The sequence below is a fragment of the Nonomuraea sp. NPDC048901 genome (assembly GCF_040649695.1).
GTDB lineage: Bacteria > Actinomycetota > Actinomycetes > Streptosporangiales > Streptosporangiaceae > Nonomuraea.
In genome coordinates, this window is the sequence record NZ_JBEZFW010000001.1 from 110,202 (window position 1) to 225,544 (window position 115,343).

Below are 115,343 nucleotides of genomic sequence, written 5' to 3' on the forward strand. Positions count from 1 at the left end.
TGGGCCATGTCGACGAAGCGGCTGTAGTGGCCCTGGAAGGCCACCGTGACGGTCGCCGTGGGGCCGTTTCGGTGCTTGGCCACTATCAGGTCGGCCTCGCCTGCCCGCGGCGACTCCCGTTCGTACGCGTCTTCGCGGTGCAGCAGGATGACCATGTCGGCGTCCTGCTCGATGCTGTTGTGGACGGAGATCCCGTTGGCGACGAAGTTGTGGGTTCCCAGCACCGTGGCGTCATAGACCGGCTGCTCTCCTAGGCTCTCGATCGAAACGACCTCGTCCCAGAAGACGTCGTTCGTCGCCAGCATCTCCATCTGGGCGTCATCCAGAATCGCCGCCACCCGACCCAGACGCTCCCGGCTGGGTGCGTGCTTCCACAAGGCGCTGCCGCAGAATTGGGTCCCCAGCGCGTTCGAGAACGCCCGATGGGTCATGCTCTTCTGTGTCAGCACGTCACGAACACGGTCCCAGATCTCACGGGGAACCGTGTCGAGGTTGGTCTTGCTCTTGGCTGCCCGCAGCGCTGGAAGGCAGCGAGCGGCATGCTTTGCTCGTTCGCCGACCACGCCCACCTCCTCCAGGAACCGGAGCTGGTTCTCCGCGCCGTAGATGTGCAATTGATACCCCGGCCGGTAGTCGCCCTTCCGGGTTGTTTTGATGCGAGTCATCACGTTGAACCGGAGCAGCAACCGCGCGACGTCGTCGATCAGTCGCCGACTCGTCGAGGCATAGTAGATCCGCGACTGGCCGAGCTTTTCGTCCCACCAGATGCATCCGTCTGTCGCCCACAGGTGACGCAGGAACAGGGCGATCTGCTTCTTCGGCAGAGAGAAGACTTCCTGGGGAACGAACTTGTCGTGACTGCGAAGGCCGAACAGACCCAGGCCGTCGAGCCAGGCGGCGATGGGGTTGCGCTTGCCGTGCGTGAGCCGATAAGGGGCAGGTAGCCGCAGCGTGGTGACCCGCGCGGCGGCATAGTCGTCCCGGACCGCATTCACTCCAAAATGCGTGGCGGCCATCGTCACAGCTTCCAGGCAAGTCTCGTCCGTACTTGCGTACCGAATCGGCTGGTTCCTGACGAACGAACCATCTCCGATCATGTGCCCGAGGAGGATGACCTCCTCCTCGGGCCACTCCTGAAGATCTTGAGGGGCGGGAACGTGGCGCGGAACGGCAAGGCGAGTGCCCGGTCCGATCTCCCCCAGAGGTCGCCAGCCGTCGTAGGTCATGAAGGGGTGATTGGCCGTCGCCTCGATCTCGCGGCCCGACGTCAGGCGCAGCCTGAAGGCCTCCTTGGTTCCGCTGGGAAAGACATGCGTCATGGTGCGCGGCACGAGCCGCAACTTCTCATCCAGCGACCACACGGGGATGTCGCGTGCGCCAGACTCCAGAAGCTCCCCCAGCGACACCTCCGCGCCCGTGTCGGCCCGAAGGATGCGGGTGTCTGCCGTCAGGCAGCCGGACTCGCGCAGGTCGCTGACCGCGGGCCGCTTGTCCGTGCGCTGCTCGGGGCCTCGGTTGAGCTGGGAGATCGCGATGACCGGCACCTCCAGCTCCTTGGCCAGCAGCTTGATCGCACGGGAGATCTCCGAGACCTCGTTCTGGCGGCTCTCGGTCTTCTTCGGCGAGCTCATCAGCTGGAGATAGTCGATCACCACGAAGCGCAGGTCGTTGCGCTGCTTCAGGCGCCGGCACTTGGCCCGGATCTCCATCATCGACATGTTGGGCGAGTCGTCGATGAACAGCGGCGCCTCGGCCACCTCGCTCATCCGCCGGGCCAGCCTGGTCCAGTCGTCGTCGCCCATGCTGCCCGAGCGCATGGCGTGCAGCGCCACCCGCGCCTCGGCCGACAACAGACGCATCGTGATCTCGTTACGCGACATTTCCAGCGAGAAGATGACGGTGGTCATCCCATGCTTGATCGCCGCGGAGCGGGCGAAATCTAGACCTAGGGTGCTTTTTCCGATGGCCGGGCGGGCGGCGACGACGATCATCTGGCCCGGGTGCAGGCCGTTGGTGAGCTGGTCGAGGTCCTGGAAGCCGGTCGGCACGCCGACCATCTGGCCGCTGCGGCTACCGATGGCCTCCAGCTCGTCGAGGGCGCCCGGCATGATGTCGGCCAGCGGCGCGTAGTCCTCGGACGTGCGTCGCTCGGTGACCTTGTAGATCTCCGCCTGCGCGCGGTCGACCAGGTCGTCGACCTCTTCGTTCTGGCCGCCGTAGCCGAAGGAGACGATGCGCGTGCCGGCCTCGATGAGGCGGCGGAGGATGGCCTGCTCGCGGACGATCTTCGCGTAGTAGCCGGCGTTGGCCGCGGTGGGGACGACGGCCGTCAGCGTGTGGAGGTAGGCGGCACCCCCGACGCGGGCCATCTCGCCGCGCTTCTGCAGGTCGTCGAAGACCGTGACGGCGTCGGCGGGCTCGCCTCGGCCGTAGAGGTCGGTGATGACGTCATAGATCATCTGGTGGGCGGGCCGGTAGAAGTCGTCGGAGCGGATGAGCTCCACCACATCGGCGATCGCGTCCTTGGACAGCAGCATGCCGCCCAGAACCGACTGCTCCGCCTCGATGTTGCTAGGCGGCGTACGTTCGAACCCCGGGCCTGCGCCGCCCTCTTCGTCAATGCTCACCGCGCCCCCTCAACACCTTGCAGGCGGTCGCACCACCCCCACTTGTAGTCGACCGGTGTGACAGTTTCGCGGGTTCGCGGTGAGACGGCAACGCGGCCTGTGGACAACCCTGTGGTCAAGCTGTGCACTATTCGGCTCAGGGTGTGAAACAACTGTGGACGGAGCTGTGGATAACTCTGTCCACAATCCACAGCACCCCACTTGACCTGCGAAAACTTTGTCCACCGGCTGTGGAGGAAAGAAAGTTGGCCCGACACGCCGGGTAATGGCCATAATGGGTAAATGCCCATTACGTCGCAGGACAGGGAGATTCTGCGCCTGGCCGTGCCCGCGTTCGGCGCGCTGGTCGCCGAACCGCTCTTCCTGCTCGCCGACTATGCCATCGTGGGGCACGGGCTGGGCACCACCGCCCTGGGTGCCCTCGGCGTCGCCGGCACGATCCTGGCCACGGTGGTGAACCTCTGTGTCTTCCTCGCGTACGGCACGACGGCGTCCGTGGCCCGCCAGACCGGTGCGGGCCATCATGCCAGGGCGATGCGCAGCGGCGTGGACGGCATCTGGCTCGCGCTGGCCATCGGCGCCGCTCTCATCGCGGTCTGCTGGCCGCTCGCCCCGACGATCGTCGGGCTGTTCGGGGCGGTCCTGGAGCAGGCCGGGCAGGCTACGACGTACCTGCGCATCTCGCTGCTCGGCGCGCCCGGCATGCTGGTCGTGCTGGCCGGGACGGGCGTGCTGCGCGGCCTGCAGGACACGGTCACGCCGCTGGCCGTCGCGGTGGGCTCGTTCGCGCTCAACGCGGGGCTGAACGCGTGGTTCGTGCTCGGACTGCGCTGGGGCATCGCGGGCTCGGCCTGGGGCACCGTGCTGGCTCAGACGCTGGGTGCGGCCGTCTACCTCGTCGTGGTGGCCAGGGGCGCGCTGCGGCTCGGCATATCGCTCACGCCTCACCTGGCGGGCGTCAAGCAGGCGGGTACGGCCGGCTTCGCGCTGCTCATCAGGACCCTCTGCCTGCGCGTCGTGCTGATCGCGGCGACCGTGGTGGCCACCAGGATGGGCCAGGCCCAGCTGGCCGCGTACGCCATCGCCACCCAGGTCTGGACCCTGCTGGCCTTCGCCCTGGACGCCATCGCCATAGCCGGCCAGGCCATCACCGGCCGTACGCTCGGCGCCGGCGACGTGGCCGCCACCAGGGCCGCGACCCGGCGCATGGTGCGATGGGGTCTCTGGTCGGGGTTCGCGCTCGGCGTGCTCGTCGTCGCGGCCAGGCCGCTGCTGCCCGGCCTGTTCGACGCCGATCCACAGGTGACCGAGCAGCTGCTGGCCGTGCTCTGGCCGGTGGCGCTGTTCCAGCCGGTGTGTGGCGTGGTGTTCGTGCTCGACGGGGTACTGATCGGCGCGGGTGACCAGCGCTACCTCGCGTGGGCGGCCCTGTGGACGACGCTCGCGTACCTGCCGTGTGCCTTTCTCGCCTCGGGATTCGGCATCGTCGCACTCTGGTGCGCGCTCGGGGTGTGGATGATCGCACGTTTGATCACGCTGGGACAGCGGGCGCTCGGTACGGCATGGCTGGTGACCGGGGCGTAATCGTCCCGTGCTTGCTGTTACGCGTGTGGTGCGGCACTGTGGGCGGGTTCCCTGAGCGGGGTGTGCCTTTGTCGACAATCCTCCGGCGGCTGCCGCCCGACGCGGCGACCGGGTTACGCACAGGCGCGCGCCACAGCCTCGCTGAGCTATACCGGCCCGCCGATCTGGTCGTGCTCGGGCTCGGTGTGATGATCGGCGCGGGCATCTTCAGCATCGCCGGGCAGCAGGCCGCGACCATGGCCGGCCCCGGAGTGATCCTTTCGTTCATGATCGCTGGGATCGCCTGCCTGCTGGCCTGCCTGTGTTACGCCGAGCTGTCGTCCACGATGCCGACCTCGGGCAGCGCCTACACCTTCACCTACGTAATCTTCGGCGAGGTATGGGCGTGGATCATCGGCTGGGCGCTGATCCTGGAGCTGGAGCTGGCCGTCGCCGTGGTGGCCAGGGCCTGGGCGCTGATCACCGTCCGGGCGATCACCGGGTTCGGGGTGCGCCTGCCGTACCAGAACGTGGTCGAGGACGTGTTCGTCCTGTTCATCCTGGTGGTGCTGACGAGCGTCGTGGCGCTCAACGCGCGGGTCGGGCTGCGGGCACTGTGGGTGATGGTGGCGGCCAAGCTGCTGGCCATCGGGGCGGTCATCGTCGTCGGGGCGCGGTACGTCAAAGTGGCCAACTTCGGCGACCTCTACACCGAACCGAAGCCCCTGACCACCCCGGCGGCGACCGTGCTCGACATCATCGTGGGGCAGAGTCACGCGTTCGGCTGGTTCGGGGTGTTCGCGGCGGCGTCGGCCATCGCGTTCGCGTACATCGGCTTCGACGTCGTCGCCACCGCCGCCGAGGAGACCGTGAACGCCTCCAGGGCCATCCCCAAGGGCATGATCCGCAGCCTGGTGATCGCCACGGTCATCTACCTCGCGGTGGCCGTCGTCATGGTCGGCATGATCCCCTACACCGGCATCTCCCCCGACTCGCCGCTGTCCAGCGCGTTCCGCGTGGTGGGCGTCGACTGGATGGCGCATGTCATTGACATCGGCGCGGTGCTCGGGCTGACCACGGTCATCCTGGTGCTGATCGTGGGGCAGACGCGCGTACTGTTCTCGATCGCCCGCGACGGCCTGATACCGCGCCGTCTGGCCACGATCAGCCGCAAATATCACACCCCCACGCGGGTCACGCTGCTCATCGGAGTGATCGCGATCCTGCTGGCCGAGCTCGTGCCGGTGTTCACGCTGCAGCAGCTGGTGGTGATCGGGACGCTGTTCGCGTTCATGTTCGTCGCGGCGGGCGTGATCGTCATGCGGCGCCGGATGCCGCACCTCGACCGCGGCTTCCGCGTCCCGCTCTCGCCGCTGCTGCCCGCGCTGTCCCTGGTGGCGACGCTCTGGCTGATGGTGAATCTGCAGGTGCTCACCTGGGCGTGGTTCGCCCTGTGGATGGCTTTCGGGCTGCTTGTCTACCTTGTGTACGGTCGGCGCCACAGCCTGCTGGCCCAGCCTGAGCTGCCTCCCCTGAACCATGCCAGAGGGCGCCATCGGCGTTAAGCCCGGGTGGTTTGTCACGACCGTCTCAATCTCTGTGACGGTCTGTGGTGGCTGGTGTCCTTCGGGAGGGATACTCCCTCCGGGGGACGAATGAAATCGGTCCGTCGTGGCTGAGGTCCCCAGGAAGGGACCCCCTCCGGGGGAGCGGGAGGAAGACGGTCCGTCGTGGCGGGGCCCCTAGAAAGGGGCACCTCCTCGGGAGGCGGACGAAAACGGGTCGTCGTGGTTGAGGCTCCGAGGAAGGGCTCCGGGGGCGGACAGAACGGTCCGCCGTGGCTGAGGTCCTTAGAAGGGAGCCCCTTCGGGAGAAGCGGTCCGTTGTGGTCGGGGTCCCAGGAAGGGACCCCCTTCGGGGAGCGGATACTCGCCCGACGTTCGTGGACGCCGCGTTAGAGCCGCCCGGAGTCCAGCACGGCTCGCAGGAAGTCTCTCGTACGGGCGTGCTCCGGATCGGTGAGGATCATCTCCGGTGGGCCCTTCTCCAGCATGACCCCGCCGTCCAGGAAGCACACCGTGTCGGAGATGTCGCGGCAGAAGCCCATCTCGTGCGTCGCCAGGATCATCGTCATGCCCGAGTCCTTGAGCTCCCTGACGACCTGGAGCACCTCCACGACCAGCACCGGGTCGAGCGCCGAGGTGACCTCGTCGAGCAGCATCAGCCGTGGCTTGGTGGCCAGCGCGCGGACGATGGCCACCCGCTGCTGCTGGCCGCCGGAGAGCTGGTCGGGGTAGGAGCGGGCCTTGTCCGCCAGCCCGAACCTGGCCAGCAGCTCGCCCGCCTGCTCCTCCGCCTCGGCCTTGGCCACCCCGTGCACCCGCCGGGGCGCGAGTGTGATGTTGTCGAGCACCGTCATGTGCGGGAACAGGTTGAACGCCTGGAACACGATGCCGAGCCGCCTGCGTACGTCGTCGACGTTCGCCCGAGGGTCGGTGATCTCCTGCCCGTCGAGGTGGATGGCGCCGTCGTCGATGGTCTCCAGCAGGTTGACGCAGCGCAGCAGCGTGGACTTGCCCGACCCTGACGCGCCGATCAGGCTGACCACCTCGTGCGGGCGTACCTCCAGGTCGATGCCGCGCAGGACGCTGTGGCCGCGGAAGTTCTTCCACACCCCGTCGATGGTCAGCAGGCTCATCCGCGCCTCCTTCGCGTACGGGCGGCCAGGTGGTCGGTGAAGCGGGCCATCGGGATCGTGAGCAGGATGAACAGCAGCGACGCCACCAGGTAAGGCGTGTAGTTGAACTTGCTGGCCGCGATGATCTGCGCCTGCCTCAGCGCCTCCAGCGGCCCGATGGTGGCCACCAGCGCCGTGTCCTTCTGCAGGGAGATGAAGTCGTTGAGCAGCGGCGGGACGACCCGGCGAGTGGCCTGCGGGAGCACGACGAAGCGCATCGCCTTGGCGTGGCTCAGGCCGAGCGAGCGGGCCGCCGCCACCTGGCTGGGATGGACCGATTCGATGCCCGCCCGGAACACCTCGGCCACGTACGCCCCGTACGAGAGCGTCAGGCCGATGATGCCGAGCGTGGCCAGATCCGTCGGAATGCCCTGCAGCCTGAGCGCGGGCAGCCCGAAGCCGACCAGGTAGATGACCAGGATCGTCGGCACGCCGCGGAAGATGTCGGTGTAGAGCGTGGCCAGCGCCCGGATCGGGAAGAAGGCGGGCGCCGTGACAGTGCGGGCCAGGGCCACCAGCACTCCGACGAGCAGGATCAGCGGCTCCGCGATCAGGAAGATCTTGATGTTGAGCAGGAACCCGGTCAGGACGTCCGGCAGCGCCTTGACGAACCACTCCGGGTTGAAGAACGACTCCCGCACCCGCGGCCAGCCGGGCGAATGGGTGACCACCACCACGGCCAGGACGAGGAAGACGATCGTCGAGGCGCCGGCGATGGACGTCGAGCGTCGGGCCCGCGACCTGCGGACCCGCTCGCGTTCGAGCTGCCGCTCGCTCTTGACCCAGCCCACAGCGCTCTCACTCGCTGAAGGCTCGCTCACGGAAGGCTCGCTCACTTCAGCTCGGGCGCGCCCGCGGCCGCGCTGAGCCACTGCTGCTCGATCTTGGTCAGCTCGCCCTTGGACTTCAGCGCGTCGACGGCCTTGTCGACGCACGGCTTGAGCGCGCTGCCCTTCTCCATGACCAGGCCGAACTCCTCGGGCGTGCCGCCGGTCGAGCTGAACTGGCCGACGATCTTCGACTTCTCGACCTGCGCGGCCGTCACGTAGAAGGCCGTGGGCAGGTCTACGACGATGGCGTCGACCTGCTTGTTCTTCAGCGCGTTGATGGCGTCGATCTGGTCGGTGTAGACGTTGGGCTCGGCACCGGGCTTGATGACCTCCTTGACCGCGTTGAGGGAGGTCGTGCCGACCTGCACGCCTATCTTGGCGTCCTTGAGCTCGGCCAGGCTCTTCGCGCCGGCGAACTTGCCGTCCCCCATGGCCACGACGGCCTGCTTGACCGTGTAGTAGCCGTGGCTGAAGTCGACCGCCTTGGCCCGGTCCGGGGTGATCGAGACCTCGTTGATGTCGAAGTCGAACTGCTTGGCACCCGGTGCGAAGGCCGAGTCGAACTTGACCGTGCTCCACTGCACCTCGGTGCGGTCGAAGCCGAGCTCGCCCGCCACGGCGAACGCGACCGCGCTCTCGAAGCCCTGGCCGTTGCTCGGGTCGTCGTCCTTGAACCACGGCTCGAAGGCGGGCTTGTCGGTGGCGATCGTCAGTTTGCCGGCGTTGACGAGCTTGAGCTGGTCCTTGGTGCACGCGGTGGACGCCGTGGGACTGACCGGGCCGGCGCTCGGCGGGGTGTCGGCGGGGGCGCAGGCGACGGCCGCCGCCGCGAGCACGCCAAGGGCCAGCAGCATCGAGGGTCGGGCCATGGCTGGGGGCCTCCAGGGAAGGGGCGCGGGAAGAACGAGCAAATCCTACGCTGCGGGACAGTGCACTATGTCCCCCACCTGCACCCATACGGCCCTAGAGACAGCGCTGCCCCCTCTCGCGGGCGAGAGGGGGCAGCGGCGGAGCTGAGAGTCGTCAGCCGGCGACGACCTCGACGTCGACCGACGCCGAGACCTCGGGGTGCAGCTTGACGCTGACCTTGTGCGAGCCGACGCTCTTGATCGGGTTGACGATCTCGATGCGGCGGCGGTCGAGGATGGGACCGCCGGCGGCCTTGACGGCCTCGGCGACGTCACCCGTGGTGATCGACCCGAACAGGCGGCCGGAGTCGCCCGCGCGGGTGACCAGGCGGACGCGAAGGGCGCCGAGCTGGCCGGCGACCTCCTTGGCCGTGCCCAGGTCGCGGATCTCGCGAGCGTCACGAGCCTTCTTGATGGACTCGATCTGCTTCTCGGCGCCACGCGTCCAGCGCATGGCGTAGCCGCGCGGGATGAGGAAGTTACGGCCGTAGCCGTCCTTGACCTCGACGATGTCGCCAGGGGTGCCGAGGCCGGAGACCTCGTTGGTGAGGATGAGCTTCATATCGACAGTCCTCCTTTAGCGCGCGGTGCTCGTGTAAGGCAGCAGGGCCACCTCACGGGCGTTCTTGATCGCGGTCGCCACGTCACGCTGGTGCTGGGTGCAGTTGCCCGTCACCCGGCGGGCCCGGATCTTGCCGCGGTCGGAGATGAACTTCCGCAGCAGAGCCGTGTCCTTGTAGTCGACGTAGGAGATCTTGTCGTGGCAGAACAGGCAAACCTTCTTCTTGGGCTTGCGCAGTGCCGGCTTTGCCATCGTGGTGCTCCTTTCAGAGCCCCGCCGTCAAGCGGGAATGGACTCGGGCTGGTGAACTGGAATTAGAAAGGCGGTTCGTCGCTGAAGTCGTTGCCGCCGCCGCCGAAGCCGCCGGAGCCGCCCTGCTGACCGCCGCCCTGGTAGCCGCCACCGCCACCGCCGCCGCCGAAACCGCCGCCGCCCTGGGGCGGGGCGGGCGACGCGGAGGCCCACGGGTCGTCGGCCGGGCTGCCACCGAAGCCGCCGCCACCGCCGCCACCCTGACGGGTGGTGCGGTTGACCTTGGCCGTGGCGTTACGCAGAGACGGGCCGACCTCGTCGACCTCGACCTCGTAGACCGTGCGCTTCTCGCCTTCCTTGGTCTCGTAAGACCGCTGCTTGAGCCGCCCCTGCACGATGACCCGCATGCCGCGCTGGAGGCTCTCGGCGGCGTTCTCCGCCGCCTGCCGCCACACGTTGCAGGTCAGGAAGAGGCTTTCGCCGTCTTTCCACTCGTTGGTCTGGCGGTCCATGAACCGCGGAGTGGACGCGATGCGGAATCGAGCCACGGCTTGACCCGTGGGGGTGAAGCGCAGCTCCGGATCGTCGACAAGATTGCCGACGATGGTGATTACGGTGTCGCCTGCTGCCATGGCTTGCGCTCGCCTTCCTGCACGCCTTCGCTTTGGTTACGGCTCAGAGTACGGCTGCCGCCCGACAAAAAGCCGGGCAACGGCTGCTTAGTGCACGTCGGGGCGGAGAACCTTGGTGCGCAGGATGCCCTCGTTGAGGTTCATCTGCCGGTCGAGCTCCTTGACCGTCGCGGGCTCCGCGGACAGGTCGATGACGGCGTAGATGCCTTCCGACTTCTTGTCGATGTCGTAGGCGAGACGGCGACGGCCCCAGACGTCGACCTTCTCCACAGTGCCGCCGTCGTTGCGGACGACGGTGAGGAACTGGTCGAGGGACGGCGCCACAGTGCGCTCATCGAGCGAAGGGTCCAGAATGACCATTACTTCGTAACGACGCATGCGGGACTCCAACCTCCTCTGGACTTTTGCGGTCACGACACTCTGCCGTGACAGGAGGACGCTGACGTCAGGACCCGGACACCCCTTTCGGCGTCTCAGGCTGATGGATCACCCATCACAACGCAGCTTGACCAGGTTACCAGCCGCTCGCGGATGGGAAGGACCTGTAGGAAACCCATGGGGGTGACATTAGTGCCGCACATCCTGCAACCTCCGGAGACCCAGCGGTTCAGACTCACGCTCAACAGCGACGGGGCGCCGCACCCGATCGAGAACGTCCTGGCCGTCGCCACGCTCGTGTGCGGGCTGGTGGCCTTCATCTCGACGTTCTTCGTCGCCGCCCACCCGATCTCCGCGTGGTTCGGCACGCTCGGATTCGGGATGGGGCTCTACTCGCAGTACGTCTCGGTGACCACGCCCCAGCGCTCGCTGAACATCATCGGCCTGGTGGCGTCGTTCGTCGGCGTCGCGCTCGGCATCGCGCACGGCGGATTCCTGCCCTGAGCGGCTGATGCCATGCGAAACGGTCCCGGCATGGCCGGGACCGTTCGCCTGAGGTCATTTACCAATATGCAGATCCACGCCGAGCAGCACCAGGAACCACAGGAAGACCGCGAGGAGCGCCTCGGCGATGTTCCGGAGGATCCCCGGGGTGATGTAGTGGTAGACCCAGGCCACATAGATGCCGATAAGAACCCAAATTAAGAAGATCAGTGAGCGCCAGCGCCAGCGCGTCATATCGTTCTCCTCGCGTAGGGGGCGCCTGGCGACTTCCCTGAGCCCTCTGCTCCAAACGGATAAGCTCGTGACATGGTGCGCATCGGAGCTCACGTAGGTCAGGACGACCCAGCCGCCCACGCGGCCGCGATCGGGGCCGAGGTGGTGCAGTTCTTCCTGGGCGATCCACAGGGCTACAAGAAGCCCGTGCTGCCGGCCGAGCCGGTCGAGGGCGTCGACATCTACATCCACGCGCCCTACCTGATCAACGTCGCCACCACCAACAATCGCATCAGGATCCCCAGCCGCAAGCTGCTCGCCCAGCACCTGGAGGCGGCGGCCGGGCTCGGCGCCAAGGGCCTGATCGTGCACGGCGGCCACCTCAACAAGAACGAGGACCCGCAGATCGGGTTCGACAACTGGCGCAAGGTGTTCGAGCGCATGGAGTGCCCGATCCCGGTGCTGATCGAGAACACCGCGGGCGGCGACAACGCGATAGCCCGCAGGCTCGACCGCATCGCCCGGCTCTGGGACGCCCTCGACGGCTTCGACGTGGGCTTCTGCCTCGACACCTGCCATGCGCACGCGGGCGGTGAGGAGCTCCTCGACCTGGTCGACCGGGTCAAGGCGATCACCGGCCGCATCGACCTGGTGCACTGCAACGACTCGCGCGACGAGTTCGACTCCGGTGCCGACCGGCACGCCAACCTGGGCAACGGGAAGATCGACCCCGAGCTCATCCTGGCGGTCTGCCGCGCGGCCGCCGCGCCCATCGTGGTGGAGACGCCCGGCGATGGTCAGGCCGACGACATCGCGTTCCTGAGGAAGAACCTCTAGCGAATACACACAGCCTGTGGATAACTTCCCTGGATTACCGAGTCCCGAAAGTGGGTATGGAGATCATCCTGCCCAGGCGCCGCTCAGGAAGCGGACCACGTCGAGCAGCATGAGCGGCCCCGCCACCAGGGCGTACACCACCATCACCCATGGATACCGGGCCACCAGCCGGCCGAACGCCACCCACAGCGGGAACCACAGCAACAGCGAACGCGGGATCGACAGGTAGTACGCGGAGGTCATGAGCGCCCCCGCCTGTAACCCCGTGTAGACCAGCTCGCTCCACCGGCGCATGACCAGCAGCCAGACGAGCGCGGCCACGGCCACCACCGCACCGGCCAGCTCCATGCGGAAGGCGATCGCGAAGTCACCCACGCCCATGGCCGACTGCCACGTGGTGCTCCACGCCTGCCACGGCCACACCATCTGCCGTCCCCACCCGGCCTCCTGGGCGTGCTTCCAGGCGAGCCAATCTCCCGAGCGGCTGTAGTGGAAGAAGGAGTACGCCACCAGCGGCAGGAAGGGGACGAGCAGCCACGGCGCCCGCCGGATGGGCTGCCTGCTGGTGAGGAACTCCACGATCAGCGCGACCGCCAGGAACAGCCCGGTGATGCGTACACAGGAGGCGCCCGCGGCCAGGGCGGCGGCCAGCGGCCAACGACCCTGGCGAGCGGCCAGCCAGGCGGGGATCGCGAACGCCAGGAACAGCGCCTCGCTGTAGCCGGCGACCAGGAAGACGGCCATCGGGAACAGCAGCAGCCCGGCCACCGCGGCCCACCCCGAGCCGCCCTCGAACTCCGTCAGTCTGGCCAGCGCCACCACCGCCACCAGACCGGCGACCAGCGAGACGATCAGCCCGCAGGCCGTCCAGTCCGGCACCACGAGGTGGACCACCCGCATCGCCAGCGGCAGTCCGGGGAAGAACGCGGGCAGCCCGGCGTCCGGCGGCCTGCCGGGATCGCCGTCGTAGCCGTGCTCGGCGATCGTGATGAACAGCCCGGCGTCCCACTTCCGCCACGTGCCCACATAGTCGTGCAGCGCGACCCCGAGCAGGGTCGCCACCAGCAGCCCGCCGCGCGAGGCGAACCAGAGGAGCGTCGCGTCGCGGTCGGCCGAGCGGGTGATCATGGCTAGGCCGGGCGCAGGGTGAACCGGTCCGGCGCGCCGTCGAAGACGCCGCCGGCCTGGTCGTCGATGCCTGTCTGCCGGATGACGTCCTTGTCGGGACGCAGGATGTCACGTACCACGAAGGCCATCATGATGGCGATCGTGAGGACCCGTCCCCATACGGCGGTGAAGTAGGTGTTGTCGCCGATGCCCAGGTCGGGACGGCTGACCGGAGACTGGGAGAGCAGATAGAGCCAGATCGCGCAGAAATACCAGATCTCGGCGACCTGCCAGAGCGCGATCGGCTTCCAGTTGGGCCTGGCCAGCACCGCGAAGGGCACCAGCCACAGGACGAACTGCGGCGACCACACCTTGTTCGTCATCATGAACGCGGCCAGCGCGAGGAAGCAGATCTGCGCCAGTCTCGGCCGGCGCGGCGCCATCAGCGTGAGGGCCGCGATGCCCAGGCACAGCAGGCCCAGCGAGACCATGCCCAGGCGGCTGACGTCGGTGTCACCCAGGATCGGCCAGCCTTTGTTCTGGAAGAACAGCCAGGGCGAGCCCCAGTCGACGCCGCGTTCCTCGGAGAAGACGTAGAAGCGGCGCCAGCCGTCCCAGGCCAGCACCATGAACGGCACGTTGACCACCAGCCATGACCCGGCGGTCGCACCCATCGTGACGAGGAACGGCCGCCATCGCGCGGTGCGCATGGTGAGCAGCAGGAGCGCGCCGACGAACATGATCGGGTAGAACTTCGTCGCGATCGCCAGGCCGAGCAGCACGCCGGCCAGCACCTGCCGCTTCCGGGCCCAGGCCAGCAGCATGCCCATCGACAGCGCGCCCGCGACCAGGTCCCAGTTGATGTAGGCGGCCAGGACGATCGACGGGGCGAGCGCGTACCAGAGCGCGTCCCACCGCCTGGTCGGTCCCGCCACCGCCGCCATCAGCAGCACGCCGGCCACCAGGCAGACGCCGAGCAGGATGACGGTGATGTCGTAGAACCTGACCGCCTGGGCGACCACGTCGCGCTCCAGCCAGCGGGCGATCCAGCTGATCACCTGCATGACCTCGCCGAGGACCACCGGATATTCGACGTGCTTGTCGAACGGCACGTCGGCGAAATAGGGGTTCTGCGTCGCCAGCTGCCGGTCGAAGTAGAGCGGGTAGATATCGGTGTAGCAGAAGTTCGTGTACGTCGAGACCTGGTCGTTCCACCCGCCCGTGCGGCAGGGCAGCCGCACGATGTAGGCGAGCGTGGCCCCCAGGGCCGCGAACAGCCCCAGGGGAAGGTACGGCACGGCCCGGTTCATGAGCGGTGGGCGGACCTCGGTGCTCGACTTCACCAGTCCTCGCGTCTGCTCGGCATCGGACCGGGAACGATGACCGGGTTGGACCCCTGGCTCTGGCGGCCCCGCCCGTCGAAACCGCCGCCGTCGTCCTGCGGCTCGCCGTTCTGGTTGGGGTCGACCGTGATGATCTGGTCGTCGTCGCCGGTGCACGGCGGGACGACGCCGCAGTTGGCGTTGGGGTCCTCGTCCTCAAGGGACGGGTCGTCCTCGGTGGGCGTCGGCGTGGGCGTCGGGCTCGGCACGATGTTCTCCGGCTGCCCGATGTCGGCCCTGGTGGGGAACTGCTCGACCTGCTTGTTCTGGAGTGCGGCGGTCATGAACGCGCGCCAGATCGTGGTGGGCGTGTCCGCACCCTCGAACTGCAGCGTGGTCTCATACGCCTTGGTGTAAGGCTTGTTGACGTTGTACTTCTTGGATGGCGGCTGACCCTTGGGGGTGAGGGGGCAGTTCGAGTTGATGGGCTGGACGACCTTGCCGGTCTTCGTCTTGCACACCTCACGGTACATACCGACCGCCGTAGACAGCTGCGGAGTGTAACCGACGAACCAGGCTTCCTTCTCGTCGTTGTTCGTACCGGTCTTGCCCGCCGCCGGGCGGTTGCCCAGGCCCTTGCCCCTCGCGGTGCCGCTCCGCAGCACCTCCTGCATGGCCACCGTCGCGTCGGCGGCGGCCTCGGGGCTGATCACGTTCTTGGAGGACTTCTGCTCGGGATAGGCGACCTGCCCGTTCAGCTTGATCTCCTTCACCACGTGATATTTGGTGTACTTGCCGGCGTTGGCGAAGATCGAGTATCCGGCCGCCTGCTCCACGGCGGTGACCGGCGCGCTACCGATGGCAAACCCGTAGCCGTGGTCATCGACGTCCTTCTCCATGCGCGTCCGGCTGAACCCGGCCGACTCGACGAGGCTCTTGACGTCGTCGATCCTTTCGGGCAGCGCGTACGCCATCGACACGTAGGCGGTGTTGACGGACTGCGCGGTCGCCTTGACCACGTCGATCGAGGCGCCCACGTTGTGGCTGTTCTTGAAACCGCCGGGCTGCTGCCCCGGCAGTTTCTTCGGCACCGTGACGCTGCCCGGTACGTAGCTGTTGATCGAGTATCCGGCCTTCAGCCATGCGGCCAGCACGTAGGGCTTGAACGCGGAGGCGGCCTGCTTGGCCGAGTCGAAGGGCTCGTTCCACGGGTCCTTGAGGTAGTCAGTGCCTCCGTAGAAGGCCACCACGCGGCCGTTCTTGGGGTCAACGGCGGCGAGACTGGTGTGGAACTCCTTCGACATGTTCTTCGTCGCGTCCTGCACCGCGGTCTTGGCGGCCTGCATGAGCCTCTTGTCGAAGGTGGTGACGATCTCGTAGCCGCTGCTCTTGATGGCGTCCATGGTGATGCCGCGCGCCTCGAGTTCCCGAGTGACCGCCTCGAGCATGTAGCCGTTGAGACCCGCGTAGGCGCTGTCCGTGTTGGACTTCTTGATCTTGGGCCACTCCGCCGTCTTCGCTTCCGCGGCGTATTTGTCCGGCCACTGCTTGGCCATGTAGTCCAGGACGGTCTTCCAGCGGAATTTGAGCGCGGGGTCCTCGGAGCCCCAGCTCGGCGTCTGGATGTGCGCGGCCAGGTAGGCCGCCTCCGACAGGGTGAGGTTCGAGGCATGCTTGCTCTTGCCGAAATACGCCTGGGCTGCCGCCTCGACGCCGTAGGCCCGGCCGAAGTTGACGGTGTTGAGGTAGGTCTTAAGGATGTCCTCTTTGGACTTCGTCTGGTTGAGCTTGACCGCGATGAAGATCTCGCTGACCTTACGCTTGATCGAGACTTCCGAGCTGAGGCCGCCGTAGTAACCGCGGGCCATCTGCTGGGTGATCGTCGAGGCGCCCTGCAACTGCTGACCCGTCGCGGTCATCCACAGCGAGCGGGCCATGCCGGAGATGGAGATGCCGGAGTCCTCGTAGAACGTGTCGTTCTCGATGGCCACCGTGGCGTCCCTGAGCTTCTCGGACATCTGCTCGTACGGGATGATCTTCCGGGGTGTGCCGAGCTTGGCGATGACCTTCTTGCCGTCCGAGAAGTAGACGGTGCTGCCCTGGGCGGTCGCCCCGGCCTGCGTGTCGTTCTCGTCGGGCACCGGGGTGTTGGCGTAGGCCACCGCGATCATGCCGAAGATGCCGGCCGCGAGGACCGTCATCGAGGCCATGACGATCTTCCAGCTGGGGATGAAGCGGCGCCACTTCGGCCGCTCGTCCTTGGGCCGCTCAGGGCCCTCGGGGCCGCCAGGCCCTTGGGGTCCGCCGGAGCCGCGCCCGCGCGCCCGCCTGGGCGCGTCGCTGATCATGGTCTCCTGGTTGCTGCGGGCGCGGGTGTCGTATTCGCCTTCGCCGCGCGAGCGCTCACGGCCGCCCTGGCGCCGCCCAGGCTCGCGCGGCGCGGCCTCGCGCCGACCCGGCTGGCGGGGGCCGGGACTGCCCGGACCCGGCTGTTGGGGGCCTGATTGCGGCATGCCCGGACGCTGGGAGCCCATTTGCTGGGGGCCCGGCTGCTGGGGGTCCGCGTATGGCTGGGCGGCCATCGCGCCGGTCTGCTCGTACGCGGCTTCCGGCCGACGCTGAGGCTGTGCCGCCCCCCAGCCTGCTTCGCCGGTTTGCGGCGAATTGTCTTGGGGCACAGAACGGGATGAGTTGGAGCGACGGCGCCTTCCAGGCCGACCCGTCCCCTCATTGCTGCTGTTACTCACACGTCCTCACAACGTCGTCGGATAGCACGGCGGATGGGCGTGGGGCTCCTCGCCGTCCTCGGTCTTCTACGGTCGCCCGACGCGGTCCGGCGGTCCGTTGCCGAGGACGAACGACACCGTCAGGTGGTTCCAGGAACAACCTTGACAGACCTCGACGGCGTACACCCGGAACTCATCGTAATCATGGGCCATATCGGCGAGTTCCGACGCGACCTTTGCCTCACCGGCATGGCGTCCCGGGGAATCCCCGGAGACGTAGGTCACGTTGGTGACGTTCTCCCCCTCGCACATCGGGCAGAGGTGTTCGGTCGGTTCGCCGAAGTGGCGCGCCGCGCGAAGGAGGTACGACTGTGCGTCACGAATATCCCCAGGCGACGTACACCTGGGGTGCGGGAAGTCGACCACCGCCCGCTTGGCAAGGCCGTAGTCCACCACCTTTCCCTGTGACCACATGAGCGCCAGACTACGGCGTTTTGCTGAATCATCCCAACGCCTTGGCAAAGTCGTTAATTGCGGCGATATAGCGGCGCGACGTATCATCGGGATGTATCGGCTCGATACATCGACGTGAGAGGGGGCGGTTCCAGTGGCCAGCGGGCAGGGCAGAGTGCTGGAGCTGGCCGTGCTCGGGTCGCTGCACGAGACGCCGCTACATGGCTATGAGCTGCGCAAACGGCTCAATGCCTTGCTGGGCATGTTCCGCGCCTTCTCCTACGGGTCGCTCTACCCCTGTCTGCGCTCACTGCTCGAACAGGGCCTCATCGTGGAGGAGCAGCCGGCGCCCGCCGCGATCGTCGGGGGCCGGTCGAAGATCGTCTACAAGCTGACCGCGGAGGGCAAGGAACGGCTCCAGGACCTGCTGACGCAGGCAGGGCCGTCCGCGTGGGAGGACGAGAGTTTCGGCGTCCACTTCGCGTTCTTCAGGCACACGGAGGCGGAGGTGAGACTGCGGATCCTCGAAGGCCGCCGCAGCCGCCTGGAGGAACGCCTCGACAGCGTGCGCACGGCCCTGGCCCGCACCAGGGAGCGCCTCGACAGCTACACGCTCGAACTGCAACGTCACGGGCTCGAATCGGTCGAACGCGAGGTGCGGTGGCTGAACGAGCTGATCGCGACAGAGAGACGGGGCTCCTCTGAGGAGAACCCCGAGAGATCAACTGATGAGTAAGGGAGCGAGTGCGATGGGTTCGGTTCGCGTGGCCATTGTCGGTGTTGGCAACTGCGCGGCGTCACTGGTTCAGGGCGTTCACTATTACAAGGACGCCGACCCGGCCACACGGGTGCCGGGCCTGATGCACGTGAAGTTCGGCGACTATCACGTGGGCGACGTCGAGTTCGTCGCCGCGTTCGACGTCGACGCCAAGAAGGTCGGCCGCGACCTGTCCGAGGCGATCGGCGCCAGCGAGAACAACACGATCAAGTTCGCGGACGTGCCGCCCACCGGGGTGATCGTCCAGCGCGGCCATACCTTCGACGGACTTGGCGAGTACTACCGCGAGATCATCGAAGAGTCCGACGAGTCGCCGGTCGACGTCGTCCAGGTGCTCCGCGAGAGCCAGGTGGACGTCCTGGTGTCCTACCTCCCCGTGGGCTCCGAGGCGGCCGACCGGTTCTACGCCCAGTGCGCGCTGGACGCCAAGGTGGCGTTCGTCAACGCGCTGCCGGTGTTCATCGCCTCCGACCCGGAATGGGCGGAGAAGTTCACCGCGGCCGGCGTGCCGATCGTCGGCGACGACATCAAGTCGCAGGTCGGCGCGACCATCACGCACCGCGTGCTGGCCAAGCTGTTCGAGGACCGCGGGGTCGAGCTGCTGCGCACGTACCAGCTCAACGTCGGCGGCAACATGGACTTCATGAACATGCTGGAGCGCACGCGCCTCCAGTCGAAGAAGATCTCCAAGACGCAGTCGGTCACCTCGCAGATCCCGCACGAGATGGCCAAGGCCGACGTGCACATCGGCCCGTCGGACCACGTGCCGTGGCTCGACGACCGGAAGCTGGCCTTCGTGCGGCTGGAGGGGCGCTCGTTCGGCGACACGCCGCTCACCCTGGAGTACAAGCTGGAGGTGTGGGACTCGCCCAACTCGGCGGGGATCATCATCGACGCCGTGCGCGCCGCCAAGATCGCCCTCGACCGGGGGATCGCGGGACCGATCCTGAGCGCGTCCTCCTACTTCATGAAGTCGCCGCCGGTCCAATACTCGGACGACGACGCGCGCGACTACGTCGAGAAGTTCATCCGCGGCGAAGTGGACAGATAGGTCCGTGGTCCGGCGCCGTGCACTCCGCGCGGCGCCCACAAAGCCCCACAAAATCTCACAAAGCGGTACGGGCAGCGCTTCGGGCGGCCGGAGGCAGCTCCTCCACCGAGGCCGGGCGCCAGTCCAGGGGATTGGTGCCCAGTTCGTTCAGCATGGGGACCTGTTCGCGGCACCACGGGCTGATCGCCAGCAGGGTGCTCAGGACGCCGTCCGCGAACTCCTTCCAGGGCATCCACCGGATTTCGTCAACCTCGTCCGGGTTCGGGATGGCGGAGGCATCGACCGTCACGCGGTAGACGGGGCAGAGCTCGTGTTCGACGATGCCGTTGGGCATGACCGCGCGATAGGTGAACGTCGGCAGCATGAGATCCACCCGGTCCACCGTCAGGCCGAGCTCGTAGGACAGCCTGCGGATGACCGCGTGCTTCAGCGGCTCGCCGGGTAGCGGGTGGCCGCAGCAGCTGTTGGTCCACACGCCCGGCCAGGTCAGTTTGCCCGCGGCGCGCCTGGTCAGCAGGACGCGGCTGTCCTCGTCGAAGACGTAACTGGAGAACGCCAGGTGGAGCGGGGTTTCCTGGCCGTGCACCGAGCTCTTGGGAGCGGTGCCGATCGCGTTGCCGTCGCCGTCGACCAACACCACGTGTTCTTCCATCGTCACGCTACGAAGCGTACGTGATCATGTTGGCCACTGGCGACGAATGACTGCCTGCTGTACCAACCTGTGAATCGGGCGGAAGTAGGCTGACTGCGTGTCATTCGTCGCCGATCTTCGCGTGGTCCTGAAGGGCAGGGACTTCCGACGGCTGTTCGCCACCCGGCTGGTCTCCCAGTTCTCCGACGGGGTCTTCCAGTTCGCCGTGGTCGGGTTCGCCTTCTTCAGCCCGGAGACGCAGACCACGGCTCTGCAGGTGGCGGCCGGGCTGGCCGTGCTGCTGCTGCCGTACAGCATTCTCGGCCCGTTCGTCGGCGTCTTCATCGACCGCTGGTCGCGGCGGCAGATCCTCGTCGTCGCGCCGATCGTGCGCGGCGCGCTGTTGGTCGTGGCGGCGGCGCTGGTCGCCGCCGACGTGCCCGACACGGTCTTCTACGCGGCCGCGCTCGGCGTGCTCGCGGCCAACCGGTTCTTCCTGGCCGCCCTCGGCGCGTCACTGCCGCACGTGGTGCCGGAAGACCGGCTGATGGCCGCCAACGCGGTCACGCCCACCTCGGGCACGGTTTTCACCTTCCTCGGCGCCGGGGTGGGCTTCCTGCTGCGTGAGCTGTTCGGCAGCGGCGACTTCGGCGTGGCGCTGCTGCTGGTCGTCTCGGGCGTGGTCGCCGGGATGAGCGCGCTGATCGCCCGCACCATGGAGCGCTCGCTGCTCGGCCCCTCCTTCGACCCCGAGCGGCCGCAAGCCCGCGAGGCCGTGCGCAACGTGCTCATCGGCCTCGCCGACGGCGCCAAGCACCTGGTGGGCCACCGTACGGCCGCCGCCACTATGGGCGCGATGGCGACACACCGGTTCATGTACGGCATGGCCACCGCGCTCGGCATCATCCTCTACCGCTACTACTTCTCCGGCGGCGACTCCGAGGTGGCGCTGCGTGGGCTCAGCCTGGTCGTGGCCACCTCGGGTGTTGGCTTCTTCCTCGCGGTGATCGTCACTCCGTGGGCCACCGCGCGGTTCACGATCGAGCGGTGGGTACCGATCGCGCTGGTCGTGGCCGGCGTGCTCACGGCGGTGCTGGTCGTGCCGTTCCAGACGTGGAGCCTGCCGATCGCCGGGTTCGTGCTCGGCATCGCCGGGCAGAGCGTCAAGATCTGCGCCGACGTCACGGTCCAGCGCGACGTGGAGGACGCCTACCTGGGCCGGGCCTTCTCGATCTACGACATGCTGTTCAACGGCATGTACGTGCTGGCGGCCGCCCTGTCCGCGGCGATCCTGCCGGCCAACGGCAAGTCCTACGCGGCCGTGGTGATCGTGACGGCCGGTTACCTGGCGGGCGCGCTGATCTACCGGATGATCATCCCGACGCCGCGCGCCACGGCCTCCCGCTGATCATCCGGGGCGCCGCGCCACGGCCTCCTGCTGAGATCAAGCCGGCGTCGTGTCGCCGGCCGGTGACGCACCGCTCTCCCGCGCCCACTCCAGCAGCGCCTCGGTGGCGGTCTCCTTGCCGACCATCCCCTTGTCCAGGCGGAGCTCCAGCAGGAACTTGTACGCCCGCCCGACGATCGGGCCGGGACCGACGCCGAGGATCCGCTGGATCTCGTTGCCGTCGAGCTCCGGGCGGATCTTGGCCAGCTCCTCCTCGTCGGCCAGCCGGGCGATGCGCTCCTCTAGCTGGTCGTACGTACGCGACAGCGTAGCTGCCTTGCGCTTGTTGCGCGTCGTGCAGTCGGCCCTGGTCAGCTTGTGGAGCCGGTCGAGCAGGTGACCGGCGTCGCGCACATAGCGGCGCACCGCGCTGTCGGTCCACTCGCCCGTGCCGTAACCGTGGAAGCGCAGGTGCAGCTCCACCAGCTGCGACACGTCGGCCACCACGTCCTTGGGGAACTTGAGCTCGGTCATGCGCTTCTTGGCCATCTGCGCCCCCACCACCTCGTGGTGATGGAAGGAGACCCGCCCGCCCGCCTCGTGCCGCCGCGTCTTGGGCTTGCCGATGTCGTGCAGCAGCGCGGCCCAGCGCAGGATCCGGTCGGGCTTGCCGTCGTCCTCCTGGGCGATGGCCTGGTCGAGGACGGTCAGCGTGTGCTCGTAGACGTCCTTGTGCCGGTGGTGCTCGTCGATCTCCAGGCGCAGCTTGGGCAGCTCGGGCAGCACGTGCGCGGCCAGCCCGGTCTCGACCAGCAGGCGCAGGCCCTCGCGCGGGTAGGTGCCGCAGATCAGCTTGTCGAGCTCGTCACGGATGCGCTCGGCCGAGACGATCTCGATGCGCTCGGCCATGTCGGTCATCGCCGCGAGGGCCTTGGCGTCGACCGTGAAGCCGAGCTGCGAGGCGAACCTGGCGGCGCGCAGCATGCGCAGCGGGTCGTCGTCGAAGGACTGCTCGGGCGTGCCCGGCGTGCGCAGCAGCTTGGCCGACAGGTCGGTCAGGCCGCCGTAGGGGTCGACGAACGCGTGCCCCGGCAGCCGCACGGCCATCGCGTTGACCGCGAAGTCGCGCCGCTCCAGGTCGGCCTCCAGCGTCTCGCCGTACATGACCTCCGGCTTGCGGGACTTGGGGTCGTACGACTCGCTGCGGTAGGTGGTGATCTCCAGCAGCGAGCCGCCCTTCCGCACGCCGACCGTGCCGAAGTCGATGCCGATCGTCCAGACCGAATCAGCCCAATCACGGACCATTTCCAGGACCCGTTCGGGCCTGGCGTCGGTGGTCAGGTCGAGATCGTTGCCCACGCGGCCGAGCAGGATGTCGCGCACCGGGCCGCCGACGAGGGCCAGCTCGTGCCCATGCGCGGCGAACAACCGGCCAAGCTCGTCGGCCACCGGAGCGATCTTACGGAACAGGTCGGTCATGGCCCGCTGCTGGCTTTCGGTCAGATTTGAGTCGGACAAGCTGGGTAGGTCCTTTGATTCCGGAACATATCCCCCGAGCAATATCCAGTCGGGGTTACCGTCGGTCAGGGGACCGTCGGGGGCCATGGAACCAGGCCAGGAGGTCTTCTATGAAGGACGCCCTCGCGATCCACCGCTGGCTCCTCGCACACCAGGTCCATCATGAGATCGTACGCCTTCCGCGCCCCATGACTTGCGTGGACGAGTTGCCCGAGGCGGTCTCCGCCGCGCCCGGGCGGTGCGTGGCGGTCACGGTGTTCGAGGTCGCCACGAGAATCGGCCGCGAGGTCGTCGTCGCCGTCGTCTCCGCCGTCTCGGACCCACCGCAGGCCGGGGCCGTCTGCGGCGCGCTCGGCGTGCGGCAGGTACGCCTCGCCCCCGACTTTCTGGTCAATTCCGCCACCGACTACGCGGCCGGGCTCGTCAGCCCGTTGCTGCTGCCCGAGGGCCTGGCCGTGGCGGTGGACGACCGCCTCCGCGCCGATGCCGACGCGATCTTCACGGCCACCGGGGAACGCCACACGGCCATCTCCATGCGCGCCCTTGACCTGCTGACACTCCTGCCCGGCAAGACCGTGAACCTGCGGATCCCGAGGCCCAGAGGATCCCGCCAGGCGGTCGCGATACGGCACTGAGCCCGTACCATTGCGGGCGTGCGTCGTACTCCAGCTCGGGCGGACGCGTGATCCGTAAGGTCTCGCTGCTCGCCGTACTGTCCGCCGCGTTGCTCGCGCCCATGGCCGCGACGACGCCGAGTACTGCTGCCACGAAGACGCCGGGCACGGCCGCCGGGAAGGCGAACAGGCAGTCGATGGACGTGTCGATCACGTCCATCACGCCCGATGTGCCTACGAGCCAGACCACGCAGATCAAGATCGCCGGAGTGGTCCGCAACGACACGGGCGAGGCGATGACCAGCCTGCGGGTCCAGCTGCGTTACCAGCCGCAGAAGTTCCCCGACCGGGCCACCATGTCCGCCTACCAGACCGACCAGAACCCGGCGACCCTGCCCACGAGGCTCTCTACGCAGGTCTCCTTCATGGACATCCCGGCGCTGGAGGCGGGTGCCTCCAAGACCTTCGAGCTCCTGGCGACACCCGTGCAGCTCGGGCTGACGTCGTTCGGTGTCTATCCGATCGCCGTCGACGTGGCCCGCTTCGGTGCGTCGATCTCCACGCCGCAGCGCACCTACCTGACGTACGCGCCGCCGACCCCGCAGAAACTGCCGCGCAACCGGCTGGCCATCGCGCTGCCCATCATCGACCAGACGCATCGCGCCGAGAACGACAACTTCGTCGACGACAAGCTGGGCCCGCAGCTGACCGGCAAGGGCCGGCTCGCCGAGCTGGCCGGCATCGCCGCCACGGCGCACAAGAGCGTCACCTGGTTCGTGGACCCCGCGCTCCTCGACGACGCGCAGGCTCTGTCCCGCAAGCACCGGCTCAAGGGCAAGGACCAGGCCGCCGACCCCAACGCCGCGCAGTGGCTCAACTCGCTGCGCACCGCGCTGGCCTCCTCCCCGGTCGTGGCCACGCCGTACGCCGATCCCGACGTCGCCGCACTCGCCCACCAGGGGCTGGACGGCCAGACCGCCACGGCGATCGCGATGGGCGGCCAGGTCGCCACGGAGCTGCTCAAGCGCGACGTGTCGCTGACGACGAACTGGCCGGTCGCGGGCGTGCTCGACCCCGACGCGCTCGACCTGCTCAACGTCTCCAAGGTCGACCGGGTCCTGCTCAACTCCACGAACCTGCCGCCGCAGCCGCCGGTCGCGTTCACGCCCGACGCCGTCACCACGCTCGACAGCGTCGAGGGGCCGGTCACCGCGCTGGTCGCCGACGCGGAGCTCACGCGCACCTTCGAGCCCGACTCCACCGCGCCGGGCTCGGTCTTCCTGAGCAAGCAGCGCTTCATCGCCGAGACCGCGATGGTCGCCTCCGAGCCTGGCCAGACCAATCCCCGGTCGCTGGTCATCGCACCCTCGCGCCGCTGGGACCCGAACCCGAAGCTGGTCAACACTCTGCTCAAGACCGCGAACCGGCTGCCGTGGCTGACGCTGACCCAGCTCGGCTCGCTCAAGCCGAGCAAGGCGTCCGTGCCCAGGGCCGCGCTCACCTACACCGACCAGGACCGCAAGGACGAGCTCAGCGCCAAGTACCTCGCCCCGCTCAAGAAAGTGGCCGAGAAGGCACAGCTCACCGCCCTGATCGCGGCCGAGCCCAAGCCGCACTCCGACTTCGACGCCGCGGTGCTCAGGCTGGCCTCCTCGTCCTGGCGCAACAACACGCGTGCGGGCCGCGCCGCCACCAAGCTGGTCGACGGGGCCGTTCAGACCCAGATGAACAAGATCTCGATCACCGGGGCCGACCCCGACCAGCTGCGCCAGCTGGCCGGGAGCAACGGCCAGGTGCCCATCAGCGTGAAGAATTCGATCGGTGAGACTATCGCTCTCTACATCGACGTGAAGAGCAACAATCCCGGTGTCCTCCAGATCAACCCCACGCCGTCCAAGAAGCTGCTGACGATCCCCAACGATCAAAATGGCGGCGTCCAGGTGGGGATGAACGCGACGACGAGCGGTGACGCCACGGTGAGCGTCCAGCTGATGACCAGGAACGGTCTGCCGTACGGCAAGCCGGTCAAGCTGACGATCCGCACCACCGGCTACACGGGGATCGCCCTGGTCATCGTCGGGGCGGCGCTGGCGGTCATGCTCGCCGCGGTCGTGACACGGGTGCTACGGCGCAGATCGCAGCGACGGCTCGCTCGGGCCGCCAAGAGCCGGGAGAGTGAGACCGTATGAGCCGCATGTTGCGGGCCAGCGCCATCATGGCGGCGGGCACGATGGTGTCCAGGGTCACGGGATTCGTGCGGACGATGGTGCTCGCCTCCGCGATCGGCACCTTGGCCATGGGTGACGCCTACAACGCCGCGTACGCGATTCCATACAGCATTCTCGACCTACTGCTGCTCGGCGTGCTCAGCAGCGTCGTGGTGCCGATGATCGTCAAGGCGCAGCAGCGCGACTACGACGGCGGCCGGGCCTATGAGCAGCGCCTCATGACGCTGGCCACGGCGGCGCTGCTGGTCGTCGCCGTGCTCGCCGTGCTGGCGGCCCCCCTGCTCATCGACCTCTACACCACCGACTGGCTGCCCGGCAGCCGCAAGTTCGAGGTCGCGGTGCTGCTGGCCCGGTTCATCCTGCCGCAGCTGGCCTTCTTCGGCGTCGGCGCGGTGGCCGGGGCCATTCTCAACACGCGTGACCGCTACGCGGCTCCCATGTGGGCGCCGGTGATCAACAACCTCGTGGTCATCTGTGTGCTCGTGCTCTACATGGTGGTGGCCGGCAAGGCGGGCGGCGACATCGGCCTGGTCACCAACGGCCAGATCGCGCTGCTCGGCCTGGGCACCACGGCGGGCATCGTGGCGCAGGCCGCCGTGCTGATCGTCGCGCTCAAGCGGATCGGGTTCTCCTTCGTCCCGCGCTTCGACGTGCGCAACGCGCGGCTCGGCGAGATGGGCCGGGCCGGGATCTGGACCATCGGCTACGTGGTGGTCACGCAGCTCGGCTTCATGCTGACGACCAACCTGTCCAGCGCGGCGGGCGATGCGGTGCCCGGCCACGGCATCAGCCCGTACACGCTGGCCTTCCAGCTCTTCCAGCTGCCCTACGGCGTCATCGGCGTCTCGGTGATCACGGCCATGCTGCCCAGGATGAGCCGGGCGGTAGAAGCGGGGCAGCTCGACGAGGTCCGCTCAGAGTTCGGGTCGAGCGTGCGACTCATCAGCTCGGTGATGGTCCCGGTGTCGCTGCTGCTGATGGTGCTCGGCCCGGCGATCACCGTGCCGTTGTACGCCCACGGCGTCACCTCAGCCGACGCGGCCGTCTACATCGGCAACGTGCTGCAGGTCTACGGCCTGGCGCTGGTGCCGTTCTCGATCTTCCAATTGCTGCTGCGGGTCTTCTACAGCTTCGGCGACACCCGGACGCCCGTTTACGTGGGCGCGGCGACGACGGCGGTCAACGCGCTGCTGATGGTAGTCTTCAACGTCCTGCTGCCGGCTCGGTACGCGGTGATGGGGTTGGCCTTCGCCTACGCCGTCGCCTACACCATCGGGGCCGGCGGCGCCTGGATTCTCGCCGCCCGCCGGGTCAAGGGGCTGGGGGGCTGGAAGATCGGGACGGCTCTGACGAGGATGTACCTGTCGGCACTGCCCGCGGCGGCACTGGCGCTGGTGGCCGTCTGGGCGGTTCAGGATGTGTTCGGCGGGCTCACCTTCCTCAACTCGGTGATCGCCTTGGCCGTGGGCGGCGGTCTGGGCATGCTGTTGTATCTGGGAGTCGCCCATCGCATGCGCATCCCGGAGATCAACTCGATCGTTGGGATGGTTGCCGGGCGGGTAGGCAGGTAAGGAACGCGGGTGGAACCGGCGCGGCACTAGCATGGTGCCGACACGGCGCGAATGGAAGCAGGAGGGGCGTGGGCGGATCCACCCGGCATAGCGTGCCTACGTGGTACACCCCCACGCAGGTGAGTCGAGTCATGAGCACCCCCGAGCGGCCGAGCGGAGTGAGTCAGTGAGCACGTCGTCGGTCGAACCCGGCACCCGTCTCGCCGAACGCTTCCGGCTGGAGGACCGGGTGACCGAGTCCGATGGAGCCACCCTGTGGAAGGCCATCGACGAGATCCTCGCCCGCCCCGTCGCGGTCCACACCTTCTCCCCTGACTTTCCCCGCGTCCACGAAGTGGTCACGGCCGCCCGCGCCGCCAGCAGACTCACCGATCCGCGCCTGACGCAGGTGTTCGACGCCGCCGAGCACGACGATCACTCGTACGTGGTCAGCGAGTGGGTCACCGGCGACACCCTGTCCGACCTGCTCGCGGCCGGCCCGCTGGAGCCGGAGCGGGCCGCCGGCCTGGTCGCCGAGGCCGCCGAGGCGCTGGCCCACGCGCATGAGGCCGACCTCTACCACCTGTGCCTGCGCCCGGCGCACCTGGTGTGGACGACCGGCAACACGGTCAAGGTGCTCGGCGTCGCGGTCGACGCCGCCCTGTCCGGGCTCACCACCGACCAGCCCGCCCTCGACGACGCCGAAGGGCTGGGCCGCCTGCTGTACGCGGGGCTGTCCGGCCACTGGCCGGGCGACGAGGAGGAGGGCGGTCTGCCCACGGCGCCGATGATCGACGGGCACTTCTGCACGCCCCGCCAGGTCACCGCCGGAGTGCCCGGATATCTCGACGCGGTCACCATCAGGTCCTGCCTGCCCGAGTCCCGCAAGGGGCAGGCCGCCCTGTCCAGCCCGTCCGAGATCGCCGACGCGCTCGCCAACGTGGCCCGGCCCATGCCGATCCCGATCGCCTATCCCCAGACGCCGGCGGTGCAGTCGGTCTCGCACTCCGAGGGCATCGAGACCGAGCGGCGCCCGCCGCGCCCGCCTCTGCCGACGCAGCCCAGGCCCATGCCGCCCCGCGCACCCAGCGGCGGCAGCATGATCAACCGGGTGCTGATGACCGTCGTGGTGCTGCTCGTCATCGCCGCGGTCGGCGTCGGTGCCTGGACGATCGGCCGCAGTCTGGGCAGTCCGAACTCCCCGCAGGCGGAGACCTCCCCGAGCGCCTCGGCCTCCGCGTCGGCGCAGCCGATGGTCGTCGTGAAGCCGGAGAAGGCGACCGGCTTCGATCCGCTCGCCGACCGGGATGAGAAGAACGAGATGGCGCCGCTCGCCATCGACGGCAAGCCCAGCACGCTCTGGAAAACGGAGAACTACAACAGCGCCGACCTGGGCAACCTCAAGGCCGGGGTGGGATTGCTGCTCGATATGGGCAAGAGCATGCCGATCGGCGACGTGGTGGCTACGCTGGCCGATGCATCGGGCGCGAGCGTCGAGCTGAAGGTCGGCGATTCGCCTGAGCTGGGCTCGCTGAAGACCGTCACCAAGGAGAAGAACGGGTCCGGAAAGATCACCTTGAAGCCTGATCAAGCCGCAAGCGGCAGGTACGTTTTGATCTGGTTTACCCGTCTTCCGGCAGATGCGGGCAAGTTTCATGGCACCATCTATGAAGTAGTGGTGCATTCTCCCGGATCGGCATAACCCAGGAATCCCTCTTGTGAACTCCCCACCCGAGCCACCCTCCTCCGCGGAGCGGCCCGCCGTCACCGACGCCGAGCTGCTGACCGCGCACATCAACGGGGATCCTCACGCCTTCAGCGAGATCGTCAAGAGACACCGTGACCGCATGTGGGCCGTGGCCCTGCGCACGCTGGGCGATCCCGACGAAGCGGCCGACGCGGTGCAGGACGCCTTCGTCTCCGCCTACCGGAAGGCGAGCACGTTCCGCGGCGAGGCCGCGGTCACGACCTGGCTGCACCGGATCGTGGTGAACGCCTGCCTCGACCGGATGCGCCGCAAGTCCGTCAGACCGGTCGCCGATGACGAGCTCATCGAGGCCGCCGAGCGTGACACGCCGATGCCCGACCAGACGGGTGAGCGTGAGGTTTCGATGGAGGTTTCGGCCGCGCTGAAACTGCTTCCGACCGACCAGCGCGCCGCGCTGGTGCTCGTCGACATGATGGGCTATTCGGTCGAAGACGCAGCTCAGGTGCTTGAAGTGCCCAGCGGGACGGTGAAGAGCCGGTGCGCGCGGGGGCGCGCGAAACTTGCCCCAATTCTTTCGCATCTGCGGAACCGATCGGACCTCAGTCGCGTCTCATCCGCGAAGGGAGCAGAACTTCGTGACGGGTGATACGCACTACGATCTGGAAATCCTGGCCGAGTTGGCCGAGGGTCTCCTAGACGCTGGCACGGCCCGCCAGGTCCGCGAGCATCTCGCGGTATGCGACCCCTGTGGGGAGCTACTGGCCGACCTGGCAGCGGTTCGCGAGGTGCTCGCGGCGACTCCGACACCGGCCATGCCGATGGGAGTCGCACTGCGCATCGACAAGGCGCTGGCCGCCGAGGCGGGATCCGCGCGCGGGGGTGGTGTCGGCCTGGCGGAACCCCCCAACTGGGATGAGCTCATGCGGGACTCCCCATGGGAGCAATCCCCGCGGGAGCCGGAGCCGGTACGCCTCGGGGTGGTCTCCGACGACGGCACCATCGTCCCTGCCAAGCACACGGCCGCACGACGGCGCCGATGGGCGATGCCCGCGGTCGCCGCTGCTGCCGCGGCGGCTGTGGTAGGCACCGCAGTGCTCTCCACCAGCCTGCTCGCGGGTGGTGGTGGCACCATCGCCAGCGGGAAGCAGTTGCAGACCGCTCAGGCGTCGCCGCCTCCGCCCAAGGCGGAGGTGCGGCCCAGGCCGTACGCGCTGACGGACAGCGGGCACAACTACAGCGAACAGGAGCTGCGGCAGCCGCTCGAAGGCATCTTCGGGCCCGCGCCCATAGCGGGTGGCGGTTCCTCGGAGATCGACGTGGTCGACAAGTGCGTCAGCCGGGTGGCCAACCGTACGAAGCTCAAGGTATTCGCGGTCGACCAGGGCCAGTTCAACGGGTCGGAGGCCATCATCATGACCTCCTGGAAGAACAAGGCGGCCAAGACGCTCCGCGTCGACATCGTCGACCCGTTCAACTGCAAGAGCCTGCGTAAGCCCATGGTGGGGCGCTGGTAGGTCGGTGATCCCTTGAACGCCCACGTCAGAGCCCGCTTCGGCGGGCTCTTTCGTTTTCGGCGTGCGTTGAGGACGGGGCCGGGAATCACGGCGGCCTAGGATCTGTTGAGGCGACAGGCAAGAGCAGACTAGGAAGGCGTGAGAGCGTTGAGCGACGTGCGTAACGTGATCATCATTGGATCCGGCCCCGCTGGATACACGGCGGCCGTCTACTCCGCGCGCGCCGAGCTCAAGCCGCTGGTCTTCGAGGGCTCGGTGACGGCGGGCGGCGCGTTGATGAACACCACCGATGTCGAGAACTTCCCCGGTTTCCCCGACGGCATCATGGGCCCCGATCTGATGGACAACCTGCGTAAGCAGGCCGAGCGGTTCGGCGCCGAGCTGGTCGCGGACGACGTACTCGAAGTGGACCTTGAGGCCAATCCCAAGGTGATCAAGACCCACAGCGAGACCTACTACGCCAAGTCGGTCATCCTGGCGATGGGCTCCGGCTACCGCGAGCTGGGCCTGCCCAACGAGAAGCGCCTGTCCGGGCGGGGCGTCTCCTGGTGTGCCACCTGTGACGGCTTCTTCTTCCGCAACAAGGACATCGTGGTCGTCGGCGGTGGTGACACCGCGATGGAGGAGGCCACGTTCCTGACCCGCTTCGGCCGCATGGTCACTGTCGTGCACCGCCGTGACGAACTGCGCGCCAGCAAGATCATGCAGGAGCGGGCGTTCGCGAACGACAAGATCCGCTTCATCTGGGACAGCGAGGTCGTCGACGTCCTCGGCGCCGACAAGGTCGAGGCCGTCAAGCTGCGCAACCTCAAGACCGGCGAGGAATGCGAGCTGGCCACCGACGCGCTGTTCCTGGCGATCGGCCACGACCCACGCAGCGAGCTGGTCAAGGGCCAGATCGACCTCGACGACGACGGCTACGTCAAGGTCGACGCGCCCAGCACGGCGACCAACATCGACGGCGTCTTCGCCGCGGGCGACGTCGTCGACCACATCTACCGGCAGGCCATCACCGCGGCCGGCACCGGCTGCTCGGCGTCACTCGACTCCGAGCGCTGGCTGGCCTCGAACGAAAACTAAGGAGCGCACCGTGAAGGCAGTAACCGACGCCACCTTCGAGGCCGAGGTCCTCAAGAGCGACAAGCCCGTGCTCGTTGACTTCTGGGCCGAGTGGTGCGGCCCATGCCGTCAGGTATCGCCCATCCTCGAGGAGATCGCCAAGGAGCACGGCGACAAGCTGGAGATCGTCAAGCTCAACATCGACGAGAACCCGGATGTCCCGCGCGACTACGGTGTGCTCCAGATCCCCACCCTGAACGTCTACAAGGGTGGAGAGGTCGTGAAGCAGATCATCGGCGCCAAGCCGAAGGCCATGCTGCTGCGCGAGCTCGAGGGCATCATCTGACGACGCCCGCAGCGTTTCAGTGAGAAGCCCCCTGGCGATGGTTCGCTCAGGGGGCTTCTGCCTGTTCGCCTTTGGCGTCCTTGAGATGGCGTCAGACGGGGCGAAGGGCGCGTTCCGGGCTCATGGAGCCGAGTAGGCGCTCCAGGGCCACCTCGACGTCCTCGCGCCACGAGACGGCCGTCTTCAGCTCCAGCCGGAGCCGGGGGAAGCGCAGATGCGGGCGTACCGTCTTGAAGCCCACGGACAGCAGGTATTCGGCCGGGACCACGCAGCTCGGCTCCTCCCACTTGAGGTCGCCGAACGCCTCGATGGCCTTCACGCCACGTCGCGTCAGGTCCTTGGCCACGCCCTGGATCAGCATCCGGCCCAGACCGCCGCCCGAGAACTCCGGAATGATGTGCGCGGTCATGAGCAGCACCGCGTCTGCGCTGACCGGCGAGGTGGGAAAGGCCACCGAGCGGGGGCTGTAGAGCGGCGGGCTGTAAATGACGAAGCCGGCGGGCACCCCGTCGACGTACACGATCTTGCCGCAGCTGCCCCATTCGAGCAGCGTGCCGGAGATCCATGCCTCTTTCTCCAGCTCTGGACCACCGGAGTCGATCGCGCGCTCCCCGCTGACGGGGTCGAGCTCCCAAAAGACGCACCGCCGGCAGCGGCGCGGCAGATCGTCCAGATTGTCCAGGGTTATGTTGACCAGCCGACGCGACAACTACGGCCCCAATCGTTGACCCGGAAAAGCGCGCGAAAAACGCGTCCCCAGCTGGCATCGTAGCCCAGTGACGTCCCGCCATCGGGTACCACGACGGTCGAGCCCGGTCACAGCCGACATGTCCGACTGCCGTAATCTGGTAGTTCAGCGACAAATGACACCAAGGAGGTGGACCGTGACAGGAGAGCTGGATCACGGTCAGACGCCCGCGACCCAAGGGTCGCGCATCGATGCCTACGTCGATCGGTACGCCGCACGAGCTACCGGGATGGTCGCCTCCGAGATCCGAGCTCTTTTCGCCGTCGCGTCGAGGCCCGAGGTGGTCTCGCTCGCCGGCGGCATGCCGTACGTCACGGCCCTCCCCCTCGACATGGTCGGCGAGCTGGTGTCCGATCTGGTCACCAGGCGCGGTCCCGTCGCGCTGCAGTACGGCTCCGGCCAGGGCGATCCGCACCTGCGCGAGCAGATCTGCGACGTGATGCGGCTGGAGGGGATCCAGGCCGGGGCGAACGACGTGGTCGTCACCGTAGGTTCGCAGCAAGCGCTTGATTTGGTCACCCGGATCTTCATCGACCCGGGTGACGTGGTGCTGGCCGAAGGCCCGTCGTACGTAGGCGCCCTCGGCACATTCGCCGCTTATCAGGCCAAAGTGGTGCATATCGCCATGGACGATCAGGGCATCATTCCCGAGTCTCTCGCGCAGACCATCTACGCGCTGGAGACCGCGGGCGCCCCGATCAAGTTCCTCTACACGATCCCGACCTTCCACAACCCCGCCGGTGTCACCCTGAACCTGGCGCGGCGGCAGCAGGTGCTCGACATCTGCCAGCGGGCCGGTGTCCTGATCATCGAGGACAACCCGTACGGGCTGCTCGGCTTCGACGGCGAGCCCATGCGCGCGCTGCGGGCTGACAATCCCGACGGCGTGGTCTATCTCGGGTCGTTCTCCAAGACGCTCGCCCCTGGGTTCCGGGTCGGCTGGGCGCTGGCGCCGCACGCCGTCCGCGACAAGCTCGTGCTGGCCATGGAGTCGGCCGTACTGTCGCACTCGTCCTTCACCCAGCTGGCCGTGGGCCAGTACCTCGCCACGCAGCCGTGGCAGGAGCAGATCAAAACGTTCAGGGAGCTCTATCGCGAGCGACGTGACACGCTGCTCGACGCGCTCTCGGCGCTCATGCCCCCCGAGGTCACCTGGACACGACCGGCCGGGGGGTTCTTCGTGTGGGCGACGCTGCCGGAGGGCCTGGACTCGAAGGCCATCCTGCCGCGGGCGGTGGCGGAACGGGTGGCGTTCGTGCCGGGGACCGGGTTCTTCTCCGATGGGAGCGGGGCCCGGCAGATGCGGCTGTCCTACTGCTTCCCTGAGCCGGACCGGATTCGGGAAGGGGTCCGGCGGTTGGCTGGGGTGATCGAGCAGGAGATCCAGCTGCGGGACACGTTCGGGACGGGGTCGGCCCGGGGGCATGCGGGCGTGGACACGCCCGGACCTGACCTGGCCTGATCCTCTCTTGCCTGCCGGCGTCTCGGTTGGGACGCCGGCTCTTCCCCTCGCAGTGCATATCTATGCATTCCGTTGGTCATAGCCCGCACGGTAGAAAGCGCCTGCCGTACACCATTCCACCCCAGCCCCGGTACGGTTGGACAGCGTGCGATCAGCGGAGGAGAACAAATGAGCGATCTGGGCCACGTGCTCGTGCTGGCCGGGGGCCTCTCATACGAACGGGAGGTGTCCCTGCGCTCCGGTCGCCGGGTGAGTGAGGTGCTGCGGGCGGCCGGTATCGACGTGGAGGCCCGCGACACCGACGCGTCCCTCGTGCCGTCCATCCTGGCCGACCCACCGGACGCGGTCTTCGTCACGCTGCACGGCGGCGCGGGTGAGGACGGCGCCATCCGTTCCATCCTCGAACTGCTGAACGTCCCCTATGTCGGCGCCGACCCCGACGCCTGCCGCGTCGCCTTCGACAAGCCGACCGCCAAGGGCGTCGTACGCTCGGTCGGCCTGCGCACCCCCGAGTCGGTCACCCTGCCCAAGGAGACCTTCCACGACCTCGGCGCCACGGTCGTCCTGGGCCGCATCGTGGCGCATCTCGGCCTCCCCCTGTTCGTCAAGCCCGCCCGTGGCGGCTCCGCCCTGGGCGCCTCGATCGTCCGCACCGCCGAAGAGCTCCCGGCCGCGATGGTCGGCTGTTTCGCGTACGGCGACACGGCGCTGATCGAGCGGTACGTGGCGGGCGTCGAAGTAGCGGTCTCGGTCGTCGACCTGGGCAACGGCCCGATCGCCCTGCCCGCCGTCGAGATCGTCCCGGACGAGGGCGTCTACGACTACGCGGCCCGCTACACCGCCGGCCACACCGAGTTCTTCGCGCCGGCCCGCCTCTCCGCCGAGGCGGCCGCGGCCTGCGCCGAAACCGCCGTGACGGCCCACACCGCCCTGGGCCTCCGGGACATCTCCCGCACCGACCTCATCGTCGACGCCTCAGACAAGCCCCACTTCCTGGAGGTCAACGTGGCCCCCGGGATGACGGAGACGTCGCTGCTGCCGATGGCGGCGGAGGCCGCGGGCCAAGACCTGGGCGACCTCTGCCGCATCCTCCTCCAGAACGCCGCCTCTCGCGTACACGCTTGACGTCTACGCCTCCCCCGCTGTCCCCTGGCACTGACCTCACGCCATCTTCAACCCTGGGGTACGACCCCTACCTCCGTTTTGCAGGGCTGGCCTCTGCCCCGCTGGTGTTTGCAGGGCTGGCCTTTGCCCTGTGTGGCCTTCCCGCAGGCCCGGTGCCGGACTCACCTCGGCTTTGCATGCCCCGCGTCGGAGGTACCTCGCCTCCGCACACCCAACACCGGGCTCACCTCGGCTTCGCATGGCCCAAGGCCGCTTCGCCTTCGCGGACCCAACACCGGGCGTAGCTCCGCTTCGCACACCCGGCACCTGGCCCATCTGGCCCATCTGGCAATCGCCCCAGCACCGACCTCACCTTGCCTCAGCCACCCACCGCCCGGCTCTGGCTCGCTCTCGCTGGCCGCCTTCTTTCCCGCCTCTCACAACCGCTCGCCAAACTGGCCCCAACCCACAACAGGAGGCATCACCGCCAGCATGGGGATCACCGCTAACCAGCAATGCAGCACCCGAGCCAGCGGACACCCCCCGGGCCCACCCTCGACGATCGCCTCTCGCCTCTCTGAATCTTGTGAGTCGTGAAAGTAGCCTGGGCAGGTGCCGATCGATTCGACCTATCCCAAGAGCTTCGCCAGCGACAATCACGCAGGCGTCCACCCCACCATCCTCGAAGCCGTGGCTGCGACGAACCACGGGGACGCACCCGCCTACGGGGACGATCGCTGGACATCAACCTTCCAGGACCACATCAAGGACGTCTTCGGCCCAGGGGCGGAAGGCTTCCCCGTCCTGAACGGAGCCGGCGCGAACATGGTCGGCCTCGCCCCCATGCTCGGCCGCTACGACGCCATCATCTGCGCCGACACCGCTCACATCGCCACCCACGAAACCGGCGCGACAGAACGGCTCCTGGGCGCGAAGCTCCTGACGGCCTCCACAGCCGACGGCAAGCTACGACCCCAGGACATCACCACACGACTCGACACCTTGGGCAGCCACCACAACTCCCAACCCCGCGTGGTCTCCATCTCCCAGGTAACCGAACTCGGCACCTGCTACTCCCCCGAAGAAATCGCCGCCCTCGCTGATACGGCCCACGCCGCCGGCTTGCTCCTCCACATGGACGGCGCCAGACTGGCAAACGCGGCCGCCCACCTGAACACCACCCTCAGCGCCATCACCACGGAAGTCGGCGTAGACATCTTCAGCTTCGGCGGCACCAAGAACGGCGCGCTGGCAGCTGAGGCAGTAATAGTCCTCTCCTCTTCTTCCCTCGCCCACGCCATCCCCTTCCTCCGCCGCCAGTCCCTCCAGTTGGCCTCCAAGATGCGCTTCATCTCAGCCCAGCTCTCGGCCCTTCTCACGAACGACCTCTGGCGCCACAACGCAACCCACGCCAACGAAATGGCCACCCGCCTCGCCAACGGCATAGCCGACCTCCCCGGCATCACCCTCGCCTACCCCGTCCAATCGAACGCCGTCTTCGCCACCCTCCCCAAACCAGCCGCGGCCGCCCTCCTCACCCGCTACCTGTTCCACTACTGGGACGAGACCGCCGGGACCGTCCGCTGGATGACCGCCTTCGACACCACCCCGGACCACGTAGACGACTTCCTCGATGACATCCGCAAGTCCCTCGTCCTCCCCTGATCCTCCGTCCCTGACATTCGCGTGAGCTCCCCGCCCACGCACTCCACAAGCCTCCGGCCCACGGTTTCACGTGAAACAACCCTCCCCAGGCCGCCAGTCGGACGTACTGTAAGCGGCTACCAGGGACTCCTGGTAGCCGGACACCACGTGCCAAGCGGATGGCCAGACGTCTGCAGCCAGGTAGGCGACCACGAGAAATCCCGGTGGCCGAACCACGGACCCGCTCACCGGGGTCTGCACTGGGACTCGTTGATGGTGCTTCTGGACCGAGTTCGTCGACGCTGTTCGGGGCTCGGTGAGTCGCAGGGGTACTCCGATGCCGTGGGGCCGACGAAGGCGGTCCCACGGCGCCGATCGCCCCCAGCTATTGCCCTACGCCGCCACCTCCAGGCGATCATCGCCGCAGGGCCGAAGAGGGCGATCCCGCGGCACCGATCACCCCCAGCCGTTGCCCTACATCCGCCATCCCCAGGCGATCGTGAGGCCCCGGCCGCTCCGACTTTGCCACCAGCCCGGCCTCCCCGATGTCCGCAGAACCGAAGACCACATGGCCGCGTGCCTGGAGAGCCGCTGTCTGTGGAACACGATGTCCGTGTCCATCCATCCAGAGTGCCTCGTGTCCGTTCACACGCACCACCGACGCCCCACCCCCCGTTTCACGTGAAACCATCCACCCGCCAGCACCGCGGCGTGGCAACCCAGCCACAGCCCCCTCCCCCCGGGTGGGCATCTATGGATGACGTCCCGCAGAGCGGTGTAGTTTCTCCCCCGCTCCCCCTTGCTCTCGCCCACATCGGAAACCCACAACGAGATCGTTGATCCGCCATTTGGGTGGGACCCCACGCAAATGGCGGAGCAGCCCCGAGAGCGAGGGAGGCGGCGGGAGATGGGAAGTGCCCCTTCTGGATGAAGTTGGCGCCGGGACAGGTTATGACCGGCGATACGACACCTTGGCCTGGACGGTTTCCTGCGGGTTGCTGCAGCCCTCCTGTCAGCGAGAGGGACGCGAACGTCCGGGAGTAGATCGCCATGAGCACTGATGAGCTTGGTTGCCCGGGCACTCGGAGATTGCTTGACCCGCGTCGGCCAGAGGTTGATTGGCCCGGGCGCTCGGAGATTGGTTGGCCCGGGCACTCGGAGGATGGGCCGGGCTGGCTTCCCGGGTCGTATGGATCAGCGCGCGTGAAAGCATTCTCACCGTCGCGGCAAGAAATAGGTGTGATCGTGTACAACACGCGTAGCGGGAGAGATCAACCGGCGGTGCCGGCCGATCTCTTCGACCGCTACTTCGCCGAGATCCACCGGTACATCGCCCGTCGCCTGCCCACGGACGACGCTGACGACCTAGCCGCCGAGGTGTTCCTCGCGGCGTTGCGCGGCAGATATGACCCAGCGGTGGGAGAGGTCAGGCCCTGGCTGTACGGCATTGCTACCAACCTGGTCGCGCGGCACCGCCGTACCGAGACCACGCGGTGGAAGGCGCTCAGCCGCGCGGCGGAGCGTGACTGGGACGGCCACGAGGACCCGCACTGAATCGAGTACTCGATCGGGTGGACGCCGCGCGCTTCACCGCTCCGCTCGCAGGGGCGCTGGCCGCGCTGAAGCAGCGCGATCGCGACGTGGTGCTGCTGATCGCGTTGGGCGGTCTGAGTCACGCCGAGGTCGCTTCCGCCCTGAACATTCCCTACGGAACCGTCGCGTCCCGGCTCAACAGGGCACGCAAGCATCTGCGCGCGGCGCTGGGCGCGCTGAAGGAGGACATCGATGGATGAGCTCGAACTGCTCGCCCGGGCACTACCCGACGCGCCCCCGCCTTCGCCCGAGGTGGTCGCTCGCGCTCACGCCCGCCTCGCCGCTCACGCCCGCCTCGCCGGTGACGGCGAGCGCTCCCGCCCTGCCACCGGCCGTTCCCGCACTCGCGTGTGGGTGTGGGCGCTGAGCTCGGCCGTGGCCACGGCCGCGATTGTCATAGCGGCCACACTGGTGGCCAACCTGGTTTCTGCGCCTGCCCCGGTGCTGGTCCAACCACGGAACAACGAGTTGCTCGATCTAGCCGACCGCGTGGCACGCCTACCTGAAGGAAAGGGCGCCTACTGGCGGGAGGTGATCATCACTGGTGAACGGATCTCAGCGGGCGGCTACGACTTGCTGACCCGGCAGCGCATCGAGCGAACGGCTCCGCTGGACTCCGCGGAGAGGTCCATGCTGCAGACCTCCGTACCGAGCGCGCTCCCGGCCTCCGCACCCGACGAACGCGCATGGCGTGCGGCGGGAGCGCCGGCCCGAATCAAGCCGCGCTGCCCTAAGGACAACCCGGCCGATGAGTGCCGACCGATTCGGATCGCCGACCAGCCCCAAGGCTGCGAATGGCGCGACGGGGACGACGCTCGGGTCGGGGACCACTCCGTCGCGGACCTCACACTCGCCGATCTGGCTGCCATCCCCGCCGACCGGAACGGCCTGCTCGCCAAGCTCCGCGACTTTCACCGCATCTGGCAGAGCCGAGGGTTCGAGCAGCCGTTTGAGGAGTTCCTCCCTCTCGCGGGCAATCTTCTGTCCATGCCGATCCGCCCGCAACTTCGTGCCGCGATTCTGCGTCTGCTGGCGGAGCTTCCCGGCACCAAGGTGTACGGCACGGCGGCCGATCCGCTGGGCAGGCAGGCGTTGTCGGTCACGTTCACCCGCGACAGCGAGCAGCCTCAGTCGCGGGGATCGAAGTCGCTCCCCGCATACACGCGCACCCTCTTGGACATGGAGACCGGCACCACGCTAGCCCGGGCCAGTTATGTGCCGAGCGGTTCCAGAGGCGACATCCTGACTTACTACTCCGCGCAGGCGCCTGAGACGGGGTGGATCGCCTCTCGGCCCATACCGCCGAAGTCCTGCAAGGTCAGGTAGTCCGGGTCGGGGAAGCTCGCGCACAGGTACCGCCGACATTTTGCGGCCGGTGAATCGGCTTGTGGTGCGTTGGCATTGCCAGATCGCGCCGGCGAAGCGTTCCAGCGGAATGCACCACTCGCGGATGACGACCGGACTGGCCCGCCGGCGACTCGCCTACAAGTCGCCTGACAAGGGTGGGGTGAAAGGCGGGCTGCGGACGACCTGACTGAGTGGCCGAGAAACCACACTGCTCTGCGTGACGTCATCCAATGGATCACCTGACCGAGGCGGAGCCGTCCGCGCAGGCCGATGGCGCCAGAGCGGGTAGATGGTTTCACGTGAAACAGCGGCGTCGGTGGTGCGGCCAGGCAAAGGCGGCGGCCCGCTGCGGAGTGGCTGCCACCGCGAGGCGCGGGCGAGCAGCCCGCTCGGCGCGCCCACAGGCGGCACCCGGCACGGCGCGGCCGAGCTGCGCCGCCGCGGTGCTTGTGGGAGATCGGCACGGCGCGGCCGAGCTGCGTCAGCGCAGTGCTTGTGGGAGATCGGCGTAGCGCGGCCGAGCTGCGCCGGCGCAGTGCTTGTGGGATACCCAGAGAAGGGCCTTGTCGTGGCGTGGGCGCCTGCACGCCGCCCTACGGCCCATCCCACGGCTCGGCCGGTCCCACTGGTGGTGGGATCCACAATCTCGCCGTGAGACTTCTACCCGTGACGTGTAGGGCTGACGGACCGAGAAACCACGCCGCCCTGCGTGCCCGTCATCTCCGGCCTGCCCGCGACTCCCTTACAGTCGCCTGCAGATCGTCCACGACCCGCCTTTCACCCCCCACCCTCGGCCTCTACGGCCGTCCCCACAGGCCCCGCTCGGGACCTCCGCTCGGGGCGCCTGTGGGGACGCCCGCCGGAGCGTCCGCTCGGGACCCTCCTGGGGATGTCCGCTCAGGGGGTTCGGCTCGGGCCCCCGCTCGGGATGCCCGCTGGGGGTTCGGCTCGGGGTTCGGCTCGGGACGCCCGCTCGGGGTTCGACTCGGGACGCCCGTCGAGACCTTCGCTCGAGTGTTCGCTGGGGCGTTCGCTCAGGGCGCCCGTCGAGGTCGTCTTTCGAGGCTCGGAGGCTCGCCACTACGAGTGGCGGCGGTTGGTGGGGTCGGAGCTGGTGGCGTTTCACGTGAAACACGAGCTACTCCGGCGGCAGCCTCAGATCGGGTTCAGTGGGCCGACTTCCTTCAGGTGTTCGCCGTCGGTCCCCAGGCGACGCGGCGCCTCACCTGGCCATGGTTTCACGTGAAACGGCAAATGGTTTCACGTGAAACATGGGTCAGTCTTCGGCGTTCCTCATTGCGCGGGCGGCCTCGGGAGCCATAGTGCCGATGATGCGCTCAAGGTCATCGATCGTCGCGAACTCCACCACGATGCGCCCCTTACGACGACCGAGGTCGACTTTGACCTTGGTCTCGAAGTGGTCTGAGAGGCGGTCTGCGAGGTGGACGAGGCCGGGTGCGGAGGGCTTGTTGGGCTGGCGGTCGCGGGTGGCCTTGGGGGCCGCCTTGGAGCTGCCGAGGGAGACGATCTCTTCGACGGCCCTGACGGAAAGAAGTTCGGCGACGATCCGCTTGGCGAGTTGGATCTGCTCTTCCGGGCTGTCGAGGCTTAGGAGGGCGCGGGCATGGCCGGCGCTGACGGTGCCGGCGGCGACGCGGAGCTGGACCTCCGGCGGGAGGTTGAGCAAGCGAAGGGTGTTGGTGATGTGAGGACGGGATCGGCCGACCTTCTGGGCGAGCTCTTCATGTGTCGCCCGGAAGTCGTCGAGCAGTTGCTGGTACGCGGCGGCTTCTTCCAAGGCGTTGAGCTGCTCGCGCTGGAGGTTCTCGATCAGCGCGTCTCTGAGGAGCTCGTCATCCTGGGTGTTGCGGACGATCGCGGGGATCGGGTCGAGCTCAGCCAGTTGGCAAGCGCGCCAGCGGCGCTCCCCCATGATCAGCTCGTACTTGCCGCCGCCCACCGAGCGCACGACGATCGGTTGCAGCAGACCGACCTCGCGAATGGACGCGGACAACTCATGAAGGCGCTCGTCGTCGAAGACATCACGGGGCTGGCGCGGGTTGGGGACGATCGCGCTGAGGGCGATCTCCCTGAAGTACGCTCCGGCAATCGGCTTGGGGCCGGCGGTCTCCCCCGTTGCGCCATTCGCGGGGGCTACTGTCCCCGCGCCGTCAACGATGGGACCGGTCGGGATGAGTGCCCCGAGTCCCTTGCCCAATCCCCGCCGATGCTGACTCACTGCTTCTCCTCATCCACCGGGCCGATTCCGGTCACTCCAGGAGAGGTTACCGTCGTCAACGCAACAGGGTGCCCGCTCGCCACACGCGGTTCCTCCGGATTTACACCGCCACAACCTCACGCGTACACATCCGACCAGGCATGCACTCCGCAGGCCCTGTACCCCATGATTTTGGCCGCCAAGACAGACCGTTCAGAAAGATTCCAATCTTGGGGCGGGAGTTTGGGGGTGTGGGTGTGTAAGGAGGTGGGATGTTGGGGGGAGAGATGTGGGCGGTCGCGATGTGGGGGTGGGATGTGGGTGCAGGTGGTGGGGGTGCGGGAGGCGGAGGCGGGGTGCTGGCGGCGTGGGTGGAGGTGCAGGAGGCGGAGGCGGGGTGCGGGGAGTTTGGCCGAGGTGGTGGGCATCACCGCGTGCCGTGCGTCGCTCGCAGGCCGTCTTCGCCGCGCTACCCTCGCACGTCGTCTTGTCGACGTCCCGCATCACGCATCCCGTGGGAGTGTCCGGACTTGGAGGGCATGGTGAGCGACCCACGGTCCATGAGCTGTGCCGACGAACCCGCCCCGCCTGCACGGCCTCCACGGGGCCGTCGGGGCGCCGCCAGGTCCTACCCTCTGAACGCCCGGTGTTGTGCCCCGTGTGCCCTGTGTATCGGTGAATATCGCTGTGTGCCGACATGTGCTTCCTGTGATGCCTCTAATGGTTGAGGCCCTAGCGATGCCTGTGGCTGGCCAGAGCCCGCGGTGCAGGGGGTGCCTGTGGTGCAGGGGGTGCCTGTGGTGCAGGGGGTGCCTGTGGTGCAGGGGGTGCCTGTGGTGCAGGCGATGTAGGCGCTGCCTGTGGTAGTGCGACCTGCGCCCTGGTGCCTGTGTAGTACGTGGGGCGGGTGTGCTGTGCGTGCGCTTTGATAACGCCTTGCGGACACCGTTGGGCAGCGGCGTGAGCCGCCTGTGGATCCTGTGGATCAACGCGGAAACGAGCATGGGGTCGGGGGACGAACGGGAGCGCTCCCTACGGACGCGGTGAGACGAGCGGGAGCGGTCTCCGTACTGACGCGAGGAGGCGAACGGGAGCGGTCCGCACGGGCAACGGGTGGTGAGGATCGTGCCGCTGCCAGAGACAAGAGGTCACGGCCGTGCTGGTGCGGGAAACGAGCGGTAAGAGATGGTCTGTGTTGATGTGGGAAACGAGCAGCAGAGGATCGTCCCTACGAATACGAAATAGTAGAAACCGGGACCAGCCCACGGGTGAGGGGCCATCGGTGGACAGCCCGTGGAAACGAACCCAGGAGTAGGACGGTCGGCAGAGCGGCCGCCGCATTCAGGTCACACGAGACACCAGCGGCCGCACAAAGATCAGCCCTACGACACGGCAACAGGTCAGACGGCGGCACGGTGGGCGATTTCTCGGGCGGCGTCCATGTAGGCCATGGCGCCACTCGAGCCAGGGTCATACGTCATCACCGACTGCCCATAGCTGGGCGCCTCAGAAAGGCGGACGCTGCGCGGGATGACCGTGCTGAGAACCGTCTCCCCGAAGTGGGCGCGGACCTCGTCGGCGACCTGGGACGCCAGCCGGGTGCGGCCGTCATACATGGTGAGGACGATCGTCGACAGGCTGAGCGTGGGGTTCAGGTGTGCCTTGATGAGGTCGACGTTGCGGAGGAGCTGGCCCAGGCCCTCCAGCGCGTAGTACTCGCACTGGATGGGGATCATGACCTCTTCGGCGGCGACCAGGGCGTTGACGGTCAGGAGGCCGAGCGATGGCGGGCAGTCGATGATGATGTAGTCGAGCTCGATCGCCTCGAACGCCCCCAGCGCGCGCCTGAGGCGGGCTTCCCGGGCGACAAGTGAGACGAGCTCGATCTCGGCGCCGGCGAGGTCGATGGTGGCGGGGGCGCAATAGAGGCCCGGCATGTCCGGCACCTCCTTGACGATGTCGGCCATCGGCAAGTCGTCAACGAGCACTTGATAGACATCCGGGACATCGCCCCGGTGCTCGGTGGCCAGGGCCGTGGACGCGTTGCCCTGAGGGTCGAGGTCGACCACGAGTACGCGCTGGCCGTGCATCGAGAGCGCGGCGGCGATGTTGACCGAAGTCGTGGTCTTTCCGACGCCGCCCTTCTGGTTCGCCACCGCGATCACTCGGCACTTGGGCGGCCTGGGCCAGGCGCCGTCGCCTCCCCCGGGCGCTTCGCCCGCCTTGGCGGCGGCTGTTTGGGTGGCAGATGTTTCACGTGAAACCACTGAGCTGAGCGCCTCTCGTACCAACGGCGAATCACCGGGGTTTAGGGGGGTCTGGGTCACGTTGGCCATCCTTTCAACCAGTGGCAGGCCGGTGCCAGGAATTCGCTGTCGCGACACGCCCATTTCGGGCCAGCCAACCCCGCTGGGACTCTCGGACAGAGGGCTGTCCGGCCAGCCAAGACCGCTTGACGCGATTGGCACGACCGTCACCTCCTTCGTCGCCGCCTACCGGGCTCCGGCGCGCGACCTGCTACCACCCGAACCAATGTTGCAGGCGGCTCGACCTTACCGCGCCCGACACTCACAAGCTCGGCTGTCCTCGCCCCGATGGCCCGCAATTGGGGCTCCGCCTCGGCAAGTTCCTCCGCGGCGCGCTCCCCCTTCATGGCGATCAACTCGCCACCTTCGCGAAGAAGTGGCATGGCCCACTTCAGCAGCCGGTCAAGCGGCGCGACCGCGCGGGCGCTGGCGACGTCGAATTCGCGCTTGCCCGCCAGCTCTTCCGCGCGACCGCGCAACACCTCGACGTTGTCCAGTTTGAGCGCTTCGACGCACTCCTCCAGGAATACGGTACGGCGAAGCAGCGGCTCCAACAGGGTCACTGTGATGTCCTGCCGTACGATCGCCAGCACGAGGCCCGGCAACCCGGCGCCCGAGCCGATGTCGACCAGCCGCACCTCCGGCGGCACGGCCTCGGCGACGACGGCGCAGTTGAGCAGATGACGATCCCAGATCCGTGGGACCTCGCGGGGGCCCAGCAGCCCGCGTACCACCCCAGGACCGGCGAGGAGCTCGGCGAACGCCTGTGCGCGGCCCCAAGCCTCACCGGTGAAGACCTCTCGCGCCACATCAGGCGGAGGCGGCAGCTCACGCGCTTCGTCGGGCGGAGGCGGCAGCTCGTCGGTCACTGGTGGGTGGCCCTTCCTTGGGGGTCATGGGCGATGCTCTGTCTCTACTCAAGGCTAGGTGAGCGATCACTTGGGAAGACTAGCGGGCCGCCCTGAATGAGGGGCGCGCGCCACACTCCCTGCACTCCGCGCCGAGGTGGAGGTCGTGGAAGACCGGACAGTGGCCATAATGCTCCAAATTTCACAAATAATGCCAAAGGGTAAATGAAGCAGCAATGGGCCACGGAGCGGACAAGCTGTACGTACATGAAGAGTGCCCTCACGCGAACCGGCCGCCGTCCCCCGAGTGCGGGACGGCGGCCGGTCGGCGAGCGAGTGTGCGTACGTGCGGTCAGACCGGGAGTACGACCACGTAGCGGTGCGGTTCCTCCCCCTCGGACTCGCTACGGAGCCCGGCGGCCGCCACCGCGTCATGGACGATCTTGCGCTCGAAGGGCGTCATCGCGTGCAGCGCCTTGGGCTCGCCCTTCTCCTTCACCTCGTTGGCGATCTCGGTGCCGAGCTTGGTGAGCTCGGCACGGCGCCGCTCACGGTAGCCGGCGACGTCGAGCATCAGCCGGGACCGCTCCCCCGTCTGCCGGTGCACGGCCAGGCGGGTCAGCTCCTGGAGCGCCTCCAGGACCTCCCCCTCGGGCCCGACAAGGCCGGTGCCCTTGAGGCCCACGACCGAGACCAGCGCGCGGTCACCTTCGACGTCCATGTCGATGTCGCCGTCGATGTCGGCGATATCCAGGAGACCCTCGACGTAGTCTGCCGCGATCTCGCCTTCCTGCTCGAGCGCGTTGAGATCAGGAGTCTTCTCCTGCTCGGCCTCGGTCATGGCCGGCCTCTCCTTCGTGTTCACGACTTCTTGCTGCCGGTGCGCTTGCTGCGGGACTGACGACTGGGCTGCTGCCGAATGATCTTAGGCTCCGGCGGCGCGGAAGGCACTTCCTCTTCCGGAGTGGCGCCCTTGCGGAGTTTCGACAGCAGGCCGGTCTTCGGCTCGACCGGGACCACGTTGCCCTTGGCGTCGAACTGCGGCATCGGGTGGCGGCTGTAGAACCAGTGCTGCTGACCGAGCGTCCACAGGTTCGTGGTGACCCAGTACATGATCAGGCCGAGCGGGAAGTTGAGGCTGAAGAAGGCGAACAGCGGAGAGATGTACATCAGGATCTTCTGCTGCTGCGCCATGGGGTTGTCCGGCATCTGGGCCATGGAGCGGGTGACGCTCTGCCGGACGGTGAGGAACGTGGTCAGCGAGCTGATCGCCACGAAGACGCCGAGCACGATCTTCGTTGTGACGACGGTGGCCCCGAAGCTTTCGACCTGGGCCTGCGACATCCAGAAGTTGGCCGGCAGCGGCGCGCCGAAGATGTGCGCGGATCGGGCGCTGTCGACGAGCTGCTGCGTCATGCCGTAGACCGGGCGGCCGTCGGCCATGGCCCGCAGCACGGTGAACATCGAGATGAAGATGGGGAACTGCGCGACCACGGGCAGGCAGCCACCGAGCGGGTTGGCGCCCGCTCCCTGGTAGACCGCCATGACTTCCTGGTTCATGCGCTGCTTGTCGTTCTTGTAGCGCTTGCGGAGCTCTGCCACCTTGGGGGCGAGTTCCTGCATCTTGCGCGACGAGCGCATCTGCTTCAGGAAGAGCGGGAAGATCAGGACCCGCATGAAAACGGTCAGCGTGATGATGGTCAGGGCCCATGTCAGCCCGCTGTCCGGGTTGAGGAATGTGCTGTATCCCTGATGGATCCAGATGATGACATGGGCTACGGCTTCATAGAGCCAGCTCAGCCAGGACAGCTCCACCGAGCTATCTCCCTTGCGTTTCGTGGGACCGAACCGGGCGTGGGGGCACCGGGTCTATACCTCCGGGATGGAATGGGTGGCACCGCCCGATGCGCCGGACAGTCAGCCATGTGCCGCGCAATGCACCATGTACGGCTATCGCTTCGAGCCCGTAGGCACTGCACGACGGATAGAAACGGCAACGTGGACCGAGCATCGGGCTGATGAAGGCCCGATAGAACCGGATCGGGATGATCAATGCCCGAGCGGGGAGGCTCGGCATCCCTTGCGGCTGCTCCGTCATCTGTGTCCATCCATCGCGGACTCGCGCCGCCTGAACAAACGATCCAACGCGAGGTCGAGCTCGGCGGCAAGGTGCTCGTATCGCGCTGACGCAGCCGGTGGATTGGCGCGTACCACCAGCAGGCTACCTCGCGGGAGCCGGTCGAGACGGTCCCGCATCAGGTGTCGGAGCCGCCGCTTGACCTTGTTACGCACGGCGGCGCCACCCACAGCTCGGCTCACCACGAAACCAACCAGAGGCGTCGAATCCCCAGAAATGCTTAGATGCACTACCAGGGTAGGACGGCCCGCGCGCTTCCCACGCTTGACGGCCGCCTCGAACTCCTCCCCGCGTCGCATGCGGGATTGACGGGAAAGCACCATATACGCCTATCGCCCGCCGGCGGACTTCACCGGCGGGCGGACTATCGGACGCGAGTCGATCAGGCCGACAGCGTTTCGCGGCCCTTACGGCGGCGAGCGGCCAGGATGGCGCGACCGGCCCGGGTGCGCATCCGCAGCCGGAAGCCGTGGGTCTTCGCGCGGCGACGGTTGTTCGGCTGGAAAGTACGCTTGCTCACGGGTGGGCTCCAGGCTTGAAGGTGCGCCGCAGGGGCGCTGATACACACATGGCTGGCTTGCCAAGAGAGCGAGGGCACGCGAAATAGCCGTCGCGTGACAAGCCGACCATGGCACGTTACGGGGCAAGCATGCCCCAGGTCAAACTGGCGGCCCGGCGAACGGGGTTATCCACTAATCCACATGCGGGTTTTCCACATCCTCGGCCACGTCCACAGTATGTGCACTCAGGTACCACTAGGCTGTGGACAACGCTTGAACACAGCTGTGCACAGAGCTACTGTCAGCCCTCCCAGAGCCGCTCAGGCCCTGTGCATAACCTGTGGATGGCCTGTGGATGATGTGGGTGTCCAGCTCGCCCGCCACGCTGTGGACCAAGGCGCCGGCCGCCCCTGCGGGTGGGAGTTCCATGTGGATAACTCGCCCCGGTGGACAGCCAGTGACGGCGCACCGACGACTTGTGACGTACGTGTGCGAAGCGCCAATAGCCAGGCCGCAACGGCACCAATGCCCGCACTGGGCAAGCGGTAAACGATCGATCGCGGGGGGCCGCGAGAGGAAGGAGGGGTAGCGCACATGAACCATGTCGACCTCGGCACGGTATGGGCGAGGGCCCTGAGCAACTTCCTCAACGAGAACGTCCCCATACAGCAGCGCACCTGGCTCTCCATGGTGCGCCCGATCGCCCAAGCAGACGACACGATCGTGCTGGGCGTCCCCAACGACTTCCTGAAGGACCTCATCGAAGGGAAGCTGCGGCCCCTCGTGGCCCACGCGCTCTCCCAGGAGCTCGGCCGGGCGATGCGCCTGGCCGTGATGATCGACACGACGGCCCCCGAGCAGCAGATGCCGGACCTTCATCCACAGCCTGTGGCTCAAAATTATCCCCAGGGCCTGGACCCCCAGCCACGTTATGCACAACCCCCATCGGCCCAGCACTACCAGGCTTCCGAGCCTCCGCAGTTCTATTCTCCACAGCCGGACCCGGCCCAGATATCCACCGAATATCCACAGCCCACGTTCACTTTTGAACAGGGGCAGTCCCCTGTGGAGAAACTGCCGGAGCCGACGCACAACCGCTGGGAAGCGAAGAGCAACAAGCCCAGCGAACCCGCCCGGCTCAACCAGAAGTACACCTTCGAGACATTTGTCATCGGGGCCAGCAACCGATTCGCCCACGCGGCCGCCGTGGCCGTAGCCGAATCCCCCGCAAAGGCGTACAACCCTCTCTTTATTTATGGTGACTCGGGCCTGGGGAAGACCCACCTCCTGCACGCGATCGGGCATTACGCCCAGAGCCTGTACGACGGCGCGCGGGTGAGATACGTGAGCTCGGAAGAGTTCACCAACGACTTCATCAACAGCATCCGCGACCACAAGGCCGACGGCTTCCGCGGCCGCTACCGGGCGATCGACATCCTGCTCGTGGACGACATCCAGTTCCTGGAGGGCAAGGAGCAGACGCAGGAGGAGTTCTTCCACACCTTCAACACCCTCCATAACGCCAACAAGCAGATCGTGATCTCCAGCGACCGAGCGCCGAAGCAGCTGATCACGCTGGAGGACCGGCTGCGCAACCGGTTCGAGTGGGGCCTGATCACCGATGTCCAGCCGCCCGAGCTGGAGACCCGCATCGCGATCCTCAGGAAGAAGGCCATCCAGGAGGGCCTGGCCGCCCCGCCCGAGGTCCTGGAGTACATCGCCAGCCGCATCTCCACCAACATCCGCGAGCTGGAGGGCGCCCTGATCAGGGTCACCGCCTTCGCCAGCCTCAACCGGCAGGGCGTCGACCTCCAGCTGGCCGAGGTGGTGCTGAAGGACCTGATCACCTCCGACGGCGGCCACGAGATCACCATCGCCACGATCATGGCCAAGACCGCCGAATACTTCGGCATCAGCATCGACGACCTCTGCGGCAGCTCGCGCAGCAGGGCTCTGGTCAACGCCAGGCAGATCGCGATGTATCTGGTACGCGAGCTGACCGACCTGTCGCTGCCGAAGATCGGGCAGCAGTTCGGCGGCCGCGATCACACGACCGTCATGCACGCCGAGCGCAAGATCCGCTCGCTCATCGCGGAGCGCAGGTCGATGTACAACCAGGTCAACGAGCTAACAATGCGTATCAAACAGACGTCGCGCGGATCCTGACCGTCATGCACAGCCTGTGGATAACACTGTGGATCAGGGGAAACGTCAGATCGCGGCGGCCGTACGCCCCATCTTCGCCTGAAAAATCCTGCGCGATGCCTGGGGATAAAGTTGGGGACATCCTGAGGACAACCTGGGGACATCCGGTGGATGACTTGTGGACGGCCTGTGCACAGTCGAAAAAGGGTCTCTCACGAGGCCGTTTAGCCCGTGGATAACCTGTGGAAAGCCGGTGGATGACCAGTGGATGAACGCACCATGATCTGGGGACGAGCTGTGGGCAACGAACTTTCATCCCCAGGCGGCGAAGTTTCCCCCAGGCGTAATCCACCGAGCATGTGGGCGACGCCACGCAAGCTGACCAGGGGAAACGCCCGTTGTCCACACTATCCACAGCCCCTAGTGTGAAGACCACCTATCTCTCTTACTAAGAAACTCAAGACCCATAGAGGGGTTCTCCCGGAACTCGAGTGCGGGAGAGGCAACACTTGAATCAACGACGAACTCAGGAGGCTGATGACCGTGATGTTCCGAATCGAGCGAGACGTCCTCGCTGAGGCGGTGGCATGGACGGCACGCAGCCTGCCCGCGCGACCGTCGGTCCCCGTTCTCGCCGGAATGCGGATGGAGGTCACCGAGGACCAGCAGCTGAAGCTGTCGGGCTTCGACTACGAGGTCTCCGCCGAGGTGACGCTCGAACTCCACACCGGTGAGGCCGGCGTCGTCCTGGTCTCCGGCAAGCTGCTCGCCGAGATCACCCGCGCGCTTCCCGCACAGCCTGTGGACTTCGTCGTGGAGGGAGCCAAGGCGGTCGTCACTTGTGGCAGCGCCCGGTTCACCCTGCTGACCATGCCTGTGGAGGACTACCCGTCGCTGCCGGCCATGCCGCCGGCCGCCGGCCGGGTGGGCAGCGACGTCTTCGCCGCCGCCGTCGGCCAGGTCGCCGTCGCCGCGGGCAGGGACGACACGCTGCCCATGCTCACCGGCGTACGGATGGAGATCGAGGGCGACACCGTGACCCTCGCCGCGACCGACCGCTACCGCTTGGCCGTACGCGAGCTGAAATGGCAGCCCGACCAGCCCGACTTCGCGGCGATCGCGATGATCCCCGGCAAGACGCTCGCCGACTCGGCCAAGGCGCTGGGCGCGACGGGCGCCGAGGTGGAGATCGCGCTCAGCTCGGCGGGCGGCACCGGCGAGGGCATGATCGGTTTCTCCAGCGCCGGGCGGCGGACCACGACGCGGCTGCTCGACCCCGAGTTCCCCAAATACCGCTCGCTGCTGCCGACGGAGTTCTCGGCGCGCGCCGACCTGTCCACAAGCTCGTTCGTCGAGGCGGTCAAGCGCGTGGCCCTGGTCGCCGAGCGCAACACTCCGGTACGCCTGGCGTTCAAGAGCGGCGAGGTCGTGCTGGAGGCCGGCAGCGGCGACGAGGCCCAGGCCGTCGAGGTGCTGCCGGTGGACTACGAGGGCGAGGAGATGAACATCGCCTTCAACCACCAGTTCCTGCTGGAAGGGCTGGGCGCGATCGACTCGGACGTCGCCCGGCTACAGATGACCACGTCCACCAAGCCCGCCATCCTCACCGGTGGAAAGCCTGTGGATGACGGCGGAGTCCCCGACTACCGTTACCTGATCATGCCGATCCGCTTGTCGAGCTGAAAATCCCATCGGGGATTATGGAGGCCTGACTAGGGGAGTTGGTACATCATGCAGATCGGCATGGTCGGACTTGGCAGGATGGGCGGCAACATGGCCGAAAGGCTGCGCCGCGGAGGTCACGAGGTCGTGGGCTATGACCACAACCGGGAGGCCAGCGACGTCGGCAGCTTGAAGGAGCTGGTCGACAGGCTGGAGGCGCCGCGCGCGGTCTGGGTGATGGTCCCGGCCGGCAAACCCACCCAGCAGACGGTCGACGAGCTCGGCAAACTCCTCTCCGAGGGCGACATCGTCATCGACGGCGGTAATTCACACTATGTGGATGACCAGAAGCACGCCGCCGAGCTCGCCGAGCGCGGCATCCGCTTCGTCGACTGCGGCGTGAGCGGCGGCGTCTGGGGGCTGCAGAACGGCTACGCGCTGATGTGCGGCGGCGACGAGGCCGTGGTCCAGCACATGATGCCGATCTTCGAGACGCTCAAGCCCGAAGGCGAGGACGGCTTCGTCCACGCGGGCGAGGTCGGCGCGGGACACTTCGCCAAGATGGTCCACAACGGCATCGAGTACGGCATGATGCAGTCCTTCGCCGAGGGCTGGGAGCTCCTGGAAGCCTCCGACATCGTCAAGGACGTCAAGGGCTGCTTCAGCAGCTGGCGTACCGGCACCGTCATCCGCTCCTGGCTGCTCGACCTGCTGGTGCGGTCACTCGACAGCGACGAGCACCTCGAGGAGCTGCGCGGTTACGCACAGGACTCCGGCGAGGGCCGGTGGACCGTTCAGGCGGCGGTGGACCACGCCGTGCCGCTGCCGGTGATCACCGCCGCGCTGTACGCCAGGTTCGCCTCGCGTCAGGAGGACCCGCCCGCGATGAAGGTGGTGGCCGCGCTGCGCAACCAGTTCGGCGGCCACCCGATCGCCTCGGCGGAGGGCTCGACGGGCATGGGCGCCGACTCCCCCGGCGCCGACGTGACCCCGCCGAAGGTGCGCTGAGCCTCCTGAACGTGCGCTGACCCGATACCGGTTCATCCGAGATCGGTTATCCACAGGCGCACGCCGGTGACCCCAGTGAGCTGCGTGGCCCACTAACCTTCTTGGGGTGCACGTCGCCCACCTGTCGCTGACCGACTTCCGGTCCTACGCCTCCGTGGAGCTCGGCCTGGAGCCGGGCGTCACGGCGTTCGTGGGGCCCAACGGCCAGGGCAAGACCAACCTGGTCGAAGCCCTCGGCTACGTCGCGACGCACTCCAGCCACCGGGTGGCGAGCGACGCGCCTCTCGTACGACGGGGCGCGAGCCGGGCCATCGTGCGCTGCGCCATCCACAGGGACGACCGGCGGGCGCTGGTCGAGCTGGAGATCAACCCGGGGCGCGCCAACCGCGCCCGGCTCAACCGCTCCCCCGTGTCCAGGCCCCGCGACGTCATCGGACTGCTGCGCACGGTGCTGTTCGCCCCCGAGGACCTGTCGATGGTCAAGGGCGATCCCTCTGAGCGGCGGCGCTTCCTCGACGAGCTGCTGGTGAGCCGCACTCCGCGGTTCGCCGGCGTACGCGCCGACTACGACCGCGTGCTGAAGCAGCGAGGAGCGCTCCTGCGTGCCGCCTCCCAGGCCCGCAGAGGGGCCAGGAGCGCCCGAAGGGCCGAGAGTGACACAGGATTCTCGGCGGCGGGCGCCGGAGACGTCCTGAGCACTCTGGAGGTCTGGGACGCGCATCTGGCGAGACACGGCGCGGAGCTCCTCCAAGCACGGCTCGATCTCATCGACGCGCTGCGCCCGCTGGTCGCCGGAGCCTATGCCGCGCTGGCCCCCACGAGTGCCCCCGCGACACTGGCCTATCGCAGCACTTTGTCCACAGGCAGCGACGCGGCTGAGGACGAAGTCCCCGGTGAGACGGGATCTTCCGATACACAGACGTTATCCACAGACTTGGGGAAAACCCTTGAAGAACGACTCCGCGAGCGGCTATTGGAAGTCCGCGCGGCCGAGCTGGAGCGGGGTGTCACGCTCGTCGGCCCGCACCGCGACGACCTGATCCTGGGCCTCGGCGAGCTGCCCGCGCGCGGCTACGCCAGCCATGGCGAGTCGTGGTCGTTCGCCTTGGCGCTGCGCCTGGCCGCCTACGACCTGCTCCGGGCCGAGGGCGGCGACCCGGTGCTGATCCTGGACGACGTCTTCGCCGAGCTCGACAGCCAGCGCAGGCGCCGCCTGTCCGAGATCGTCGCCCCCGCCGAGCAGGTGCTCATCACCGCGGCGGTGGCCGACGACGTGCCCGGGGAGTTGATCGGGGCCAGGTTCGACGTCGCAGAAGGGAGTGTGACGCGTGTCCGCTGAGAGCAACCCGCGCGGATCCGCCAACGGGTCTGCTGACGGCACCTCCCGGGTGCCTACCGATGACAACCCCACGGCCAGGGGCGCGGCGATGGCCAGGGAGAAGCTGGCCCAGGCCAAGGCCGACGCGGCCAAGCGCGGCCAGCTCCCCCGCCGCGAGCCCAGGCGCAGGGCGGGGGCGCGCAGGGACGCCGGCGATCCACAGCTTTTCGGACGCGCGATCTCCGACCTGCTGGCCGACCGCGGCTGGGAGCGGTCGGCGGCCGTCGGCGGGGTGTTCGGCCGCTGGTCCGACATCGTCGGTCCCGAGCTCGCCGCGCACACCAAGCCCGATTCGTTCGACGACGGCGAGGTGCTCATCCTGGCCGACTCCACCGCCTGGGCGACCCAGGTACGCCTGCTCGCGCGCACTCTCGTACGCCGGCTCAACGAGGAGCTCGGACACGGCACGGTGACGAAGGTGAAGGTCAGAGGCCCGCAGAACGCACCGCGCGCGGCCGGGGGCCTGAGGGTGACCGGCAGCAAGGGCCCGGGAGACACCTACGGCTGAGCCGGATCGGCGACAAACCCATGGGCCGGACCCGCGAGAAAACCCATCAGAGAGCCGCAGACGCGATGACCCCCATTCCTGTGGGGGGATGCTCGAAGAGGGGGAAAACAAGCGACAGGCCGTTACAGGCGCGTTCAATGCCACCTTGGGCCCTCAGAGCCGGTAGAATGAAACTGGATTCCGGACACGTCCGTTTGCGTGTCACCCCCGGCACGTATGCGGCGCCGATTCCCCCGGGTGATCAACGCAACGGGGCACTCACGACGGTGACGGGCACGGCAGGGGCAGCTTGACAACGGTCGCCTCCCCAGCCGCGTGTCCGCGGCAGGAGGATTTGGCACTTGTCCTACGACGCTAGCTCAATCACCGTACTCGAAGGGCTTGAGGCGGTTCGCAAGCGCCCGGGTATGTATATCGGCTCGACCGGTGAGCGCGGTCTGCATCACCTGGTCTACGAAATCGTCGACAACTCGGTGGACGAGGCCCTCGCCGGCCACGCCGACCGCATCGACGTCACCCTGCTCGCCGACAACGGTGTGCGGGTCATCGACAACGGCCGCGGCATCCCGACCGGCATCCACCCGGTCGAGAAGCGTTCCGCCGTCGAGGTCGTGCTGACCACGCTGCACGCGGGCGGCAAGTTCGACGGCAAGTCGTACGCCGTGTCCGGAGGTCTGCACGGCGTCGGCTCGGCCGTCGTCAACGCGCTGTCCACCGCCATGGAGGTGGAGGTCAAGCAGAACGGCCACATCTGGCGGCAGCGCTACGAGCACTCCAAGCCGACCGCGCCACTGGCGACGGACGGGGAGACCACCGAGACCGGCACCACGATCACGTTCTGGGCCGACGAGGCGATCTTCGAGACCACCACCTGGAACTTCGAGACGCTCTCGCGGCGCTTCCAGGAGATGGCCTTCCTCAACAAGGGCCTGACGATCGTGCTGCGCGACGAGCGGCCCGACCACGTCAACGGCGAGGTCGTCGAGGTCACCTACTGCTACCAGGGCGGTCTGTCCGACTTCGTGACGCACCTCAACTCCAAGAAGGAGCCCGCGCACGCGTCGGTCATCGACTTCGAGGAGCACGGCGACGGCGTCTCCGTAGAGATCGCCATGCAGTGGAACAACTCCTACAGCGAGTCCGTCTACACCTTCGCCAACACCATCAACACGGCTGAGGGCGGCACCCACGAGGAGGGCTTCCGCGCGGCGCTGACGTCGATCGTCAACCGCTACGCGCGCGAGCAGAAGTTCCTCAAGGAGGGCAAGGACGACAACCTCTCCGGCGAGGACGTCCGCGAGGGCCTGACCGCGATCGTCTCGATCAAGCTGGCCGACCCGCAGTTCGAGGGGCAGACCAAGACGAAGCTCGGCAACACCGAGGCCAAGTCGTTCGTTCAGAAGGCCTGCAACGACCACCTGCGCGCCTGGTTCGAGCGCAACCCCGGCGAGGCCAAGGACATCATCAACAAGTCGCTGCAGGCCGCCAGGGCCCGCCTCGCGGCTCGCCAGGCCCGCGACCTGACGCGGCGCAAGTCGCTGCTGGAGTCGGGCAGCGGCCTGCCGGGCAAGCTGGCCGACTGCCAGTGGAACGACCCCGACAAGTGCGAGCTGTTCATCGTCGAGGGCAACTCGGCCGGCGGCTCGGCCAAGGGCGGCCGCGACTCGCGTTTCCAGGCGATCCTGCCCATTCGCGGCAAGATCCTCAACGTCGAGAAGGCCCGGGTCGACAAGGTCCTGCAGAACACCGAGGTCCAGTCGCTGATCACGGCCATGGGCACCGGCGTGCACGACGAGTTCGACATCAGCAAGCTGCGCTACAACAAGCTGATCCTGATGGCCGACGCCGACGTCGACGGCCAGCACATCACCACACTGCTGCTGACGCTGCTGTTCAGGTTCATGCGCCCGCTGATCGAGGGCGGCCACGTCTACCTGTCGCAGCCGCCCCTCTACAAGATCAAGTGGGACCGCAAGGGCGACGACGCCTCCTACGCCTACTCCGACCGCGAACGCGACGCGATCATCGAGGACGGCATCGGCCGCGGCAAGCGTGACCCCCGCTCCCACGACGGGGTCCAGCGGTTCAAGGGTCTCGGCGAGATGAACGCCAACCAGCTGTGGGAAACCACCATGAACCCTGACAGCCGCATCCTGCTACAGGCCACGCTCGACGACGCCGCCCAGGCGGACGAGATGTTCAGCGTGCTCATGGGTGAGGACGTCGAGGCGCGCAGGGCCTTCATCATCCGCAATGCGCGAGATGTCCGTTTCCTAGACGTGTAGCGCTCAGCCGTACAGTAGAAAAGGATCTTCACACGTGACGGAAGTGAACACTCCGCCTCCACCGTCTTCGGACCGCATCGAACCGGTCGACATCCAGACCGAGATGCAGCGCAGCTACATGGACTACGCGATGTCGGTCATCGTCTCGCGTGCCCTGCCGGACGTGCGTGACGGTCTCAAGCCGGTGCACCGCCGCGTGCTCTACGCGATGTACGACGGCGGCTACCGCCCCGACCGCGGCTACTTCAAGTGCTCGCGCGTCGTCGGTGACGTCATGGGTTCCTACCACCCCCATGGCGACACCTCGATCTACGACGCCCTCGTACGCCTGGCGCAGCCCTGGTCGCTGCGCCACCCGCTGGTCGACGGGCAGGGCAACTTCGGCTCTCCGGGCAACGACGCGCCCGCGGCGATGCGCTACACCGAGTGCAAGCTCGCGCCCATCGCCATGGAGATGCTGCGCGACATCGACAAGGAGACCGTCGACTTCCAGCCCAACTACGACGGCCGCTCCCAGGAGCCCGTCGTACTCCCGGCGCGCTTCCCCAACCTGCTGGTCAACGGTTCGGGCGGCATCGCGGTCGGCATGGCGACCAACATCCCGCCGCACAACCTGCGCGAGGTGGCCGAGGCCGTCAAGTGGTCGCTGGACAACCCCGAGGCCTCCGAAGAGGAGCTGCTCGAGGCGGCCATCGCGCGGGTCAAGGGCCCCGACTTCCCGACCAAGGGCCTGATCGTCGGCCGCCGGGGCATCGAGGACGCCTACCGCACCGGCCGCGGCTCGATCACCATGCGCGCCGTCGTCGAGGTCGAGGAGGACAACAAGGGCCGTCACGCCCTCGTCGTCACCGAACTCCCCTACCAGGTCAACCCCGACAACCTCTCCTACAAGATCGCTGAGCTGGTCAAGCAGGGCAAGGTCACCGGCATCGCCGACGTCCGCGAGGAGTCGTCGTCGCGGGTCGGCCAGCGGCTGGTCATCGTGCTCAAGCGCGACGCCGTCGCCAAGGTCGTGCTCAACAACCTGTACAAGCACACCCAGCTCCAGGACACCTTCGGCGCCAACATGCTGGCCCTGGTCGACGGGGTGCCGCGTACGCTGCGGCTCGACCAGTTCATCACCTACTACGTGGCGCACCAGATCGAGGTCATCGTCCGGCGGACGCGCTACCTGCTGCGCAAGGCCGAGGAGCGGGCCCACATCCTGCGGGCGCTGCTCAAGGCGCTCGACCGGATGGACGAGGTCATCGCGCTGATCAGGCGCTCGCCGTCGGCCGCGGAGGCCCAGGGCGGCCTGATGACGCTGCTGGAGATCGACGAGATCCAGGCCCAGGCCATCCTCGATATGCAGCTGCGCAAGCTCGCCGCCCTGGAGCGCCAGGCGATCCAGGACGAGTTCGAGGCGCTGATGACGGCGATCGCCGACTACCAGGACATCCTGAGCTCGGAGCCCCGGCAGCGGCAGATCGTCGGTGACGAGATGGCCGAGATCGTCGCCCGCTTCGGCAACGACCGGCAGACCGAGATCGTCGCGTACGACGGCGACATGTCGATCGAAGACCTCATCGCCGAGGAAGAGATCGTCGTCACTATCACCCGCGGCGGCTACGCCAAGCGCACCCGTACCGACCTTTACCGGGCGCAGAAGCGTGGCGGCAAGGGCGTCAGGGGCGCGCAGCTGCGCCAGGACGACATCGTCGACCACTTCTTCGTCACGACGACCCATCATTGGTTGCTGTTCTTCACGAACAAAGGCCGCGTTTACCGCGTCAAAGCGTACGAACTGCCCGACGCCGCGCGCGACGCGCGGGGCATGCACCTGGCGAACCTGCTGGCCATGCAGCCCGACGAGACGGTAATGGAGGTCCTCGACCTGCGTGACTACGACGTCGCCCCTTACCTCGTGCTGGCCACCCGCAGCGGCCTGGTGAAGAAGACCCGCCTGTCGGAGTACGACTCCCCCAGGTCCGGTGGTCTGATCGCGATCAACCTGCGGGATGACGACGAGGTCATCGGGGCTCGCCTGGTCTCCGAGGAGGACGACCTGCTGCTCGTCTCCAAGGGCGCGCAGTCCGTCCGCTTCACCGCCTCCGACGAGGCGCTGCGCCCGATGGGACGGGCGACCAGCGGCGTCATCGGCATGAGATTCCTTGATGGTGACGAACTTCTCGCCATGAATAGAATTGCCGATGGTCAACATGTGCTTATCGCCACCAAGGCTGGGTACGCAAAGCGGACACCCGTCGAGCAGTATCCAGTTCAAGGACGTGGCGGCAGGGGTGTGCTGACTGCGAAAATCGTCAGTTCCCGTGGCAAGCTGGTCGGAGCAGTCATGGTCAACCCAGAGGATGAGGTCTTCGCGATCACATCCGCCGGCGGGGTGATCCGGACGAGTGCCGGCGAGATCAAGCAGTCCGGCCGCCAGACCATGGGAGTGCGTTTGATGAATCTCGCCGAAGGCGACAGCGTGGTGGCCCTCGCCCGGAACGCCGAGTCCATGGAGACTTCGGTGGAGAGTGAGGAAGACGGGGGAGGAGAGTAGGTCATGAGCGCCCAGGGTGGCTCCGCCAGGACTAAGGCGGCCCGGGACAACGGCCAGCAGCCGAAGAAGTCCAATGAAACCGAGATCTTCGACGGAGCGGTCGACGAGGAGAAGGCGACACCTCCGCAAGGAGTGGTGCCGCCGGTCACGGGTCAGCCAGGGGAGGAGCAGTCGGAGGGCAACGAGACGGTCCGCCTCCGTCCTTCGCTGACTTCCGAGGCGCCTCCGCTTGTCGAGATGCCCAAGAAGAAGCCCTCCAGCTCCGCGGGGGCCCGTCTCCCCCGCAAGGCCCACCTGGTCCTGCGTCGCGTCGAGCCGTGGTCGGCCATGAAGTTCAGCTTCGTGGTCTCCCTCGTCTGCTTCGTGGTGCTGTTCGTGGCAGTGGCCGTCCTGTACGGCGTACTGTCCGCCTTGGGCGTGTTCGACTCGCTCGTGGACCTGGTCAACCAGCTCGGCAAGGGTGAGCAGGGGCAAAACTCGATCCCGATCGACATCGCCTCTTGGTTCGAGCCGGTCCGCATCCTCGGCTACACCGCCCTCATCGGCGCGGTGAACGTGGTGCTGATCACGGCACTGTCCACGCTGGGGGCGGTCATCTACAACGTCGCCTCCGACCTGGTGGGCGGCGTCGAGGTGACCTTCAGCGAGGCGGAGTAGTTTCCATACGTGGTTCGTGGTTCTGTGGCTCGTTGTTTTGCGGCTTTTGGCTCGCGTCGCCGTCGATCTTTCGGGGGCGGCGCGAGCAACTACGGAGAGGCGGTAAGCTTTTCCTCGTCCGAACAACCGGTTCGCCTTCCCTGGTGGGGATGCGATACGGTTTGGCGTACGCGGGGCTATAGCTCAGACGGTTAGAGCGCTTCCCTGATAAGGAAGAGGTCCCAGGTTCAAGTCCTGGTAGCCCCACCCAGCGTAAGGCCCCATTCCGATCAAGGAATGGGGCCTTTGACGGTAATGGCGATGGCAGCGTCAGTCGAACTGCTTCCCGGCCGCCGTGCGTGTAGATCTCCATCGTGACGGAGACGTGTGCGTGCCTATGGCGCTAGCCCTGCGGCCGGATCGGCCGACCAGTCCGCACCGCTTCAGACAGTCGACCAGGCGCCATCGGGCCGCATACTGCGCCGTTCGCCGCGTCGGCGCCGCTCGTCCGGTCGGCGCACATCAAGACCGGCGACGACGTGACGTTCCCCGACACGGCCGGGCGAGACGTCCCACCCGGCGGCGCCGGAGGGCTACCCGTTGGCCGGGGGATCCGTCGTGGGAGTGTCCGTCGGCTGCTGGGCCGTTCCCTCGCCGCGAAGGGTGACGAGGGTGGGCTGGGCGCCGACGTTGTGGTGGATGACCAGTGTGGCCTGAGCCGTGCCACCCTCGGCCGGCGAAGTGAAGCTCACACCGAACGAGCAGGACACGCCGGGAGCCAGATTCTTGCGCGCGCAGGCGCCGTCCTGGCTGAAGTACGCCTTGCCGTTGCCTCTGATCTCCATGTAGGTGACCTTCAGCGTGGCGTCGCCCACGCTTTCGATGCGCACCTCGCTGTCGCAGCCGCCCTCGGTGGTGCAGGTGATCTCGCCGGGGGTGATCTCCACGTCCGCCTTGCCGTCGGGCACCTTGATGATCTGCCTGCCCTGCCCGCCTCCGGACTGCTGCTTGGTGGTCGTCTTGTCGGGGCCGCACATGAAGTCGGGACAGATCGGCGCGTGCGTGGTGATGAGCGCCGCGACGATGACCGCCCCCGCCCCGATGAGAGCGACCGCGACACCCGCTCCCTTACCTGACACGAACTCCTCCGATATCCCGGGATGAGGGGTGAAAAGCGTAAATGCTCGGTGGGTGAGCCGAACCGTGGTCAGTACCGGATTCCTTCACGAAAGGGGAGAAGCCGGTGTCCGCGCGCGGCCGTCCCCGCGACGGCCGTCCTGCCATGCGAAATCGCGAAGTCTCCTTCCCCGGAGCCCAACCATCGAGAACCCCGGCCCGAGTCCGCACACGTCAACGATAAACACGATCCGGTTGCAATTCACATGAATACTTCTGCCACCGTCCCAGCCGATGCCAGACCCCCTTCCCGCGTGTGGCGGGCGGTGGTGCGCTCGCGAATGATCGTTCGTCCTTAGGACGGCCTCCAGCAGGCGTCGTCGAGGACTGCGGCGACGCGATCCAGGACGGGGTGCGGCGGGGTGAACGGGACGCGCAGGTAGTGCGTCAGGGTGGCGTCGGCCGCGAAGCGTGGGCCCGCGACGAGCGCGATTCCGTGCTCGTCCGCGTGGCGCACGACAGTGTCGGCGGGTGTCGCGCTCAACCGCAGCCACAGGGCCAGCCCGCCGGGCGGGCGGGTGAAGCGCCAGCGATTGTCGCCGTCGAGCAGGCCACAGAGGTGGTCGCGCTGTGCGCGCAACTCGTCCCGGCGCAGTTCGAGCACCGATTGGGGGTCGCTCAGGAGTTCGGCGGCGACGAGTTGTTGCATGGGCGACGCGGACAGGGGCCCGGCCAGGGGGTGTTCCTGTAGGTCACGAACGAGCGAGGCTCGGGCGCGGATCCAGCCGACGCGCAACCCGCCCCACACCGACTTGCTGGCCGATCCGATGAGCAGCGCGCCGGCGATCCGCGGCAGGCCGACCGGTTTCTCGCGCAGGTCGAGGTCGCGCAGTGTCTCGTCGGCGATCACGGTCACCTGATGGCGGGCGGCCAGTTCGGCGACGGCGCGGCGGACGTGTGGGGACATCAGCGCCCCGGTCGGGTTGTGGAAGTCGGGCACCAGGTAGGCGAGGTGGCCGCGCGCGGCGGCGAAAGAGGACTCCAGCTGGTCGAGGTCCCATCCGTCGCCGGTGACCCGGAAGCCGACCAGCCTCGTACCGGCGGCGCGCAGCACGTGGAGCGCGTCGAAGTACGTGGGGATCTCCACCGCCGCGAGGCGGGGCCGGAAATGGGCCGCCAGCAGGGTCAGCGCGGCTCGCGTCCCGTTGGTGACCAGGATCTGCTCGGGCCGGGTGGCCGTCCCCTCGCGGCTGTAGCGCGCGGCGATCATCGCGCGCAGTTCGGGCAACCCCGGTCCCGGCTCCCCGTGTTCGGCCAGAACGGGCCCGGCCCGATCGGCCGCCCGCCGCATGGCCTCCAGGTACGGCTGCTGCGGCGCGGCCGGGACGGCTCGGCGAAGGTCGATCATCGACCCGGCATCCCCGGACGCCGAGAGCGGGGCGACACGCTTGGCCACCGCTGGGGGCAGCCGCACGAGGCTGCCGCTCCCATGCCGCGTATGGACCCATCCGGTCTCGCGCAGCCCCGCCAGGGCGGCCGTTACCGTGCCGCGGCTGACCCCCAGCGCCGCGGCCAGGCGGCGCTCGGCTGGCAGCTCGCTTCCGGCGCGGATGCGGCCGTCCAGCAACGCTTCCCGCACGGCACGGGCCAGCGCCGTGCTGAGTGGCTCCCCCGTGTCGCGCCAAGACCGCAGAGCCCTGGCCAGCTGCTGCTCTCCGATCCTCACTGGTCCAGTTTTCCAGAATTGGACTAGGCGGCTGGGTAGGTGCCCCGCATACCGTCGTAAATCGTTCCAGACGAAGGGAGAACCACCACCATGCACCCCATACTCGCCGCCGACCGCGACCAGCTGCCCGAGCTGTTGCGGGCGGTTTCGGAGCACAGCGCCGACCTCCTGGGACGCCTGGCGGAACGGGAGGTCGTCCCCACGGCCCCGATCCCCGAGCCGGCTGCGATGCCCGTGCGCGGCGAGGGGTTGAGAGCGGCGCTTGAGGAGTTCACCGCGCGCTGGGAGCCGACGCTGTCGGCCAGCGCCGGCCCGCGCTACTGGGGTTTCGTCACCGGAGGTGTCACACCGGCCGCGTTGGCCGGTGACTGGTTGACCGCGACCTGGGACCAGAACTCCTTCACCTCACTCGACGCGGCGGGGCAGCACCTGGAACGCGAGACGATCGTCTGGCTGCGCACCCTGTTCGGGCTCTCCGGCGACCACCACGGAACGTTCGTCAGCGGCGCGACCATGTCCAACACCGTCGGGCTCGCCATCGCCCGCGAGTGGATCGGCGAACGGACCGGCGTCTCGCCGGCCGAGCACGGGGTGGGCGCACTCGGGCCGGTGACGGTGCTGTCGGGCACCGCGCATTCCAGCGTGCCCAAGGGTCTGTCAATGCTCGGGCTCGGGCGCCGGGCCCTGGTGACCGTACCCACCATTCCGGGGCGGGAGTGCGTCGACCCGGTGGCGCTGGAGCTCGCGCTGCGCCAGGTGGACGGCCCGTGCGTCGTGGTGGCCAACGCCGGGACCGTCAACACCGCCGACTTCGACGACCTGCGCGCCATCGCGGCGCTGCGCGAGCGTCACGACTTCTGGTTGCACGTGGACGCCGCTTTCGGCGCCTTCGCCGCCCTCTCCCCGGCCCACGCCCACCTGTGCGATGGCCTTGACCTGGCCGACTCCATCTGCGTCGACCTGCATAAATGGCTGAACGTGCCGTACGACAGCGCCCTTCAGTTCACACGCCGCCCGGACCTGCAGACGGCCGTGTTCCAGAACGCCGCCGCCTACCTCGGCCCGCTCGGTGACACGCCCGACAGCGGCCACCTCACCCCGGAGAACTCCCGGCGCCTGCGGGCGCTGGCCGCCTGGTTCACCCTGCGCTCCTACGGACGGGACGGCCACCGCGAGATCACCGAACGGTGCGTCGCCTGCGCCCGGCTACTGGGCGAGGCCATCGAGAGCATCCCCGGTCTGCGGCTGCTGGCGCCTGTCCGGCTCAACGTCGTCTGCTTCACCCTGGCCGCCGACCCCACCGCCGAGCGACTGGCCGCGCTCGGCGAACGACTCGCCGGCGAGGCGTTTTTCACGCCCACCGTCCTGGACGGCGTGCCCGCGCTGCGCGCCGCCTTCACCAACTGGCTGACAACGGAATCCGACGTTCACCACCTGGCCGAATGCCTGCGCGCCGCCGTACGCCACATCTGAGAGGGAACCGGGCTCCAGTAGACGGTCTTCAACATGTCCCGCGAGCGGCCCTCAGGATGGCGGCCAGGAGGGCCAGGCCCACGCCGATGCCCAAGGCGTGCTCGACGATCGCGACCGCCGTGTATTCGCCGGTCACGAACCCGCCAGGTCGCAGAATCACCATCGGCAGCTTCCAACCGCTCCACGCGAACAACGAGCCGGACGCCCCGAAGGCCAGCGTCATCGGAACCCACCGCCGGAGCCGGGCGGGGCGGCCACGTGTGAGCGTCCACACGCTCCAGGCTCCGAGCAGCGCCCAGAGTCCGGAGCTCCCGCTCAACAGCCGATCGTTGAGCTCCAATTGAGCGCGTGACACCGGGTCGAGGCCCAGCGTGCCGCCCAGTGCCCAGGACGACCAGAGCAGGCCCAGCCCGACGGCCACCGCCATCGCCGCCGTCACCAGCGCCGATGAGTGTGCCGGGCCGTCACCGACCCGCCCCAGGAAGGGCCGCGGCCATCGCTCCCTCAGGTAGATCGGCAGGGCCACGGCCAGCCCCACCGCCATCCCGGCGAAGCCGATGGCGATGAAGACCTCCTCCCCCTGCGCGGCCGAGCCGGAACCGTCGCCTCCAAAGAAACTGCTGATCACCACGTACGGAAGCATCGGGACCAGAAAGCCCGCGCCCACCCAGGAAAAGAAGATCACCGGTCCGGCCGCCAGCCGACGGCCCCACGGCTGGGCCAGCGCCAGTCCGAGGACGATCCCAGTCGCCGCCATCACCACGGTGACGACGTTCAGCAGCACCCAGTCCGCGGTGCCGTAACCGTCCGGAGCGTGACCGAACAGGCCCGCCGCGATCCAGACGATCTTGACGGCCAAGTACAGCGACATGCTGAGCGCCGCGCCATAGCCGGCGAGCCTGCGTACCTGGCTCCATCGCGCACCTACGCTCGGAACGTCCATCTGCCCCCGAACCCCTCTCAACCGGTTGATCTCGGCACTACCGAGCCTTCCGGGGTCGTCGGTCGGGCGGCCTCCCCCCACGTGGTGATCCTGCTCCCCCGCACGAGGGAGCAGGATTGTCGCTGGGACCACCACACTCATGATCCCGCCTGGCCTGGACAGGCGGAAGACGGATCTGCCTGAGGGTGCCGGACTGCGCCGCCGAACACCGGGCGCATCGACCGCGGCTGCGACGGCACTCCCGTACCCGAGAAATGAATCCTTGGTCGCACCCATTCGCAACAACCGATCGCCAGGCCGCAACGCCCACACGTTACGGCGGGCTCGGAGCGGACGCGAGGCTGGCCGCATGAGCGCAACAAGATCCATGTCAATGGCGAGGCGGCTGCTCGCTGTGGTCGCCGGCGGCTGTCTTGCCCTGTCCGCGTGCGTCACGCAGGCCGCCGCCGCGCAGGAGGTGCCGACGCCGCGCCCGACGATCGTGCAGCTGGACTCGGGCCGGATCCGGGGAGCGGACGACGGCACGGTAAGGACGTACTCGGGGATTCGCTTCGCGCGGCCGCCGGTGGGGAAGCTCCGGTGGAAGGAGCCGGTGCGGGTCGCACCCTGGCGGGGGGTGGCCGACGCCACCCAGCCCGGCCGGCCGTGCCTGCAGGAGGAGGCGGGTAAGCAGCTCGGCGGGGAGGACTGTCTGTTCCTCGACGTCACCGCCCCCGCCAAGCCGTCGCGCGGGCCGCGGCCGGTGATGGTGTGGCTGCACGGGGGCGGTTTCCTCACCGGCTCCGGCAGCATCTACAACGCGCGGCGGCTGGCCGACCAGGGTGACGTGGTGGTGGTGACGCCCAACTATCGGCTGGGGGCCTTCGGTTACCTCTCGCTGCCGGGACTGCCCGGCTCGGGGAACTTCGGGCTGGCCGACCAGGTCGAAGCCCTGAGATGGGTGCAGCGCAACGCCGCGGCCTTCGGCGGCGACCCGGACAACGTGACGCTGTTCGGTCAGTCCGCTGGCGGGATAAGCACCTGCGCGCTGCTGACGTCGCCGGCCACGCGCGGCCTGATCGACAAGGCCGCCACCCAGTCGGGGACGTGCATGCTCGATTGGCCGAACGGCACCTATCTTCCGATCCCGAGTGTGGGCGCGATACAGCCGTACCGTTCACTGAAGAAGAGCTGGGACGCCGGACTGGCCGCGGCCGAACAGCTGGGCTGCGTAGCGGGCAAGGAGCTGGACTGTCTGCGGGCCAAGCCGGTCTCCGAGCTGATGAAGGTCAACGGGAGCTTCGGCAACAATGTCGCGTACGGCACGCCGCTGCTGCCACTCGACCCGGTGCGGGCGCTGCGCGAGGGCAGGTTCCCGCGCGTCCCGATGATCTCCGGCGCTACCAAGAGCGAGAGCAACGGCTTCGTCGCCGGCGCCGCACAGGCTGGGTTCCCGGTGACCGCCGCGAACTACCCGGAGTTGATGAAGGGCGCGTTCGGCGAGCACGCGAGCGCGGTGCTGCGGGAATATCCGCTGACGGACTTCACCTCTGCAGGCCTGGCCTGGGCGACGGTGAGCAGCGACCGGGCCTGGGCCTGCCCGACCTTGGAGACGGGAAAGGCGATGGCCGCCCGCACCACGGTGTACGCCTATGAGTTCGCCGACGCCAAGGCGCCCAACATCTTCGGCACCCCCTCGGAATTCCCGCTTGGGGCCCAGCACGCCAGCGACCTGCCCTACCTGTACGACCTGGACGGCCGGTCAGAAGACGGCATGACGCAGGAGCAATGGCGGCTGGCCGAGCAGATGATCGGCTACTGGACGTCCTTCGCCCACACCGGGCGGCCCCGGGTCGCGGGCGCACCCGTCTGGCCCGCCTTCGCACCGTCCGGCCAGAGCGTCCTCAGCCTGAAGCCCTCGGGACAGGGCGGTATCGGCCCGGTCGACCTCGGCGCCGAGCACCGATGCGCCTTCTGGAGTGGACTCTCTGATTGATCAGGCCATGGTGCCTGGCCCCCAGGCACCATGGCGCGGGGATGGTGGATGGCAGACTGTGCGGATGTGATCAGGGTTCTGCTCGCCGACGACGACCCGATGGTCCGCCGGCATCTCACGGCGATCCTCGGCTCCAGCGCGGAGATCGAGGTGGTCGGCGAGGCCCGTGACGGGGCGGAAGCGGTCGAGGAGGTCCTGCGTAACCAGCCGGACGTGGTTCTGATGGATCTCCGGATGCCGGGCGTGGACGGGATCACCGCGACGAAGGAGATCGCGGCGCTCGCCTCGCCACCCGCGGTCATCGCGCTCACGACGTTCGACTCCGACGAGCATGTGCTCGGCGCACTGGAGGCCGGCGCCGGGGGCTTCCTGGTGAAGGCCACCCCGGCAGAAGACCTGATCAACCTGGTCAAGGTGGCGGCCGACGGGAACGTCGTGATGTCACCGAGCGCGGCGCGAAGACTGCTCGCGCAGTCGTCCAGAGGGGACGAGCGGCGCGAAACCGCCCGGTCGCGGGTGGCCGCGCTCGCCGAGCGCGAACGCGAGGTGCTGGTCTGCCTCGGTGAGGGGCTGACCAATCCGGAGATCGCGGGGCGACTGTTCCTGTCGGAGACCACCGTCCGCAGCTACGTCTCCCGCCTCCTGGTCAAGCTCGACCTCACCCACCGTACGCAGGCCGCTCTTCTCGCCCACCAGGCCGGACTCCTCCCTGAACACTAGGTTTTCGCTGTGCGCGCACTGCCACGTTTCTCCAGACCGGAGCTCATCGTCAGCGACCGGAGGATCATGCTCTGGGCCGCCTTCGGCGCGGCCGTGCTGTGCGCTGTCATCCAGATCGTCCTGTACGTCGCGTACGCTCGCGGCGCCGCCTCGCTCACCGAGCTGGCCCTGAATCTCCTGCTCGACGCGTCCTTGCCGTTGGTGGTCCGCTTCCCGCGGACGGTGGGAGCGCTGGCCGTCGCGGTCACGACGATGTTCGCGCTGGCGCCGGGTGTGGAGCGGGTCGCCCCGCCCGTGGCGGCCCCGATCGTGGTGTCGTTCCTGGTGGTCCTGGTGCCATGGCGGCAGGCGTTCGCCTTCGCCGCGGTCCTGGCGGTGCCGGCGATCCCGATCTGGTCCCCCTCATGGGGGGCGCTGTACGTGGCGTTGTCGGCCACCGCGCTCCCCGCCCTGATCGCCCTCTATCTGAAGGCCCGGAGCGAGCTCGTACGGTCGCTGCGCAAGCGAGCCGAGCTGGCCGACTCCGAACGCCACCTGCTCGCCGAGCGAGCCGAGACCGCCGAACGCCGGCGCCTGGCCGCCGAGCTGCACGACATCGTCACCTACCACGTCACCGAGATCGTCCTGCACGCCGACGCCCTGCGCGTCACCACCCGCGACGACGACGCCCGCGCCGCGGCCGAGCAGATCCGGCTCGCCGGCACGCGGACCCTCACCGAGCTGCGCGACCTCATGCGGGTGATGAGCACAGGGGTCCGGATGGTGCCCGCCGAGCGTCCCGACGACGACACCGGCGGCGACCTGGCCGCGCTGGCGGCAGCCGACCGCGCGGCGCTGCGTGTCGAGGGCGATCCCGGTACGGTGACCGCGGTCGTGGCCCGCGCCGTCTACCGGGTGGTACAGGAGTCGCTGACCAACGCCCGCAAGCACGCCCCCGGGGCGCCGGTCACCGTCACCATCGCCTATCCCGGTGATCGGGCCGACGTCGAGGTGCGTAACGTGCCGCCTCGGCGGAGCGTCGATCCCACGCTGACCGGCGCCGGCTCCGGGATGGGCCTGACCGGGCTCAACCGCCGGGTGACCCTGCTCGGCGGCACCTTCAGCGCGGGGGACGACGGTGAGGGAGGCTTCACGGTCACCGCCAGCATCCCCGCCGCCGTCACATGAGAACATCAGGCGAGAGCCGTGAGCAGGCCGATCGTCAGAGCCAGGCGCTTCGGGATGTGCTCGACCAGCAGGTGCTCGTGCCGAGCGTGCGCCCCGTCGCCCACCGCGCCCATGCCGTCCAGCACGGGCCGCCCGAGCGCCGAGATGAAGTTGCCGTCGCTGGCGCCCCCGACCGACACCTCGTCCAGCGGCCAGCCGAGCCCGGCCGCCACCTCCTGGGCCTCCTTGAACAGCCGCTGCGAGGCGGGGTTCGGGGTCATGGGCGGCCGATTCCACTCGCCGGTCACGGAGATCGTCACCCGCGGATCGGCGGCCCGCAGGCCGGCGAACACGTCGTCGATCCGTCCCATCTCGGACGGGTCGGTCACTCGCACGTCGATCCCGCAGCTCGCATGGCCGGCCGTGACATTGCGGCCGGTGCCGCCGGTGATCACGCCGATGTTCACGGTGGTTCCGCGCTCGCGTGAGGCGGAGCCGGCCAGCGTGGTGACGATCTCGGCCAGGGCGTGGATCGCGTTCGCCCCCGCGTACGGGTCGAGCCCCGCGTGCGCTTCCACCCCGGTCACGCTCACGTCGAACAGCCCCACGCCCTTGCGGGCGGTCTTGAGCGCGCCGTCGAGCGACGCCTCGAAGACCAGGCTCGCCAGCACGTCCGCGCTCGCGGCCTCGATGTGCTCGCGCGAGGCCGGGCTGCCGATCTCCTCGTCCCCGTTGAACAGGAAGCGCACGCTCGGATGCGGCAGCCCCAGCTCGCGCAGCCCGCGCAGTGCCCAGATCGACTGCACCAGGCCCGACTTCATGTCGAACACGCCCGGCCCGCCGGCCCTACCGTCGACCACCGTGAACGGCCACTCGGCCAGTGTCCCCGTGGGCCAGACGGTGTCGTAGTGGCTGAGCATCAGCACGGTGCCGGGCGCGGTGCCCTGGTAGGTCAGCTCAAGGATGTCACCGTACGGTCCGCCGTCGTGCAGGACCTCCGCGTCGGGCGGGCCGAGGAGGTCGACGGCCCGGGCGCGGATCGCGTGCAGCCCCTTGACCAGCATGGCCTTGTCGGAGCTGTGGGTTTCCAGCTCGACCACGGCCTTGAGGTCGTCGAGCATGGCCGGGAGTGCCTGCCGGGTCCAATCGGTGATCAAGATGGGAATCCTTCCAACACTGATGGGCGACACTTCCGGATTTACCGGCGACGTGGGATGCTCCGGGCTGTGAACGAGCCTGATAAGCCCGCTCGGCGCATCGACCCCCCGTATGACCGCGACGGTATCGAGAGCACGCATACGTACGGCGCGGTGCTTCTCGGGCTGGGCCTCGCGCTCTGCGTGGGTGCGCTCATCGTCGAGAACGGCCACCCGCCTTGGCAGGTGCTCGGTGTCTTCGCGCTCGTGGCGATCAGCGGCCTGGTGATGCGCATCGAGGCGGCGATACAACGGCGTTCGCAGTGACGCCGCGCTGTTCGGTGGCGTCGATGAAGTCGTGGAGGACCTGGCGGGAGCGGGTGAGCAGGTCGATGTGCTCGTCCAGGCCGTGCATGCGGGCTCTCAGCGTATCCAGGAGTTCGGGGCAGGGCTCGAGGTCGGGGGCCGCGCCGGTGGCGCAGGGCAGCAAGTACCCGATTTCCTGGGTCGACAGTCCGGCTTCGAGCAGCCGCCGGATCTGAGTCACGGTCAGGACGGCATCGCTGGTGTACTCGCGGTAGCCGCTGGCGGCGCGGCGGGGCTCGAGCAGGCCCTGGGCCTCGTAGTAACGCAGTTGATGCGTGCGGACTCCGGTCCGCCGGCTCAGCTCCCCGATCAGCACGCGCGCTGCTCCTTGACCTTCATATCGGTGTGAACGTTGATGATTCTGCCATGAGCACTATGAAGCGGAATCGCGACGTGACGGTCATTGGTCTTGGCCTGATGGGTCAGGCGCTGGCTGGAGCGTTCCTGCGCGGCGGCTACTCCACGACCGTGTGGAACCGTACGGCGGCGAAGGCCGAACATCTCGCCGCCCAGGGGGCGAAGGTCGCCGACTCGGTCCGCGACGCCGTCCTGGCCGGCCCGCTCGTGGTCGTCTGCGTGTCGGACTACGAGGCTGTGCACACGCTCCTCGATCCGCTGGGCGAGGAGCTCGACGGCCGCGTCCTGGTGAATCTGACCTCTGGCACGTCGCTGGGGGCCCGCGAGACCGCGGAGTGGGTGACGCGGCGGGGCGGCGCCTACCTCGACGGCGCGATCATGGCCACCCCCGCGGCCGTCGGGGCGGAGGCCGTTCTCCTCTACAGCGGGCCGCGGTCGGCTTTCGACCTGCACGAGTCGGCCCTGAGGAGCCTTGGCGCGGGTACGACTTACCTCGGCGACGACCATGGGCTGTCGGCGCTGTACGACGTGGCCGTACTGAGTCTGATGTGGAACATCCTGAACGGCTTCCTGCAGGGTGCCGCCCTGCTCGGCGCGGCGGGTGTGGACGCCACGGCGTTCGCCCCGATCGCGAGCAAGGGGATCGAAACCGTGAACGGCTGGGTGTCCGCCTATGCGCGGCAGATCGACGACGGCGCGTACCCGGCCGTTGATTCCACCATCGACACGCACCTGGCCGCGATGGAACATCTCATCCACGAGAGTGAGTCCCTCGGGGTGAATGCCGAGCTTCCGAGGTTCATCAAGGCCCTGACCGATCGGGCCGTGGCGGATGGGCATGGTGGCAGCGGGTACGCGGCGATGATCGAGCAGTTCCGTCCTGTAGGTGCCGTCGTCAAGCCATGACACTCCGCTGCCGTCCTTGCCCAGGACGGCAGCGGAGTCCGGCCGGCCGCTATAAGTCGCTGATGTGGGGGATGATCTCGGTCAATACCCAGAGGGCCAGGCCGAGGGCGATGAGGTTGACGCGGCCGCCGCCGACGTTGAAGGCGGCGAGCACGAAGCAGGCCAAGGCGAAGATGAGCAGAATGAGGGTGAGCATGCTGGGCTTCCGTCCGTCCGGTGTTACGGGTGTGGTTGCTCAGCGCTACCCATGATCGCCCGGTTCAGGCGTGGCGATTGATCGCATGCCCCGAACTGTGACCCAGCCGCCTACGGTGACGCGGATCTCTAATCAGGCATGCGAAAGAAAGATCCCGGCCGACGGGTGTCCAGGACCGTGGCGGCACGCCATGGGCGTGCGGGGATCGGAAGTCTGCGGGTTCGAGTCGTCGGTGACCTCTCCGGTGGCCGGCTCGGCCGGAACTAGCCCGGGTTCGTGGAGAAGCCTGAGGAGGAGCCCAAGGAGGAGTACGCGACAGCCTGTCGGCTCGTCTCCGGCAGGGTGCCCAGCTTGTTGACCTCGTTGGTCAGCCCTTCGAGGACCGCGCGCAACTGGACCTGGGTGACCTCCGCGAAAGTGCGCAGGTAGGCGATGCGGCGTTCCAGTTCCTCGGCTTCGACCGACTGGACCTCTCCGCTCGCCCGATAGACGTTGACCGCCTGGCTGGCGGCCTCCTCCGCCTGCTGCTGCGCCTCCTGGAGGATCTGCTCGTACTGCTGGCGAGCTTGGCCCACCAGCCTGCGGGAGTAGTCCTCCGCCTCGGCTATCTGGGCGTCCGCCGTCTGCTGAGCGCGGGAGAGGAGGTTGACCGCGTCGACGTTGAGCCTGGCCGAGGCGCCCGGGGAGGTGTCGTGGCCGTGGTCCTTGAACCAGTTGCGCAGCCGGTCGACCTCCGCGCGCAGGTCGGCCTTCTCCGTGTCGCTGGCCGCTATGTCGTCGGCCATGCGGTAGAGGAACGTACGTACCTCATCCGCGTTGTAGCCGCGGCTCCCGAGCTTGGCGCGTGAGAAGTCCTTGTTCCGTACCCGATCCGGCGTCAGTGGCTGGCGGCCGTTCGATGGGTTATGTGCCCATGGCGTCTCTCCCGTCACTGCTCTCTACCTCCAGCGCTGGTGAATTCGTCGAAGCGGATTTGCTCGGCCGGCACGCCGGCGTCCAGCAGCCGGGCGGTCGTGCTCTGAACCATCTCTTCAGAGCCGCATACGAAGACATCCTGGCCACGCCAGGCCTTCAGGGCGACGTCCACCACATAGCCGCGCTCACCGCGGTAGAGCCCGTCATGGGACACGACGGGCACGACACTCAACCATGGGTGCTCGGCGTCCAGCTTGGACAGCGCCTCGATGTCGTACAGCTCGCGGGCGGTCCGGGCACCCACGAAGAGACGGATGTTGCAGCGCGCCCCTTCGTAGGCCACCTGCTCCACGAGCGCCTTGAGGGGAGCCAGGCCCGTGCCGCCGGCGATCAGGAGGAGATCCTTGGGCAGGCTCGTGTCGAGCGTCAACCGGTCGCCCAGCGGTGCGCCGATCTTCAGTGCGTCGCCGCGTTGCGCGCCGTGCACCAGGGCCGTGCTGACCGCGCCACCGTCGACCACCCGTACGTGCAGGTCAATAGTGTTGTCGCGACGCGGCGCGTTGGCGAAGGAGTAGAAACGCCACATTCTCGGTCGCAGCCCGACCGAGATCGACGCGAACTGGCCCGCGCGGAAGGGGTACGGGTAGTTCAGGCGAGCCCGGATCACCGCGATGCCGGGGGCGCGCGACTCATGCAGGATGATCTCGCCGTCCCACCAGGGCGGGGTCGTGGCCGCAGCCTCTTCGGCCGCTTCGGTCATCACCTTCGCGACCAGCCCGTACGCCTGCGTCCAGTCGTTGGCCAGAGCAGGTGTCCAGCGATCGCCGAGGAAGTGCTGCAGCGTGGCCAGCAGTGCCTGGCCGACAGCGGGGTAGTGCTGCGTGACCACGGCGAACTTGCGGTGGTCGCGGCCGAGCTGCTGGAGAAACGGCACCACGTCTTCCACGTGGTCGACGTTGCTGACGACGCGCCCCAGCGCGCTGACGAGCCGATCCCGCTGAGTGGCCATGGAGACCGGGAACAGGGCGCGCGTCTCGGGGTACATCAGGAACAGGGCTGAGTAAAAGAACAGCGGCACCTGATCACCCGACCGGGCGACCTGGTGCCAGCTGTCCTTTAAGGCTTGCGTGTCCACTTACCCGGCTGCCTCTGCGGGCTTCTCCACGATGGAGCCGCGCACCTGGCCCAGGATCGTCACGACGTTCGCCACGACCTCCTCAGGAGCACCGAGGTCGCGGAGCACTGTGACGAGGATGTCGCCGACCTGGTCATAGTGCCCATCGGTGATGCCCATGCCACGGTGCGCGTCGGCCAGGTCGTGGCCCTCGTAGACCTCGGGGCCACCGAGGACGGAGCACAGCAGCATGACCATGTGCCGCTTGAGCCGCGCCATGTCGATGCCGTCGAAGTACGGCTTGAGGTCGGGGGTGTCCAGCACGACCGTGTAGAAGCGGTCCACCGCTTCACGGACGGTCGGAGCGCCACCGATCTTGTCATAGTCCGAAACCACAGCTACCACAAAACCTCCCAAATCGGACACACATGCACGTGCGGGTACATGGGGTCAATTTCCTTGGTTCTCCGCTTGTTGTGGGCGCCCGTCCGGCTGAACGGGCGTCAGTCGGCGGTCTGGGCCTCCCACTCGGTGGAGGTCACGTCTGTCTTCTTCCTGCGGACCACGACCGGCCCTGCGCGTTCAGGGCACGGCAAGGGTCGGCGGGCATGTCGAAGGCGGCGGCCTCGGGCCGCGGCGGTGGGATCACGCCGCACTCCATTGCCGCTGGCACCACCACGGCCCAAGCCGTGTGCGGTCTGAGCGCCATTCATGCCCCCATAGAGCGGATCCTGTGCAGGCCGAATGCCTGTACTGGCCCTTAACCCTTCAGGTGTCCGAACACGTGAATATGCCTCAGGCACACTAGGGGGTGACCAAGGTGCTGGCAACTCGTCGCTCACAGAGCGTGTCGCCTTTTACACATAGCCACTCCGCGGTCAATTCCGGTCGTTGCCCTGACTTCTCCATGACTACCTGTGGCACAACCGGGTCTGACTCTATCGGTTCATGGCGATCTAGCTGACAATGTCAAAGGAGAGGGCCTCTTCGTGGTGCGGGATCGACCGGTTCTTCGCGCGCTGGCGGGGGCGTCACACAGGTGCGGGTCAGGGGCTGGGCCTGGGGTGCGGCCTCGAAGCGGACGTCCTGGTCGATAGCACGCAGTCGGCTGTGACGGCTGATGAGTTGGGGACCGTTCCATATTGGTGACGCTGCGGTGTCCGTCCTTTCAGGAATGGCCGAGTCAAGTCGCACTGAGTTACCTCAACCTGGTCCGAAACCGCTGTTCATGATTTCCTGCTGACCTGGGGAAACGTGGCTTATTCGTATTCATCGCTGAATGCGATGCGGCAAAAACAGAGCGACGGTCCGCTTGTGCCGGGCCGTCGCTCTCCTGGGCGCTGCTGCCTGCGGTTATTCACACAGCGCGGTGTCGAGGGCGGCTTCGAAGTGTTTGAAGGCGGACAGTTCGGTGGGCAGCGCGGTGACGGCGATGGTGGCGGCCCGGCCGTCGTCGGTGATGGCGTTGGCGGTGGCGTAGCCGGGGGCGGAGCCGCCGTGGGACCAGGCAAAGCCGCCGCAGCTGAGCTTGAAGGTGGCCAGGCCGAGCCCGTAACGGGAGCCGCCGACGGAGTCGAAGCCGGGGGCGTCGACGGTGGTCTTCATCTGCTTGAGCTGCTCGGGCTCGAGCAGCTTGCCGCCCAGCAGCGCGCCCATGAACCGGTTGAGGTCGGTGGGGGTGGAGATCAGCTGTCCGGCCGCCCAGGCCATGGAGGGGTCCATCGTGGTGACGTCGGTGTACGGGTCGCCGGACTTGGCGGCGTAGTAGCCCTTGGGGTGCGGGCCGCGGATGGACTGGTCGCCGAGGGCCGGCCAGTACGTTTTGCGCAGCCCGAGCGGCTCGATGATCCGCTGGGTGATCTGTTCGCCGATCGGCCGGCCGGTGACCTTCTGCGCGATGAGCCCGGCCAAGATGTAGTTGGTGTTGCTGTAGCTCCAGCCGTGGATGGGGGAGTTCTTGCTGGTCAGCCCCGCGTCCACGAGCTCACGCGGCTCGTAGTGGGTGTGCTGGATGGCCAGATAGTCCTTGATCAGGACGTCGTCGTAGTCGGCCAGGCCGCTGGTGTGCTGCAGCAACTGCCGGACCGTGATCTCGCGGCCGTCGACGCCCTTGCCGCGCACCACCTTAGGTAGGTACTTCTCGACCTTCGAGTCCAGGTCGATCTTGCCCTCGCCGACCAGCTGCAGCACGACCGTGGCGGTGAACATCTTGGTGTTGCTGGCGATGCGTACCTGCCCGTCGACGGGGACCTTCGCCTTGGTCTCCAGGTCGCCCACTCCGGCGGTGTAGTTGCGGGTCCGCCCGTCACGCCCTCGTACGGCCGCCAGCGCGGCGGGGTACTTGTCGACCTTGACCAGGGCGTCCAGGCTCTTCCGCACGGCGTCGGTGTCGGCGCTTGCCGGTGTGGCGGACAGGCCCAGGCCGCTCAGCGCGGCGACGGCCACCGCCGCCAGGGCCAACCGGCTACGACGCTTGGTGGAGGGGTACGACATCGGGGGGCTCCCTGCTTGGTGGCTCGTTTGCGATGCCACAAGCCTGTCGGCCGGACCACCTCATGATCGATCCCACTCGCTGGAATTCAGCGGTATAGCCAGCGCTACCGGCGTTCGGGCGGGCCGTCACGGCCCGCCACCCGGCTTCGCGCTACCAGTCGCCGCTTTCCTCTTCCTCGTCGCCCTCGAAGATCTCTTCGGCCACCTCGGCCGCGACGAACCCGCCCACCAGACCCGCGGCGCCGGCGGCGGCCACCGTTCCCCAACCGGGACCGCCACCGCGGTGGTGGTCGTCGTGGTGCCCGTAGCCCTCGTGATGCTCCATGTGGCCGTGCGACCCATAACCGCCGTGCTGGGCCAGGCCGGTCAGCCAGCGGTCGAGCTCGCTGGACCAGTCGGTGTGCAGCGCGTCGTCGTGGCTGACATGGAAGCGGCCGATGGCGTCGCCGGAGTAACGGCCGGCCCGCTTGTCGGCCTCCAAGATGACCTCCAGCCCGGTCGGGCTCGCCACGAAGGTCAGCTCGACCTCGCCCACGACCCCGGCGTGCTGGGCGGGCGGGTAGAACTCGATCTCCTGGTAGAACGGCAGGTCCTGGTGCACTCCGTACAGGTGGCCGGCTTCCAGATCGGCGGCCTTGAAGTGGAAGCCGAGCCGCAGCAACGCCTGGAGGATGCGGAGCTGGGAGGGCAGGGGCTCGACCGCGATCATGTCCAGGTCGCCCTTGTCCACGGCCTTGGCGATGGCCAGCTCGGTGCGTACGCCCAGGGCCATGCCGTTCAGGTGCTGGCCGTCGATCTCGCTGATCGGCGTCTCCCACGGCACCGGGATCTGGAAGTCGAGGGTGCGGTTCTCGCCCTCGCGCAGCGTGAAGGGGCCCGAGACCTGGGTGCGGGAGAACTCGCCGAGCCCGCCGTGCTCGCCGTCGCCGTGCTCGATCTCCACTCGCGCCACGAGGCCGAGGGTGATGTGCTCGATCTCGGCGTCGAAGTCGCCGCCCTTGAGCCGTACCTGCCCGGTCAGCAGCCCGCCCGGCTGGATGCGCGGGGTGGAAAGGACGGTGTCCACCGAGGGCGCGCCCACGCCGAAAGCGCCCAGCATCCGTTTGAAGACCACGCTGTTGTCTCCCTGTCGTCGGGATCGGTTGTGTCAGCCGCCCGTCACAACGATCAACGCGAGGGCCGGGTTCCGGAGCCGGGGATTCGCCGTACGACCGGTGCGGCGCGTACACCGCGCTAGGCGCCTCAGGCGTGACGTGGCACGATCGGGTGGGTGACCAGCAGCCCCGCGGCGGCCCAGCACCTGCGCGACCTGGCCCGCCTGCGCCGCGTTCGCGACCGGATCGACCGGGAGTACGCGCAGCCGCTGGACGTCGAGGCGCTCGCCCGCGGCGCGCACATGTCGGCCGGGCACCTCAGCCGCGAGTTCCGGCGGGCCTACGGGGAGTCGCCGTACGGCTATCTGATGACGCGGCGTATCGAGCGCGCGATGGCGCTGCTGCGCCGTGGAGATCTCAGCGTCACCGAGGTGTGTTTCGCGGTCGGCTGCTCGTCGCTGGGCACCTTCAGCACCCGCTTCACCGAGTTGGTCGGTGTACCGCCCAGCGTCTACCGGCGCCGTGCCGCACGCGCGACGGCGGGGATGCCGCCGTGCGTGGCGAAGCAGGTGACCAGACCGGTCAGGATTCGAGAAGCACGGGTCACCGAGCCGCACCTAGCCTGAGCGATGTCGGGAGGGCGGTCCGCCAGTTCCGGCCCGCCCCGCCGATCAGGTAGACAGGGGGCCGTTGCCGAAGGGGGCGACCTGATGGGGAGCGCGACGGCGGCCCCGCCCAACAGATGGAGACAGGATGAGCATGGCCACGAGGACGGACACGCAGTCGCCTGAGCCGAACGTCGCCGACAGCCACGACCTGATCCGCGTGCACGGCGCTCGCGAGAACAACCTCAAGGACGTCAGCGTCGAGCTCCCGAAGCGCCGGCTGACGGTGTTCACCGGCGTCTCCGGCTCGGGCAAGAGCTCGCTGGTGTTCGACACGATCGCCGCCGAGTCGCAGCGGCTGATCAACGAGACCTACAGCGCGTTCGTCCAGGGGTTCATGCCGACGCTGGCGCGGCCCGAGGTCGACGTGCTCGACGGGCTGACCACGGCGATCATCGTCGACCAGGAGCGGATGGGCGCCAACGTCCGCTCCACCGTGGGCACCGTCACCGACGCCAACGCGATGCTGCGCATCCTGTTCAGCCGGCTCGGGCAGCCGCACATCGGCTCGCCCCAGGCGTACTCCTTCAATGTCGCCTCGATCAGCGGAGCGGGTGCGGTCACGCTCGAGCGCGGCGGGAAGGCGGTGAAGGAGCGGCGCGAGTTCAGCATCACCGGCGGGATGTGCCCGCGCTGCGAGGGCATGGGCAAGGTGAACGACATCGACCTGACCCAGCTCTTCGACGACTCCAAGTCGATCGCCGAGGGCGCGATCACCATCCCCGGCTACAAGACGGACAGCTGGTGGACAGTGGGGATCTTCGCCCAGTCGGGCTTCATCGACCCCGACAAGCCGATCCGCGACTACACCGAGACCGAGCGGTACGACTTCCTCCACCGCGAGCCGACCAAGGTGAACGTCAACGGCGTCAACCTCACCTACGAGGGGCTGATCCCGAAGATCCAGAAGTCGTTCCTGTCCAAGGACCGGGAGGCGATGCAGCCGCACATCCGGGCGTTCGTGGACCGGGCGGTCACCTTCACCGCCTGCCCCGAGTGCGGTGGCACCCGGCTCAGCGAGGCGGTCCGGTCCTCGAAGATCAAGGGGATCAACATCGGCGACGCGTGCGCGATGCAGATCAGCGACCTGGCCGAGTGGGTCCGCGACCTCGACGAGCCGTCGGTGGCGCCGCTGCTCGCGAAGCTGCGGCACACCTTCGACTCGTTCGTGGAGATCGGGCTGGGCTACCTCTCGCTAGATCGGTCGTCGGGCACGCTGTCGGGTGGCGAGGCGCAGCGCGTCAAGATGATCCGCCACCTCGGGTCGTCGCTCACCGACGTCACCTACGTCTTCGACGAGCCGACGATCGGGCTGCACCCGCACGACATCCAGCGGATGAACGGCCTGCTGCTGCGGCTGCGCGACAAGGGCAACACGGTGCTCGTCGTTGAGCACAAGCCGGAGGCGATCGCGATCGCCGACCACGTCGTGGACCTCGGCCCCGGCGCCGGTACGGCGGGCGGCACCGTCTGCTTCGAGGGCACCGTCGAGGGGCTGCGGGCCAGCGGCACCATCACCGGACGCCATTTCGACGACCGGGCCGCCCTCAAGGAGACGGTGCGCAAGCCCACCGGCGCGCTGGAGATCCGCGGCGCGACGGCGAACAACCTCCGTGACGTCGACGTCGACATCCCGCTCGGCATGCTGGTCGTCCTCACCGGGGTGGCGGGCTCGGGGAAGAGCTCGCTGATCCACGGCTCGGTGTCGGGGCGGGACGGCGTGGTCTCGATCGACCAGGGCGCGATCCGCGGCTCGCGACGGAGCAACCCGGCGACCTACACCGGACTGCTCGAGCCGATCCGCAAGGCGTTCGCGAAGGCCAACGGGGTGAAGCCGGCGCTGTTCAGCGCCAACTCCGAGGGTGCCTGCCCCACCTGCAAGGGCGCCGGCGTCATCTACACCGACCTGGCGATGATGGCCGGGGTCGCCACCACCTGCGAGGAGTGCGAGGGGAAGCGGTTCGAGGCCTCGGTGCTGGAGTACCACCTCGCCGGCCGCGACATCAGCGAGGTGCTCGCGATGTCGGTGACCGAGGCCGAGAAGTTCTTCGGCGCCGGCGAGGCGCGTACGCCGGCCGCGCACGCCATCCTCGACCGGCTCGCCGACGTCGGGCTCGGCTACCTCAGCCTCGGCCAGCCGCTCACCACGCTGTCCGGCGGCGAGCGGCAGCGGCTCAAGCTGGCCACCAACATGGGCGACAAGGGCGGCGTCTACGTCCTGGACGAGCCGACCACCGGCCTGCACCTCGCCGACGTCGAGCAGCTGCTCGGCCTGCTCGACCGGCTCGTCGACTCGGGCAAGTCGGTCATCGTCGTCGAGCACCACCAGGCGGTCATGGCGCACGCCGACTGGATCATCGACCTCGGGCCGGGCGCCGGCCATGACGGCGGCCGGATCGTCTTCGAGGGCACACCGGCCGACCTCGTCGCCGCCCGCTCCACCCTCACAGGCGAGCACCTCGCGGCCTACGTAGGCGCCTGACCGAGGCCTTTGCGGACTCGGCGCCGGATCACCGTTCGGCGCCGAGCACCGCCCAACTGCCGGATCACCGTACGGCGCCGAGCACCGCTCAACCGCCGGGTCACCGTACGGCGCCGAGCACCGCCCAGCGGCCGGACCGCAGGCGGGCCAGCTGGGTGGTCATCCGAATCACCAGGAAGGCCGACAAGCCCGACCAGATCCCCACCAGCCCCCAGCCGAAGCTCAGCGACCCCCATACCAGCGGCAGGAACCCCAGCACCGCCGCACTCAACGTCGCGGTCCGCATGTACGCCGCGTCCCCGGCGCCGAGCAGCACTCCGTCCAAGGCGAACACGACGCCACCGATCGGCTGCAGCGCGACGAAGAACCACCACGCGTGGGGCATCTCTGCCAGCACCGTCGCATCGGTGGTGAACGCGTGGGGCAGGATGCCGGCCAGCGCCGCGAACACCACCCCGAGCAACGCCCCGAAGACCAACCCGCAACCGGTCACCTGCCAGGCCAGCCGGCGCGCCCGTTCCCCGTCGCGCGCGCCGAGCGCGGCCCCGACCAGTGACTGGGCGGCGATGGCCAGCGCGTCCAGCACGAAGGCCAGGAACATCCACAGCTGGAACACCACCTGGTGGGCGCCGACCGCCGCCGTGGAGGTGTGCGCGGCGACCACGGTCGCCGACACCCAGCACGCCTGGAAGACCAGACCGAGCACCATCATGTCGCGCGCGAGGCCGAGCTGGGCGCGCATCGCGGCAGGGACCGGCGCGAGCGGCACGCCCTCGGCCAGCAGTGCCCGCACGAACAGGCTCGCGGAGATCACCTGCGCGACCACATTGGCGACCGCCGAGCCGTTGAGCCCCCAGCCGAACCCGTGCACGAGCACCGGGCACAGCACCGCCGAGATCCCGTTGCCCACGAGCACGTAGCGGAGCGGGCGCCGCATGTCCTGTACGCCGCGCATCCACCCGTTGCCGGCCAGGGTGATCAGGATCATCGGGGCGCCGAGCAGGGCGATCCGCAGCCAGCTCACCGCGGCGGCGGCGACCCGGTCGTCACCGGCGAGCAGGCCGGCGATCGGCGCGGCGAGCAGCTGCCCGGCCACGATCAGCACCAGCCCCACGATCGCGCCGAGCCAGGTCGCCTCCACGCCCTCGATCACGGCATCGGTACGGCGGCCGGCGCCGTGCAGCCGGGCCGCGCGGGCGGTCGTACCGAAGGACAGGAAGCGCATCTGGGTGGCGATCTGCGCCAGCACGATCGCGCCGATCGAGAGCCCGGCGAGCGGCACCGCGCCGAGATGGCCGACCACGGCGGTGTCGACGAGCAGGTAGAGCGGCTCGGCGGCCAGGACGCCGAGCGCGGGCACCGCGAGTTTGAGCAGCTGACGCAGGGGAGACCCGGCCTGGTCGACATGATCCACCATGCGCTCCTCCGGTAAGGCGCTCAGCCCGCTTTCGCTCCTGACGGCCGACTTTAACTGTAAGGAGCACCTAGCGGCAATGCCTCTTACTTCGATAGTCGAAGCCAAGGTCGGGCGTGCTCTCGGAGGTGATCGAAACGCGCCCGCGCTTCCCCGCGAATGGGGTAAATTACGCGATCACTGATCGGCCGTTCGCACAGGTGCCGCCGCACCGGCAGGCGTCCGCGAGCCGCTGGGCTGGAGGTCGAAAGGCGTGACCGCGGACAGAACCGCGTGGGAGCAACACAGCGTGGCACGGGTGGTCTCTCCCGTCAGACCGCGCAAGCTGGCAAAGGTGCCCTTCGTCGAGATGGCCGACGGGCGGTTGCAGGGAGTCGTGTCGAGCGGCTCGGACATCAGCCGGGTGTACGTCTCGTCGGTCACCGCCGGGACCCATACCTACAACTGCAGCACCAACAACAACCGGCCGTGTGGCGGCTTGTACGGCGACATGTGCAAGCACCTGCGATCACTGGTCGATGAGGCGGTGCTGCAGTACGGCCAGGACCGGGTCGCCGGCTACCTGCGGGTGGAGCTCGCCGAGGGGGAGAGGCTGTCCTACCACCTGAACGGTGGTGTCGAGCGTACGCAGGGGGCCGAGGTGTTCAGCCGGTTCCTGCGCCACCTGGCTTACCTGGAGTTGCCCATGACCACCGAGCCCATCGCCGAGCTGCACTGGTTCCCGTCCACCGGGGCGGTGGGCTGATGCTGAGCGTGCAGCTGGCGGAGTTGGCCGACCAGCCCCTTCCGGGTGTCGGCGAGGCGCTCGACCTGGTGACGGGCTTCGACGAGGCCCTGACGAACGGCTTGGCCCGGCTCGGCGAGGAGCGCGCCTCGGCGCTCACCGACCTGGCCGGCGCGGTGGCGGCCACGCCGCTGGGTGACCGGGTGGGCGAGGCGGCGGCCAAGGTCGCCGCGGGCTCGGTCTCGGAGGAGAACGTCACGGCGCTGGCCGGTGGGCGTACCGCGCTGCTGGGCGCGGTGCACGACGCCCTGCTGGGCCGCCTCGACGCGGCGCTGGGCCGGGAGCGGGACTCCTGGGCGGAGCCGCCGGCGGCCGGTACGACCGACAACCTGCTCGGCGGGTGCCGGTCCTGGCTCAACGAGCTGGCCATCACCGGCTGGCGAGGCGTCGACCACGACCTTGTCTCGGCCGTGAGCCAGACGATGGAGGCGCTGCTGGCCGAGCCGCGGCTGCGCCGGCTGGCGGTGCTGATCGACGGCCTGGCGGGGGAGCTGCGCGCGTCGTGCCCGGTCGCGACGATGGAGGTCGTGCCCGCCCGGCGCTGGGCCGACCTGTGGGCGCGGGCGCTGATGCTCACGCAGGCGGGCGGTCTGCCCGCGGGCTCCGGCGAGCCGGTGTCCGGGCGGCTGCTGGTGCTCGGTGTGGACGTGCACGAGCACGCCACCGCCGTGCAGGCGCAGGTCCACGCGATCCTGGAGCCCGCTGACGGCGGTCAGTGCCGTCTGGTGCGTACGAGCGTCGCCGCCACGAAGGTGGACACGATCGTCGGCCCGGCCGTGTGGCGGCTGTTGACCGGGGCCCCGATGTTGCTCAACGCGCTGGCGGAGCATCGCAGCCTGGACGTCAAGGACATGCCGCTGCTCGGCGGCGGCGACCTGGTGTGGCACGACGACCGGGCCACGGTGGGGAAGCCCGCGGACCCGTTCACCACGGCGCGGGTCCAGCTGGGGAGCGCGCTCGCCCCCGCCACGCCGCCGCTGGAGCGCCACCCGGTGCGAATCGCCGAGCCGGTGCTGGTCGAGGGCTACTCCGTGCGCAAGGGCGATCCGATGGTGTTCGACCTCGGCGGCAAGACGATCACGGTGGACATCGATCGGCTGCCGTCGTGCGGCCCGCTCACGCCCGCGATCGTGCGCGGCTCCGAGTCGTGCATCGGGCTGCTCCGCTGGGACGCCGGCCGGTGGCTGCTCCAGCCGCTCGCCGTCCAGGGGACGGTCAAGAAGCTGCCGGTCACCGCGCACAACGGTGACTGGGCGCAGGGCGCGACGGACCCCAAGATCGCCAAGGCCGAGGCCAGGAACGGCGACGCGGTGGCCGTGCTGCGCGAGCGGGCGGGACGGCTGCTGCGCAAATGACTGCCAACAACGAGAACAGGCGGCAGGTGCTCTACTGGCGCCTGCTGGCCCAGGTGTTCAACACCGAGGAGCAGGCGACCCTGGAGTCGGCCAGCGTGGCCGTCGTGGACGACCTCGGCCTGCCGGTCGCCCTGCTCGACCCGTCGGTGTCGGTGGACAACCTCGTGCAGCGCTTCCCCGACCTGGCCGCCGAGTTCGACGGCCTGCTCGACCACGCCGAGGACGCCGAGGACTCCGGTGAGCAGGTGCGCAGGGCCGCGCTGATCTCCAAGCTCCTGCTCAACGTCTTCGCCACCGGGACGGGCGACGTCTCGGCCTCCCAGCTCGCCGCCTGGCAGAAGGACGCCGGGTGGTTCAAGCAAGCACTCGGGGGAGGCGGCGGCAGCCGCAACGCTCAAGGCGAAGGAGAAAGGGAAGGCGAAGGATCCGGCCAAGGACGGGGGCTCGGCACTGGCGGCGGCGGTCGCGGAATGGACGACGCCGAGCTGAACAAGGCCCTGGCCAACCTGGAAGGCGACCTGGTCCGCCGCATGCGCCTGCGCGAGGTGCTGTCCAACTCCTCCCTGGCCGCCCAGCTCAATCCCAGCATGTCGCTCATCGAGCAGCTGCTCCGCGACAAGGACAACCTCTCCGGAGTCGCCCTGGCCAACGCCAAGGCGCTGATCCGCAGGTTCGTCGACGAGGTCGCCGAGGTGCTCCGTACGCAGGTCGAGAAGACCAGCGTCGGCAAGATCGACAAGTCGGTGCCGCCGAAGCGGGTGTTCCGCAACCTCGACATCGAGCGGACGATCTGGAAGAACCTCACCAACTGGAGCCCGGAGGACGAGCGGCTGTACGTGGACCGGCTCTTCTACCGGCACACGGCCAGGCGGACGACTCCGGCCCGGCTGATCGTGGTGGTGGACCAGTCGGGGTCGATGGTCGACTCGATGGTCAATTGCACCATCCTGGCGTCGATCTTCGCCGGGCTGCCCAAGGTGGACGTGCACCTGGTCGCCTACGACACCCGCGCGCTCGACCTGACGCCGTGGGTGAAGGACCCGTTCGAGGTGCTGCTGCGCACGACGCTCGGCGGCGGCACGGACGGTACGGTCGCGATGGCCCTGGCCCGGCCGAAGATCGTCGACCCGCGCAACACCGTGATGGTCTGGATCTCCGACTTCTACGACAACCGGTCGCTGATCGACGACTTCACGTCCCTGCATCGTTCGGGGGTCAAGTTCATCCCGGTCGGCTCCGTGAACAGCTCGGGGTACGCCAGCGTGGACCAGTGGTTCCGCGAAAAGCTGAAAGACCTGGGCACCCCCGTGATCTCCGGCCACATCCGCAAACTCGTGCTCGAGCTCAAGAACTTCCTCACCTAGGAGACCCGCGAATGACCGAGATACTGCGTGCCCCCGCCGAGGTCAAGTACGCCGAAGAGCTCGACTGGCTGGAGTCCGTCGACGACGGCCCCAAGCCGTTCTCGTGGCGGCTCAGCCCCCGGATGGTCCGCCTGTTCGTGCTCGGCTCCGAGCGCTCGGACGGCCTCGACCGCGAGATCCCGCAGAAGTGGTTCGGTGACCGCAGCTTCGTCGAGCGCAGCATCGTGACGCTGGCCTCCGACCGCGGCCTGCTGCTCATCGGCGACCCGGGCACCGGCAAGAGCTGGCTCGCCGAGCTGCTCGCGGCGGCGATCAGCCGCAACTCCACCCTGGTCGTCCAGGGCACTGCCGGCACCACGGAAGACCACATCAAGTACTCCTGGAACGTCTCCATGGTGATCGCCAAGGGGCAGTCCCGCCAGTCGATGATCCCCTCGCCCATCATGACGGCGATGGAGCGGGGCGTGATCGGCCGCTTCGAGGAGCTGACCAGGTCGACCAGCGACGTCCAGGACGCCCTGATCTCCATCCTGTCCGAGAAGTACGTCTCCATCCCCGAGCTCGACGACGACAACATCGTCTTCGCCCAGCCCGGATTCTCGATCATCGCCACGGCCAACAGCCGGGACCGGGGCGTCAACGACCTGTCGTCGGCGCTGAAGCGGCGGTTCAACTTCGTCCGCATCCCCGTGGTGACCAGCAAGACCAGCGAGGCGGAGATCGTCCGATTCCGTACCACGGAGCTGCTGCGCCGGCACCGCATCGAGCTGGACGTGCCGCCCACACTGCTCGACATCCTGCTGCAGAGCTTCGCCGACCTGCGGAACGCGGCGGCCTCGGCCAAGAGCGACGACGACAAGCTCGAGTCGGCCCTGTCCACGGCCGAGCAGATCGGCGTGCTCGAGGACGCCATCCTGCACAGCCAGTTCTTCGGTGATCGCCAGTTGCGGGCGGAGACGCTCGGCGGCTCGCTGGTGGGCTCGCTGGCCCGCCGCCAGCCGGAGGACCTGGCCATCCTGAACAAGTACTGGCACGGCATCGTCGAACCCCGCAGCAAGAAGGACGGCGGGCCGTGGACGGACTTCCTCGAAGGTGGCCGCCAGGCCATCAAGACGCTCTCATGAGCCCGTTCGGCGCACTCCGCGAGCAGCTGCTGGACGCCGCCGCCGCGTTCGCCGGCGAGCCGGACACCCTGGCCGGGATCCTGTCGGGCCTGGTCGACGACGTCGACCGGGCACTGAGCGAGCAGCTCGAGATCTTCCCGGTGTGCCACCACTCGCCGGCCTCGGCGCTGGCCATGGTGCGGCGCCTGCGCGAGAAGCAGCCCAAGGTCATCTACCTGGAGCTGTGCGAGGACCTGCGGCCGCTGCTCGATGAGCTGCGCAACTGCCGCCTGCCGGTGGCGCTGCAGGCGTTCGCCTCCGACGTCGACGGCTTCCCGGCCAGCTGGGAGCCGCTCAGCGTGGTGGCGCCCATCACGGAGGTGTCGGCCGAGTACCAGGCCATCTCGTACGCGCTCAACACGCCGGACGTCGAGCTGGTGCTGGTGGACCGCTCGACGGACCACGTCTTCCAGTGGCTGCCCCGCGACCCGGCCGACCCGGCCGAGCCCAAGCAGGGCGGGGACGACGACGCGGGCCTGCACGGCGACGCCGTGGGCGTCGAGATCGGCGACCTGCGGCCGCGCTTCGCCGAGCTGGAAGAGCACCTGCTGCACCACGGCAAGGTCCGGCACTGGTCGGAGTGGTGGGACCAGTACGTCGAGCAGCCGCTGACCGGCGCGGACTACGAGTCGTACCGGCAGGTCATGGTCCTGATCGGCAGCCTGTTCCGCCGCCTGCGCCCCGAGGGCGACCGGCGGACGGACCGCGACGAGGACCGCGAGCGCTACATGTGGACGCGGATGCGCGAGCACCTCGCCGCGACGGGCGCCGACCCGGCCGAGTGCCTGTACGTCTGCGGTGCCTTCCACGCGGCCAGCCGGGTGGAGCAGTTCGGGCTGGCATCGGACGCGCCCTTCGAGATCACCCCGCGTACGGCCACCCAATGGCTGTACGGGCTCATCCCGTCGAGCCACTCCGCCATCGAGGCCCAGTTCGGCCTGGCCTCCGGCTCGGTCTCGATCGCCGCGGCCACCTGGGAGAAGGCGCTGCGGCGCGACGGCGTCAAGCCGTACCAGCTGGCGGGCCAGAAGAAGCCGGCCAAGAAGCCACGGAAGCCGGTGGCGCCCGCGCCGCCGCAGCAGGTCACCGACCGGTTGTCCGGCTTCCTGGCCAAGCCGCCGGTCCTGGACGGCCTGGACGAGGCCGAGCTGCTCGGCTGGTCCGTCGACATAGTCCGGCTGGCCCGGCGCAACGGCTACCAGTCCAGCACTGCCGACGCCATCGCCGTGTTCGAGACGTCGATCCTGCTCGCCGGGCTGCGTGGCCGGGGACGTCCCACGCCGTACGACTTCCAGGACGCCGCCGTCACGTGCATCGAGAAGGACACGGTGCCGGGACGCCGGGACGTGCGCCGCCTGTGCGAGATCCTGCTCGGCGGCGACCGGATCGGCCAGGTGGGCTACCACGCCATGCCGCCGCTGGCCCAGGACGTGTTCGACCGGCTGCGGCCACTCGGACTGGACCTGAGCAAGCGCACGGTACAGCGGGCGCTCATGGACCTCAAGGCGGACCCGCACCTGGTGCCCTGCTCCGACCTGCTGTGGATCCTGCGTCACCTGCTGCCCGACGACGCCGTACGGCCCATCATGGGCGCGCGGCGACTGGGCGAGCGGGCGATCCAGGAGAGCTGGGACCTGACGATCGGCAAGCACCAGCGCTCGATCATCGAGCTGGGCTACGAGGGCATCACCGTCGAGCAGGTGCTGGAGCAGCGGCTACGGCGCAAGGTGTGGGATCCCAAGGCGACCGCGGCCGTGGCGCTCGCGGCCGTCGAGGACTCGATCCTCTACCTGCGCAGCCGGCGGTTCACCGACGAGCTCGGGGCGCGGGCCGTGGAGCTGCTGGCCGCCGAGCGGTCCGTCGACGACGCGCCGGAGGTGCTGCGCCGGATCAGACGGCTGCTGGCCCACTACCGCGCGACCGAGCCGGAGCTGCCGGCCTGGTGCGAGGCGTTCGTCACGGCGGGGTTCGCGCATTACTGCACGCTGCTGCCGACCGCCTTCGTGGACGAGTACACCGGTGTCCGGCAGGTGTCGGCCATGCTCGGGTTCCTGTTCACGATGGAGAGCCTGGCGCTGGCGCTGGGCTGCGAGCGGGCCCAACTGGAGATCGCGGTGCGGCAGTCGCACCCGGAGGCGCCCGCCAAGGTGGCCCTCCTGTGGTCGGCCCAGTACCTGCTCGGCACGTTGCCGCTGGCCGAGCTGCGGGCCCGCTGTGACGAGCTGCTCGCCAACCCGCTCGTGATCCCGGCCTTCCCGGAGTACATGAGCGGGTTCGCGCAGGCGATGGAGCCGGCTCCCGCGCTGGCGTCGTTCGTGGTCGAGCTGATGTCGAAGGCCTTCGGCCGGTTGCCCGACTCCATCCTGCTGCCGTGGCTGCCCGGCCTGATCACCACTCTGCGCGAGCAGGCCGGTGAGCTGGTGCCCATACTGGTGCGCGAGGCGGGCCGTACGTTCCCCGGCGGCCTGACCGCGCTCGACCAGTGGACACCGCCCTGGTCGGCGAAGCCCCCGAAGAAGGCAGTAGGTGCGGCGGCGCCCGCGCAGGCGGGCCCAGTGACCGACCTGCTGGCGGGACATCCGGCCGCGATCGACGCCGTGGCCGCGCTGCTCGGCTGCGAGGGCGGCTGGCAGCAGGCCGCCGACGGCCCGTCCGGCGGCTCGTCCAGCGGCGAGGCGGGCGCGCTGCTGGCCCGTCACCCCGAGACCGCCGACGCCGTGGCGGCGGTGCTCGTCAGCGTGTGAACCGAGGACCGGCGCCTACCGATTCACCAGTAGGCGCCGGTCTGCAGGGTTCGGCGGCCCCGCCCTGCTCCCAGGCGCCCCGGTCGCGGCGGGTCACATGGGAGGTGGCGGCACCGGGCCGAGCTCGGGACGCTTGGCGACGCGGCCGTCTCCCGAGGACCGGCCGCGCAGACGCCGGTAGATCCAGGGCCCCGCGAAGCTCGCGACCCAGCGCACCTCGGCCCCGGCCACCCGCCAGCGCGCGGCCGGGGGAAGCGGGGTGAGCGGGACCGACCAAGTGTCGTCGCTGCCGGGCAGCCCGATGGCATGGGCGATGGCGGCGGCGATCCTGGCGTGGCCCAGCGGGCTGGCGTGCAGCCGGTCGCTGCTCCACATCCTGGCGTCGGTGGTGAAGGAGTGCGGGAAGGTGTCGACGACGATGACACCGTGGCGGGCCGCGGCGGCCTTGATCCGGTCATTGATGTCGAGCACGCGGGGGACCAGCCGCCGGGCCAGCGGAGCGATCTTGCCGATGTCGGGGAAGGTCACGGTCACCACGCACGCGCCGGACGCTGTGAGCTGCGCGAACATGTCTTCCAATGCCGAGGCGACCGCGACGGCGTCGAAGCCGGGCCGGACGAGGTCGTTCATCCCGGCCATCACGGTGGCCAGGTCGGGCCGCAGGCGCAGCGCCGGGCCGAGCTGCTCGTCGCGGATCTGCCCGGCCAGGCGCCCGCGGACGCCCAGATTGGCGTACTGGACGTCGGGGTTCGCGACGGCCAGCTGCTCGGCGAGCCGGTCGGCCCAGCCGCGATGGCCCCGAACGTCGTCGCCGTCGCCGAGGCCCTCCGTCTGGCTGTCACCGAGGGCGACATATCGGGCGTAGGTCATCCAGAGAGTAGAGCCCACAACACGGCCGGGGTCAACGGCGTTCCGGTGACGCGGTCGGCGATCTCCGGTAGCGCGGCGGCGACCGCGTTGCCGATGGCCGCCGGCGGGCCGATCGTCCCCGACTCCCCGGCGCCCTTCATGCCGCCCGGCGTGCGCGGCGAGGGCACCTCCAGCGTCGCGAGCCGGATGTCGGGGATCTCCCGGGTGGTCGGCAGCAGGTACTCGGCGACCGGCTGCCCCTCCTCGGTGTAGACGATCTCCTCTGTCAGCGCCATGCCGATCCCCTGCGCGATCCCGCCGAGAACCTGGCCCTCCACGATCGCCGGGTTGACCAGCACGCCGGAGTCGTTGACGGCCCAGTAGCCCTCGACCTCGACCGCTCCCGTCTCCGGGTCGACCGCGACCGCCGCCGCGTGCGCCCCGTAGGCGTACGTCATGTCGGCCGGATCGTAGGAGACCCGCTCCTCCAGTCCGGGTGTGGCCCCCTCGGGCAGGTCCCAGCCCCGCCACGCCGACGTGGCGATCTCCCGCAGCGTCAGCGACGCCTGCGGATCTCCCTTGACGCGTACGACGGAGTCGACGATCTCCAGGTCGGCCGGCGCAGCCTCCAGCCGATGGGCGGCGATGGCCACAATCTTCTCCCGCAGCCGGTCCCCGGCCAGGGCCAGCGCGCCGCCGCCCACCGCGAGCGAGCGGCTGGCGATCGACCCGATCGAGGAGTACGGCGTGGCCGAGGTGTCGCCCAGCACCACGCGTACCCGGTCGAGCGGCACCCCCACCCGGTCCGCCGCGATCTGGGACAGCGCCGTCTCGATGCCCTGCCCGACCCCCGACACACCCGACGAGACGACGACCGAGGCGTCCTGCTCCATGCGCAGGATCGCGGTCTCGAAGCCCCCGGCCAGCATGCCCATGGCCTTCATGCCCATCGACGAGCCGAGCCCGGTGCCCTCCACGTGGCAGGAGTAGCCGACGCCGCGCCTGCGCCCGTCGTCACGGGCCGGGGGAGTGACCAGGTCGCGCAGGGTACGCAGGGCGCGGGGATAGTCGCCGGAGTCGTACGCCTGCCCGGTCCGGGACGTACAGGGGAGCTCGTCGGGGCCGAGCATGTTACGCAGCCGCAGCTCCACCGGGTCGGCGCCGAGCCGTCTGGCCGCCTCGTCGATCAGCCGCTCCCTGGTCCAGGTGGCCTCCGGCTGGCCGAAGCCGCGGTAGGAGCCGGTCGGGGTGGTCGTCGTGACGACGGCGCGCAGCCGTACCCCCGCCCGGTCGAAGCGGTAGGGGCCGGGCAGCAGCGTGGCGGTCACCGCGAACGGCGAGATGCCGACGTTCGACGGGTGGCCGCCGAGGTCGCCGACGACGTCGGCGTGCAGCGCGACGAAGCGCCCGTCCGCGTCGAGCGCCAGACGGGCCCGGTGTAGGGCGGCCCGCGAGGGCAGGGTCGCGGCGAGGCGGTCGGTGGGCGACTCCGTCCAGCTCACCGGGCGGCCCAGGCGCATGGCGGCCAGGCAGATGAGCACCTCGTCCGGATACAGGTGCTCCTTTCCCCCGAAACCGCCGCCCGCGTCGCCGGTCACCACGCGTACCCGGTCGTGCGTGAGCCCGAGCGCGTCCGCGGCCTGCTCGCGTACGTGGTGCGGGGCCTGCGTCGAGGTCCGCACGGTCAGCTCGCCGTCGGCGAAGTCGGCGACGATGCCGCGCGGCTCCAGCGGGTACGGCGTGGCCCGGCCGAACGTGAACGTCATCTCCACCACGTGCGCGGCCCCGGCGATGACCGCGTCGCAGTCCTGGTCGCCGAGCGTGAAGTCGGTCAGCACGTTGCCGCCCCAGACCGGGTACAGCAGCGGGGCGTCATCGGCCAGCGCCCGCTCGATCCCGATCACCGGGGGCAGCGCCTCGTATCCGAGGTCGAGCAGGTCGGCCGCGTCCCTGGCGGCCTCAGGCGTCCGCGCGATCACCACGGCGAGCGGTTGGCCCACGTAGCGGATCGCCTCGTCGAGCGCCAGGTAGGAGGTGACGGGCTGGCCGGGGCTCAGGGTGACGCAGGGCAGGCGGACCGCGGCGGCGTCGCCCGGCGTGATGACGTCGAGCATCCCGTCGACCGTCCACGCCTCCTTGGCGTCCCAGCTCACCAGCCGTCCGTGGGCGATGGGGCTGCGGACGACCACCGCGTACGCCATGCCGGGCAGCCGTACGTTCGCGACGTAGCGGGCGCGCCCGGTCAGCAGCCGGGCATCCTCGCGACGGGGCGTCCTGGCACCCACATAACCTTCAGCCATAGCCCGATTGTGAGCGTGGGCGGACGGCCGGTCCATCAACACACGGGTGTCACTCGGCTACCTCTTGTGTCACCTGGCTGCCTCTTGTGTCATCCGACTGCCTCCCGGCACGGGTGTTACCCGGCCGCCTCCCACACGGCCTCGAAGGCGGCTCCGGTGATCTCGGTCAGCTCCCAGATCTCCACGGCCTGCTCGGTGAGGAAGCCGTGCTCGTCCTGCAGATGGCGCCACCAGTAGCGGTGCGCGGCGCGGTCGGGTCCGATCTCGATCTGTCTGACCGCCCAGTGCTCGCCTTCGCCCTCGACGGTCTCGAACAGCCATAGGCCGCCGCGCTCGTCGTCGCCGCGCCAGTGGTGGCGCGGCAGGTCCGACTCGGTGAGCTGCTTGATCAGGTCGGGAAGCACGGCTCCACTCTAGGTTGATCGTGAGCCGCCATGGGTAGCCGGTGGGCATGAGGCGACCACGGGGGAGCTGTGCAGACGTTCCTGCCTTATCCCGACTTCGCGCGCACCGCGGCGGTCCTCGACCCGCTGCGGCTGGGTAAGCAGCGGGTCGAGGCCCTGCAGATCCTGCGCGCCCTCACGATCCCCGGCTACGGCTGGCGGCACCACCCGGCGGTGCGCATGTGGGCGGGATACGAGGAGGCCCTGGTGCGGTACGGGCTCGACGTGTGCGGCCGGTGGTGCGCCACCGGCCGTGCCGACACCTGTGCCGGCACCCTGGCCAGGGAGTTGGCCGAGCGCTGTGGCAGCACCGCCGTCCGCTCCCAGGTGTGCCTGGAGGCGGACGGCGAGCTGCCGCCGTGGCTGGGCGACGCCGGTTTCCATCTCAGCCACCGCTCCGCCCTGCTGCGCAAGGCGCCCGGCTTCTACCGGCCGCTGTTCGGCGACGAGCCCGACGACCTGGACTACGTCTGGCCCGCCTCGGGCCGCCCGCCCTCGTGCCTCACTTGAGCAGGCTGTCCCCGATCCAGCCCTCGGGGGCGCAGCCCGGTGGGATGGCGAAGACGGCCGAGCCGACGGGTGTGATCCACTCGTTCAGCAGGTCGCCCTTGGCCAGGTTGCGCTGAATGGGAATGAACTGCCGGTCGATGTCCGCCTGGTAGGAGGCGAACAGCAGCCCGGAGTCCGATTTGCCGTCCGGAGTGAGCCCTTCGTCGTAGTTGTAGGGACGGCGCAGGATGCGCAGCCCCGGGTCCGTGACGTGGGCCCGCCTGATGTGGGCGTACTCGGAGATGATCGGGAAGCCGAGCTTGTTCACCTGGCTGTAGTCCGCCTCGTCGCGTTCCGCCCGGCCGGTCAGCGGGGCGCCCGTGTCGAGGCGGCGGCCGATCGTGAACTCCCTGGCCACCCGGTCGGCCGCGTCCCATGACTCCAGGCTCATGCGGATGCGCCGCAGCACCAGCGTGGTGCCGCCGCGCAGCCACGCGGGTCCTTGGGAGATCCACACGGCCCGGTCCAGGTCGGCGGGCTGGATCGTACCGTCGACCTGGCCCATCAGGTTGCGCCGTGTCGCGCTCTGGAAGCCGCGCTGGATCCAGCGGACCTTGGCGAACGCGCGGGCGTCCTTGACGATCATCCGCAGCGCGTGGGCGACGGTGACCCCGTCGTCCGCGCAGATCTGCACCAGCAGGTCGCCGCCGCTCCACCGCTTGTCCAGCTTGTCGATCGTGAACGACGGCAGCGGAGCCACCGGCGACTCCGCCTTCACCGCCGCGAACAGCCCCGGACCGAAGCCGAACGTGATCGTCAGCCGGGCGGCCGTCGCGGCCAGCTCGGGCTCGGTGTCGGCCAGCGCGGGCCGCCCCTGGGTGAGGCGGCGCGCGTCGTCGGTCAGCAACTGGAGGAGCCGTACGACGGCCTCCTTGTCGCTGTCCGGCGACAGGTCGAGGCCGACGAAGACGGCGTGCGCCTGCGGAGGCGTCGCTATCCCGGCCTGGTGGGCGCCGTGGAAGGGCTCGACGGCGACGGTGGCCTGCGCGGGGGGTGTGGTGAGGGCACCGACGGCCGTCAGAGCGCCTCCGGCGATGAGACCCCGGCGGCTGATCACTTGTGGCCCATACCGGGCTGGTAGTCCTCCTTGCCACCGGCGAAGTCCTTGCCGATCGCGGTGAACTCCAGCGGCTTGCCGCCCTTGACGGTGAGCGTGAACGGGATCCGGGCGCCCGGCAGCACCTCCTGCGCGACGCCCATCAGCATGATGTGGTCGCCGCCGGGCCGCAGCTCGTGCGTGCCGTGCGCGGGGATGACGAAGCCGCCCTCCTTGGGCCGCATGATCATCTTGCCGCCGGACTCCACGACCTCGTGCAGCTCGATCTTCGGGGACAGCGGCGAGGCGCCGGAGACGATCGTCACCTCGGCGCCGGTGTTGTTGACCAGGGTGCCGAAGGCGGCGCTCATCCCCTTCTTGGCAGTCTTCACCCAGGGGTCGGTGATGGTGAGGGCCGGGGCGGCGACGGCGGGGAACTGCTCGGCCGGTGCGGCGGCGACCTGCGTGGAGCCGCAGCCCGCGAGTGCGATGGCGGCGGCGGCGAGCAGCAGGGCATGGCGAGAGAACATGGGGAAAGGCCTTTCTTCACCCGGTACGGCACGCCGAAGCGCGCCCTGCCGGGCGTGGTCGTCAAAACGGAGGTCAGCTGGTTTCGACGACCATCGGCGGACCTCGCCCAGAGACCACGTGCCGCAGCACGGCCGAGCGGAAGACCGGTGGCTCCGCCGTACACGGAGCCGGGAACGGCGCCCGGATGACGGGCAGCAGCACGACCAGCAGCCGTATGGCCAGACGGCGCAGCAGCCCCCAGAGCAGGGCCTCGCCGCGCGCCAGCCACAGGGCGGTCAACCCGATCGCCCAGCCGTGCGCGACCAGCATGCCGAGACCCGGCACCAGGCCCGAGTGCGCGTGACCCGTCGCCGCGATCGGCGAGGCGGCGTGGGCCAGCGAGAACAGCAGGTGCATGACCACCTGGAGACCGCCGAGCAGCGGCAGGATCGCGCCCATGGTCCGCTCGCGCCCCGACAGCGGGAAGGCCGCCGCGAACGACAGCCCCAGCGCGATGCCCATGGCCGGTGCTCCGACCGTGCCACCGCCGAACGCGTGCGCCGCGACGCCCAGCCCGAGGCACACCGCGGCGAAGGCCGAGGTGCGGGCGAGGCGGAAGGGCAGACCGGCGGTCACAGTGCCGTCATCATGCCATGGCCGTTGGTCGCCCCGTGATCAAGCATCGGAGTGAATACTCACTCCGCTCTTGACGGAGTGAATACTCACTCCGTACCGTGGTCCGCATGAGCGAGAAACCAGTCCGGCGCAGGGCGCCGGGAATGAGCCCGGAGGAGCGCCGCGCGATGATCATCGCCGCCGCCCTCCCCCTGGTGGCCGAGTACGGCACCGCCGTCACCACCAGCAAGATCGCCAGAGCGGCGGGCATCGGTGAGGCCACCGTCTTCCGTGTGTTCGCCGACAAGGACGAGTTGCTCGACGCCTGCATGGTCGAGGCGATGCGGCCCGACCACGTGGTCACGGAGCTCGCCTCCATCTCGCTCGACCAGCCGCTGGCCGACCGGCTCGCCGAGGCGGCCGACGCGCTCCGCGCCTACCTGGCGCGCATGGGCACCGTGGCCGGAGCCCTGCATTCCAGCGGCCACCGGGGCGGTGAGCGAGGCGCCCGCCCGCAGCCGGGCAGCCGCGAGGCGTCCATGGAGCTGATCGGGGACGCGGTCGCCGACCTGTTCGAACCGGACGAGGCGGCGCTGCGGCTGCCCGTCGCTCAGGTGGGCAAGATCTTCCTGAGCCTGCTGTTCACCCGGTCGACCATCCTGCCCACGAGCCAGCTCGTCGAGGTGTTCCTGCACGGAGCCCTCAAGGAGGAGGAGTCAGCGTGAGCGTGTCCCTCAACCACACGATCGTCCCCGCGGCCGACAACAACCGGGAGGCCGACTTCTTCGCCGACATCATGGGGCTCGAGCGCCTGCCGCCTATGGGGGCCCGCGGGCACTTCGCCCCTGTGCGGGTCGATGAGCGGCTCACGCTCGACTACATGATTGTCGAGAATCCTGAGGGGCATCACTTCGGGTTCGACGTTGATCCGGCCACGTTCGACGCGATCCTGGCCCGCATCCAGGAGCGCGGCGTGCCGTACGGGAACCACCCCGCGACCCCCGACAACGGACGGATCGACCACCCGCTCTGCCCGCGCGGGCTGTTCTTCACCGACGCGGTCCGCAACCTCTACGAGATCATGTCACCTGCGTGAGCACGCCTCGCCGATCAACGCGAAGCAACCGGCGGCGTGCGCCGCCGACCGACGCGGAGCCACCGGCCGCGCGCCATCGGCCGACACGACCGCTTCTCCACCGGCATAATGGCGCTCAATGCCGAAATTACATGACCTGGCGGATTATGCGGCGACCATGGGTCCCGTCATCGGCGCGGTCCACGTGAACGTGCATGCCTCGGCTCGCGCGCAGGACGCGGGACTGCTGCCCGGCTTCCTGATCGACCTGCGCTTCACGCTCCCCCTCCGCCCGCTGAGCCGCCGCTCGCTCGCCACGATCTACCGGTACGGCGACGCGGCCGAGCTCGACGCCGAGATCCAGGACCACCTGGACCTGGGCATGCTGGAGGAGGACGGCGACGGCGCGCTGCGGGCGACGGCCAAGGCGCTGGCGTTCATCGACAGCCTCTACGCCGTGCACGCCGCCACCACCGAGCGGATCTGGGCGGGCCGCGACCTCAAAACGCTCGCCGAGCTGGCCGGACGGGTGATCGGCGCGGCCGGAGCGGATCCCGGTGACGCGCAGGGCGCCACGACGGATCTGGGCGCCTTCGCCGCGATGGCGCCGCCGTACGAACCGGTGGGCACACCGGCGGGTGTGCTGCTGTTCAACCGGCTCGCCGCGCTGCGCTACCACCGCGCCGACTCGCATGCCGCCGCCTGGCGGGCCGCCGGCCTCACCGCCGGCGAGATCGTCGTGCTCGGGCCGGGGCCGCTGCGCGACCGGATCGAGCATGAGACCAACCGGCGGGCCGCCGAGCCGTACGGCGCGATCACCGAGCACGAACGCGCGCTGTTCCACGACGGCCTGCTGGCACTGGTCTAGCCAGGCCCGGGCTCGCTCAGAGCGAGACGGGCAACCCCCGTTCAGAGGGAGGCGAGTAACCGGCCCACCTCCGCACGGTCGTTGACGCCGAGCTTCTCGTACACGGCCTGCAGGTGGTTCGCGGCCGTCCGGGTGGAGACCGTGAGCCGGGCGGCGATCTGCCGGTTCGTCAGGCCGGCCGCCGCGAGCTGGACGATCTCCCGCTGGCGCGGCGTCAGCTCGGGCGTGGCCAGCTCGACCAGCGCGGGCGTCGACACCCCCGGGCAGCGCCTGGCCAGCGACCACGCCCTGGTCTGCGCCCCCTTGGCCAGAGCGCCCCTGCCCATCGCCCGGTAGGCGGCGGACTCCTGGGCGGTGGCCTCGGCGGCGTACAGAATCATCCCGAGCCGCTCGAACCCGGCCGCCACCGCACGCAGCTCGTCGGGGTCGCCGGTGGCCCGCGCGTGCCGGGCCAGGAGCCCGGCGAGGTGCCCGTCCACCCGTTCGGCCAGCGCGGACAGGCGGTCGGCGGCCAGCGCGGGAACCCCCAGCCGCACCAGATCGTGCAGCGCGAACATCAGGTGCCCGGACTGCTCGTGCTTCTCCGCGGCGTCGGCCGCCGACAGGCATAGCCGTACCGCCTCGTCCAGGTCTCCGCCGGCCGCCGCCACCCACACCGCGGCCTGCAGCGTCGGGTAGCGGGTGAACGCCCATCGGGAGGCCAGCTCCTCGGCCTCGGCCTGCAGGTCGCGCGCCTCCGCCGTCCTGCCCAGCAGTGCCAAAGCGTGCGCCTGTTCGGCCAGGCACCGTCCTCGGTACGGCGAGCGGTCGTACAGCCCGGCGGCGTCGTCGCGGCTCCAGCGCACGGCGCCCTCGGCGTCGCCCCGCAGCCTGCTGACCAGCGCGCGGAACGCCCCGAACCCGGAGACCGACAGCTCGGCGGCGGCCAGCTCCATGCCGTAATCGGCGGTGCGTTCCGCCGCGTCCAGCCGCCCGGCGAACGTCTCGGCCGCGCAGCGCGCGTCGAGCATCGTCGGCAGCGCGTGCGGCGTCTCGTCCCCCCAGTCGTCCACCCCGGCCAGGGCCTGCTCGACGACCGCGATGGTGTGCTCGGTCCGTCCCGAGTAGGCGCTGGTCCACGAGTCGAGCGCGGCCAGGTGCGCCGCGCCGCGCACGGTGATCGGCGTGCACGCGCGGGCCCGTTCGAGCGACTCGACGGCTCGGGTGGTGCGGCCCGCCCAGAACTCGGCCACGCCGAGGTAGATGTGCGCCTCCTGCTGCCAGGCCGGGTCGGTGAGCGTACGCGCCGCCTCGCCGAGCACCCGGCACGCCTCGGTGAGCGAGCCCGCCCAGGCGTGGTTGAGTCCCAGGCTGATGGCGTGCTGCGCGCGCTCGCTCTCGGTGACCACCGCCGGTGCCGTCTGCCGCAGCGCCGTCAGCGCGGTGTCGGCATCGCCGAGCACCATGAGCGACTCGCCGAGCAGCGCGACCGCGGCCACGCTCGGGCCCGCGTCCATCGCCGCCCTGGCCAGCCGCGCGGCCAGACGGGGATCCTGCCTGGCCCAGGCCAGCCGAGCAGCGACGAGCAGCATGTCCGGATCGGTGGTCGAGCCGCTGTCGAGCCGCCACACGGCCGCGCGCAGCACGTCCTCGCGCCGCCGCAGCCCGCTCGCCTCCAGCGCCTCGGCGAGCATCCGCAGCCGCCGCCGCGTCCGCAGCGTGCCGCAGGCGCCGCGTACCACCTCGCCATAGAGGGGGTGGCCGAGCCGCACGTGCTCTCGCTGCACGTCGCGCACGGCCACGATCAGCCCGCGGTCCTCGACTCGCTCCACCGCGATCGGCGAGGTGAGCGAGACCAGCAGATCGGTGCCGAGCGGCTCGCCGAACGCCACCAGCTCCAGCACCTCCCGCTCCTCCTGGTCGAGGTGCCCGATCCTGGCGTCGACCAGCTCGCGCAGCCGGGTGGTCATCGACAGCTCGCCCTGCCAGCGCCACTGCCCGTCGGTCTCGGTCAGACATCCCGAGGTACGGCCGGCGTGCACAACCTCGCGCAGGTAGAGCACGTTCCCCTCGCTGACCCTGGCCAGGTGCCTGACGGTCTGTCCGGCCACCTCTCCGCCGAGCGCCCCTTCCAGCACCTTTCCGACCTCGGCCACGGTCAGGGGCGGCAGCTCGACCCGGCGCAGCAGCTCGTCCTTCCACAGCGCGGCGACCGGCGCGGGCAGCGGCTCACCGCTGCGCACCGTGACCAGTAACCTCGCGGCGCCGCTCTCCGCCAGGTGGTGCACCAGCGCGGCCGAGGCCGCGTCGAGCCGGTGCGCGTCGTCCACGCTCACCAGCAGTTCGTCCCGTCCCGCGCTGATGCCCAGGTGCCGTGCGGCCCAGCGCAGCAGGTTCTCCCCGCTGCTGGGCGGTTCGGTCAGCGCGTGGGCGAACGCGCCGAACGGGATCGCCGCCGCCGTCTCCGTACCCAGCGCCCGAACCACCCCGTACCCCTCCAGGCCGGACAGCGCCTGCGCCGCCAGCCTGCTCTTGCCCACCCCCGCGTCTCCGGCGATCATCACGCCCGCCCGCGACCGCAGTGCCTCCCGTACGGTCGCCAGCTGGCCCCCTCGCCCGACGAACGGCCATGTGCTCCCCAGCTGCTCGCTCATCGTGCCTCCTCTCACCCTCGATGATGGTGAGCGAGGTTCGCGGGAGGTTCAAGGCTGATCTCGGCTCAACCCGGCGGCGGAGAGCAGCAGGTCGACGATCGCCTCGCTCCCGCTGAACGGCACCGGTTCGCCACCGACTTCTTCGAGCAGCCCGCGGAGCTGGCCGCCGGACTGCTCAGGCTCGACCAGCCGTACGATGACCGTCCTCATGTCGGCACCATCTCCCCGACCGGTTCAGGCCAGGTTCAGGTGGGCCGGAGAGGGGCTGCTCAGATGGGGTCGAGGCGGGCTTTTCAGGTGGGGTAGGGCGCGGGTTCGACCTCCAGCTCGCGCATCCGCTCGGCGTACAGGGCGTAGCGCCGCCGCGCGTCGCCGCGTCGGCCCGCCGAGTCCAGCACCCGCACCAGCCCGAGGTGGGCGCGCTCGTCGTATCGATCGCGTTCGAGCAGGCGCAGCCAGTAGCGAGCCGCCTCGTCGTGCCGCCCCTCGCCCGCCCGCGCCGTCGCGAGCCTGGCGGCCGCCCGCACGTACGCCAGCCGCGCCTCCTCCCGCAGCCCCACGGCCCAGTCGGCGTACGGGTCCTCCTCGCAGAAGTCGCCCCCGTAGGACGCCTCGGCCTCCGCCCACCGCGCCAGCGCCTCCGCCGCCCGCCCCGCCTGATCGAGTTGCCCGGCCGAGCCCACCAGATCGAGGAAGTCCTCAACATCGACGTCCACGTTCGCCAGATCGAGCCGCAGCGCGCCCTCGTCGGAGACGACGAACTCGTCCGCCGGACGTACATGATCCGGATCGAGCACCGCCCGCAGCGTGGACACCATCACGTTCAGCCGCTTCAGCCCGACCGCGTCGCCCTGCTGCTCCGGCCAGAGGATCTCCACCAGCCGTTCCCTGCCGATCGCCGCGCCCCGGCGGCTGACCAGGATCTTCAGCAGGTCGCGGGCCTTGCGCGACTGCCAGGCCGTACGCGCGACGGGCACCGCGCCGCGCAGGACTCGGAACGTTCCCATGGTCTCGACCCGCACACGCGCCTCCGCCACCGGCGTGAACCGGCCGACCAGCGCGTCGATCCTGGCATCGAGCGCCCGGCAGCCGATCGCGTGCATGCGGCTCCTGACCTGATGCGCGATCTCCCTGCCGGGCACCGCGTCGCCCAGCGCGGCCCTGACCAGCTCGGCCCTGGCCCGGCCGATCGGATCGCCGAGCGCCGACCACTGACGCACGGCCTCGTCGGCCAGCCGGGAGTCGCCGTCGAGCTCGGCGCGCAGCTCCACCATCGCCGCCCGCGCCGCGTGGTCCCTGCGGCGCACGGCGGCGGACTCGGCCTCGGACAGCAGCGCCCTGGCCTCGTCATATCTCCCGGCCGCCAGCGCGACGCGGGCCGCGACCAGCCTGGCGTCCACCCCGGCGATGCCCTCCGCGTGCTTCAGCGCCCGCGCGGCCACGCGGGCCGCCTCGTCGGGATCGTCCTCCGTGAGCAGGACGGCCAGCTTGTTCAGGGCGTTGGACAGCTCCTGAACCTCGCCGGACGCGCCGGCGTCCGCGATGATCCGCCGGTAGATGGCCATCGCCGACCTGCGGTCGCCGCGCAGCACCTGGATGTCGGCCAGCCGGATCAGCCCATAGCCGACGAACCGCGACCCCATCGCCTCCCACCTGGCCGCCGCGTCCGCGGCGTCGATCGCCGCCTCCTCCAGCCGGCCGAGCCCGATCAGCGCCTTGGCCCGGTTGGCGATGTTGAGTGCGGCGTACGGGGCGAACGACACCAGATCCGACAGCCTGGCCGCGATCTCGACCTCCGCCAGCGCCCTGGTGTAGGCGGCCTCATCGAGGTGACAGGAGGCGCGATTGGCCCGGATACGGATGAGCTGGACGACGTCCCCGGCCCGCTCGGCGTACTCCAGCGCGCGCAGGTAATAGGCGTCGTTGGCCCGCCGGTCGCCGTCGAGCGAGGCGAGCATGGCCTGCACGGTGTTGGCCGCGGCCAGGGCGCCGGGATCGCCCAGCGCGCTGGCCAGCTCCAGCGCCCGGTCCGCGAGCTCGGCGCAGCCCGCCCGGTCGCCCTTCAGCCAGAGCACCGACGCGGTGGAGGCCGCGCACATCGCCGCGTCGGCCGGCGGCAGCCCGTACTCGAAGCCCTTGGTGTAGATGGCGATGGCCGAGTCTAGATCGCCACGCAGATGGTCGATGAGGCCGAGCCGCCGGGCCAGGAACGCGTCGAACACCGAGGTCGCCGCCGCGCGGGCGAGCAGGTCGCGCGCCCGGGTCCAGTCGCCGCGGTTCTGCTCCGCGATGCCCGCCAGCCGCTGCATCGCCGGCGCCTGCCTGATCGGCTCGGGCAGCAGGGCGAGCGCCGCCACCACGTCGTCGCCGCGCTCGGCCAGGCGCAGGCCGTGCGTGCCGAGCAGCGAGGTGACGAGCGTGCTGTGCCGGGTGGCGACCGCGGCGCGCAGGGCAAGCTCCGGCTGGTCGTGCTCGACGTACCAGCGGGCGGCGACGGCGGCCGTGTCGTGGGCCTCGTGCCGGTCGAGCGGCGCGTGCGCGGCCAGCACGTGGGCGCTGGTCGCGGTCAGCCGGTATCCGCTGGGCAGCCTGTGTCCGTCGGCCGTCGGGTGGGCGCCCGGCCCGTGTCCGTCGGCTGTGCGCTGAGTGCCCGTCGAGGCCGCCCGGTGCCCGTCGTGGCCGGCCTCCAGGAACAGGCCCCGGCTGGTCAGCGAGGCCAGCGTGTCGGGCGGGGCGCCGAGCGCGGCGGCGAGGTCGTCGGTGAGCACGGGCAGCACGGTCGCCGCCCGCAGTAGCTCGCGCATCGCCGCGGGCAGGTCATTGAACGCCGACAGCGTGAGCCGCTCCAGCGTGGCGGAGGTGGCGGCCAGGCCCGCGGCCGTACCCGGCCAGGCGGCCGGATCGGTGCGGGCGAGCGCGTCGAGCGCGGCCCGCACGGCGGCGGGCCAGCCGCCGCAGGCGTCGTGCAGCGTGGCGGCGATCGCCGCCCCCGGCTCGCCCAGCCGCTCGCGCGCCCAGGCCGTGGTCTCGCCGATCGTGAGCGCGAGGTCGGTCGCGTCGAGGTCGAGCACCTCATGATCCTGGCGAAGGCGCGCGGTGGGGAACGGCAGCGGCGCCCGTGATGCGGTGACCACGTGCAGGTGGCGGGGGGCCGCCCGGACCAGGGTCTCGACATAGCGTACGGAGCCGGCCGCGCCGATGATCGTCTCGATGCCGTCGAATACTAAGGCGAGTCCCCGTCGCAGTCGCCCCGCCAGCGCCTCGGCCAGCGCGCCCGCCAGCGCCGCCGCCCTGGACAGCTCGTCGGCGTCCGGCCCGAGCGGGGACTCGGCGGCGGCGGCGAGCTCGGCGGGCAGGTCCGGAACCACCTCCGCCAGGGCCGAGACCAGCGCGCCGGCCAGCGTGGTGAGGTCGCGATCGGCCGGCCCCAGCCGGTGGAGCACCGCGCCGACCGCCTCACTCCAACTCGTCAGCGCGATCGACTTGCCGTAGCCCGTGGTGGCCACCAAAGTGGTGAGCCTGTGCGTCAGCGCCCCGTCGAGCCGCCGGTCGAGGGCGGGACGGGGTTGCACCCACCCACGTTCCACCCACGCATGTTACGCCGGGGATCGCGAACGACTCCAGAGTTCGCAAAGTGCCACCTCCCGGTAACCGGCCCGGAGGCGCACTATGGTCGAGTACCTCTTCGAGGAGGGTCGCGGTGGATCAGGACCTGCCCGGCGGAGCGAGGCTGATCGTGGGGGTGGACGAGTCCCCGGCCTCGCGCTGGGCACTGGCGTGGGCCATCGGGGCCGCGCGGCTGCATCGGATGGCGCTGATCGCCGTCCACGTCAGCCGGGCCCCGGTACACCCCTTCCCCGAGGCGCTGCCCGTGCAGCACGCCATGAAGGCGGGGGAGGAGGCGCGGTGCAACGAGGTGATCGCGGGCGTGTTCGACGACGTGGCCGGTGGGCTGCCCGCCGACCTCACCACGGCGGTGGTCGGCCGGGTCGGTGATCCCGGCTATCACCTCGTCGACCTGGCCCGTGAGGGCGATCTGCTGGTGCTGGGGCGGGGCAAGCGGGGGATGCTCAGCCGGTTGTTCCTGCCTTCGACGAGCATGTACTGCGCTCGGCACGCCAAGACGACGGTCGTGATCGTCCGGCAGCCGACACCGCCGGACGAGCCGCACCTGCCGGGGGAGCGCACGCGACGGTTCTGGAGCCGTAAGCACATCTAGCGGGGTCGGGTGTCCGTTCTTCCTCTCCCCCGACCCCCGGACCTCCCGGATCCTCGACTCCCGGGTCCTCGGACCTCCCGAGTCCCCGGGTCCCCCGAGTCCCCCGAGTCCCCGAAGGGGGTATCTCCCAATAAGGACCCCAGCCACCACAGACCGTCACAGGGATCGAGACAGTCGTGTGACGGTGTCAGACCAGGGCTTCCTTCAGGACGTTCAAGCCCTCGGGGATCTCGGCTTGCTGAATCGCGCCGTACCCCAGAACCAGGCCCTGCTGGGCGGGGCTCTCACCGCAGTAGGCGTCGAGCCGTTCCAGCGCGAGCCGGGGAGCCGGACGTACGGACACCCCAGGGGAGAAGCGGGCGCACAGGTGCAGCCCCGCGACCGAGGGGACCAGCCGCAGGCGGTCGTCGTCGGCGAGGCTGTCGACGACGAGGGCGTGCCGGGCGGCGTACTCGCGGGTGGCCTTCCTGATGTGCCTGGCCAGCAGGCCCTCGTCGATGAAGCGGGCCAGCGCGGCCTGCGTGGACAGCTCGCCGTGGGAGTCGCTCAGCTGCCTGGCGGCGCGCAGCGCGGGCATGAGCGAAGCGGGGGCGACCAGGAAGCCGAGGCGCAGCATGGGCAGCAGCGTCTTGGAGAACGAGCCGACATAGATGACCCGCCCCGACCGGTCCAGGCTCTGGAGCGGCTCCAGCGGCCGGTCGCCGAAGCGGAATTCACTGTCGTAGTCGTCCTCGACGATCACGCCGCGCCGCCGCTCCGCCCAGGCCAGCAGCGCGGCGCGGCGAGCCAGCGACATCGGGGTGCCGAGCGGGAACTGGTGGGAAGGGGTGACATACACCAGCCGGGCGGCGTTCGGGATGGCGGTCACGTCGATGCCCTCGCCGTCCACCGGGACTCCGGCCACGCGGGCGCCCAGTGAGCGGAACAGCCGGCGCGCGGGCGGGTAGCCCGGCTCCTCGACCGCCACGCAGGCGCCGGGGTCGATGAGCACCCGGCCGATGAGGTCGAGCGCCTGCTGGGCGCCGTTGGTGATCAGGACGTCGTCGGCACCGGCTCGTACGGAGCGGCTGATACCTATATGTCGTGCGATAGCGTCCCTTAGGGCTTCGTGGCCGGAAGGGTCGGCATATCCGGCGAGGCTGGTACGGAGCTCACGGGCCACCAGCCTGCGCCACGTCTCCATCGGGAACAGCCGGGGATCGGGCACGCCCACGCGGAAGTCGTACTCGTGGGTGGAAGCCGGCGCCTCGGCGGCCATGGACCGCCAGATGGCACGGGGCCGTACGACGCCCTGGGGCGCCGACCTGGTGGCGCGTACCCGCTCCGCCGAGACGAACGTGCCCGCGCCCGCCCGGCCGACGAGGAAGCCGTCGGCCACCAGGCGGTCGTAGGCGACCGCGACCGTGTTCCGGGAGATCTCCAGCCGTCTGGCCAGCTCGCGGGTCGGCGGCAGGCGTTCGCCCGATCTGAGCCGGCCGTCGAGGATCGCGTCCAGCAACTGCCGGTAGACCTGTGCGGCCAGGTCACCCCGGCCATGAAGGCTTACGTGGACATCCATCTTGGCCCAATCATTTACCCGAAAATTGGAGCTTATACCGGGACAAGATGAGTCTTAGGGTGGAGCCATGACACAGCGCATGAATCTCGGCGAACTAGCCGGCGAGGCCTATAAAGCCATGGCCGGCCTCGACCGGTACGTCCGGCACAGCACCCTGCCCGCACCCCTGCTGGAGCTGGTACGCCTGCGCGCCAGCCAGATCAACGGCTGCGTCTACTGCGTGGACATGCACAGCGGCGACGCCAAGCAGGCGGGCGAGAGCGACGCCAGGCTGCACGCCGTGGCCGTATGGCAGGAGGCCCCCTTCTTCACCGCCCAGGAACGCGCCGCCCTGGCCTTCACCGAGGCCGCCACCAGGCTCTCGACCGACGACATCACCGACGAGATCTGGCAGCATGCCGCCGAACACTTCGACGACCAGGAACTCGCCGCCCTGGTGGTGGCCGTCGCCACGATCAACGCCTGGAACCGGATGGGCGTGGCCACCCGCATGACCCCCGAGTCGTACAAGGGCTGACCGCCGGTGCCACTCTTACCGCGACGGGACCTGCGACGATGACTACGACGGGACCTACTCCGGGACCCACTCCGAGATCCACGACGGCGAGCAGGCGGTCGAGCAGGCGGCTCCTCGTACAGGCGCAGCTGGCGAATTCGATCGGCGACGGCGCCTACCTGGTCACCTCGGCGCTCTATTTCGCCAGGATCGTCGGCCTGTCGGCGACGGAGATCGGCTTAGGGCTCACGCTGGGCTGGGCTGTCGGCACCGTCGCGGGCGTCCCCCTCGGCCACCTGGCCGACCGCCGCGGGCCGCGCGGAGTGGCCGTCCTCCTGGCCCTGTCGACCGCCGTCGCGGTCATGTCGTTCCTGTTCGTGCGGTCGTTCGCGCTGTTCGTACTGGCCGCCTGCCTGTACGGCACCGCGCAGACCGGCCTGTCCGCGGCCCGCCAGGCGCTGCTGGCCGGACTGATCGAGCCGGGCAAACGCACGGAGGTCCGGGCCGTACTCCAGTCCACGATCAACGGCGGCCTCGCGATGGGCGCCACTCTGGGCGGGTTCGCGCTGCATGTGGACAGCCGGGAGGCGTACCTGACGGTGTTCGCGGTGGACGCCGTCAGCTTCCTGGTCGCTGCCCTCCTGCTGCTGCGACTGCCCGCCGTCGCCCCCGTCCCCGCCGCCGCCGGGCCGAAGCTGGCCGTGCTCAGGGACCGGCCGTACGCGGTGATCACGCTGATCAACGCGGTCATGCTCTTCTACATGCCGCTGCTCAGCCTGATCGTCCCCCTCTGGATCGTCCAGCGCACCACGGCACCGACCTGGCTGGTCTCGGCCCTGCTCCTGGTCAACACGGTGAGCGTGCTGCTCTTTCAGGTACGGATCGCGCGGCGGGTCAGGGGCTTGGCCGACGCCTCCCGGTCGGTGCGGTACGCGGGCCTGGTCATGCTGGCGGCCTGCGCGGTGTTCGCGATGTCGGCCATCGGCTCGTCGGCCTGGCTCGCCGGGCTGATCCTGCTCGCCGCGGCCGGGCTCCAGGCGTACGGCGAGATGCTGCTCGGGGCGGGCGCCTGGGAGATCGGCTTCACCCTGGCTCCGGCGGACAAGCAGGGCCAGTACCAGGGCTTCTTCGGGACCGGGATGGCGGTGGCCAGGATGCTCGGCCCGGTCGTCCTCACCACCCTCGTCATCGGCGGGGGCACGCTGGGGTGGCTGCTGGTCGGCGGCCTGTTCGTGGCGGCCGGCGCCGCGATGACCCCGGCCGTGAGCTGGGCCACCCGCAACCGCTACGGTTTGACATGATCTACCTGGTGTCCGAGATGGGACGGGATAACCGGCCCCACCTGGGGTTGTTCATTCGTTCTTTGCACATCCGGTACATCTGGTTCGTGCACAACACAAGGACCGCAGCCATCCCTTGCTAGGCTGCATGTCAACCGTTGGGTCTCACCCCGGCAGGTGAGGCCGTCGAAGAAGTGGGGTCACACCGTGAAGAAGCTTGTCGTTCTGGCGCTGATCGCCCTTGGGGGGCTGCTGGTCTGGCGCAAGGTGCAGGCCGACCGCGCCGAGCTCGATCTCTGGACCGAGGCCACCGGCAGCGAGAACTAACCGACCTGGCGAGGCGATGAATGACGTCGTCCAGATAAAGCTGGCGTGCCTGGACCTGGCCGGCACAACAGTCGGTGACATCGCCATGGTCGAGCGGGCTTTCGCCGAGGCGATAGCCACTCAGGGCATCGTCCCCGGGACCGGCGCGTACGCGCGTGCCATGGTGCACGTGCACCGGTCCCGGGGCTGCCCGAAGATCGATGTCTTCCGAGGGATCTTCCCCGGCAACGAGGCCCAGGCTCAGGCGGCGAACCTGACGTTCGAGCGCTCATACGAGGGTGCGCTCGACCGAGCAGGTCTCGTTCCCATGCCCGGAGTCATCGAGGTCCTCGACAAGCTCCGCGGCTCCGGCCTGAAACTGGCCCTGATCACCGGCTTCAGCCGCGTCACCCTGAGCCGCATCCTCAGCGTGCTCGGCTGGCACGACAAGATCGACCTCGCCATCTGCCCCGAAGACGCGGGCGGCCGCGGCCGCCCCTGGCCCGACATGGTCCTGCACGCCGTACTCCGCCTCGGCATCGAGGACGTACGACAGGTGGCGGTCATCGGCGACTCGGAAAGCGACATGCTCTGCGGCCGCCGAGCCGGCGCCTCGATCGTGGCCGGCGTGATGACCGGCGTCCACAGCCGGGAGCGACTCCTCAAGGGAGGCGCCACACACATCCTGGACTCGATCGCCGACTTCCCAGGCTTGATCTTGAGCGAAGACCCGAGTAGGCAGCAGATGGGTGTCGGGGGCCGGTAAGCTATCTTCGTCACGTCGAGGGGCCTTAGCTCAGTTGGCAGAGCGCCTGCTTTGCAAGCAGGAAGTCAGGAGTTCGAATCTCCTAGGCTCCACCATTTTCTTCGGGTAGGTGGGCCGGGTGCCACCCACCCGTTGCCCGTCTGGGTGGTTGGTCGTGGAAGCCCGCCCCGAGCGGTCCTCGCTATCGCTCGGGCTGTTCTTCCTGGGGCGCCTTCGGCGCACAACGGGCTTCGCAATGGGGCGCTTCGCGCTGGGGGTTCAGGCGCTGCTTCCAGTCGGGCCGAAGCCCCGACCCCCGGAGGACTTCGCTTCGCTCATACGCCTTATTTTCTTGACGCGCAGGCTCCGCCTGCGCGTTCAACGTGGTCGTTCATATGGAGTGAGCTGGAAAGTGCCTCCTGGCGCTGCGGTCCCAGTTCCAGGAAAGCCAAACTTGATAGGTCAAGTGACTAGATGACAGTGGTCTAAGGCTGACTGACAGACGCCGCCACTCGTCATCATTTGCCACAATCACGCGTCAATCTATCCAGGTAACGCGAACGATCAGCGCAAGGCGCAGATGCTCCGCGACGATGAAGTGGAGGAACCCGCGGCCGCCGAACAGATCGAGCGTTCGAAGACCTCCCCCATACAACGGGCCTCTACCGGCGCGGACCGCATCTCTCCCGAGAACTGCGAGTTGGTCAGCAAGCCGCTCAACCTCAAGGATGACTGTCGGCGGGAGCCCGGCAATGACATGCTCGGCGTCGGGGTTGTACTCCCAGGTCCAGGCGTCACTCACCGACGACCTCTCGGCGCGCGGATGCCGTGATCTCATGGATTTCGGCCAAGGCCGAGTCCAACTTGACTCTGTCGGTCGCGGTAGCGACCTCTGTCTCCAACGCGTGCAGGCGGGCCGCTCGGGCGGGATAGCGCTGAATCGCCACGAACTCACCCCATTGCTGCAAGAAGTTCTGCAGAGGTGCCACCGTGCTCTGTCGCGCCGCCTGCTCTGTCGCCTGGTCGAGGTGGTCGACAAACTGGCTGAGGTAGGCCGGAGCGATCTGGGCAACTGCTGCCCTGAGGGCGGCGGTGGTCAGTGGCGGCTGAGGGATCAGCGACTCGCTGTCTTGATGCGGGGTGGACATCGTTGACCTCCAAGCTGTTACACCTCCACGCTACCGATACAACTGAACCCTTATCCACCTTGGAACCGCAGGTAAAAAGCCCTGTGTCGGGCGGCTGGCGTCCTCGTGTCGCTGGCGGCGGATTCCGGAGCGCGTAATCGTCAGGATAGACGTCTGCTGGATGTCGAGTCCGGTCTTCGGCTCAGGCGTCACCACCGTGCCGCCGGACGATCGGCGCCCGGAAGTCATGACTTGTCGTCCGTTCGGTGGGGCGCTCCGTCTGGGACCTGTAGCCCTGGCTCGCTCCCCATGCGGATGGGTCGATGGCAGATGGGATGATCAGGCGGGCGGGTGCACGCCTCGCATGGACGCGACCAGGTAACAGACATGATCGTCGTGCCATTAGCGTGCCATTAAGGGCGGTCAACAGCCGTCAGTCACGGTCGCTCGCGGACCATAGACGGCCCAGGTCGAGGCCGTTCCGCCTGGGGATCAGGCCGATTTGCAAGCAGGAAGTCAGGAGTTCGAATCTCCTAGGCTCCACCATTTTCTTCGGGTAGGTGGGCCGGGTGCCGCCCACCCGTTGCCCGTCTGGGTGGTTGGTCGTGGAAGCCCGCCCCGAGCGGTCCTCGCTATCGCTCGGGCTGTTCTTCCTGGGGCGCCTTCGGCGCACAACGGGCTTCGCAATGGGGCGCTTCGTGCTGGGGGTTCAGGCGCGCTCAGCCCTGGCTCATCGGATAGCGGGCTCTTGTCTGTACGTACTCCACGCTTTCGGTGAGGACGGCGCGCTCGCATCGGCCCCGGAGCGTGCTGCCCCTTGTCCAGGTGCCATCAAGGCGACAGAGGATCAGACTCAGCCCTCTTGCGGGAGAGGAGCAATCGGCGGGCGTCGCGATCCAAGCTGATGATGGTCACCTTGACGCGGTCGCCGACCTGAACGACCTGCTCGGGAGTCTCGACAGGCATAGAGACGAGCTCATCCAAGGGCACCAGGCCCTCGAAGCCTTCAACGAGTCTGACGAAGGCTCCGAACGGGACGAGCTTGGTCACGGTTCCGCAGAACTCCTGTCCCTCGCGAGCCGCGTCGGCGAACTCCTGGAAAGGATCAGGTTGAAGTGAGCGAAGGGAGAGCCTTGCTTCGCCCTGTACGTCATCGAAGTAGAGAAAGGAACAGGTGACTCGCTGCCCTACCTCGACGCCCTCAGAAACCTCATCGAAATGGCGCCAGGACAGCTCGGGGACCGTGATGAAACCTACTCCTGGATAGACGGGATGCGGCGGCCCATCATCCAGCGCCACGAACACACCGAACCGCTGCACGTCTGCCACTTCACCGCTGAGCACCTCACCAGGGCGGAGTCCTTTCAGGAATGCCCAGAGTTCGGGGTTCTCGGTCGCGGCCAGGGACAGACCGATCATTCCCTGTTCCTCATCGACAGCGATCACTTCGGCGGTGACGCGCTGGCCGACCTGTCTGGCCTCATCCGACCGGTGACGCCAGGAGAAGTCCAAGGGCCCGATGTTCGCCGATACCAGCCCCAGGCGCCCGTCGAGCCTCACCGCAGACCCGTGAGGACGTCCCACATGTGTGATCGTCCCCGAGACGATGTCGCCGACCCGAACCGCCCTCAAGATCTCAACTATGTCTTGATCGCCCGTCGGCCTATCCACACTGCTCACCCTGTCATAACTGGCCCCGTCCCTGTGGATCACTTCATGAGGTAATGGATCACATGAGTTTCTTCATGTACGACTTGATGGGCGAGACGATCGACGAGCCTGATGCGGACGCGATGCGGCGGGTTCTGGATGGTCTGGCAGAGGCAGACGACGAGCATCCTGATGTGTCGTTGTCGCATGAGAGCGGGTGGTGTCTCAGCGCGTTCACCGGCGGCCTGCTGGTGTGGGAGGACACTGACGATGACTCGGTGGCTCCCGGGGAGATGCGCAAGGTCAGCCGCGAGGAGATGCTGCGACTCTTCGGACTACTTGCGGCGGGCGACATCACCACGATCGAGGAGCTGCCCTGGCGGAGGTAGTCGGCCGAACTCGCTCATTGTCACAGTGCGGGTTCCCTTTTGAAGAGGCCCACTCTTAACCCCTTTTCGGTCCACGATCGGAAAGCAGCGCCGGCTCACCGGATAGCGCTGAACTGAGGTCGTATTTCCGGGCATGTAGGCGCTGACTCGGTCGTAGGTAGCAGTGGATCGCCTGTGCTCCCTTCCAGGGATTTGGCCGCTGCCCGTACTCTCTCCACCCATGAACAATCACGCAGCGAAAGTGAGGCCATCAGTGCTGCATACCTGGGTCCGCACCGCAGGAGGGCCACTAATCGCCGTCTCCAAATCCAAGCTGAACAGCTGGGCGGGTGTGGATGACAACGACGGTCCCGTAGAAACCTGGGGCGACTACGGCCGAGCCTGTGCCGTTGAAGGCTACATCGGCCTCGTTACCGTTGGTACGCAGCAGGCCCTTGTTCTCGGCGACGAACCTGCCATGACGACCTATCTGCCGGCCGAACGCCTCTTCTTACGCTGGGCCGCTGCAAACTCCGAGACTGAGCTGGTTGAGGCGGCCAAGAGAGCCCTCGCAGTGGAGCCGGTCTGGGACGATGATGAAGACCTGAACTGGGAGGTACGGGAAGCTGTCGTGCTCTTCGACTCTGCAATCCCCGGTGCTGAGCTGGAGCCTGACGAGCGCCTCATTATTGATCTTGAGCCTGGACGGTACAGGGTCCGAGCCACCTATACGGAAAACGAGGACTATCGGATGATCCTCGTCCAACTCCAGCCAGCAACCTGAGCTTTGGGCGTAATCTGCGCCTGTGCCTTTCCGCGGATCACGTGGTCTGGCCCGGAGTTGCTTCGGTGGCGTAGGCCAAGCGCACGTCTACCCGGCAGGTGGGCCGCGTTCGACCCGGACCCGCCCTCGGGGCCATGACCAGAAAGCACCGCGCGAGGGCCGCCCGGCCTGCGGCCGGGTGCCCCTCTGAGGGTGACAGGCCGGGTATGCGTCTTTTGCAAGCAGGAAGTCCAGAGTTCGAATCCCCTAGGCTCCACAGCACGTAGAAGGCCACTTCCCATGATCGGGAGGTAGCCTTTTCGATCTTGTACAGCTGCAAAATACAGCTACAGCATCAACTTGCCTCGACACGCTCAGTCTGCTCCTGAGGGATCGGGAAGTCGTAGCGCTGTGAGATCTCCTTGAGGGCCTCAACGCACGCTGACTGCACCGGCTGGTAGTCCGCATACCGGAGCTTCACGCTCGCGTACGGCTTGTTCGGACACGGACCTCGCCCCGCAGTCATCCCATGCCAGCCGCAAAGGCCTTTGTATCCCTCTGTGTCTGGGCTGTGATTCTCTCGCTCGTAGGGCTTCACCCAAATCACGACATGCGCCATGACTGCTGACCTTACGAGCGCTGGGCAACAAAAGGGTTGAGATTCGCTGGGGCGAGGTGTTCCAATCGCTGGTTAACCGCACGTGGGGACGCCCGCGTGCCCTGGGAGGGTTTCCGCATGTTGGAAGAGAAGCTCGACGCGCTCTCGCAGATGATGGCCGAGCACATGGCCATGCCATTCTCGTCTGGCTTCCGCGGCCTCGACGTCGAGGACCAGGACATGGTGATGCTCGACGCGGACATCTATGGCTTCGCCGCAGGCGTCCTTAAAGGCCCGCTCAGCGCACAACACCGCTCTGGCCTGACGCGGCTGGCGTCGGCGTGCGAGAAGGTCCTCCCGATGATCGACGATCAGTATGCGACCAAGTACTACGGGCATGTGCGCGACATGGCCGCATTGGCCGCCGAAATCGAGAGCCTGCGCGAGAAGTAGTCATCTGACCAGTACATTCGGCACCAAGGCGTGAAAAGAGTAGCGCGGTGAACAACCCGGTGAACGCATGCGGTCGCGGCACTAAGAAAGGCCATCCCTCGGAAGGAATGGCCTTCAGCGATCAATCTTGTTCTAGCGTTCTAGATGATCTCCCAGGCGCTTGAGTGCCTTGCGTGTCTCCCCCGAGGACACTTCGCTGTAGATGTTCATGATCACCGCGATTTGGGAGTGGCGGAGGATCTGCATGGCGACCCGCGGGTGGACGTCGAGGGCGACGAGCAAGATACGCAGGTCTTGCGGGTGGCGTGGACATGGACTTTGCGCACTCTGGCCTTGGCGCAGGCGTTCGCGAAGCTGCGGCGGAAGTTGGACGGCTCGATCGGACGGCCACTGGCGGTGGTGAATACGAACCCTGTGTCCTGCCAGCCCTCTCCAGCCGTTTCCCGGGCGGTGTCACACGCTCGTTGACGGGCACGGAGGGCCGTCGTGACGATCTCAGGGAAGGGCAGGGTGGCCTCAGAGGCGTCCGTCTTGGTCTGGCGGTGCAGCAGCTTGCCCGCGACGCGCTGGAGCTGCCAGCCGATCGTCATCTCGGCCTGGTCGAGATCGACGTCCTCTCAACGCAGCCCGAGAGTTTCGCCCAGGCGCAGCCCGAGGACAAGCACCAGGGCGTACGCCGGGTACATCGGGTCCTCCTTTCTTCGCGCCGACTCCAGGAAGGTCCGCACTTCCTCGACCGACCACGTGGGCGGCGTGTTGGACGGCGTCGGTCAGGGTGTCGGCGGTGACCCAGGCCGATGGTGGTGCGGTGGGGCCGCCTGGACCGTCGAGGCGGATGACGGCGTGGAAGTGGACGGCGCCGCCGCGTCGCTGGTATTCGGCGACTTTGGCGAAGGAGGCAGTGACGTGGTGGCGGAGGTCTTTGAGGGCTAGGCCGCCGAGTTTGGCCAGGTGGTGGCGTAGGGAGTCCCGTGCAGGACATGACACGGCGGTGCGGGAGGTGGGGGTGTTGTTTCGTCCAGCTCGGGCTAGATGACCCCTTCGTCGGCTCTCGGCATCGGACACCGGAGCGAGCCCACGCGCCGAAGCCGGGGGGCGCATACCCCTGCGGTACACCGGGCTGCTACGTGGCTGTTCCGTGTGGGGGTG

105 protein-coding genes and 2 tRNA genes (1 of these 107 only partly in view) are annotated in these 115,343 nt (G+C 68.7%); 56 read left to right on the forward strand and 51 right to left on the reverse strand.

All coding sequences use genetic code 11. The features are described from left to right. A protein-coding gene (locus tag AB0C30_RS00615; protein WP_357938109.1) for a replicative DNA helicase crosses the window boundary here: on the reverse strand, window positions 1-2,627 show its 5' portion. It extends 7 nt beyond the left edge of the window; only the first 2,627 of its 2,634 coding nucleotides appear in the window; its start codon is at window positions 2,625-2,627; its stop codon lies off the left edge, out of view. Between the two features lie 282 nt (window positions 2,628-2,909). Between AB0C30_RS00615 and AB0C30_RS00620 the strand changes: the two genes are divergently transcribed. Both AB0C30_RS00620 and AB0C30_RS00625 read left to right on the forward strand, forming a co-directional pair. Next, window positions 2,910-4,211, forward strand: a complete 1,302-nt coding sequence (locus AB0C30_RS00620; RefSeq protein ID WP_357938111.1) for an MATE family efflux transporter — start codon at window positions 2,910-2,912, stop codon at window positions 4,209-4,211. A 62-nt stretch (window positions 4,212-4,273) separates the two neighbouring features. Further along, complete coding sequence (locus AB0C30_RS00625; protein WP_357939716.1) at window positions 4,274-5,755, forward strand: amino acid permease; 1,482 nt, start codon at window positions 4,274-4,276, stop codon at window positions 5,753-5,755. Window positions 5,756-6,144: 389 nt separating this feature from the next. On the opposite strand, the gene AB0C30_RS00630 is transcribed toward AB0C30_RS00625, so the two are convergent. From AB0C30_RS00630 to rpsF, 7 genes are all read right to left on the reverse strand, one after another. Further along, entirely contained in the window at window positions 6,145-6,888 is a 744-nt protein-coding gene (locus AB0C30_RS00630; RefSeq protein WP_357938113.1) for an amino acid ABC transporter ATP-binding protein, read from the reverse strand. Next, entirely contained in the window at window positions 6,885-7,748 is an 864-nt protein-coding gene (locus tag AB0C30_RS00635) for an amino acid ABC transporter permease (protein WP_357938115.1), read from the reverse strand. The genes AB0C30_RS00630 and AB0C30_RS00635 overlap by 4 nt, the downstream gene beginning before the upstream one ends. An 11-nt stretch (window positions 7,749-7,759) precedes the next feature. After that, window positions 7,760-8,626, reverse strand: a complete 867-nt coding sequence (locus AB0C30_RS00640) for an ABC transporter substrate-binding protein (RefSeq protein WP_357938117.1) — start codon at window positions 8,624-8,626, stop codon at window positions 7,760-7,762. Between the two features lie 154 nt (window positions 8,627-8,780). Continuing rightward, the gene (gene rplI / locus AB0C30_RS00645) at window positions 8,781-9,227 is read right to left on the reverse strand and encodes a 50S ribosomal protein L9 (protein WP_225300946.1); all 447 of its coding nucleotides are present in this window, start codon (window positions 9,225-9,227) and stop codon (window positions 8,781-8,783) included. Between the two features lie 15 nt (window positions 9,228-9,242). Continuing rightward, window positions 9,243-9,479 (reverse strand): 30S ribosomal protein S18, encoded by a 237-nt coding sequence (rpsR, locus tag AB0C30_RS00650; RefSeq protein WP_020543048.1) that lies wholly within the window; start codon window positions 9,477-9,479, stop codon window positions 9,243-9,245. 62 nt (window positions 9,480-9,541) lie between these two features. Continuing rightward, complete coding sequence (locus AB0C30_RS00655; protein WP_357938119.1) at window positions 9,542-10,111, reverse strand: single-stranded DNA-binding protein; 570 nt, start codon at window positions 10,109-10,111, stop codon at window positions 9,542-9,544. An 87-nt stretch (window positions 10,112-10,198) separates the two neighbouring features. Continuing rightward, entirely contained in the window at window positions 10,199-10,489 is a 291-nt protein-coding gene (gene rpsF / locus AB0C30_RS00660) for a 30S ribosomal protein S6 (protein ID WP_026214314.1), read from the reverse strand. A gap of 177 nt (window positions 10,490-10,666) precedes the next feature. Here rpsF and AB0C30_RS00665 point away from each other — a divergent pair, with 177 nt between their 5' ends. Then, window positions 10,667-10,993, forward strand: coding sequence for a hypothetical protein (locus tag AB0C30_RS00665; protein WP_357938121.1), 327 nt, complete (start codon window positions 10,667-10,669; stop codon window positions 10,991-10,993). Between the two features lie 54 nt (window positions 10,994-11,047). Here AB0C30_RS00665 and AB0C30_RS00670 read toward each other — a convergent pair whose 3' ends face one another. Beyond that, window positions 11,048-11,227 (reverse strand): hypothetical protein, encoded by a 180-nt coding sequence (locus tag AB0C30_RS00670; RefSeq protein WP_225300943.1) that lies wholly within the window; start codon window positions 11,225-11,227, stop codon window positions 11,048-11,050. Between the two features lie 72 nt (window positions 11,228-11,299). Here AB0C30_RS00670 and AB0C30_RS00675 point away from each other — a divergent pair, with 72 nt between their 5' ends. Next, on the forward strand, window positions 11,300-12,043 hold the full coding sequence (locus AB0C30_RS00675; protein WP_357938123.1) for a deoxyribonuclease IV: 744 nt from the start codon (window positions 11,300-11,302) through the stop codon (window positions 12,041-12,043). Window positions 12,044-12,106: 63 nt separating this feature from the next. On the opposite strand, the gene AB0C30_RS00680 is transcribed toward AB0C30_RS00675, so the two are convergent. From AB0C30_RS00680 to AB0C30_RS00695, 4 genes are all read right to left on the reverse strand, one after another. Further along, window positions 12,107-13,171: a mannosyltransferase family protein gene (locus AB0C30_RS00680; RefSeq protein WP_357938125.1), complete on the reverse strand. Its 1,065-nt coding sequence runs from the start codon at window positions 13,169-13,171 to the stop codon at window positions 12,107-12,109. A 2-nt stretch (window positions 13,172-13,173) separates the two neighbouring features. Beyond that, window positions 13,174-14,493: a glycosyltransferase 87 family protein gene (locus AB0C30_RS00685; RefSeq protein ID WP_357938127.1), complete on the reverse strand. Its 1,320-nt coding sequence runs from the start codon at window positions 14,491-14,493 to the stop codon at window positions 13,174-13,176. Next, window positions 14,490-16,985 carry a transglycosylase domain-containing protein gene (locus AB0C30_RS00690; RefSeq protein WP_357938129.1) on the reverse strand — a complete coding sequence of 832 codons (2,496 nt, stop codon included), beginning with the start codon at window positions 16,983-16,985 and terminating at the stop codon, window positions 14,490-14,492. The genes AB0C30_RS00685 and AB0C30_RS00690 overlap by 4 nt, the downstream gene beginning before the upstream one ends. A 300-nt stretch (window positions 16,986-17,285) precedes the next feature. Continuing rightward, entirely contained in the window at window positions 17,286-17,672 is a 387-nt protein-coding gene (locus AB0C30_RS00695) for a DUF5318 family protein (RefSeq protein ID WP_357938131.1), read from the reverse strand. Between the two features lie 133 nt (window positions 17,673-17,805). On the opposite strand from AB0C30_RS00695, the gene AB0C30_RS00700 reads away from it, so the two are divergent. Continuing rightward, window positions 17,806-18,387 (forward strand): PadR family transcriptional regulator, encoded by a 582-nt coding sequence (locus AB0C30_RS00700; protein ID WP_357655325.1) that lies wholly within the window; start codon window positions 17,806-17,808, stop codon window positions 18,385-18,387. A gap of 13 nt (window positions 18,388-18,400) precedes the next feature. Beyond that, window positions 18,401-19,480 (forward strand): inositol-3-phosphate synthase, encoded by a 1,080-nt coding sequence (locus AB0C30_RS00705; protein WP_357938133.1) that lies wholly within the window; start codon window positions 18,401-18,403, stop codon window positions 19,478-19,480. Window positions 19,481-19,535: 55 nt separating this feature from the next. On the opposite strand, the gene idi is transcribed toward AB0C30_RS00705, so the two are convergent. Continuing rightward, window positions 19,536-20,132 (reverse strand): isopentenyl-diphosphate Delta-isomerase, encoded by a 597-nt coding sequence (idi, locus tag AB0C30_RS00710; protein ID WP_357939718.1) that lies wholly within the window; start codon window positions 20,130-20,132, stop codon window positions 19,536-19,538. 97 nt (window positions 20,133-20,229) lie between these two features. Here idi and AB0C30_RS00715 point away from each other — a divergent pair, with 97 nt between their 5' ends. Continuing rightward, a complete protein-coding gene (locus AB0C30_RS00715; protein ID WP_357938134.1) occupies window positions 20,230-21,519 on the forward strand; it encodes an MFS transporter in 1,290 nt (429 codons plus the stop codon). A gap of 36 nt (window positions 21,520-21,555) precedes the next feature. Here the strand turns inward: AB0C30_RS00715 and AB0C30_RS00720 are convergent, their stop codons facing one another. After that, a complete protein-coding gene (locus tag AB0C30_RS00720) occupies window positions 21,556-22,977 on the reverse strand; it encodes a CCA tRNA nucleotidyltransferase (protein ID WP_357939720.1) in 1,422 nt (473 codons plus the stop codon). A 149-nt stretch (window positions 22,978-23,126) separates the two neighbouring features. Between AB0C30_RS00720 and AB0C30_RS00725 the strand changes: the two genes are divergently transcribed. The 8 genes from AB0C30_RS00725 (at window position 23,127) to trxA (ending at window position 32,035) form a co-directional block, all read left to right on the forward strand. Next, window positions 23,127-23,651 carry a YbaK/EbsC family protein gene (locus tag AB0C30_RS00725; RefSeq protein WP_357938136.1) on the forward strand — a complete coding sequence of 175 codons (525 nt, stop codon included), beginning with the start codon at window positions 23,127-23,129 and terminating at the stop codon, window positions 23,649-23,651. A 47-nt stretch (window positions 23,652-23,698) separates the two neighbouring features. Then, a complete protein-coding gene (locus tag AB0C30_RS00730; RefSeq protein WP_357938138.1) occupies window positions 23,699-25,819 on the forward strand; it encodes a DUF6049 family protein in 2,121 nt (706 codons plus the stop codon). Next, window positions 25,816-27,429 carry a murein biosynthesis integral membrane protein MurJ gene (gene murJ, locus AB0C30_RS00735; RefSeq protein ID WP_357938140.1) on the forward strand — a complete coding sequence of 538 codons (1,614 nt, stop codon included), beginning with the start codon at window positions 25,816-25,818 and terminating at the stop codon, window positions 27,427-27,429. Before AB0C30_RS00730 ends, murJ begins: the two co-directional genes overlap by 4 nt. A 166-nt stretch (window positions 27,430-27,595) precedes the next feature. Beyond that, window positions 27,596-29,110 (forward strand): protein kinase family protein, encoded by a 1,515-nt coding sequence (locus AB0C30_RS00740; RefSeq protein ID WP_357938142.1) that lies wholly within the window; start codon window positions 27,596-27,598, stop codon window positions 29,108-29,110. A 16-nt stretch (window positions 29,111-29,126) separates the two neighbouring features. Then, complete coding sequence (gene sigM / locus AB0C30_RS00745; RefSeq protein ID WP_357938144.1) at window positions 29,127-29,762, forward strand: RNA polymerase sigma factor SigM; 636 nt, start codon at window positions 29,127-29,129, stop codon at window positions 29,760-29,762. Next, window positions 29,752-30,630: a zf-HC2 domain-containing protein gene (locus AB0C30_RS00750; RefSeq protein ID WP_357938146.1), complete on the forward strand. Its 879-nt coding sequence runs from the start codon at window positions 29,752-29,754 to the stop codon at window positions 30,628-30,630. The genes sigM and AB0C30_RS00750 overlap by 11 nt, the downstream gene beginning before the upstream one ends. A 147-nt stretch (window positions 30,631-30,777) precedes the next feature. Then, window positions 30,778-31,710 carry a thioredoxin-disulfide reductase gene (gene trxB / locus AB0C30_RS00755; protein ID WP_357939722.1) on the forward strand — a complete coding sequence of 311 codons (933 nt, stop codon included), beginning with the start codon at window positions 30,778-30,780 and terminating at the stop codon, window positions 31,708-31,710. A gap of 10 nt (window positions 31,711-31,720) precedes the next feature. Beyond that, the gene (trxA, locus tag AB0C30_RS00760) at window positions 31,721-32,035 is read left to right on the forward strand and encodes a thioredoxin (RefSeq protein ID WP_225300927.1); all 315 of its coding nucleotides are present in this window, start codon (window positions 31,721-31,723) and stop codon (window positions 32,033-32,035) included. A gap of 91 nt (window positions 32,036-32,126) precedes the next feature. On the opposite strand, the gene AB0C30_RS00765 is transcribed toward trxA, so the two are convergent. Continuing rightward, on the reverse strand, window positions 32,127-32,744 hold the full coding sequence (locus AB0C30_RS00765; protein ID WP_357938148.1) for a GNAT family N-acetyltransferase: 618 nt from the start codon (window positions 32,742-32,744) through the stop codon (window positions 32,127-32,129). Window positions 32,745-33,012: 268 nt separating this feature from the next. On the opposite strand from AB0C30_RS00765, the gene AB0C30_RS00770 reads away from it, so the two are divergent. The 6 genes from AB0C30_RS00770 to AB0C30_RS00795 all read left to right on the forward strand — a co-directional run bounded on the left by AB0C30_RS00770 (window position 33,013) and on the right by AB0C30_RS00795 (window position 39,912). After that, on the forward strand, window positions 33,013-34,245 hold the full coding sequence (locus tag AB0C30_RS00770; protein WP_357939724.1) for a PLP-dependent aminotransferase family protein: 1,233 nt from the start codon (window positions 33,013-33,015) through the stop codon (window positions 34,243-34,245). A 168-nt stretch (window positions 34,246-34,413) separates the two neighbouring features. Then, a complete protein-coding gene (locus AB0C30_RS00775; protein ID WP_357938150.1) occupies window positions 34,414-35,370 on the forward strand; it encodes a D-alanine--D-alanine ligase in 957 nt (318 codons plus the stop codon). Window positions 35,371-35,961: 591 nt separating this feature from the next. Continuing rightward, window positions 35,962-37,014 (forward strand): aminotransferase class V-fold PLP-dependent enzyme, encoded by a 1,053-nt coding sequence (locus tag AB0C30_RS00780; RefSeq protein WP_357938152.1) that lies wholly within the window; start codon window positions 35,962-35,964, stop codon window positions 37,012-37,014. Window positions 37,015-38,238: 1,224 nt separating this feature from the next. After that, window positions 38,239-38,547, forward strand: coding sequence for a sigma factor (locus tag AB0C30_RS00785; RefSeq protein WP_357938154.1), 309 nt, complete (start codon window positions 38,239-38,241; stop codon window positions 38,545-38,547). Window positions 38,548-38,564: 17 nt separating this feature from the next. After that, window positions 38,565-38,786, forward strand: coding sequence for a sigma factor-like helix-turn-helix DNA-binding protein (locus tag AB0C30_RS00790; RefSeq protein WP_357938156.1), 222 nt, complete (start codon window positions 38,565-38,567; stop codon window positions 38,784-38,786). Next, window positions 38,779-39,912, forward strand: a complete 1,134-nt coding sequence (locus AB0C30_RS00795) for a hypothetical protein (protein WP_357938158.1) — start codon at window positions 38,779-38,781, stop codon at window positions 39,910-39,912. Before AB0C30_RS00790 ends, AB0C30_RS00795 begins: the two co-directional genes overlap by 8 nt. A 1,297-nt stretch (window positions 39,913-41,209) precedes the next feature. On the opposite strand, the gene AB0C30_RS00800 is transcribed toward AB0C30_RS00795, so the two are convergent. From AB0C30_RS00800 to rpmH, 8 genes are all read right to left on the reverse strand, one after another. Then, window positions 41,210-42,172, reverse strand: coding sequence for a ParB/RepB/Spo0J family partition protein (locus tag AB0C30_RS00800; protein WP_357938160.1), 963 nt, complete (start codon window positions 42,170-42,172; stop codon window positions 41,210-41,212). Window positions 42,173-43,551: 1,379 nt separating this feature from the next. Further along, window positions 43,552-44,487: a ParA family protein gene (locus AB0C30_RS00805; protein ID WP_357938162.1), complete on the reverse strand. Its 936-nt coding sequence runs from the start codon at window positions 44,485-44,487 to the stop codon at window positions 43,552-43,554. A gap of 137 nt (window positions 44,488-44,624) precedes the next feature. Next, complete coding sequence (gene rsmG, locus AB0C30_RS00810) at window positions 44,625-45,284, reverse strand: 16S rRNA (guanine(527)-N(7))-methyltransferase RsmG (protein WP_357939726.1); 660 nt, start codon at window positions 45,282-45,284, stop codon at window positions 44,625-44,627. A gap of 373 nt (window positions 45,285-45,657) precedes the next feature. Further along, window positions 45,658-46,146, reverse strand: coding sequence for a R3H domain-containing nucleic acid-binding protein (locus tag AB0C30_RS00815; RefSeq protein WP_357939728.1), 489 nt, complete (start codon window positions 46,144-46,146; stop codon window positions 45,658-45,660). 20 nt (window positions 46,147-46,166) lie between these two features. Continuing rightward, complete coding sequence (gene yidC, locus AB0C30_RS00820) at window positions 46,167-47,120, reverse strand: membrane protein insertase YidC (protein WP_357938164.1); 954 nt, start codon at window positions 47,118-47,120, stop codon at window positions 46,167-46,169. Between the two features lie 4 nt (window positions 47,121-47,124). Beyond that, a complete protein-coding gene (gene yidD / locus AB0C30_RS00825) occupies window positions 47,125-47,382 on the reverse strand; it encodes a membrane protein insertion efficiency factor YidD (RefSeq protein WP_357655404.1) in 258 nt (85 codons plus the stop codon). Window positions 47,383-47,399: 17 nt separating this feature from the next. Continuing rightward, on the reverse strand, window positions 47,400-47,765 hold the full coding sequence (rnpA, locus tag AB0C30_RS00830) for a ribonuclease P protein component (protein ID WP_225300917.1): 366 nt from the start codon (window positions 47,763-47,765) through the stop codon (window positions 47,400-47,402). Window positions 47,766-47,824: 59 nt separating this feature from the next. Then, window positions 47,825-47,962 (reverse strand): 50S ribosomal protein L34, encoded by a 138-nt coding sequence (gene rpmH / locus AB0C30_RS00835; RefSeq protein WP_093172456.1) that lies wholly within the window; start codon window positions 47,960-47,962, stop codon window positions 47,825-47,827. Between the two features lie 574 nt (window positions 47,963-48,536). Here rpmH and dnaA point away from each other — a divergent pair. The 9 genes from dnaA to AB0C30_RS00880 all read left to right on the forward strand — a co-directional run bounded on the left by dnaA (window position 48,537) and on the right by AB0C30_RS00880 (window position 60,373). Then, window positions 48,537-50,108, forward strand: coding sequence for a chromosomal replication initiator protein DnaA (gene dnaA, locus AB0C30_RS00840; RefSeq protein WP_357938166.1), 1,572 nt, complete (start codon window positions 48,537-48,539; stop codon window positions 50,106-50,108). Window positions 50,109-50,630: 522 nt separating this feature from the next. Further along, entirely contained in the window at window positions 50,631-51,770 is a 1,140-nt protein-coding gene (dnaN, locus tag AB0C30_RS00845; protein ID WP_357939730.1) for a DNA polymerase III subunit beta, read from the forward strand. 48 nt (window positions 51,771-51,818) lie between these two features. Then, window positions 51,819-52,757, forward strand: a complete 939-nt coding sequence (gene gnd, locus AB0C30_RS00850; RefSeq protein ID WP_357938168.1) for a phosphogluconate dehydrogenase (NAD(+)-dependent, decarboxylating) — start codon at window positions 51,819-51,821, stop codon at window positions 52,755-52,757. Between the two features lie 106 nt (window positions 52,758-52,863). Next, window positions 52,864-54,096, forward strand: a complete 1,233-nt coding sequence (recF, locus tag AB0C30_RS00855) for a DNA replication/repair protein RecF (RefSeq protein WP_357938170.1) — start codon at window positions 52,864-52,866, stop codon at window positions 54,094-54,096. Between the two features lie 88 nt (window positions 54,097-54,184). Further along, window positions 54,185-54,643: a DciA family protein gene (locus AB0C30_RS00860; RefSeq protein ID WP_225300984.1), complete on the forward strand. Its 459-nt coding sequence runs from the start codon at window positions 54,185-54,187 to the stop codon at window positions 54,641-54,643. A gap of 341 nt (window positions 54,644-54,984) precedes the next feature. Next, complete coding sequence (gene gyrB, locus AB0C30_RS00865) at window positions 54,985-56,928, forward strand: DNA topoisomerase (ATP-hydrolyzing) subunit B (RefSeq protein WP_357938172.1); 1,944 nt, start codon at window positions 54,985-54,987, stop codon at window positions 56,926-56,928. A 34-nt stretch (window positions 56,929-56,962) separates the two neighbouring features. Beyond that, window positions 56,963-59,470 (forward strand): DNA gyrase subunit A, encoded by a 2,508-nt coding sequence (gene gyrA, locus AB0C30_RS00870; protein WP_357938174.1) that lies wholly within the window; start codon window positions 56,963-56,965, stop codon window positions 59,468-59,470. Window positions 59,471-59,473: 3 nt separating this feature from the next. Then, entirely contained in the window at window positions 59,474-60,127 is a 654-nt protein-coding gene (locus tag AB0C30_RS00875; RefSeq protein ID WP_357938176.1) for a DUF3566 domain-containing protein, read from the forward strand. A 172-nt stretch (window positions 60,128-60,299) separates the two neighbouring features. Then, window positions 60,300-60,373 (forward strand) — tRNA-Ile (locus tag AB0C30_RS00880). Between the two features lie 326 nt (window positions 60,374-60,699). Here AB0C30_RS00880 and AB0C30_RS00885 read toward each other — a convergent pair. Together AB0C30_RS00885 and AB0C30_RS00890 are read right to left on the reverse strand one after the other, a co-directional pair. Then, complete coding sequence (locus AB0C30_RS00885) at window positions 60,700-61,245, reverse strand: hypothetical protein (protein ID WP_357938178.1); 546 nt, start codon at window positions 61,243-61,245, stop codon at window positions 60,700-60,702. Between the two features lie 332 nt (window positions 61,246-61,577). Continuing rightward, on the reverse strand, window positions 61,578-62,948 hold the full coding sequence (locus AB0C30_RS00890; RefSeq protein WP_357938180.1) for a PLP-dependent aminotransferase family protein: 1,371 nt from the start codon (window positions 62,946-62,948) through the stop codon (window positions 61,578-61,580). 90 nt (window positions 62,949-63,038) lie between these two features. Between AB0C30_RS00890 and AB0C30_RS00895 the strand changes: the two genes are divergently transcribed. After that, window positions 63,039-64,421, forward strand: coding sequence for a pyridoxal-dependent decarboxylase (locus tag AB0C30_RS00895; protein ID WP_357938181.1), 1,383 nt, complete (start codon window positions 63,039-63,041; stop codon window positions 64,419-64,421). A 28-nt stretch (window positions 64,422-64,449) separates the two neighbouring features. On the opposite strand, the gene AB0C30_RS00900 is transcribed toward AB0C30_RS00895, so the two are convergent. Next, a complete protein-coding gene (locus tag AB0C30_RS00900; protein WP_357938183.1) occupies window positions 64,450-65,364 on the reverse strand; it encodes a hypothetical protein in 915 nt (304 codons plus the stop codon). Between the two features lie 373 nt (window positions 65,365-65,737). On the opposite strand from AB0C30_RS00900, the gene AB0C30_RS00905 reads away from it, so the two are divergent. Genes AB0C30_RS00905 through AB0C30_RS00915 form a run of 3 tightly spaced genes read left to right on the forward strand, consistent with a single transcriptional unit; the run spans window position 65,738 to window position 69,226 of the window. After that, window positions 65,738-67,339: a carboxylesterase family protein gene (locus tag AB0C30_RS00905; protein WP_357938184.1), complete on the forward strand. Its 1,602-nt coding sequence runs from the start codon at window positions 65,738-65,740 to the stop codon at window positions 67,337-67,339. 48 nt (window positions 67,340-67,387) lie between these two features. Further along, complete coding sequence (locus AB0C30_RS00910) at window positions 67,388-68,059, forward strand: response regulator transcription factor (protein ID WP_357938185.1); 672 nt, start codon at window positions 67,388-67,390, stop codon at window positions 68,057-68,059. Between the two features lie 9 nt (window positions 68,060-68,068). Beyond that, the gene (locus AB0C30_RS00915) at window positions 68,069-69,226 is read left to right on the forward strand and encodes an ATP-binding protein (RefSeq protein WP_357938186.1); all 1,158 of its coding nucleotides are present in this window, start codon (window positions 68,069-68,071) and stop codon (window positions 69,224-69,226) included. Between the two features lie 5 nt (window positions 69,227-69,231). Here AB0C30_RS00915 and AB0C30_RS00920 read toward each other — a convergent pair whose 3' ends face one another. Then, window positions 69,232-70,362: a M20 family metallopeptidase gene (locus AB0C30_RS00920; RefSeq protein ID WP_357938187.1), complete on the reverse strand. Its 1,131-nt coding sequence runs from the start codon at window positions 70,360-70,362 to the stop codon at window positions 69,232-69,234. 69 nt (window positions 70,363-70,431) lie between these two features. Here AB0C30_RS00920 and AB0C30_RS00925 point away from each other — a divergent pair, with 69 nt between their 5' ends. Continuing rightward, on the forward strand, window positions 70,432-70,668 hold the full coding sequence (locus AB0C30_RS00925; RefSeq protein WP_357938189.1) for a hypothetical protein: 237 nt from the start codon (window positions 70,432-70,434) through the stop codon (window positions 70,666-70,668). Here the strand turns inward: AB0C30_RS00925 and AB0C30_RS00930 are convergent. Then, the gene (locus tag AB0C30_RS00930) at window positions 70,616-71,023 is read right to left on the reverse strand and encodes a MerR family transcriptional regulator (protein WP_357938191.1); all 408 of its coding nucleotides are present in this window, start codon (window positions 71,021-71,023) and stop codon (window positions 70,616-70,618) included. The genes AB0C30_RS00925 and AB0C30_RS00930 overlap by 53 nt on opposite strands. Before the next feature lie 50 nt (window positions 71,024-71,073). Here AB0C30_RS00930 and AB0C30_RS00935 point away from each other — a divergent pair, with 50 nt between their 5' ends. Continuing rightward, a complete protein-coding gene (locus AB0C30_RS00935; RefSeq protein ID WP_357938193.1) occupies window positions 71,074-71,970 on the forward strand; it encodes an NAD(P)-binding domain-containing protein in 897 nt (298 codons plus the stop codon). A gap of 49 nt (window positions 71,971-72,019) precedes the next feature. Here the strand turns inward: AB0C30_RS00935 and AB0C30_RS00940 are convergent, their stop codons facing one another. The 6 genes from AB0C30_RS00940 to AB0C30_RS00965 form a co-directional block, all read right to left on the reverse strand. Next, complete coding sequence (locus AB0C30_RS00940; protein ID WP_357938195.1) at window positions 72,020-72,166, reverse strand: hypothetical protein; 147 nt, start codon at window positions 72,164-72,166, stop codon at window positions 72,020-72,022. Between the two features lie 263 nt (window positions 72,167-72,429). Next, window positions 72,430-73,098, reverse strand: a complete 669-nt coding sequence (locus AB0C30_RS00945; RefSeq protein WP_357938197.1) for a DivIVA domain-containing protein — start codon at window positions 73,096-73,098, stop codon at window positions 72,430-72,432. Next, window positions 73,095-74,159: a globin domain-containing protein gene (locus AB0C30_RS00950; protein WP_357938199.1), complete on the reverse strand. Its 1,065-nt coding sequence runs from the start codon at window positions 74,157-74,159 to the stop codon at window positions 73,095-73,097. Before AB0C30_RS00950 ends, AB0C30_RS00945 begins: the two co-directional genes overlap by 4 nt. Before the next feature lie 57 nt (window positions 74,160-74,216). After that, window positions 74,217-74,600 (reverse strand): group 1 truncated hemoglobin, encoded by a 384-nt coding sequence (locus AB0C30_RS00955; RefSeq protein ID WP_357938201.1) that lies wholly within the window; start codon window positions 74,598-74,600, stop codon window positions 74,217-74,219. A 948-nt stretch (window positions 74,601-75,548) separates the two neighbouring features. After that, entirely contained in the window at window positions 75,549-76,688 is a 1,140-nt protein-coding gene (locus AB0C30_RS00960) for a serine hydrolase domain-containing protein (protein ID WP_357938203.1), read from the reverse strand. A 151-nt stretch (window positions 76,689-76,839) separates the two neighbouring features. After that, a complete protein-coding gene (locus AB0C30_RS00965; protein ID WP_357938205.1) occupies window positions 76,840-77,802 on the reverse strand; it encodes a sporulation protein in 963 nt (320 codons plus the stop codon). A gap of 147 nt (window positions 77,803-77,949) precedes the next feature. Between AB0C30_RS00965 and AB0C30_RS00970 the strand changes: the two genes are divergently transcribed. Next, on the forward strand, window positions 77,950-78,408 hold the full coding sequence (locus AB0C30_RS00970) for a helix-turn-helix transcriptional regulator (protein ID WP_357939732.1): 459 nt from the start codon (window positions 77,950-77,952) through the stop codon (window positions 78,406-78,408). A 127-nt stretch (window positions 78,409-78,535) separates the two neighbouring features. After that, entirely contained in the window at window positions 78,536-80,929 is a 2,394-nt protein-coding gene (locus tag AB0C30_RS00975) for an excinuclease ABC subunit UvrA (protein WP_357938207.1), read from the forward strand. Between the two features lie 100 nt (window positions 80,930-81,029). Here the strand turns inward: AB0C30_RS00975 and AB0C30_RS00980 are convergent, their stop codons facing one another. Next, window positions 81,030-82,346, reverse strand: coding sequence for an MATE family efflux transporter (locus tag AB0C30_RS00980; RefSeq protein ID WP_357938209.1), 1,317 nt, complete (start codon window positions 82,344-82,346; stop codon window positions 81,030-81,032). 250 nt (window positions 82,347-82,596) lie between these two features. On the opposite strand from AB0C30_RS00980, the gene AB0C30_RS00985 reads away from it, so the two are divergent. From AB0C30_RS00985 to AB0C30_RS01005, 5 genes are read left to right on the forward strand one after another with little or no spacing between them, the layout of a single operon-like run. Further along, window positions 82,597-83,088: a hypothetical protein gene (locus AB0C30_RS00985; RefSeq protein WP_357938211.1), complete on the forward strand. Its 492-nt coding sequence runs from the start codon at window positions 82,597-82,599 to the stop codon at window positions 83,086-83,088. Continuing rightward, entirely contained in the window at window positions 83,088-84,482 is a 1,395-nt protein-coding gene (locus tag AB0C30_RS00990) for a hypothetical protein (RefSeq protein WP_357938213.1), read from the forward strand. The genes AB0C30_RS00985 and AB0C30_RS00990 overlap by 1 nt, the downstream gene beginning before the upstream one ends. Then, complete coding sequence (locus AB0C30_RS00995; RefSeq protein ID WP_357938215.1) at window positions 84,479-85,846, forward strand: VWA domain-containing protein; 1,368 nt, start codon at window positions 84,479-84,481, stop codon at window positions 85,844-85,846. Before AB0C30_RS00990 ends, AB0C30_RS00995 begins: the two co-directional genes overlap by 4 nt. 11 nt (window positions 85,847-85,857) lie before the next feature. Beyond that, window positions 85,858-86,970 carry an AAA family ATPase gene (locus AB0C30_RS01000; protein ID WP_357938217.1) on the forward strand — a complete coding sequence of 371 codons (1,113 nt, stop codon included), beginning with the start codon at window positions 85,858-85,860 and terminating at the stop codon, window positions 86,968-86,970. Continuing rightward, complete coding sequence (locus tag AB0C30_RS01005; protein ID WP_357938219.1) at window positions 86,967-89,753, forward strand: DUF5682 family protein; 2,787 nt, start codon at window positions 86,967-86,969, stop codon at window positions 89,751-89,753. The genes AB0C30_RS01000 and AB0C30_RS01005 overlap by 4 nt, the downstream gene beginning before the upstream one ends. A 93-nt stretch (window positions 89,754-89,846) precedes the next feature. Here the strand turns inward: AB0C30_RS01005 and AB0C30_RS01010 are convergent, their stop codons facing one another. From AB0C30_RS01010 to AB0C30_RS01020, 3 genes are all read right to left on the reverse strand, one after another. Further along, window positions 89,847-90,623: an SGNH/GDSL hydrolase family protein gene (locus AB0C30_RS01010; RefSeq protein WP_357938221.1), complete on the reverse strand. Its 777-nt coding sequence runs from the start codon at window positions 90,621-90,623 to the stop codon at window positions 89,847-89,849. Then, window positions 90,620-92,902, reverse strand: a complete 2,283-nt coding sequence (locus AB0C30_RS01015) for a xanthine dehydrogenase family protein molybdopterin-binding subunit (RefSeq protein ID WP_357938223.1) — start codon at window positions 92,900-92,902, stop codon at window positions 90,620-90,622. Before AB0C30_RS01015 ends, AB0C30_RS01010 begins: the two co-directional genes overlap by 4 nt. Window positions 92,903-93,018: 116 nt before the next feature. Continuing rightward, complete coding sequence (locus AB0C30_RS01020; protein ID WP_357938225.1) at window positions 93,019-93,306, reverse strand: hypothetical protein; 288 nt, start codon at window positions 93,304-93,306, stop codon at window positions 93,019-93,021. A 69-nt stretch (window positions 93,307-93,375) separates the two neighbouring features. On the opposite strand from AB0C30_RS01020, the gene AB0C30_RS01025 reads away from it, so the two are divergent. Further along, window positions 93,376-93,855 (forward strand): MSMEG_6728 family protein, encoded by a 480-nt coding sequence (locus AB0C30_RS01025; protein WP_357938227.1) that lies wholly within the window; start codon window positions 93,376-93,378, stop codon window positions 93,853-93,855. On the opposite strand, the gene AB0C30_RS01030 is transcribed toward AB0C30_RS01025, so the two are convergent. From AB0C30_RS01030 to AB0C30_RS01040, 3 genes are all read right to left on the reverse strand, one after another. Beyond that, on the reverse strand, window positions 93,848-94,951 hold the full coding sequence (locus AB0C30_RS01030; protein ID WP_357938229.1) for a Dyp-type peroxidase: 1,104 nt from the start codon (window positions 94,949-94,951) through the stop codon (window positions 93,848-93,850). The genes AB0C30_RS01025 and AB0C30_RS01030 overlap by 8 nt on opposite strands. Beyond that, window positions 94,948-95,460 (reverse strand): copper chaperone PCu(A)C, encoded by a 513-nt coding sequence (locus AB0C30_RS01035; RefSeq protein WP_357938231.1) that lies wholly within the window; start codon window positions 95,458-95,460, stop codon window positions 94,948-94,950. Before AB0C30_RS01035 ends, AB0C30_RS01030 begins: the two co-directional genes overlap by 4 nt. 73 nt (window positions 95,461-95,533) lie before the next feature. Beyond that, a complete protein-coding gene (locus AB0C30_RS01040) occupies window positions 95,534-96,076 on the reverse strand; it encodes an MFS transporter (RefSeq protein WP_357938233.1) in 543 nt (180 codons plus the stop codon). A gap of 107 nt (window positions 96,077-96,183) precedes the next feature. On the opposite strand from AB0C30_RS01040, the gene AB0C30_RS01045 reads away from it, so the two are divergent. The 3 genes from AB0C30_RS01045 (at window position 96,184) to AB0C30_RS01055 (ending at window position 97,998) form a co-directional block, all read left to right on the forward strand. Next, window positions 96,184-96,780, forward strand: coding sequence for a TetR/AcrR family transcriptional regulator (locus AB0C30_RS01045; protein WP_357938235.1), 597 nt, complete (start codon window positions 96,184-96,186; stop codon window positions 96,778-96,780). Then, a complete protein-coding gene (locus AB0C30_RS01050; RefSeq protein WP_357938237.1) occupies window positions 96,777-97,151 on the forward strand; it encodes a VOC family protein in 375 nt (124 codons plus the stop codon). The genes AB0C30_RS01045 and AB0C30_RS01050 overlap by 4 nt, the downstream gene beginning before the upstream one ends. 118 nt (window positions 97,152-97,269) lie before the next feature. Next, window positions 97,270-97,998: a hypothetical protein gene (locus AB0C30_RS01055; RefSeq protein ID WP_357938239.1), complete on the forward strand. Its 729-nt coding sequence runs from the start codon at window positions 97,270-97,272 to the stop codon at window positions 97,996-97,998. A 41-nt stretch (window positions 97,999-98,039) separates the two neighbouring features. Here AB0C30_RS01055 and AB0C30_RS01060 read toward each other — a convergent pair whose 3' ends face one another. The 3 genes from AB0C30_RS01060 to AB0C30_RS01070 form a co-directional block, all read right to left on the reverse strand. Further along, on the reverse strand, window positions 98,040-100,631 hold the full coding sequence (locus tag AB0C30_RS01060; protein ID WP_357938241.1) for a LuxR C-terminal-related transcriptional regulator: 2,592 nt from the start codon (window positions 100,629-100,631) through the stop codon (window positions 98,040-98,042). A gap of 48 nt (window positions 100,632-100,679) precedes the next feature. Beyond that, window positions 100,680-100,841, reverse strand: coding sequence for a hypothetical protein (locus AB0C30_RS01065; RefSeq protein ID WP_357938243.1), 162 nt, complete (start codon window positions 100,839-100,841; stop codon window positions 100,680-100,682). Window positions 100,842-100,924: 83 nt separating this feature from the next. Next, complete coding sequence (locus AB0C30_RS01070) at window positions 100,925-104,218, reverse strand: BTAD domain-containing putative transcriptional regulator (RefSeq protein ID WP_357938245.1); 3,294 nt, start codon at window positions 104,216-104,218, stop codon at window positions 100,925-100,927. Between the two features lie 113 nt (window positions 104,219-104,331). Between AB0C30_RS01070 and AB0C30_RS01075 the strand changes: the two genes are divergently transcribed. Next, window positions 104,332-104,850 (forward strand): universal stress protein, encoded by a 519-nt coding sequence (locus tag AB0C30_RS01075; RefSeq protein ID WP_357938247.1) that lies wholly within the window; start codon window positions 104,332-104,334, stop codon window positions 104,848-104,850. Window positions 104,851-105,037: 187 nt separating this feature from the next. On the opposite strand, the gene AB0C30_RS01080 is transcribed toward AB0C30_RS01075, so the two are convergent. Continuing rightward, window positions 105,038-106,408, reverse strand: coding sequence for a PLP-dependent aminotransferase family protein (locus AB0C30_RS01080; protein WP_357938249.1), 1,371 nt, complete (start codon window positions 106,406-106,408; stop codon window positions 105,038-105,040). Between the two features lie 67 nt (window positions 106,409-106,475). On the opposite strand from AB0C30_RS01080, the gene AB0C30_RS01085 reads away from it, so the two are divergent. The 5 genes from AB0C30_RS01085 to AB0C30_RS01105 all read left to right on the forward strand — a co-directional run bounded on the left by AB0C30_RS01085 (window position 106,476) and on the right by AB0C30_RS01105 (window position 109,351). Then, window positions 106,476-106,925 carry a carboxymuconolactone decarboxylase family protein gene (locus tag AB0C30_RS01085; RefSeq protein WP_357938251.1) on the forward strand — a complete coding sequence of 150 codons (450 nt, stop codon included), beginning with the start codon at window positions 106,476-106,478 and terminating at the stop codon, window positions 106,923-106,925. Window positions 106,926-106,963: 38 nt separating this feature from the next. Beyond that, window positions 106,964-108,205 carry an MFS transporter gene (locus tag AB0C30_RS01090; RefSeq protein WP_357938253.1) on the forward strand — a complete coding sequence of 414 codons (1,242 nt, stop codon included), beginning with the start codon at window positions 106,964-106,966 and terminating at the stop codon, window positions 108,203-108,205. A gap of 186 nt (window positions 108,206-108,391) precedes the next feature. Further along, the gene (locus AB0C30_RS01095; RefSeq protein WP_214635294.1) at window positions 108,392-108,511 is read left to right on the forward strand and encodes a DLW-39 family protein; all 120 of its coding nucleotides are present in this window, start codon (window positions 108,392-108,394) and stop codon (window positions 108,509-108,511) included. 16 nt (window positions 108,512-108,527) lie between these two features. After that, window positions 108,528-109,256, forward strand: a complete 729-nt coding sequence (locus AB0C30_RS01100; RefSeq protein WP_357938255.1) for an HAD-IA family hydrolase — start codon at window positions 108,528-108,530, stop codon at window positions 109,254-109,256. Between the two features lie 19 nt (window positions 109,257-109,275). Next, window positions 109,276-109,351, forward strand: a tRNA-Ala gene (locus tag AB0C30_RS01105). A 422-nt stretch (window positions 109,352-109,773) separates the two neighbouring features. On the opposite strand, the gene AB0C30_RS01110 is transcribed toward AB0C30_RS01105, so the two are convergent. The 3 genes from AB0C30_RS01110 to AB0C30_RS01120 form a co-directional block, all read right to left on the reverse strand. Next, window positions 109,774-110,037: a hypothetical protein gene (locus AB0C30_RS01110; protein ID WP_357938257.1), complete on the reverse strand. Its 264-nt coding sequence runs from the start codon at window positions 110,035-110,037 to the stop codon at window positions 109,774-109,776. After that, window positions 110,030-110,383: a DUF6247 family protein gene (locus AB0C30_RS01115; RefSeq protein WP_357938259.1), complete on the reverse strand. Its 354-nt coding sequence runs from the start codon at window positions 110,381-110,383 to the stop codon at window positions 110,030-110,032. Before AB0C30_RS01115 ends, AB0C30_RS01110 begins: the two co-directional genes overlap by 8 nt. A gap of 810 nt (window positions 110,384-111,193) precedes the next feature. Next, window positions 111,194-112,033: a S1 RNA-binding domain-containing protein gene (locus tag AB0C30_RS01120; protein ID WP_357938261.1), complete on the reverse strand. Its 840-nt coding sequence runs from the start codon at window positions 112,031-112,033 to the stop codon at window positions 111,194-111,196. 62 nt (window positions 112,034-112,095) lie between these two features. Between AB0C30_RS01120 and AB0C30_RS01125 the strand changes: the two genes are divergently transcribed. The 3 genes from AB0C30_RS01125 (at window position 112,096) to AB0C30_RS01135 (ending at window position 114,194) form a co-directional block, all read left to right on the forward strand. Further along, window positions 112,096-112,401 (forward strand): hypothetical protein, encoded by a 306-nt coding sequence (locus tag AB0C30_RS01125; RefSeq protein WP_357938263.1) that lies wholly within the window; start codon window positions 112,096-112,098, stop codon window positions 112,399-112,401. 220 nt (window positions 112,402-112,621) lie between these two features. Next, a complete protein-coding gene (locus AB0C30_RS01130) occupies window positions 112,622-113,164 on the forward strand; it encodes an Imm21 family immunity protein (RefSeq protein WP_357938265.1) in 543 nt (180 codons plus the stop codon). A 715-nt stretch (window positions 113,165-113,879) separates the two neighbouring features. After that, complete coding sequence (locus AB0C30_RS01135; protein ID WP_357938267.1) at window positions 113,880-114,194, forward strand: hypothetical protein; 315 nt, start codon at window positions 113,880-113,882, stop codon at window positions 114,192-114,194. Window positions 114,195-114,406: 212 nt separating this feature from the next. On the opposite strand, the gene AB0C30_RS01140 is transcribed toward AB0C30_RS01135, so the two are convergent. After that, complete coding sequence (locus AB0C30_RS01140; protein ID WP_357939764.1) at window positions 114,407-114,784, reverse strand: hypothetical protein; 378 nt, start codon at window positions 114,782-114,784, stop codon at window positions 114,407-114,409. Further along, a complete protein-coding gene (locus AB0C30_RS01145; RefSeq protein ID WP_357938269.1) occupies window positions 114,711-115,295 on the reverse strand; it encodes a replication initiator in 585 nt (194 codons plus the stop codon). Before AB0C30_RS01145 ends, AB0C30_RS01140 begins: the two co-directional genes overlap by 74 nt. Window positions 115,296-115,343 lie beyond the last annotated feature (48 nt).

Bases quoted from the DNA above. Each gene is read 5' to 3' on its own strand.
- AB0C30_RS00620 (WP_357938111.1), top strand. From the start codon at position 2,910: ATGCCCATTACGTCGCAGGACAGGGAGATTCTGCGCCTGGCCGTGCCC.
- AB0C30_RS00630 (WP_357938113.1), bottom strand. From the start codon at position 6,888: ATGAGCCTGCTGACCATCGACGGGGTGTGGAAGAACTTCCGCGGCCAC.
- AB0C30_RS00640 (WP_357938117.1), bottom strand. From the start codon at position 8,626: ATGGCCCGACCCTCGATGCTGCTGGCCCTTGGCGTGCTCGCGGCGGCG.
- rplI (WP_225300946.1), bottom strand. From the start codon at position 9,227: ATGAAGCTCATCCTCACCAACGAGGTCTCCGGCCTCGGCACCCCTGGC.
- rpsR (WP_020543048.1), bottom strand. From the start codon at position 9,479: ATGGCAAAGCCGGCACTGCGCAAGCCCAAGAAGAAGGTTTGCCTGTTC.
- AB0C30_RS00655 (WP_357938119.1), bottom strand. From the start codon at position 10,111: ATGGCAGCAGGCGACACCGTAATCACCATCGTCGGCAATCTTGTCGAC.
- rpsF (WP_026214314.1), bottom strand. From the start codon at position 10,489: ATGCGTCGTTACGAAGTAATGGTCATTCTGGACCCTTCGCTCGATGAG.
- AB0C30_RS00665 (WP_357938121.1), top strand. From the start codon at position 10,667: ATGGGGGTGACATTAGTGCCGCACATCCTGCAACCTCCGGAGACCCAG.
- AB0C30_RS00670 (WP_225300943.1), bottom strand. From the start codon at position 11,227: ATGACGCGCTGGCGCTGGCGCTCACTGATCTTCTTAATTTGGGTTCTT.
- AB0C30_RS00675 (WP_357938123.1), top strand. From the start codon at position 11,300: ATGGTGCGCATCGGAGCTCACGTAGGTCAGGACGACCCAGCCGCCCAC.
- AB0C30_RS00680 (WP_357938125.1), bottom strand. From the start codon at position 13,171: ATGATCACCCGCTCGGCCGACCGCGACGCGACGCTCCTCTGGTTCGCC.
- AB0C30_RS00690 (WP_357938129.1), bottom strand. From the start codon at position 16,985: ATGCCGCAATCAGGCCCCCAACAGCCGGGTCCGGGCAGTCCCGGCCCC.
- AB0C30_RS00695 (WP_357938131.1), bottom strand. From the start codon at position 17,672: ATGTGGTCACAGGGAAAGGTGGTGGACTACGGCCTTGCCAAGCGGGCG.
- AB0C30_RS00705 (WP_357938133.1), top strand. From the start codon at position 18,401: ATGGGTTCGGTTCGCGTGGCCATTGTCGGTGTTGGCAACTGCGCGGCG.
- idi (WP_357939718.1), bottom strand. From the start codon at position 20,132: ATGGAAGAACACGTGGTGTTGGTCGACGGCGACGGCAACGCGATCGGC.
- AB0C30_RS00720 (WP_357939720.1), bottom strand. From the start codon at position 22,977: ATGACCGACCTGTTCCGTAAGATCGCTCCGGTGGCCGACGAGCTTGGC.
- AB0C30_RS00725 (WP_357938136.1), top strand. From the start codon at position 23,127: ATGAAGGACGCCCTCGCGATCCACCGCTGGCTCCTCGCACACCAGGTC.
- murJ (WP_357938140.1), top strand. From the start codon at position 25,816: ATGAGCCGCATGTTGCGGGCCAGCGCCATCATGGCGGCGGGCACGATG.
- AB0C30_RS00770 (WP_357939724.1), top strand. From the start codon at position 33,013: ATGGTCGCCTCCGAGATCCGAGCTCTTTTCGCCGTCGCGTCGAGGCCC.
- AB0C30_RS00775 (WP_357938150.1), top strand. From the start codon at position 34,414: ATGAGCGATCTGGGCCACGTGCTCGTGCTGGCCGGGGGCCTCTCATAC.
- AB0C30_RS00795 (WP_357938158.1), top strand. From the start codon at position 38,779: ATGGATGAGCTCGAACTGCTCGCCCGGGCACTACCCGACGCGCCCCCG.
- AB0C30_RS00805 (WP_357938162.1), bottom strand. From the start codon at position 44,487: ATGGCCAACGTGACCCAGACCCCCCTAAACCCCGGTGATTCGCCGTTG.
- AB0C30_RS00815 (WP_357939728.1), bottom strand. From the start codon at position 46,146: ATGACCGAGGCCGAGCAGGAGAAGACTCCTGATCTCAACGCGCTCGAG.
- yidD (WP_357655404.1), bottom strand. From the start codon at position 47,382: ATGCCGAGCCTCCCCGCTCGGGCATTGATCATCCCGATCCGGTTCTAT.
- rnpA (WP_225300917.1), bottom strand. From the start codon at position 47,765: ATGGTGCTTTCCCGTCAATCCCGCATGCGACGCGGGGAGGAGTTCGAG.
- dnaA (WP_357938166.1), top strand. From the start codon at position 48,537: ATGAACCATGTCGACCTCGGCACGGTATGGGCGAGGGCCCTGAGCAAC.
- gnd (WP_357938168.1), top strand. From the start codon at position 51,819: ATGCAGATCGGCATGGTCGGACTTGGCAGGATGGGCGGCAACATGGCC.
- AB0C30_RS00860 (WP_225300984.1), top strand. From the start codon at position 54,185: ATGGCCAGGGAGAAGCTGGCCCAGGCCAAGGCCGACGCGGCCAAGCGC.
- AB0C30_RS00875 (WP_357938176.1), top strand. From the start codon at position 59,474: ATGAGCGCCCAGGGTGGCTCCGCCAGGACTAAGGCGGCCCGGGACAAC.
- AB0C30_RS00895 (WP_357938181.1), top strand. From the start codon at position 63,039: ATGCACCCCATACTCGCCGCCGACCGCGACCAGCTGCCCGAGCTGTTG.
- AB0C30_RS00900 (WP_357938183.1), bottom strand. From the start codon at position 65,364: ATGGACGTTCCGAGCGTAGGTGCGCGATGGAGCCAGGTACGCAGGCTC.
- AB0C30_RS00905 (WP_357938184.1), top strand. From the start codon at position 65,738: ATGGCGAGGCGGCTGCTCGCTGTGGTCGCCGGCGGCTGTCTTGCCCTG.
- AB0C30_RS00910 (WP_357938185.1), top strand. From the start codon at position 67,388: ATGGCAGACTGTGCGGATGTGATCAGGGTTCTGCTCGCCGACGACGAC.
- AB0C30_RS00935 (WP_357938193.1), top strand. From the start codon at position 71,074: ATGAGCACTATGAAGCGGAATCGCGACGTGACGGTCATTGGTCTTGGC.
- AB0C30_RS00940 (WP_357938195.1), bottom strand. From the start codon at position 72,166: ATGCTCACCCTCATTCTGCTCATCTTCGCCTTGGCCTGCTTCGTGCTC.
- AB0C30_RS00960 (WP_357938203.1), bottom strand. From the start codon at position 76,688: ATGTCGTACCCCTCCACCAAGCGTCGTAGCCGGTTGGCCCTGGCGGCG.
- AB0C30_RS00975 (WP_357938207.1), top strand. From the start codon at position 78,536: ATGAGCATGGCCACGAGGACGGACACGCAGTCGCCTGAGCCGAACGTC.
- AB0C30_RS00980 (WP_357938209.1), bottom strand. From the start codon at position 82,346: ATGGTGGATCATGTCGACCAGGCCGGGTCTCCCCTGCGTCAGCTGCTC.
- AB0C30_RS00990 (WP_357938213.1), top strand. From the start codon at position 83,088: ATGCTGAGCGTGCAGCTGGCGGAGTTGGCCGACCAGCCCCTTCCGGGT.
- AB0C30_RS00995 (WP_357938215.1), top strand. From the start codon at position 84,479: ATGACTGCCAACAACGAGAACAGGCGGCAGGTGCTCTACTGGCGCCTG.
- AB0C30_RS01000 (WP_357938217.1), top strand. From the start codon at position 85,858: ATGACCGAGATACTGCGTGCCCCCGCCGAGGTCAAGTACGCCGAAGAG.
- AB0C30_RS01005 (WP_357938219.1), top strand. From the start codon at position 86,967: ATGAGCCCGTTCGGCGCACTCCGCGAGCAGCTGCTGGACGCCGCCGCC.
- AB0C30_RS01010 (WP_357938221.1), bottom strand. From the start codon at position 90,623: ATGACCTACGCCCGATATGTCGCCCTCGGTGACAGCCAGACGGAGGGC.
- AB0C30_RS01015 (WP_357938223.1), bottom strand. From the start codon at position 92,902: ATGGCTGAAGGTTATGTGGGTGCCAGGACGCCCCGTCGCGAGGATGCC.
- AB0C30_RS01035 (WP_357938231.1), bottom strand. From the start codon at position 95,460: ATGTTCTCTCGCCATGCCCTGCTGCTCGCCGCCGCCGCCATCGCACTC.
- AB0C30_RS01045 (WP_357938235.1), top strand. From the start codon at position 96,184: ATGAGCGAGAAACCAGTCCGGCGCAGGGCGCCGGGAATGAGCCCGGAG.
- AB0C30_RS01055 (WP_357938239.1), top strand. From the start codon at position 97,270: ATGCCGAAATTACATGACCTGGCGGATTATGCGGCGACCATGGGTCCC.
- AB0C30_RS01060 (WP_357938241.1), bottom strand. From the start codon at position 100,631: ATGAGCGAGCAGCTGGGGAGCACATGGCCGTTCGTCGGGCGAGGGGGC.
- AB0C30_RS01065 (WP_357938243.1), bottom strand. From the start codon at position 100,841: ATGAGGACGGTCATCGTACGGCTGGTCGAGCCTGAGCAGTCCGGCGGC.
- AB0C30_RS01080 (WP_357938249.1), bottom strand. From the start codon at position 106,408: ATGGATGTCCACGTAAGCCTTCATGGCCGGGGTGACCTGGCCGCACAG.
- AB0C30_RS01085 (WP_357938251.1), top strand. From the start codon at position 106,476: ATGACACAGCGCATGAATCTCGGCGAACTAGCCGGCGAGGCCTATAAA.
- AB0C30_RS01090 (WP_357938253.1), top strand. From the start codon at position 106,964: ATGACTACGACGGGACCTACTCCGGGACCCACTCCGAGATCCACGACG.
- AB0C30_RS01100 (WP_357938255.1), top strand. From the start codon at position 108,528: ATGAATGACGTCGTCCAGATAAAGCTGGCGTGCCTGGACCTGGCCGGC.
- AB0C30_RS01115 (WP_357938259.1), bottom strand. From the start codon at position 110,383: ATGTCCACCCCGCATCAAGACAGCGAGTCGCTGATCCCTCAGCCGCCA.
- AB0C30_RS01125 (WP_357938263.1), top strand. From the start codon at position 112,096: ATGAGTTTCTTCATGTACGACTTGATGGGCGAGACGATCGACGAGCCT.
- AB0C30_RS01130 (WP_357938265.1), top strand. From the start codon at position 112,622: ATGAACAATCACGCAGCGAAAGTGAGGCCATCAGTGCTGCATACCTGG.
- AB0C30_RS01135 (WP_357938267.1), top strand. From the start codon at position 113,880: ATGTTGGAAGAGAAGCTCGACGCGCTCTCGCAGATGATGGCCGAGCAC.
- AB0C30_RS01140 (WP_357939764.1), bottom strand. From the start codon at position 114,784: ATGACGATCGGCTGGCAGCTCCAGCGCGTCGCGGGCAAGCTGCTGCAC.
- AB0C30_RS01145 (WP_357938269.1), bottom strand. From the start codon at position 115,295: ATGCGCCCCCCGGCTTCGGCGCGTGGGCTCGCTCCGGTGTCCGATGCC.